Annotated in this window: 105 protein-coding genes, 1 tRNA gene, 1 pseudogene and 1 riboswitch (2 of these 108 running past the window's edge); of the genes and pseudogenes, 31 read left to right on the forward strand and 76 right to left on the reverse strand. The window is 71.3% G+C overall.

From position 1 onward, the window contains the following. Together iolB and iolD are read left to right on the forward strand one after the other, a co-directional pair. Positions 1 to 863, forward strand: partial view of a 5-deoxy-glucuronate isomerase gene (gene iolB / locus VA596_RS30735; RefSeq protein ID WP_323331698.1) — the 3' portion only. 28 nt of this gene lie to the left of the window's left edge; the window shows 863 of its 891 coding nt (coding positions 29-891); the start codon falls outside the window, past its left edge; it ends in the stop codon at positions 861 to 863. Then, a complete protein-coding gene (gene iolD, locus VA596_RS30740) occupies positions 860 to 2,695 on the forward strand; it encodes a 3D-(3,5/4)-trihydroxycyclohexane-1,2-dione acylhydrolase (decyclizing) (protein ID WP_323331699.1) in 1,836 nt (611 codons plus the stop codon). The genes iolB and iolD overlap by 4 nt, the downstream gene beginning before the upstream one ends. On the opposite strand, the gene VA596_RS30745 is transcribed toward iolD, so the two are convergent. Beyond that, entirely contained in the window at positions 2,692 to 4,074 is a 1,383-nt protein-coding gene (locus tag VA596_RS30745; RefSeq protein ID WP_323331700.1) for a cytochrome P450, read from the reverse strand. The two genes, iolD and VA596_RS30745, sit on opposite strands and share 4 nt — an antisense overlap. A 77-nt stretch (positions 4,075 to 4,151) precedes the next feature. On the opposite strand from VA596_RS30745, the gene VA596_RS30750 reads away from it, so the two are divergent. Next, positions 4,152 to 4,724, forward strand: a complete 573-nt coding sequence (locus tag VA596_RS30750) for a TetR/AcrR family transcriptional regulator (protein ID WP_323331701.1) — start codon at positions 4,152 to 4,154, stop codon at positions 4,722 to 4,724. Here VA596_RS30750 and VA596_RS30755 read toward each other — a convergent pair. The 28 genes from VA596_RS30755 to VA596_RS30890 form a co-directional block, all read right to left on the reverse strand. Continuing rightward, a complete protein-coding gene (locus VA596_RS30755; protein ID WP_323331702.1) occupies positions 4,714 to 5,655 on the reverse strand; it encodes a hypothetical protein in 942 nt (313 codons plus the stop codon). The two genes, VA596_RS30750 and VA596_RS30755, sit on opposite strands and share 11 nt — an antisense overlap. Further along, on the reverse strand, positions 5,652 to 6,881 hold the full coding sequence (locus VA596_RS30760; RefSeq protein WP_323331703.1) for an MFS transporter: 1,230 nt from the start codon (positions 6,879 to 6,881) through the stop codon (positions 5,652 to 5,654). Before VA596_RS30760 ends, VA596_RS30755 begins: the two co-directional genes overlap by 4 nt. Positions 6,882 to 6,894: 13 nt before the next feature. Continuing rightward, complete coding sequence (locus VA596_RS30765; protein WP_323331704.1) at positions 6,895 to 8,490, reverse strand: discoidin domain-containing protein; 1,596 nt, start codon at positions 8,488 to 8,490, stop codon at positions 6,895 to 6,897. A gap of 441 nt (positions 8,491 to 8,931) precedes the next feature. Next, positions 8,932 to 9,999 (reverse strand): NAD(P)-binding domain-containing protein, encoded by a 1,068-nt coding sequence (locus tag VA596_RS30770; RefSeq protein WP_323331705.1) that lies wholly within the window; start codon positions 9,997 to 9,999, stop codon positions 8,932 to 8,934. A gap of 44 nt (positions 10,000 to 10,043) precedes the next feature. Next, positions 10,044 to 11,267, reverse strand: coding sequence for a GGDEF domain-containing protein (locus VA596_RS30775; protein WP_323331706.1), 1,224 nt, complete (start codon positions 11,265 to 11,267; stop codon positions 10,044 to 10,046). 991 nt (positions 11,268 to 12,258) lie between these two features. Beyond that, positions 12,259 to 13,203 (reverse strand): SRPBCC family protein, encoded by a 945-nt coding sequence (locus VA596_RS30780; RefSeq protein ID WP_323331707.1) that lies wholly within the window; start codon positions 13,201 to 13,203, stop codon positions 12,259 to 12,261. Positions 13,204 to 13,307: 104 nt separating this feature from the next. Then, positions 13,308 to 14,162 carry an FAD binding domain-containing protein gene (locus VA596_RS30785; protein ID WP_323331708.1) on the reverse strand — a complete coding sequence of 285 codons (855 nt, stop codon included), beginning with the start codon at positions 14,160 to 14,162 and terminating at the stop codon, positions 13,308 to 13,310. After that, on the reverse strand, positions 14,159 to 16,597 hold the full coding sequence (locus VA596_RS30790; RefSeq protein WP_323331709.1) for a xanthine dehydrogenase family protein molybdopterin-binding subunit: 2,439 nt from the start codon (positions 16,595 to 16,597) through the stop codon (positions 14,159 to 14,161). The genes VA596_RS30785 and VA596_RS30790 overlap by 4 nt, the downstream gene beginning before the upstream one ends. Further along, positions 16,597 to 17,121 carry a (2Fe-2S)-binding protein gene (locus VA596_RS30795; RefSeq protein WP_323331710.1) on the reverse strand — a complete coding sequence of 175 codons (525 nt, stop codon included), beginning with the start codon at positions 17,119 to 17,121 and terminating at the stop codon, positions 16,597 to 16,599. Before VA596_RS30795 ends, VA596_RS30790 begins: the two co-directional genes overlap by 1 nt. Before the next feature lie 188 nt (positions 17,122 to 17,309). Further along, positions 17,310 to 18,422, reverse strand: a complete 1,113-nt coding sequence (locus VA596_RS30800; RefSeq protein WP_323331711.1) for an XdhC/CoxI family protein — start codon at positions 18,420 to 18,422, stop codon at positions 17,310 to 17,312. Continuing rightward, positions 18,415 to 19,527 (reverse strand): vWA domain-containing protein, encoded by a 1,113-nt coding sequence (locus tag VA596_RS30805; protein ID WP_323331712.1) that lies wholly within the window; start codon positions 19,525 to 19,527, stop codon positions 18,415 to 18,417. Before VA596_RS30805 ends, VA596_RS30800 begins: the two co-directional genes overlap by 8 nt. Positions 19,528 to 19,550: 23 nt before the next feature. Beyond that, positions 19,551 to 19,624, reverse strand: a tRNA-Arg gene (locus VA596_RS30810). A 305-nt stretch (positions 19,625 to 19,929) separates the two neighbouring features. After that, positions 19,930 to 21,696 (reverse strand): hypothetical protein, encoded by a 1,767-nt coding sequence (locus VA596_RS30815; RefSeq protein WP_323331713.1) that lies wholly within the window; start codon positions 21,694 to 21,696, stop codon positions 19,930 to 19,932. Positions 21,697 to 21,743: 47 nt separating this feature from the next. Beyond that, positions 21,744 to 22,622, reverse strand: coding sequence for an AAA family ATPase (locus tag VA596_RS30820; RefSeq protein ID WP_323331714.1), 879 nt, complete (start codon positions 22,620 to 22,622; stop codon positions 21,744 to 21,746). A 792-nt stretch (positions 22,623 to 23,414) separates the two neighbouring features. After that, the gene (locus tag VA596_RS30825) at positions 23,415 to 24,002 is read right to left on the reverse strand and encodes a nucleotidyltransferase family protein (RefSeq protein ID WP_323331715.1); all 588 of its coding nucleotides are present in this window, start codon (positions 24,000 to 24,002) and stop codon (positions 23,415 to 23,417) included. Beyond that, on the reverse strand, positions 23,995 to 24,825 hold the full coding sequence (locus VA596_RS30830; protein WP_323331716.1) for an IclR family transcriptional regulator domain-containing protein: 831 nt from the start codon (positions 24,823 to 24,825) through the stop codon (positions 23,995 to 23,997). The genes VA596_RS30825 and VA596_RS30830 overlap by 8 nt, the downstream gene beginning before the upstream one ends. Positions 24,826 to 24,834: 9 nt before the next feature. Further along, positions 24,835 to 25,236, reverse strand: coding sequence for a 4-carboxymuconolactone decarboxylase (gene pcaC / locus VA596_RS30835; protein WP_323331717.1), 402 nt, complete (start codon positions 25,234 to 25,236; stop codon positions 24,835 to 24,837). Then, entirely contained in the window at positions 25,233 to 26,009 is a 777-nt protein-coding gene (gene pcaD, locus VA596_RS30840) for a 3-oxoadipate enol-lactonase (protein WP_323331718.1), read from the reverse strand. Before pcaD ends, pcaC begins: the two co-directional genes overlap by 4 nt. Positions 26,010 to 26,023: 14 nt before the next feature. Next, the gene (pcaG, locus tag VA596_RS30845; RefSeq protein ID WP_323331719.1) at positions 26,024 to 26,578 is read right to left on the reverse strand and encodes a protocatechuate 3,4-dioxygenase subunit alpha; all 555 of its coding nucleotides are present in this window, start codon (positions 26,576 to 26,578) and stop codon (positions 26,024 to 26,026) included. After that, positions 26,578 to 27,312 (reverse strand): protocatechuate 3,4-dioxygenase subunit beta, encoded by a 735-nt coding sequence (pcaH, locus tag VA596_RS30850; RefSeq protein WP_323331720.1) that lies wholly within the window; start codon positions 27,310 to 27,312, stop codon positions 26,578 to 26,580. The genes pcaG and pcaH overlap by 1 nt, the downstream gene beginning before the upstream one ends. 10 nt (positions 27,313 to 27,322) lie before the next feature. Next, the gene (locus tag VA596_RS30855; protein WP_323331721.1) at positions 27,323 to 28,504 is read right to left on the reverse strand and encodes a thiolase family protein; all 1,182 of its coding nucleotides are present in this window, start codon (positions 28,502 to 28,504) and stop codon (positions 27,323 to 27,325) included. 16 nt (positions 28,505 to 28,520) lie between these two features. Then, a complete protein-coding gene (locus VA596_RS30860) occupies positions 28,521 to 29,279 on the reverse strand; it encodes a CoA-transferase subunit beta (protein WP_323331722.1) in 759 nt (252 codons plus the stop codon). A gap of 727 nt (positions 29,280 to 30,006) precedes the next feature. Then, positions 30,007 to 30,816 carry a CoA transferase subunit A gene (locus VA596_RS30865; RefSeq protein WP_323331723.1) on the reverse strand — a complete coding sequence of 270 codons (810 nt, stop codon included), beginning with the start codon at positions 30,814 to 30,816 and terminating at the stop codon, positions 30,007 to 30,009. A gap of 165 nt (positions 30,817 to 30,981) precedes the next feature. Then, the gene (locus VA596_RS30870) at positions 30,982 to 32,289 is read right to left on the reverse strand and encodes a glycoside hydrolase family 27 protein (protein ID WP_323331724.1); all 1,308 of its coding nucleotides are present in this window, start codon (positions 32,287 to 32,289) and stop codon (positions 30,982 to 30,984) included. A gap of 31 nt (positions 32,290 to 32,320) precedes the next feature. Next, positions 32,321 to 33,154: a carbohydrate ABC transporter permease gene (locus VA596_RS30875; protein WP_323331725.1), complete on the reverse strand. Its 834-nt coding sequence runs from the start codon at positions 33,152 to 33,154 to the stop codon at positions 32,321 to 32,323. Continuing rightward, on the reverse strand, positions 33,154 to 34,107 hold the full coding sequence (locus tag VA596_RS30880) for a carbohydrate ABC transporter permease (protein ID WP_323331726.1): 954 nt from the start codon (positions 34,105 to 34,107) through the stop codon (positions 33,154 to 33,156). Before VA596_RS30880 ends, VA596_RS30875 begins: the two co-directional genes overlap by 1 nt. After that, positions 34,104 to 35,369 (reverse strand): ABC transporter substrate-binding protein, encoded by a 1,266-nt coding sequence (locus tag VA596_RS30885; protein ID WP_323331727.1) that lies wholly within the window; start codon positions 35,367 to 35,369, stop codon positions 34,104 to 34,106. Before VA596_RS30885 ends, VA596_RS30880 begins: the two co-directional genes overlap by 4 nt. A gap of 20 nt (positions 35,370 to 35,389) precedes the next feature. Next, positions 35,390 to 36,580, reverse strand: a complete 1,191-nt coding sequence (locus VA596_RS30890) for an ROK family transcriptional regulator (RefSeq protein WP_323331728.1) — start codon at positions 36,578 to 36,580, stop codon at positions 35,390 to 35,392. A 76-nt stretch (positions 36,581 to 36,656) separates the two neighbouring features. Here VA596_RS30890 and VA596_RS30895 point away from each other — a divergent pair, with 76 nt between their 5' ends. The 4 genes from VA596_RS30895 (at position 36,657) to VA596_RS30910 (ending at position 41,804) form a co-directional block, all read left to right on the forward strand. Beyond that, a complete protein-coding gene (locus tag VA596_RS30895) occupies positions 36,657 to 38,744 on the forward strand; it encodes an alpha-galactosidase (RefSeq protein WP_323331729.1) in 2,088 nt (695 codons plus the stop codon). A gap of 109 nt (positions 38,745 to 38,853) precedes the next feature. After that, positions 38,854 to 39,741, forward strand: a complete 888-nt coding sequence (locus VA596_RS30900) for an SGNH/GDSL hydrolase family protein (protein WP_323331730.1) — start codon at positions 38,854 to 38,856, stop codon at positions 39,739 to 39,741. A 9-nt stretch (positions 39,742 to 39,750) separates the two neighbouring features. Then, the gene (locus VA596_RS30905) at positions 39,751 to 40,683 is read left to right on the forward strand and encodes a 2-hydroxyacid dehydrogenase (protein ID WP_323331731.1); all 933 of its coding nucleotides are present in this window, start codon (positions 39,751 to 39,753) and stop codon (positions 40,681 to 40,683) included. Further along, positions 40,680 to 41,804 (forward strand): glycerate kinase, encoded by a 1,125-nt coding sequence (locus VA596_RS30910; RefSeq protein WP_323331732.1) that lies wholly within the window; start codon positions 40,680 to 40,682, stop codon positions 41,802 to 41,804. The genes VA596_RS30905 and VA596_RS30910 overlap by 4 nt, the downstream gene beginning before the upstream one ends. 522 nt (positions 41,805 to 42,326) lie before the next feature. Here VA596_RS30910 and VA596_RS30915 read toward each other — a convergent pair. Both VA596_RS30915 and VA596_RS30920 read right to left on the reverse strand, forming a co-directional pair. Beyond that, the gene (locus VA596_RS30915; protein ID WP_323331733.1) at positions 42,327 to 42,620 is read right to left on the reverse strand and encodes an iron-sulfur cluster biosynthesis family protein; all 294 of its coding nucleotides are present in this window, start codon (positions 42,618 to 42,620) and stop codon (positions 42,327 to 42,329) included. 82 nt (positions 42,621 to 42,702) lie between these two features. Next, entirely contained in the window at positions 42,703 to 43,113 is a 411-nt protein-coding gene (locus tag VA596_RS30920; RefSeq protein WP_323331734.1) for a hypothetical protein, read from the reverse strand. A 148-nt stretch (positions 43,114 to 43,261) separates the two neighbouring features. Between VA596_RS30920 and VA596_RS30925 the strand changes: the two genes are divergently transcribed. The 4 genes from VA596_RS30925 to shbA all read left to right on the forward strand — a co-directional run bounded on the left by VA596_RS30925 (position 43,262) and on the right by shbA (position 45,674). Further along, entirely contained in the window at positions 43,262 to 43,750 is a 489-nt protein-coding gene (locus VA596_RS30925; protein ID WP_323331735.1) for a GtrA family protein, read from the forward strand. Positions 43,751 to 43,761: 11 nt separating this feature from the next. Further along, positions 43,762 to 44,118 (forward strand): YidH family protein, encoded by a 357-nt coding sequence (locus VA596_RS30930; RefSeq protein WP_323331736.1) that lies wholly within the window; start codon positions 43,762 to 43,764, stop codon positions 44,116 to 44,118. 352 nt (positions 44,119 to 44,470) lie between these two features. Further along, entirely contained in the window at positions 44,471 to 44,767 is a 297-nt protein-coding gene (locus VA596_RS30935; RefSeq protein WP_323331737.1) for a DUF202 domain-containing protein, read from the forward strand. 253 nt (positions 44,768 to 45,020) lie between these two features. Then, a complete protein-coding gene (gene shbA / locus VA596_RS30940; protein WP_323331738.1) occupies positions 45,021 to 45,674 on the forward strand; it encodes an RNA polymerase sigma factor ShbA in 654 nt (217 codons plus the stop codon). A 67-nt stretch (positions 45,675 to 45,741) separates the two neighbouring features. On the opposite strand, the gene VA596_RS30945 is transcribed toward shbA, so the two are convergent. Genes VA596_RS30945 through VA596_RS30955 form a run of 3 tightly spaced genes read right to left on the reverse strand, consistent with a single transcriptional unit; the run spans position 45,742 to position 47,880 of the window. After that, positions 45,742 to 46,572, reverse strand: coding sequence for an amidohydrolase family protein (locus tag VA596_RS30945; RefSeq protein WP_323331739.1), 831 nt, complete (start codon positions 46,570 to 46,572; stop codon positions 45,742 to 45,744). After that, positions 46,569 to 47,537 (reverse strand): aldo/keto reductase, encoded by a 969-nt coding sequence (locus VA596_RS30950; protein WP_323331740.1) that lies wholly within the window; start codon positions 47,535 to 47,537, stop codon positions 46,569 to 46,571. The genes VA596_RS30945 and VA596_RS30950 overlap by 4 nt, the downstream gene beginning before the upstream one ends. A 4-nt stretch (positions 47,538 to 47,541) precedes the next feature. Continuing rightward, positions 47,542 to 47,880: an L-rhamnose mutarotase gene (locus tag VA596_RS30955; RefSeq protein WP_323331741.1), complete on the reverse strand. Its 339-nt coding sequence runs from the start codon at positions 47,878 to 47,880 to the stop codon at positions 47,542 to 47,544. A gap of 81 nt (positions 47,881 to 47,961) precedes the next feature. Between VA596_RS30955 and VA596_RS30960 the strand changes: the two genes are divergently transcribed. Next, positions 47,962 to 48,693: a FadR/GntR family transcriptional regulator gene (locus VA596_RS30960; protein WP_323331742.1), complete on the forward strand. Its 732-nt coding sequence runs from the start codon at positions 47,962 to 47,964 to the stop codon at positions 48,691 to 48,693. Positions 48,694 to 48,721: 28 nt separating this feature from the next. On the opposite strand, the gene VA596_RS30965 is transcribed toward VA596_RS30960, so the two are convergent. The 6 genes from VA596_RS30965 to VA596_RS30990 are packed head-to-tail and all read right to left on the reverse strand — an operon-like array spanning position 48,722 to position 55,200. Further along, entirely contained in the window at positions 48,722 to 49,735 is a 1,014-nt protein-coding gene (locus VA596_RS30965) for an ABC transporter permease (RefSeq protein WP_323331743.1), read from the reverse strand. Continuing rightward, positions 49,732 to 51,228: a sugar ABC transporter ATP-binding protein gene (locus tag VA596_RS30970; protein WP_323331744.1), complete on the reverse strand. Its 1,497-nt coding sequence runs from the start codon at positions 51,226 to 51,228 to the stop codon at positions 49,732 to 49,734. Before VA596_RS30970 ends, VA596_RS30965 begins: the two co-directional genes overlap by 4 nt. After that, positions 51,225 to 52,259 (reverse strand): sugar ABC transporter substrate-binding protein, encoded by a 1,035-nt coding sequence (locus tag VA596_RS30975; RefSeq protein WP_323331971.1) that lies wholly within the window; start codon positions 52,257 to 52,259, stop codon positions 51,225 to 51,227. Before VA596_RS30975 ends, VA596_RS30970 begins: the two co-directional genes overlap by 4 nt. Before the next feature lie 43 nt (positions 52,260 to 52,302). Continuing rightward, positions 52,303 to 53,049: an SDR family NAD(P)-dependent oxidoreductase gene (locus VA596_RS30980; protein ID WP_323331745.1), complete on the reverse strand. Its 747-nt coding sequence runs from the start codon at positions 53,047 to 53,049 to the stop codon at positions 52,303 to 52,305. Next, positions 53,042 to 54,346 carry an enolase C-terminal domain-like protein gene (locus tag VA596_RS30985; protein ID WP_323331746.1) on the reverse strand — a complete coding sequence of 435 codons (1,305 nt, stop codon included), beginning with the start codon at positions 54,344 to 54,346 and terminating at the stop codon, positions 53,042 to 53,044. Before VA596_RS30985 ends, VA596_RS30980 begins: the two co-directional genes overlap by 8 nt. A gap of 2 nt (positions 54,347 to 54,348) precedes the next feature. Next, positions 54,349 to 55,200, reverse strand: a complete 852-nt coding sequence (locus VA596_RS30990; RefSeq protein WP_323331747.1) for a fumarylacetoacetate hydrolase family protein — start codon at positions 55,198 to 55,200, stop codon at positions 54,349 to 54,351. A gap of 202 nt (positions 55,201 to 55,402) precedes the next feature. Here VA596_RS30990 and VA596_RS30995 point away from each other — a divergent pair, with 202 nt between their 5' ends. After that, a complete protein-coding gene (locus VA596_RS30995; RefSeq protein ID WP_323331748.1) occupies positions 55,403 to 56,638 on the forward strand; it encodes a multidrug effflux MFS transporter in 1,236 nt (411 codons plus the stop codon). Here VA596_RS30995 and VA596_RS31000 read toward each other — a convergent pair. Further along, on the reverse strand, positions 56,607 to 57,830 hold the full coding sequence (locus tag VA596_RS31000) for an NAD(P)/FAD-dependent oxidoreductase (RefSeq protein ID WP_323331749.1): 1,224 nt from the start codon (positions 57,828 to 57,830) through the stop codon (positions 56,607 to 56,609). The genes VA596_RS30995 and VA596_RS31000 overlap by 32 nt on opposite strands. Positions 57,831 to 58,032: 202 nt before the next feature. Here VA596_RS31000 and VA596_RS31005 point away from each other — a divergent pair, with 202 nt between their 5' ends. The 3 genes from VA596_RS31005 to VA596_RS31015 all read left to right on the forward strand — a co-directional run bounded on the left by VA596_RS31005 (position 58,033) and on the right by VA596_RS31015 (position 62,445). Continuing rightward, entirely contained in the window at positions 58,033 to 58,236 is a 204-nt protein-coding gene (locus tag VA596_RS31005; protein WP_247062208.1) for a hypothetical protein, read from the forward strand. A gap of 67 nt (positions 58,237 to 58,303) precedes the next feature. Then, complete coding sequence (locus VA596_RS31010) at positions 58,304 to 60,274, forward strand: SDR family oxidoreductase (protein WP_323331750.1); 1,971 nt, start codon at positions 58,304 to 58,306, stop codon at positions 60,272 to 60,274. Between the two features lie 374 nt (positions 60,275 to 60,648). Beyond that, entirely contained in the window at positions 60,649 to 62,445 is a 1,797-nt protein-coding gene (locus VA596_RS31015) for a hypothetical protein (RefSeq protein WP_323331751.1), read from the forward strand. Here VA596_RS31015 and VA596_RS31020 read toward each other — a convergent pair whose 3' ends face one another. Together VA596_RS31020 and VA596_RS31025 are read right to left on the reverse strand one after the other, a co-directional pair. Beyond that, positions 62,446 to 63,117 (reverse strand): S1 family peptidase, encoded by a 672-nt coding sequence (locus VA596_RS31020; RefSeq protein ID WP_323331752.1) that lies wholly within the window; start codon positions 63,115 to 63,117, stop codon positions 62,446 to 62,448. Positions 63,118 to 63,457: 340 nt separating this feature from the next. After that, a complete protein-coding gene (locus VA596_RS31025) occupies positions 63,458 to 64,786 on the reverse strand; it encodes an aminotransferase-like domain-containing protein (protein ID WP_323331753.1) in 1,329 nt (442 codons plus the stop codon). A 67-nt stretch (positions 64,787 to 64,853) separates the two neighbouring features. Between VA596_RS31025 and VA596_RS31030 the strand changes: the two genes are divergently transcribed. Continuing rightward, positions 64,854 to 65,510, forward strand: a complete 657-nt coding sequence (locus VA596_RS31030; RefSeq protein WP_323331754.1) for an O-methyltransferase — start codon at positions 64,854 to 64,856, stop codon at positions 65,508 to 65,510. Positions 65,511 to 65,514: 4 nt separating this feature from the next. Here VA596_RS31030 and VA596_RS31035 read toward each other — a convergent pair whose 3' ends face one another. Together VA596_RS31035 and VA596_RS31040 are read right to left on the reverse strand one after the other, a co-directional pair. Next, entirely contained in the window at positions 65,515 to 67,464 is a 1,950-nt protein-coding gene (locus VA596_RS31035) for a transglycosylase domain-containing protein (RefSeq protein ID WP_323331755.1), read from the reverse strand. Positions 67,465 to 67,705: 241 nt separating this feature from the next. Beyond that, positions 67,706 to 68,434 (reverse strand): FadR/GntR family transcriptional regulator, encoded by a 729-nt coding sequence (locus VA596_RS31040; RefSeq protein ID WP_323331756.1) that lies wholly within the window; start codon positions 68,432 to 68,434, stop codon positions 67,706 to 67,708. A 200-nt stretch (positions 68,435 to 68,634) separates the two neighbouring features. Between VA596_RS31040 and VA596_RS31045 the strand changes: the two genes are divergently transcribed. Beyond that, on the forward strand, positions 68,635 to 68,856 hold the full coding sequence (locus VA596_RS31045) for a hypothetical protein (protein ID WP_323331757.1): 222 nt from the start codon (positions 68,635 to 68,637) through the stop codon (positions 68,854 to 68,856). Here VA596_RS31045 and VA596_RS31050 read toward each other — a convergent pair. From VA596_RS31050 to VA596_RS31080, 7 genes are all read right to left on the reverse strand, one after another. After that, a complete protein-coding gene (locus VA596_RS31050; protein ID WP_323331758.1) occupies positions 68,843 to 70,210 on the reverse strand; it encodes an L-serine ammonia-lyase in 1,368 nt (455 codons plus the stop codon). The two genes, VA596_RS31045 and VA596_RS31050, sit on opposite strands and share 14 nt — an antisense overlap. A 14-nt stretch (positions 70,211 to 70,224) precedes the next feature. Beyond that, entirely contained in the window at positions 70,225 to 71,226 is a 1,002-nt protein-coding gene (gene lipA / locus VA596_RS31055) for a lipoyl synthase (protein ID WP_323331759.1), read from the reverse strand. Further along, positions 71,223 to 72,497, reverse strand: coding sequence for a serine hydroxymethyltransferase (gene glyA, locus VA596_RS31060; RefSeq protein WP_323331760.1), 1,275 nt, complete (start codon positions 72,495 to 72,497; stop codon positions 71,223 to 71,225). Before glyA ends, lipA begins: the two co-directional genes overlap by 4 nt. Beyond that, positions 72,497 to 72,874 carry a glycine cleavage system protein GcvH gene (gene gcvH, locus VA596_RS31065; protein ID WP_323331761.1) on the reverse strand — a complete coding sequence of 126 codons (378 nt, stop codon included), beginning with the start codon at positions 72,872 to 72,874 and terminating at the stop codon, positions 72,497 to 72,499. Before gcvH ends, glyA begins: the two co-directional genes overlap by 1 nt. Positions 72,875 to 72,886: 12 nt before the next feature. Beyond that, positions 72,887 to 73,978 (reverse strand): glycine cleavage system aminomethyltransferase GcvT, encoded by a 1,092-nt coding sequence (gene gcvT, locus VA596_RS31070; RefSeq protein ID WP_323331762.1) that lies wholly within the window; start codon positions 73,976 to 73,978, stop codon positions 72,887 to 72,889. Positions 73,979 to 73,986: 8 nt separating this feature from the next. Beyond that, on the reverse strand, positions 73,987 to 76,818 hold the full coding sequence (gcvP, locus tag VA596_RS31075; RefSeq protein WP_323331972.1) for an aminomethyl-transferring glycine dehydrogenase: 2,832 nt from the start codon (positions 76,816 to 76,818) through the stop codon (positions 73,987 to 73,989). Positions 76,819 to 76,957: 139 nt separating this feature from the next. After that, a riboswitch (glycine riboswitch) is annotated at positions 76,958 to 77,051 on the reverse strand. Between the two features lie 54 nt (positions 77,052 to 77,105). Beyond that, entirely contained in the window at positions 77,106 to 78,446 is a 1,341-nt protein-coding gene (locus tag VA596_RS31080; RefSeq protein WP_323331763.1) for a helix-turn-helix domain-containing protein, read from the reverse strand. 72 nt (positions 78,447 to 78,518) lie between these two features. On the opposite strand from VA596_RS31080, the gene VA596_RS31085 reads away from it, so the two are divergent. Then, positions 78,519 to 78,707: a hypothetical protein gene (locus VA596_RS31085; protein WP_323331764.1), complete on the forward strand. Its 189-nt coding sequence runs from the start codon at positions 78,519 to 78,521 to the stop codon at positions 78,705 to 78,707. On the opposite strand, the gene VA596_RS31090 is transcribed toward VA596_RS31085, so the two are convergent. Genes VA596_RS31090 through VA596_RS31105 form a run of 4 tightly spaced genes read right to left on the reverse strand, consistent with a single transcriptional unit; the run spans position 78,704 to position 82,890 of the window. Then, a complete protein-coding gene (locus tag VA596_RS31090; RefSeq protein ID WP_323331765.1) occupies positions 78,704 to 79,471 on the reverse strand; it encodes a 3-oxoacyl-ACP reductase in 768 nt (255 codons plus the stop codon). The genes VA596_RS31085 and VA596_RS31090 overlap by 4 nt on opposite strands. Continuing rightward, positions 79,471 to 80,835, reverse strand: a complete 1,365-nt coding sequence (locus tag VA596_RS31095) for an aldehyde dehydrogenase family protein (protein WP_323331766.1) — start codon at positions 80,833 to 80,835, stop codon at positions 79,471 to 79,473. The genes VA596_RS31090 and VA596_RS31095 overlap by 1 nt, the downstream gene beginning before the upstream one ends. Continuing rightward, a complete protein-coding gene (locus VA596_RS31100; protein ID WP_323331767.1) occupies positions 80,832 to 81,545 on the reverse strand; it encodes a gamma-glutamyl-gamma-aminobutyrate hydrolase family protein in 714 nt (237 codons plus the stop codon). The genes VA596_RS31095 and VA596_RS31100 overlap by 4 nt, the downstream gene beginning before the upstream one ends. Continuing rightward, positions 81,526 to 82,890, reverse strand: a complete 1,365-nt coding sequence (locus VA596_RS31105; RefSeq protein ID WP_410171940.1) for a glutamine synthetase family protein — start codon at positions 82,888 to 82,890, stop codon at positions 81,526 to 81,528. The genes VA596_RS31100 and VA596_RS31105 overlap by 20 nt, the downstream gene beginning before the upstream one ends. A 225-nt stretch (positions 82,891 to 83,115) precedes the next feature. On the opposite strand from VA596_RS31105, the gene VA596_RS31110 reads away from it, so the two are divergent. After that, positions 83,116 to 83,637: a general stress protein gene (locus tag VA596_RS31110; protein ID WP_323331768.1), complete on the forward strand. Its 522-nt coding sequence runs from the start codon at positions 83,116 to 83,118 to the stop codon at positions 83,635 to 83,637. A gap of 204 nt (positions 83,638 to 83,841) precedes the next feature. Here VA596_RS31110 and VA596_RS31115 read toward each other — a convergent pair whose 3' ends face one another. The 4 genes from VA596_RS31115 to VA596_RS31130 form a co-directional block, all read right to left on the reverse strand. Beyond that, positions 83,842 to 84,741, reverse strand: coding sequence for an alpha/beta fold hydrolase (locus VA596_RS31115; protein WP_323331974.1), 900 nt, complete (start codon positions 84,739 to 84,741; stop codon positions 83,842 to 83,844). Between the two features lie 185 nt (positions 84,742 to 84,926). After that, entirely contained in the window at positions 84,927 to 86,150 is a 1,224-nt protein-coding gene (locus VA596_RS31120) for a DUF1700 domain-containing protein (RefSeq protein WP_323331769.1), read from the reverse strand. Next, on the reverse strand, positions 86,147 to 86,470 hold the full coding sequence (locus VA596_RS31125; protein WP_323331770.1) for a PadR family transcriptional regulator: 324 nt from the start codon (positions 86,468 to 86,470) through the stop codon (positions 86,147 to 86,149). Before VA596_RS31125 ends, VA596_RS31120 begins: the two co-directional genes overlap by 4 nt. Before the next feature lie 88 nt (positions 86,471 to 86,558). Further along, positions 86,559 to 87,002 (reverse strand): Lrp/AsnC family transcriptional regulator, encoded by a 444-nt coding sequence (locus VA596_RS31130; protein ID WP_323331771.1) that lies wholly within the window; start codon positions 87,000 to 87,002, stop codon positions 86,559 to 86,561. A gap of 69 nt (positions 87,003 to 87,071) precedes the next feature. Between VA596_RS31130 and VA596_RS31135 the strand changes: the two genes are divergently transcribed. Then, entirely contained in the window at positions 87,072 to 87,974 is a 903-nt protein-coding gene (locus VA596_RS31135) for an SMP-30/gluconolactonase/LRE family protein (RefSeq protein WP_323331772.1), read from the forward strand. 272 nt (positions 87,975 to 88,246) lie between these two features. Here the strand turns inward: VA596_RS31135 and VA596_RS31140 are convergent, their stop codons facing one another. The 13 genes and pseudogenes from VA596_RS31140 to rsmD form a co-directional block, all read right to left on the reverse strand. Continuing rightward, positions 88,247 to 89,413: an MAB_1171c family putative transporter gene (locus tag VA596_RS31140; RefSeq protein ID WP_323331773.1), complete on the reverse strand. Its 1,167-nt coding sequence runs from the start codon at positions 89,411 to 89,413 to the stop codon at positions 88,247 to 88,249. Next, positions 89,410 to 89,931: a hypothetical protein gene (locus tag VA596_RS31145; protein WP_323331975.1), complete on the reverse strand. Its 522-nt coding sequence runs from the start codon at positions 89,929 to 89,931 to the stop codon at positions 89,410 to 89,412. The genes VA596_RS31140 and VA596_RS31145 overlap by 4 nt, the downstream gene beginning before the upstream one ends. Before the next feature lie 785 nt (positions 89,932 to 90,716). After that, a complete protein-coding gene (locus VA596_RS31150) occupies positions 90,717 to 91,151 on the reverse strand; it encodes a helix-turn-helix domain-containing protein (protein ID WP_323331774.1) in 435 nt (144 codons plus the stop codon). A 68-nt stretch (positions 91,152 to 91,219) separates the two neighbouring features. Next, complete coding sequence (mutM, locus tag VA596_RS31155) at positions 91,220 to 92,080, reverse strand: bifunctional DNA-formamidopyrimidine glycosylase/DNA-(apurinic or apyrimidinic site) lyase (protein WP_323331775.1); 861 nt, start codon at positions 92,078 to 92,080, stop codon at positions 91,220 to 91,222. Positions 92,081 to 92,213: 133 nt separating this feature from the next. Next, positions 92,214 to 92,975: a ribonuclease III gene (gene rnc / locus VA596_RS31160; protein ID WP_323331776.1), complete on the reverse strand. Its 762-nt coding sequence runs from the start codon at positions 92,973 to 92,975 to the stop codon at positions 92,214 to 92,216. 13 nt (positions 92,976 to 92,988) lie between these two features. Continuing rightward, on the reverse strand, positions 92,989 to 93,171 hold the full coding sequence (gene rpmF / locus VA596_RS31165) for a 50S ribosomal protein L32 (protein ID WP_247062158.1): 183 nt from the start codon (positions 93,169 to 93,171) through the stop codon (positions 92,989 to 92,991). A gap of 70 nt (positions 93,172 to 93,241) precedes the next feature. Next, complete coding sequence (locus tag VA596_RS31170) at positions 93,242 to 93,850, reverse strand: YceD family protein (protein ID WP_323331777.1); 609 nt, start codon at positions 93,848 to 93,850, stop codon at positions 93,242 to 93,244. A 77-nt stretch (positions 93,851 to 93,927) separates the two neighbouring features. Beyond that, positions 93,928 to 94,656, reverse strand: a complete 729-nt coding sequence (locus VA596_RS31175) for a DivIVA domain-containing protein (protein WP_323331778.1) — start codon at positions 94,654 to 94,656, stop codon at positions 93,928 to 93,930. An 89-nt stretch (positions 94,657 to 94,745) separates the two neighbouring features. After that, positions 94,746 to 95,423 (reverse strand): hypothetical protein, encoded by a 678-nt coding sequence (locus VA596_RS31180; protein WP_323331779.1) that lies wholly within the window; start codon positions 95,421 to 95,423, stop codon positions 94,746 to 94,748. Further along, a pseudogene (locus tag VA596_RS31185) lies at positions 95,423 to 95,915 on the reverse strand (sigma-70 family RNA polymerase sigma factor). Before VA596_RS31185 ends, VA596_RS31180 begins: the two are co-directional and overlap by 1 nt. Before the next feature lie 67 nt (positions 95,916 to 95,982). Further along, positions 95,983 to 96,687 carry a ribonuclease domain-containing protein gene (locus VA596_RS31190; protein ID WP_323331780.1) on the reverse strand — a complete coding sequence of 235 codons (705 nt, stop codon included), beginning with the start codon at positions 96,685 to 96,687 and terminating at the stop codon, positions 95,983 to 95,985. A 133-nt stretch (positions 96,688 to 96,820) separates the two neighbouring features. After that, positions 96,821 to 97,306: a pantetheine-phosphate adenylyltransferase gene (gene coaD, locus VA596_RS31195; RefSeq protein ID WP_323331781.1), complete on the reverse strand. Its 486-nt coding sequence runs from the start codon at positions 97,304 to 97,306 to the stop codon at positions 96,821 to 96,823. A 42-nt stretch (positions 97,307 to 97,348) separates the two neighbouring features. Next, positions 97,349 to 97,909, reverse strand: a complete 561-nt coding sequence (gene rsmD, locus VA596_RS31200; RefSeq protein WP_323331782.1) for a 16S rRNA (guanine(966)-N(2))-methyltransferase RsmD — start codon at positions 97,907 to 97,909, stop codon at positions 97,349 to 97,351. A gap of 123 nt (positions 97,910 to 98,032) precedes the next feature. Between rsmD and VA596_RS31205 the strand changes: the two genes are divergently transcribed. Next, complete coding sequence (locus tag VA596_RS31205) at positions 98,033 to 100,150, forward strand: HelD family protein (RefSeq protein ID WP_323331783.1); 2,118 nt, start codon at positions 98,033 to 98,035, stop codon at positions 100,148 to 100,150. A 180-nt stretch (positions 100,151 to 100,330) separates the two neighbouring features. On the opposite strand, the gene VA596_RS31210 is transcribed toward VA596_RS31205, so the two are convergent. From VA596_RS31210 to VA596_RS31220, 3 genes are all read right to left on the reverse strand, one after another. Beyond that, positions 100,331 to 104,086, reverse strand: a complete 3,756-nt coding sequence (locus VA596_RS31210; RefSeq protein ID WP_458364023.1) for an nSTAND1 domain-containing NTPase — start codon at positions 104,084 to 104,086, stop codon at positions 100,331 to 100,333. 105 nt (positions 104,087 to 104,191) lie between these two features. After that, a complete protein-coding gene (locus VA596_RS31215; RefSeq protein WP_323331784.1) occupies positions 104,192 to 104,638 on the reverse strand; it encodes a Clp protease N-terminal domain-containing protein in 447 nt (148 codons plus the stop codon). 6 nt (positions 104,639 to 104,644) lie between these two features. Continuing rightward, the gene (locus VA596_RS31220) at positions 104,645 to 104,848 is read right to left on the reverse strand and encodes a helix-turn-helix domain-containing protein (protein ID WP_323331785.1); all 204 of its coding nucleotides are present in this window, start codon (positions 104,846 to 104,848) and stop codon (positions 104,645 to 104,647) included. A gap of 55 nt (positions 104,849 to 104,903) precedes the next feature. On the opposite strand from VA596_RS31220, the gene VA596_RS31225 reads away from it, so the two are divergent. The 9 genes from VA596_RS31225 to VA596_RS31265 form a co-directional block, all read left to right on the forward strand. After that, entirely contained in the window at positions 104,904 to 106,292 is a 1,389-nt protein-coding gene (locus VA596_RS31225; RefSeq protein ID WP_323331786.1) for an FAD-dependent monooxygenase, read from the forward strand. A gap of 8 nt (positions 106,293 to 106,300) precedes the next feature. Then, positions 106,301 to 107,293, forward strand: coding sequence for an LLM class flavin-dependent oxidoreductase (locus tag VA596_RS31230; RefSeq protein WP_323331787.1), 993 nt, complete (start codon positions 106,301 to 106,303; stop codon positions 107,291 to 107,293). A gap of 639 nt (positions 107,294 to 107,932) precedes the next feature. Next, complete coding sequence (locus VA596_RS31235) at positions 107,933 to 108,727, forward strand: MlaE family ABC transporter permease (RefSeq protein ID WP_323331788.1); 795 nt, start codon at positions 107,933 to 107,935, stop codon at positions 108,725 to 108,727. A 2-nt stretch (positions 108,728 to 108,729) separates the two neighbouring features. Further along, on the forward strand, positions 108,730 to 109,581 hold the full coding sequence (locus VA596_RS31240; protein WP_323331789.1) for an MlaE family ABC transporter permease: 852 nt from the start codon (positions 108,730 to 108,732) through the stop codon (positions 109,579 to 109,581). Continuing rightward, entirely contained in the window at positions 109,578 to 110,852 is a 1,275-nt protein-coding gene (locus VA596_RS31245) for an MCE family protein (RefSeq protein WP_323331790.1), read from the forward strand. The genes VA596_RS31240 and VA596_RS31245 overlap by 4 nt, the downstream gene beginning before the upstream one ends. Further along, positions 110,849 to 111,853 (forward strand): MCE family protein, encoded by a 1,005-nt coding sequence (locus VA596_RS31250; RefSeq protein WP_323331791.1) that lies wholly within the window; start codon positions 110,849 to 110,851, stop codon positions 111,851 to 111,853. Before VA596_RS31245 ends, VA596_RS31250 begins: the two co-directional genes overlap by 4 nt. Continuing rightward, the gene (locus tag VA596_RS31255) at positions 111,850 to 112,842 is read left to right on the forward strand and encodes an MCE family protein (protein ID WP_323331792.1); all 993 of its coding nucleotides are present in this window, start codon (positions 111,850 to 111,852) and stop codon (positions 112,840 to 112,842) included. Before VA596_RS31250 ends, VA596_RS31255 begins: the two co-directional genes overlap by 4 nt. Further along, complete coding sequence (locus tag VA596_RS31260) at positions 112,839 to 113,870, forward strand: MCE family protein (protein ID WP_323331793.1); 1,032 nt, start codon at positions 112,839 to 112,841, stop codon at positions 113,868 to 113,870. Before VA596_RS31255 ends, VA596_RS31260 begins: the two co-directional genes overlap by 4 nt. Then, positions 113,867 to 114,369 carry the beginning of an MCE family protein gene (locus VA596_RS31265; protein ID WP_323331794.1) on the forward strand. Its footprint extends 580 nt past the window's final position, so the window shows 503 of its 1,083 coding nt (coding positions 1-503); it begins with the start codon at positions 113,867 to 113,869; the stop codon falls past the right edge of the window. Before VA596_RS31260 ends, VA596_RS31265 begins: the two co-directional genes overlap by 4 nt.

The following is a 114,369-nucleotide window of genomic DNA, read 5'->3' on the forward strand; positions in this document are numbered from 1 at the left end:
CGCTTTCCGAAGACTCCGACCCGATCGTGCTGACGCCGGAAGCGGCCGGCTGGGCGTACACCGGGTTGCAGGTGCTCAAGATCGGCAGGCGGCTCCCCCGCACGATCGAGACCGGCGAGTTCGAGGCGTTCGTGCTCCCGCTGTCCGGCTCGCTCACCGTCCGCGTCGACGACGAGGAGTTCGAGCTGGAGGGCCGTGACTCGGTGTTCACCCGCGTCACGGACTTCGCCTACGTCCCGCGCGACGCCGAGGTCGAGCTGACGTCGGCCACGGGCGCGGTGGTGGCGTTGCCGATGGCCCGCTGCACCCGCCGGCTCGCGCCGAAGTACGGCCCGGCGGAAGACGTCCCGGTCGAGGTCCGCGGGAGCGGCCAGGCGACGCGGCAGGTGACCAACTTCGGCGTGCCCGGGGTGTGGGACCACGCCGACAAGCTCAACGCGTGCGAGCTGATCACGCCGGGCGGCAACTGGTCGTCGTACCCGCCGCACAAGCACGACGAGGCGTCCGAGTGCGAGGTCGTCAACGAGGAGATCTACTACTTCCGGATCGCCGGCCAAGACGGCGTGACGCCGTCACGCGAGGGCTTCGGCCTGCACCGGACGTACACCGCGGACGGTGAGCTGGACGAGGACGTCGCGGTGCGCGACGGCGACGTCTTCCTGATCCCGCGGGGCTATCACGGTCCGTGCGTCGCGGCGCCCGGTTACCCGATGTACTACCTGAACGTCCTGGCCGGGCCCGCCGAGGAGCGGTCGATGGCGTTCTGCGACGACCCGGCGCACACGTGGATCCGCGACATGTGGAAGTCGCAGGACCTCGACCCGCGCTGCCCGGTGACCGACCACGAGGGACGTGTCCAGTGAAGCTGACGACGGCTCAGGCGCTGGTCCGCTGGATCCTCGCCCAGCGTTCGGAAACCCTCGACGGCCGCGAGGTCCCGCTCTTCCCGGGCGTCTTCGCGATCTTCGGGCACGGCAACGTCCTCGGGCTCGGCACCGCGCTGGAGGAGCACCGCGGTGACATCCCGGTCTGGCGCGGCCACACCGAGCAGGGCATGGCGCTGGCCGCGGTCGGCTACGCGAAGGCGACGCACCGGCGGCAGGTCGGCGTAGTGACGTCGTCGATCGGGCCGGGCGCGCTGAACATGGTCACCGCCGCCGGGGTCGCGCACGCGAACCGGCTGCCGGTGCTGCTGCTGCCGGGTGACACGTTCACCAGCCGCGCGCCGGACCCGGTGCTGCAGCAGATCGAGCCCTTCGGCGACGGCACCGCGACGGTCAACGACGCCTTCCGCGCGGTCAGCCGCTACTTCGACCGGATCACCCGGCCCGAGCAGCTGCTTTCGGCGTTGCCGCAGGTCGCGAGGGTGCTGACGGACCCGGCCGACGCCGGCCCGGTGGTCCTGGCGCTGCCGCAGGACGTCCAGGCCGAGACGTACGACTTCCCGGAGGCCCTGTTCGAGCCGGTGACGCACCGGCCGCTGCGCTCGCGGCCGGACCGCCGGGCGGTCACCGAGGCGGCCGGGGTCCTGCGCGCGTCGAAGCGCCCGCTGCTCGTGCTCGGCGGCGGCGTCCGCTACTCCGGCGCCGGGCGGCGCGCGCTGGACTTCGCCGAGCGTCACGGCATTCCCGTCACCGAGACCACCGCAGGCCGCACGCTCGTGCCGCACACGCACGACCTCAACGCCGGACCGCTCGGGATCACCGGCTCGACGTCGGCGAACGTCGTCGCGGCGGAGGCGGACGTCGTGCTGGCCGTCGGCACCCGGCTGCAGGACTTCACCACGGCGTCCTGGACGGTCTTCTCCCCCGACGTCCGCCTGGTCACGCTGAACGCGGCGAGGTTCGACGCGGTCAAGCACGGCGCCCTCTCGGTGGTCGGCGACGCGGACGCGGGCCTGGCCGACCTCGGCGCGCAGCTGGAGAGCTGGCGGGTCGATCCGGACTGGACGTCGCGAGCGGCGACCGAGCGCGCGAAGTGGGACGCGCACATCGACTCGCTGCGGTCGGCCGCCGGGGAAATCCCGTCGTACGCCCAGGTCGTCGGCGTGGTCAACGACCTCTCGGACGCGGACGACTACGTCATGACGGCGTCCGGCGGCATGCCGGGCGAGCTGATCGGCGGCTGGCGCGGGTCCGGCTCGGTGAGCATGGACGTCGAGTACGGCTTCTCGTGCATGGGCTACGAGCTGTCCGGCGCGTGGGGCGCGGCGATCGCCCACGAGGGCCTGGTCACGACGTTGCTGGGCGACGGCTCGTACCTGATGCTGAACTCGGAGCTGTTCTCGGCGGCGTTCGCCGGGCACCCGTTCGTCGCGGTGGTCTGCGACAACGACGGTTACGCGGTGATCGCACGGCTCCAGCAGGGCCAGGGCGGCAAGCCGTTCAACAACTTCTACGCCGACTGCACGACCTCGCACGCGGCCCCACCGCGCGTCGACTTCGCTCGCCACGCGGAATCGTTGGGCTGCCTGGTGTTCACGGCGTCCACAGTGGACGACGTCCGCGCGGAGTACGCGAAGGCGCGTGAAGCCGCGGTGGCCGAGAAGCGCCCGGCGGTCGTGGTCGTCAAGACCCAGCCGTCGACGTGGACCGAAGCGGGCGCGTGGTGGGAGGTCGGTGTCCCCGAGCACCTGGCCGGACGGGACGAGTTCGAGCGGGAGAAGGGCTCACAGGTCCGGTACCTGCGTTCCTAAGCCGTCGCGGTCGCCCGATCCCGCACCCGGGGCCGCAACGTGAACCCGCTCGGCTTGAGCGTCAGGGACTCCACGATCTTGAGCTCGTACGACGGGTCGGCCTCGAAGTCGTAGCGCTGCAACACCATGCCGAGCGCGAGCACGGCTTCGTGCAGCGCGAACTGGCGGCCGATGCAGGCGCGCTCGCCCGTCCCGAACGGCTTGTACGCCTGCGCCGGCCGCTTCTTCACCGCCGCGGGCTCGAAGCGGTCCGGGTCGAACGCCTCGGGGTCCGGCCCCCAGGCCGCCGGGTCGCGGTGGACCAGCGGCAGCGGCACGATCACCCAGTCGCCCTTGCGCAGCCGGTACTTCCCGCCGAGGACGACGTCTTCGCGGGCTTCGCGTGAGTAGCCCGGCGCCGTCGGCCAGAGCCGCATCGCCTCGTCGAGGACGCGTCGCACGTAACGCAGCTTCGCGACGTCTCCGAAGGCGGGCTCGCGGTCGCCCCAGACGGCGTCGACCTCGGCGCGGGCCTTGTCCAGCAGTTCGGGATGCCGCGTCAGGTAGTACAACGCGAACGACAGCGCGCCGGACGTCGTCTCGTGGCCGGCGACGACGAACGTGATGGCCTGGTTGCGGATGTTGACCGGGTCCAGCCGTTCCCCGGTCATCGGGTGGCCCTCGGTGAGCATCAACCCGAGCAGATCCCGGCTCTCCTCACCGCTGGTGCGACGCCCTTCGATGACCTCGTCGACCAGGTCGGTCATCACCGCGATGTCGGCCCGGTTCTGCTCGGCCGTCCCGGCGAACGCGCGCCGGACGAACGGCAGCTTGACGTTCTGCAGCTGCGCGAACCGCAACGACCGCAGCATCGCGGTGACGAACGGGTGCGGTTCGGCGCGCTCGAACGACCCGAACCGGTAGCCGAACCCGGCGAGCCCGATCGTCTCCAGGGTCAGCCGGGTCATGTCGGCGGCGACGTCGACCGGCCCGGTCGCGGTGTCCCAGCGCGCGACGAGCTCGCGGGCGACGTCCAGCATCACCGGGTGGTAGCGGCGCATCGCCTCGGCCGAAAAAGCCGGCTGCAGGATGTCGTGCGCCAGCCGCCAGTTCGGCTCGTGAGTGTGGGCGGTGAACAGGCCGTCCCCGGCGACCGCGCGCAGGTTTTCGATGCCCATGCCGACGTGCTTGCCGAACTTCGTCTCGTCGTTCAGCTCGGTGACCAGGTCGACGCCGCCGACGAAGACGATCTCGAAGCCGAAGACCTTGCGGGTGAAGACCGGCCCGATCTTCCGGCCGATGCGCAGGGTGTCCTGCAACGGCGTGCGCGGGTTCGCGCCGATCAGGTCACCGATCACCGGCAGGCGGCCCGGCCGGTGCGGAATGCCGGTCGTGTCCACGACGTCCCCCTATTGAATCCGAATCCAATAAGGCCACGATCCCCCGCTACTGAACCCGTGTCAAGTAAGATCGGGGGATGCGGACGAGGCTGAGCACCGAACAGCGGCGCGAGCAGCTCCTGGCGATCGGGGCCGGGTTGTTCGCGAAGCGGCCGTACGACGAGGTCTGGATCGAGGAGGTCGCCGAGATCGCGCAGGTCTCCCGCGGCCTGCTCTACCACTATTTCCCGACCAAGAAGGACTTCTTCGCCGAGATCGTCCGCGGCCAGCGCGACCAGCTGCTGGCGATGAGCGAGCCCGACCCGGCGCTGCCGGTGGCCGAGCAGCTGCGGGCCGGGCTCGACGTCTACCTCGAGTTCGCGCGCACCCACCCGGACGGCTACCGGATCGTGCACCGCGCGATGGGCGGCGACGACGTCGAGATCCGGCAGATCCGCGAAGCCGGGATGGTCGCGAACGCGTCACGCATCCTGGACGCCGTGAGCCTGCTGACCACGGTCACGGACACGACCCGGCTGGCCGTCCGCGGCTGGCTCGCATTCGTCGCGGCGATGATCCTCGACTGGCTCGACCAGCCGAAGGTCACCCAGGAAGAGCTGCGCGACCTGTGCGTGCGGACGCTGTTCGCGGCGGTGGACGTCACCCCGTGACGGCCGGCGACGCGGCGTCCGCGACCAGCCGTTCCGGACGGCCCGAGCCATCCGCCGGGACCGCCCAGACGGCGTTGTCCAGCCCGTAGAGGACCCGGTCGCCCAGCCAGAGCGCCTGGTCGTCGACACTGCGCGGCTCGGCGAGTTCGGTCTCCTTCAGGGTCTTGAGGTCGAGCACGGACAGCCGCCAGACGCCGTCGCCGACCTTCTTCTTGAACGCGACCCGGGTGCCGTCCGGGGACAGCGACGGGCATTCGACGTTCTCGCGCAGGGTTTTACCGCGGTAGCGCGCGTAGTCGGCTTCGACGAGGTAGGTCGTGCCCTTGCTGCCGAGCGTCGCGTAGAAGCGGTTGCCGTCACCGGCGAAGGTGATGCCCCAGTAGTTGACGTCGGCGGCGAAGTAGCGCTGGCCATCGCGGAACACGGGGAGTTCCTCGATCGTCTTGACCAGCCGTCCGGTGTCGACCTCGTAGACGCCGGCGCGGGTCGAGAAGCCGGTTGCGGTGTAGGAGTCGCCGGTGACGAAGACCGTCCAGTCGACGCGCCTGCCGTCCGGGGAGACTCGCGCGCGGCTCGGCGTGCCGGGCACGGCTTCGGTGTGCCGGACGGCGAGGTGGTCGTCGAGGACCAGGACGTCGGTCACCGGCGGGAGCGTGCCGGGCCGGACGGCCAGGCACACGGCGGTCTGCCGCGCCACCGCGAACCGGTCGCACTTCAGGCCGCTGAACTGCGGTTTTGCACCCGGCTCGGCGAGCGGGACGGCGGCGACGTGGCCGGTCGACACCTGACGAAACAGCAGCTGACCGGGGCCGAGCGTGAGCTGCGCGGCCGGCCCCGCCTCGGCGGCGTCGGGGCGGGCGTTGACGCTGTACGTGACGGCCGCGGCGATCAGGAGCGCGGTGCCGACCAGGGCGAGGACGAGTTTCTTCACGGCCGCACCGGCTTCGCGAACGCGGCGGCAAGGACGACGGCCACCAAGCAGCCCGCCGCGACCAGCACCGCCGGCCGCAGGTCCCAGAGCGTCCAGGCGAGTCCGAAGAGGACGGACGAGACCATCCGCGCCCCGGCCTGCCCGGTCTGCACGACAGCCATCCCCGTCGCCCGGAGATCAGGCGGGATGAGCGGGCCGGCCGCGGCCATGAGGACGCCGTCGGTGGCCGCGTAGAACAGGCCGTGGAGGCCGAGCGCGGCCACGGCGAGCACCGGCGCCGCGGGCCCGCAGAACAGGACGAGGGCCAGGCACAGCGCCGCGTGCCCGCCGAGGAACACCGGCCACCGCCCGATCCGGTCGGCCAGCCTGCCGAGCGGGACGGCCAGCAGCAGGTACACCCCGGCGGTGCCCAGCGGCAGGAGCGGGAAGAACGTCGCCGCGATCTCCCAGCGCCGCTGCAGCATCAGGTAGACGAACGAGTCGCCGACGGTCACCAGGCCCAGCAGCGCGGCCCAGAGCGTGACGCGCCGGAAGTCCCGCGCGCGGAGGAGGTTCACCGCGGCCCGCAGCGACACGGCGGCGCGATCCACCGTGCCGGGCCGGTCACGGACGAACAAGACCAGCAGCAGCACGGCGATCCCGGCGACGCAGAAGCTGGTGAAGAACACGCTGGTGTAGCTGCCGAGACTCAGCGCGAGCACGGCCATGGCGACAAGTGGGCCGAGGAACGCGCCGACGGTGTCGAGCGCGCGGTGCACCCCGAACGACCGGCCGAGTGTGCCGGGCTCGCTGCTCAGCGAGATCAGCGCGTCGCGCGGGGCGGTGCGCACCCCCTTGCCGGTGCGGTCGGCGGCGAGGACGACACCGATCGCGGCGACCGACGAACCGGCCGCCACCAGGCCGAGTTTGCACACCGCGGACAGGCCGTACCCGAACCCGGCGACCGCCTTGAGCCGCCGCCACCGGTCGGCGAGGTGCCCGCCGAGGACCCGGACGAGGGCGGTGGCGCCCGCGTAGAGGCCGTCGAGCAGCCCGAACTGCAGCGGGTTCAGGCCGAGGCCGAGCACCAGGTAGAGCGGGAGGACGGCGGTCACCATCTCCGAGGAGACGTCGGTGACCAGGCTGACCATCCCGAGGGCCACGACGTTGGCGGACACCCGTTTGAGCGCGGGTTTCGGGTTTCTGCTGGCCGCGAGGTCCGAGGTACGGCTTGCCGCGATGTACATGCCCGGTCCCCTTCTAGTGGCAGGTGTAGGTCGGGCTGCTGTCGAGGACCTTGCCGTCGACGCCGATCAGCTGCGTCTGGAACGAGGTGTCCGTCATGGACAGCTTCAGGACGCCGAAGGTCTTCAGTAGCTTGGCGGTCGTCGCGTGCGCCGGGCTCAGGTCGTAGAGGTTGGCGCCACCCGAACCGCCGACGATCTCGACCGGGCCGTTCGCGTCGGCCTTGCCGTCGGCGTTCTGCGGGACGAACCGCTCGTAGTCGTGGTCGTGACCGTTGAGGACGAGGTCGACCTTGGTGGCGGTCATGATGTTCCACAGCTCGACGCTATCCTTGTTGTCACCGTGGTCACCGGAGCTCCAGCGCGGGTGGTGGTAGTACGCGGCGACGCAGCCCTTCTTGTTCTTGGCGAGATCCTGCTTCAGCCAGGTGATCTGCGGCGGCTCGGCGAAGTCGTCGTGGGTGACGAAGTCGTTGGAGTCGAGCGCGATGAAGTGCCAGTTGCCCATTTCCCAGCTGTAGTACCGCTTTCCCTGCGGTTTCGCAATGGCGCCGAAGTAGTCCTCGTAACCCTTGAATTTCGGCTCGTCGTACGACTCGTGGTTGCCCGGGACGGGGTGGGTGATGCTCTTGAACCGGCCCCAGGTCTTGTCGTAGTAGGCCTTGAAGTCGGCGAGGTGGGCGTCGTCGTACTGGTTGTCCCCCATGGTGATCACCGCGGCGGGGTTCATCCGCTCGACGAGTTTCGCGGTCTTGACGTGGGCACAGCTCGCGTCGCTCGCGGTGCAGCGCTCGGCGATGTCCCCGGCGGCGGCGAGGGTGAAACCGTTGCCAGTGCCCGCTTTGGTCTTGACGGTGACGGGTGCGCTTGCGGCCGAGACGTTGCCCGCGGCGTCGCGGGCCCGGACGCTGTAGGAGTAGCCGGTGTCCGGCGCGAGCCCGGTATCGGTGTAGGACGGCGTGGCGCTGGTGGCGACGACTTGGCCGTCGCGCAGGACGTCGTACCCGGTGACGCCGACGTTGTCGGTCGCGGCGTTCCAGGTCAGCCCGGCGCTGGTGGCCGTCGTGGTCGTGGCCGCGAGCCCGGCCGGGGTGCTCGGCGCCTGGGTGTCGCCGGCGGAGTCGGGCGAGCCGTAGGCCTGCAGTTCCCAGAGCGAGTAGCCGTACTTCGTGGCGCGCGTGACGCCGACGAAGCGCAGGAAACGGCCGTGCGCCTGGAGTCCGGTGAGGTCGTCGGTCTTGCCGTCACCGTTGTCGACGGTCGTGACGGTGGTGAACTGCGTGCCGTCGTCGGAGACCTCGATCCGGTACTTCTTGGCGTAGGCGGCTTCCCAGGTGAGCTTGACCTGGTGGACGCTGGACGGTTGCCCGAGGTCGACCCGCAGCCACTGCGGATCGGCGCTGACGGCGCTGGCCCACCGGGTCTGCGTACTGCCGTCGACGGCCTTGTCACCGTCGAGCGACGCACTTTCGACGGTGGACGTCGCCACCGGTTTCCCTTGGGAGAGCAGGACATCGGCGGGGGTGGTGGCAGCGATCGCCGAGGGCAGCAGCACGACGACGGCGATCGGCGGCGCCAGCCGGGCGAAGGGACGAAGGCGGAAGGGTGACACGTCGCGCTCCTAGGGGCCGGACGGTGGCTGGGCTGCGGCGTAGGTGAACTTTCTTGAAACAGTTAAGAAACTTTCTTAACTAAAGAGACTGTATCGAGGCGGGGTTTCGGCTGACAAGGGTTGTCCGGCTCTTGAATCGGTCAAGAGGGTGAGTTCAGGGCCATTCCCGCAGGTCAGCCGACGTGTCACTGACCGGAACACTGCCCCGGCGCCTGGGATTGACTCGATTTCCCCCGCCCCGATTTTGTCGGCCCCCACCGGTAGCCTGGAATTCGGGGGCTTCTCGCGTCGCCCCGTCCGCAATTCCCTTGCGGCACAACAGAATTCCGCCTTCGGGCACGTCTCCGAGGTTCACCCGATTCAGCGATGATCTTCGCACGCGTGTTCGGTAACGTAAGGGGCATGACGTTTCCCGTTACCCCGCAACGAAGACCCATGGCCTCACGAACGCGGGCGCAGCTGCTTCCGGATCTCCGCCACGGCGGCCCGCCCCGCGCGGTTCGCCCCGACCGTGCTGGCCGAAGGTCCGTACCCCACCAGGTGCAGCCGCGGTTCGAGCACGACCCGTGTCCCGTCCACGCGGATCCCGCCACCCGGCTCGCGCACGTGCAGCGGCTTGAGGTGGTCGATCGCGGCGCGGAAGCCCGTCGCCCAGAGGATGACGTCCGCGTCGAAGCGCGAGCCGTCCGCCCATTCCACTCCCGAAGGCACGATCCGGGAGAACATCGGCCGGCGCTCGAGGATGCCCGCGGCCCGGGCGGCCCGGACCTCCGGCGTCACGGCCAGATCCGTCACGCTCACCACGCTCTCCGGCGGCAGCCCGGCACGCACGCGTTCTTCGACCTTGCCGACGGCGTTGCGTCCCCAGTTCTCGCTGAAGGGCTCGTCGCGCCAGACGGGCGGGCGTCGCGTCACCCAGGCCGTCGCGCGGGCGAGCGGGGCGAACTCCATCAGCAGCTGCACCGCCGACGCCCCACCTCCGACGACCACGACCCGCTTGCCGCTGAATGCTTCCGGCCCGGCGTAGTCCGCCGTGTGTACCTGCTGGCCCGCGAACGTCTCCTGGCCCGGGTAATGCGGCCAGAACGGCCGGTCCCAGGTGCCGGTGGCGCTGATCACCGCGCGCGCCGCCCACGACTCGGCCGGGCTGGACACCACGAGCCGGTCCCCGGCGCGCGTCACCGACTGGACGTCGACAGGGCGCAGCACAGGCAGGTCGTACACGCGCTCGAAGCGCGCGAAGTACTCCGAGACGACCTCGGAGGCGGGGCGCGTGACGTCCGGAGTGCCGAAGGCCATGCCGGGCAGGTCGTAGATGCCGTGCACCTTGCCGAGCACCAGCGACGGCCACCGGTACTGCCAGGCACCGCCGGCGCGCTTGCCGTGGTCGAGCACGACGAAACCGGAGCCGTTCGCGAACCCGGCGCGGCGCAGGTGGTAGGCCGCCGACAGTCCCGCTTGGCCGGCCCCGACCACCACCACGTCCGTTTCGTGGTCCGCGCTGCTCATGTCGTTTTCAACGGCTGGCCGGCCCGCGTATTTCGCGTACTACGTCACACGGCGACCCGGTTGCGGCCCGCGTCCTTCGCCCGGTACAACGCGGCATCCGCCGACCGCAGCACGTCGTCGAGCACCGGCCCCGCGTCCGGGAACCGCGCGACCCCGATCGACACCGAAAGGCCACCGACCCGGACCGTCCCGCCACCCGTCGAGATCACGACGTTCAGCTCCCCCACCGCGACCCGCACCCGTTCGGCGATGCCCAGCACGTCGGCGCGGCCGATACCCGGCAGCAGCACGACGAACTCCTCACCACCGAACCGGCCGACCGTGTCGCCCTGACGCACCGCACCGGAGATCGCCACCGCGACCGCGGCGAGCACGTCGTCGCCGGTGAGGTGGCCGTAGGTGTCGTTGATCCGCTTGAAGTGGTCGAGGTCGATCATCAGCACGGCGAACCCACCGACGGCCCCACGCCGCAGCGCGCGAGCGTGCTCGCGGACGGCGGACTCGTGCCAGCCCGCGGTGTTGAGCAGCCCGGTCTTCTCGTCGGTGACGGCGGCAACCTGCAATTGCTGCTTGAGCAACAGGTAGCGGTGCAGCAGGAGCAACGGCGCGATCACGAACACCACGAGCACCGGCTGCTCGACCAGCGCCAGGGCGGCGAGCCCGCCGAGACAGAGCGTCGCCACCTCGAACGCGTTGTCCTCCCAGGTGCCGACGAGATCCGCGGCCGACCGCTGGCTCGTGTAGAGGTAGATCCCGGCGGCGACGAGGCCGGCGTTCACCAGCTCGAACACCACTGCGGCCAGGCAGAGCGCGACCAACCCGCGCGGCGTCTGCACGGGCGTCCCGTGCAACCCCGTGAGTGTGAGAACGGACGAAGCGGCGAAGCAGGAGAGCATCGCCCAAGCGGTGCTCGCGACGAAGCGGTGCGCGGGCCGCGTCCGCACCTGGCGCCAGACCCGCACCCACAGGTGCGTGTAGAGCACCACGGCCAGCAGCGCCACCCAGGCAGGAGGAAGCAGGACGACACCGGCGAGGTACCAGACGGAGGTGACGTTGATGTGCGTCTGCCCGCTCATCCACCGGCGCAACCGCTCGATACGGCGGGACATCTCGGCCTGGGCAACCCCGAGCGCGACCAGCACGGCGAACCAGATCGGCCGCACCGGCCCCCCGAACCCGGTGGCCAGCGCAACCCCGGTAGCCGCGACGGCGGCCAGTTCACAGCACAGGGCGTAGGTGATCCAGCGGCCCTTCGCCCCGGTCCACATGACCCAGCGCGCAGGCCACCCCGACCAGGAGGAGAGGACTTCCCGTCGCACGGCGGCCTGGGCTCTCAAGCGCCGCGACCACGGAGGTGACGGACCGGCATCGTGACGTACCCCTTGCGCGAAGTTCAGCCGACCAGGTAGCCCAGCGTAGCCGCTCAAGCAACCGGCGTCGCCAGTCCAGGGGAATAACGACGAAGGTACTGCCCCAAAGACCCGCCGAGGGTAGATCCACCCAGCTCAACCCGCTCCAACAGATCACCAACGTGGCCCCTCGGCGCGACACCCCCGGCCGGCCATCCCGCGGACGCCCTGCAACTCACTAACCCCTTCCCAGCCACGACAACCGCCAGGCACAACCACCGGGAGAAGGAAGCAAGTCAGGCCCTCAGCTCACCTGCCCACACCGCTGCCAGCCGGGAGACACGACCGAAGCAGCGAACACCGAGCAGGGCACTCCACCGACACCTGCCCACCCACCGACAACCGAGCAGGCGACCACCGAAGCGAGGAACAGCGAGCCGGGCACTCCACCGACACCTGCCCCACCCACCAACAGCCGAGGCAGCGACCACCGGACGAAGGAACAACGAGCCGAACACGCCACCCCGCACCCGTCCCGCCGACAACCGAGGAGACGACCACCCGAGCAGGGAACAGCGAGTCGAACACGCCATCCATGCCTGCTCGACCCACCGACAATCGAGCAGGCGACTATCGAAGTGGGGAACAGCGAGCCGAACACTCCGCCCCGCAACCGGCCCATCCGCCGACTGCCGGGAGGCGCGACCCAACGGACTGGGAACAGCGAGCGGGAATCCCCAGCCTCGCCTTTCGGGCTGCTACCAGGGACCACCCACCGGAATGAAGTCTGGGTGGGGATCTCCACCCTCCGGAGCGCAGCGCAACGCGGCCGAGAATGCGATTTCCTCACCGAACATGGGCTGAGAGCCCAGGCTGGTCAGCCGACCTCAGCGGGATCGGCTGATCGAAGTCACTTGCGCAGTGCGCGGATGATCGCCACCAAGCCGACGATCGCAGCGATCCCGAGCACCACCGGGGCCAGCCGCTTCAGCACCGAGGCACCCGCGTAGTCGAGGAGGTCGATCGCCTCGGTCTCCGGGACTGCCGGGACGCTGCGCAGCGCCGGACGCTCGGCCGCGGGCTTCGGCTCGGTGTTGATCTCCGCGGTGGTCGGGGCCGGCTTGACCGCCGGCGCCGCCTTCGCAGCCGGCGTGGACTTGGCCGCGGCAGACGTCGCAGCCTTGGCCGCCGATGTCGTCTCGGCGGCCTGGGCCGAGGCGGGCTTCGCCGCGGCCGGGGCCGATCCGGCAGCCGAGGCCTTCTCAGCAGCCGGGGCAGCAGCCGAAGTGGGCGTCGCCGGAGCCTTTTCCGCACCGGGGACTGCGGCCGCAGCCGGCTTCGCCGCCGACGCTGCGGTCTTCTCCGTAGCAGGGGCCGCAGCCGCGGCCGGGGCGGCAGCCGCGGCCTCCTCCGAAGGCGCCAGCTTTCCGGACAAGCAACCCGCGAACGTGTCCAGGATCTTGCCGCCCACCTCGCTGATCAAGCCTCGGCCGAACTGGGCGGGCTTGCCCGTGATGGACAAATCAGTCGCGACCGTGCCGTGGGTTCCGCCTTCGGCTTCGGTCAGGGTCAGGGTCACCGTTGCGGCGGCCGTGCCCGCTCCGCGGGAGTCCTTGCCCGAGGCCTTGATGGTGACCTTGTGCGCGGCGTCGTCCTTCTCCAGGAACTCGCCGTTTCCCTTGTACAGCAACGAGATCGGACCCAGCTTGACCTTCACCGTTCCACTGAACCTGTCACCCTCGACCTTGGTCAGCGCCGCGCCGGGCATGCACGGGGCGACGCGCTCGGGGTCGACGACCGCCTGCCAGACCTCGCCGATCGGAGCCGGGACGGTGAATTCGTGGTCGAGCCGCACGGGCCGACCTCCTTTCTGCCAGACCTGGGTGTCCGGTGCCCACCCTAGCCGCACCCGCGGCCCGTGACCCGGCGCTCGAACGGCCAGGTCACGGGACTGCGGATTCAGGCGCCGGACGCCGCCGCGATCGCCCGGCCGGTCAGGACGCGGGCCAGGTGACGGCGGTATTCGACGTCGGCGTTGCCGTCGACCGGCGGATTCGTGCCTTCCGCCGCGTGCGAAGCCGCCGCGCCGATCGACTCGGCCGAGGCCTGCACCCCGACGAGCGCCGCTTCGACGCCGGACGCGCGGACCGGGGTCGAGCCCATGTTCGTCAGCGCGACCCGGGCCTCCTCGATGACGCCGCCCTCGGTACGGACGGTGACCGCGACGGCGACCATCGACCACGCCTGGGCGACCCGGTTGAACTTCTCGTAGTGCGCCCGCCACCCCGTGTGCTTGGGCACGCGGACCTCGACCAGCAGCTCGTCCGGGGCCAGCTCAGTGGTGAACAGGTCGCGGAAGAAGTCCGCGGCCGGCACCGTCCGACGGCCGGACGGTCCGGCCAGCACCAGCGAAGCCTCCAGCGCCAGCACCGGCGCGAGCAGGTCGCCCGCCGGGTCGGCGTGCGCGATCGCGCCGCCGAGCGTGCCGCGGTGGCGGATCTGCGGGTCGGCGACCGTGTCCGTCGCCGCCTTCAGCAGCGCCGCGTGCGACGCGACCAGCGGGTCGCGCTGCACGTCGTAGTGCGTGGTCATCGAGCCGATCACCAGTGTGTCGTCGTCTTCGCGCACGCCGCGCAGCTCCGGGACGCGCCCGAGGTCGATCAGCGTCGTCGGCGTGGCCAGGCGCATCCGCAGCACCGGCAGCAGGCTCTGCCCACCGGCCAGCACCTTGGCGTCCTCACCCGCCGACGCGAGCGCCTGCACCGCTTCGTCCACTGTGGACGGGCGGACGTAGTCGAACGAGGACGGGATCACAGGGCACCTCCGGTGGCGTCGATCGAGCCGAGCCCGCCGCCGGCCTCGTTGCCGGGGCCGCCGGCGTCGGTGGTGCCGTGCTGGATGGCGTGCCACACGCGCATCGGGGTCAACGGCATCTCGATGTCGTTCACGCCGAAGGCGCGCACCGCGTCGATCACCGCGTTGACCACCGCCGGGGTGGACGCGATGGTGCCCGCTTCGCCGACTCCCTTGGCGCCCAACGGGTTCGTCGTCGAGGGCGTCTCCGTGCGGTCGGTGGTGAACGACGGCAGGTCCGCCGCCGACGGCAGCAGGTAGTCGGCGAACGTGCCCGTGGTCAGCGTGCCGCTCTCGTCGTGCACCGTGCCCTCGAACAACGCCTGCGCGATGCCCTGCGCGAGCCCGCCGTGCACCTGGCCCTCGACGATCAGCGGGTTCACCGCGACGCCGATGTCGTCGACGCAGACGTAGGAGCGCAGCTTGACCCTCCCGGTCTCGGTGTCCACTTCGGCCGCGCACAGGTGCGTGCCGTGCGGGTACGAGAAGTTCTCCGGGTCGAACGTCGCGTCCGAGTCGAGGGACGGCTCGACGCCGTCGGGCAGGTTGTGCGCCGCGAACACCGCGAGCGCGATGTCGCCCATGGTCGTCGACGTGCCGGTGCCCTTGACGGTGAACTTGCCGCCCGCGAACTCCAGGTCGTCCTCGGCGCATTCGAGCAGGTGCGCGGCGATCGGCTTGGCCTTGGCCACGACCTTCTCCGCGGCCTTGACGATGGCGATGCCGCCGACCACCAGCGAGCGCGAGCCGTAGGTGTCCATGCCCTTGTGCGACGACTGCGTGTCGCCGTGGATGACCTCGATGTCCTCGAACGCGATGCCCAGCTGGTCGGCGACGATCTGGCTCCACGCCGTCTCGTGGCCCTGTCCGTGCGCGGACGCGCCGGTGATGACCTCGACCTTGCCGGTCGGCAGCATCCGGATCGCCGCGTGCTCCCAGCCGCCGGCACCGTAGTCCAGCGAGCCGAGCACCCGCGACGGCGCGAGCCCGCACATCTCGGTGAACGTCGAGATGCCGATGCCGAGCTGCACCTTGTCGCCCGCCCGGCGGCGCTTCTCCTGCTCGGCGCGCAGGCCGTCGTAGTCGAAGAGCTGCTTGGCCTTCTCCGTCGCGGCTTCGTAGTTACCGGAGTCGTAGGTCAGCCCGCACACCGTGGTGAACGGGAACTCCTCGTGCTTGATCCAGTTCTTTTCGCGCAGCTCCAACGGATCCAGGCCGAGCTCGTCGGCCAGCTCGTCCATGATCCGTTCGATCGCGAACGTCGCTTCCGGACGGCCGGCGCCGCGGTAGGCGTCGGTCAGCGTCGTCGTGGTGTACACGTTCGTGCAAGCGAAGTGGTAGGCCGGGATCTTGTAGATCGCGTTGAACATGAAAGCGCCGAGGATCGGCACGCCGGTGCCGACCAGGCCGTTGTACGCGCCGAGGTTGGCGAGCAGCTCGACCTTGAGCCCGGTGACCGTGCCGTCGGCGTTCGCCGAGATGGTGATGTCCTGGATCTGGTCACGGCCGTGGTGCGCGGCGAGCATCGTCTCCGAGCGCGACTCGTTCCACTTGACCGGCTTGCCGAGCTTCTGCGCGACCAGCAGCGACATCATCTCTTCCGGCAGCACGCCGATCTTGCCGCCGAAGCCGCCGCCGACGTCCGGGGCGATCACGCGCAGCTTGTGCTCCGGGATGCCGAGCGTCAGCGCCGACATCACCCGCAGGATGTGCGGGATCTGCGTGGCCGACCACATGGTGATCTGGGTGCCGGTCGGGTCGACGACGCAGGCTCGCGGCTCCATGAAGGCCGGGATCAGGCGCTGCTGGCGGAAGCGGCGCTTGACGACGATCTCGGACGAGCTGATCGCGTCCTCGACGTTGCCGCCCGTGCCGGCCTCGGCGGAGTCGAACTTCCAGACGGCGCTCGTGTTGCTGCCCTGGTCCTCGTGGACCAGCGGCGCGCCGTCGGCGATCGCGGCTTCCATGTCGAGGATGACCGGGAGCTCGTCGTATTCGACGTCGATCTCTTCGAGCGCGTCGTGGGCCTCGGCCGAGGTCCGCGCGACGACGACCGCGACGCCTTCACCGGCGAAGTTGACCTGGTCGGCGGCGAGCACCGGCCGGCGCGGCGTCTTCATGTCCGGGGTGATCGGCCACGCGCAGGGCATGCCGATCGAGCTGTCCGGGTCGAGGTCCTTCGCGGTGAAGACCGCGACGACGCCGGAGGCGCTCTTGGCCGCCGACGTGTCGATCGAGACGATCTTGGCGTGCGCGAACGGGCTGCGCAGGATGGCCATGTGCAGCATCCCGGGCAGCGTGATGTTGTCGGTCCAGCGGGTGCGGCCGGTGATCAGCCGGTCGTCCTCCTTGCGGCGCCGTGACTTTCCGACTTCCGGTTCGATCGTCGCGGTCATCAGTCACCACCCACGCCGACGTGCTTGGTCTCGGTGATCCGCTCGGCGTCGGGGCCGGCGCCGGGGCTCATGTGCTGGGCGGCGTCGCGGACCGCGCGGACGATGTTCTGGTAGCCGGTGCAGCGGCAGAGGTTGCCTTCGAGGCCTTCGCGGACGGCCTGTTCGTCGGGGTCCGGGTTGTCGGCCAGCAGGTCGATCGACTGCATGATCATGCCGGGGGTGCAGAACCCGCACTGCAGCGCGTGGTTGTCGTGGAAGGCCTGCTGCACCGGGTGCAGCTTGCCGTCGCGCGCGAGGCCTTCGACGGTGGTGACCTCGCTGCCGTCGGCCTGCACGGCCAGGACGGAACAGGATTTCACGCTGTGCCCGTCCAGGTGGACGGTGCAGGCACCGCAGTTGCTGGTGTCGCAGCCGACGACCGTGCCGACCTTGCCGATCCGCTCTCGCAGGTAGTGCACGAGCAGGGTGCGCGGTTCGACTTCGTCGGTGTACTTCGTCCCGTCGACAGTGACGGTGATGCGCATCAGGCCTCCAAAAGCCGGTTCGGGAGCGGCCAGGCCCGACCGTGATCGGGCTCACAAGCCCGAGCGTGCTACGCCTTCATGGCGCGGACAAGTCCTGATGTCACACGTTCGGCGGCCGTTCCCGCAGCTGCGGGAGAATCCACAGTGGAATCACCGCATCCGCGGAAAGGCTGCCCGGGTGAACTTTTTCAGCCGTGGATCCGGCCGGACAGCTCCGCGAGGCGCTTGCCGCCGCCGCCCCACCGCAGCGCGATGATCTCCGCGGCGATGGACACGGCAGTCTCCTCCGGCGTGCGGGCGCCCAGGTCGAGGCCGATCGGCGACGACAGCCGCTCCAGCTCGGGCTCGGTGATGCCGGCTTCGCGCAGCCGCGAGAACCGGTCGTCGTGCGTCTTGCGGGAGCCCATCGCGCCGACATACCCGACGTCGAGGCGCAAAGCGACCTCCAGCAGCGGGACGTCGAACTTCGGGTCGTGGGTGAGCACCGCGATCGCCGTGCGCTGGTCGATCCGGCCCGCCTCGGCTTCGGCGGTCAGGTACCGGTGCGGCCAGTCGACGACGACCTCGTGCGCGTCCGGGAACCGGCTGCTGGTGGCGAACACCGGCCTCGCGTCGCACACCGTGACCTGGTAACCGAGGTAGGCGCCCATGCGCGCCATCGCGGCGGCGAAGTCGATCGCGCCGAAGACCAGCAGGCGGGGCGGCGGCTCGAAGGAGTTGACGAACACCGCCATCCCCTCGCCGCGGCGCTGCCCGTCCGGGCCGTAGTGCAGGGTGCCGGTGCGGCCGCTGGCCAGCAGGCCGCGCGCGTCGTCGGCCACCGCGTCGTCCATCCGCGACGACCCCAGCGAACCCTCGACGCGATCCGGCCAGACGATCATGTGCTCGCCGACGAGGCCCGTGTGCTCGTGTTCGATGACCGTGACGACCGCGACGGGCTCGCCGCTGCGGACCGAGGCGACGACGTCACCGAGCTCCGGCATCGACTCGCGGTCGACGTGCTCGACGTAGATGTCGATGATCCCGCCGCAGGTCAGGCCGACGGCGAACGCGTCGTCGTCGGTGACGCCGTAGCGCTGCAGCACCGGCTTGCGCTCGGCGACCACCTCCTGCGCCAGCTCGTAGACCGCGCCTTCGACGCAGCCGCCGGAGACGCTGCCCGCGACGGTCCCGTCCGGGGCGACCACCATCGCGGCGCCGGGGGCTCGCGGGGCGGACGAGAAGGTGGCGACCACGGTGCCCAGCCCCACGGTCTCCCCCGCCGACCAGCGGCGGAACACGTCGTCCAGTACGTCACGCATCGGAAATCTCCCCGAGCAGTCGTTCCAAGGTGGCCAGGGTGTGCCCGGCCAGCAGCCGGTCGATGTGGGGCAGTGCGGCCACGATGCCCGACTGGACCGGAGCGTACCCCGCGCGGCCGGCGTGCGGATTCACCCAGAATACGGCGTGCGCCAGCCGGCGCAGCCTCGCGAGCTGTTCGCCGAGCAGGCTGGTGTCGCCGCGCTCCCAGCCGTCGGAGAACACCGTGACGACCGCGCGCCGGGCCACGCCGCGCTGCCCCCAGCGGTCGAGGAAGGCCTGCATCGTCTCGCCGAGGCGGGTGCCGCCGGCGAAGTCCGGCACCGCCGAGCCCGCCGCCAGCATCGCGCGCTCCGGGTCGCGCTGGCGCAGCTGGCGCGAGACGCGGGTCAGCCGGGTGCCGAGGGTGAACACCTCGACGGACTGCGGCGCCGACCGCGTGAGGACGTGCGCGAACCGCAGCAGCGCGTCCGCGTACGGGCTCATCGAGCCGGAGACGTCGATCAGCAGCACGACCCGGCGCGGCCGCGAACCGCGGCGGGTGTAGGCGAGCCGGACGGGCTCACCGCCGCTGGCGAGCATCGCGCGCAGCGTGCGGGCCGGATCGAGCCGCCCGCGGCGCGACGGCGTCCGCCGGGCGGCGGGCCGCCGGGGCGGCACGGGACGGAGGGTCGCCAGCAGCTCGCGCAGGTGCTCCCGCTCGGCAGTGGTCAGCGCGGCGAGATCCCGGTGCCGGAGCACCTCCTGGGTGCTCGCGGCGACTTTCAGCTGGTCAGGGCCGTCGCCGCCCTCGGCGTCCCCGCCGGCGGTGTCGACGAGCGGCGCGATCCGCGCCTGCTTCGGCACGGGCGACGTCGTCCGCCGCGGGCCGGGCGGTTCGAGGGAGAACCACTGGCTGAACGCCTCTTCGTAACACGGGAGGTCGTCGGGGCTGGAGCACAGGGTGAGCCGGCCCGCCCAGTACAGCTGGGTGGGCTCGGCGACGTCGACCTCGGCGACGGCGGCCAGGTAGGCCTGCACGCGGTGCGCGTCGCAGGCGACACCCGCCTCCCGCAGCGCGGCGGCGAACCCGGCGTACCCGGCGACCGGATCGGAGACCGTGGTCATCTCTCCATTGTGCGCCACTTCGGTGTCCTGGCGAGGAGTCGAACCTCGGACCTCGGCGTTCGTAGCGCCGCGCTCTGTCCTGCTGAGCTACCGGGACAAGGGCGGTCTGCGCACGCGCCCCTCCCCGGGCGGGCGCAGACCGCGCTCTTCGCCGCGGCCGACCCCGGTAGCGGCGGGGCGGGCGCGAAGAGCCTTCAGAAAGAATTCAGCGGACGGCACAGGAGACCGTGCCGCAGCGGTAGGTCCGGGTTCGGGTCACGATCTCCTCCTCTCGGGTTTCTCGGTGCTGGGAAAAGCATGCCGGACCCACCTCGGCGCGGCAACGCATTTACCGGGCACGACGGACGCCCGTCCCGCGAGTCCTTTGTGGACCGCGGAACGGGCGTGCCGGGTGCGGTGGGTTCAGGAGGCCTTGATACCGGGCGTGATGGGGGCGCAGCCGCGGTTGCCTTCGGTCTTGTTGCGCTCAAGGACCGGCGGCAGCGTCCTCTGCGCGTACGCCTGGAGTTCCGCGAGCTTCGCCGGGTCGATCAGGTCGCGGCGGACGTGGTAGCTGACCCAGTTGCGCGAGTCGATGGTCATGTTGCCGATCGGGCGGTTCACGAAGATCGTCTCGTACTGGCTGTCGAACCTCGGGTCCTGGTCGAACTGCAGCGTGGTGATCCACGAGCCGATGAAGGTGATCATCTCCGGCTTCGCGGTGCCGAAGACGTAGTCGCGCAGCTCGGCCAGGTGGGAACCGTGCAGGAAGTCGGCGATCCGCTTGTCACCGAGGCCGGCCAGGTCGAGCACCCGGATGCGGCTGCCCAGCGACGTCCCGCCGAGGTCGATGAGGCCGACCTGGGCCGTGTCGGGCAGCTTCAGGATGTCCGCGAAACCGTTGATGGCCCGGGCGTCGCGCTCGGCGACGATGCACATCGCGGTCTTCGTGTTGGCGCGGTAGGTCGTGCCTTGCGTGTACAGCGAGCTCACCGAGCTGACCAGGGCGACCACGAGCAGGCAGGCCAGCACGATCCGGCCGCGCGGGCGCGCCGCGGCCAGGGCCTCGACCACGACGATCGCGCCGCCGAACGCGCCGAGCGTCCACACCGGCGTGGCGAACCGCAGCTGCCCCATCCAGTCCGACTCGAGCACGATGAACGCGACCACGGTCAGCCCGAACGGCGCCAGCAGGGCGATCAGGCCGGTGCGCAGCCGCGACGGCCGGACCAGCAGCATCACCAGGCACGCGACGGCGACCGCGACGATCAGCCAGCCCACGTAGTCGACGATCTGGCCGGGCCGGTCGAGGTCGTCGAGGGTGGGCGGTTCCTGCCCCTTCGCGACGGCGGTGTTGGGCACCAGCCGGCCGAACTCGAACCAGCGGAAGACCACGTACGCGCCGTAGGGCACGACGAAGGCGACGGCCGAGACGACGACGGCGCGGATGCTGCGGGCCAGCAGCTCCCGCTTGAGGAACAGCGCGACGACGATCGGGTACACGCCGGCGTAGATGATCCCGTCGGGCCGGGTCAGCGCGGCGGCCACGGCGATCAGCCCGGCCCCCACGGCGACCTGGTGGTTCAGGAGCTTGCCGCTCTGGACGGCGCGCAGGCAGAGCACCGCGACCGCGGCGACGGTCAGCGCGTAGAACGAGTTCTCCAGGCCGGAGAAGCACCAGATCACGAACGACGGGATCGCGGCGAGCGCGGCACCGGCCACGAAGGTGATCAGCGCCGGGCGGCGGCTGAGCGTCTTCGCGCCGAAGTAGAACAGGACCAGGACGCCGAGGCAGCAGGCCAGGGCGAGGGCCTTCGGGAACAGGATCTGGTCGTTGACGCCGAAGATCGTGCCGTGGTCGAACAGCCCGACGAGCTTGCCGACGGCGAGCAGGATCATCCAGGTCGGGTTGGAGTACCCCTCGACCGGCGAGGCGCCGGGCTGCAGCACCGGGCCGAAGCCGTCGGCGACGTTGCGCGAGTAGGCGAACGTGATGGCCGAGTCGTCGATCAGCCAGTGGCCGTAGAACGAGGCGTGCACGGCGATCAGCGCGGTGCCCCCGAGGACCGCGGCCACGGCCGCGAGCTTGGCCCGCCACCCCCGCCGGGTCCCCGTCGGATCGGCCGGCTGGGGCCGATCCGGCTCCGGCTCGGCCAGTGGTCTCGCCTCGGTCGTCTCCGCCAAGCTCATGCCGCAGGTCCTCCCACGCCTTCGGTCATCCCCCGGAACCGGCCCGGTCAGGCGAACAGGGCGTCGAGTTTGGCCCTGACCCGGTCGAGGTCTTCGCTGTACTTAAGAACCGCACCGAGCGTGCGCGCCGCCGATGCCGCGTCCAGCTCGTCACGCTGCAGTGTCATCAGGGCATTCGCCCAGTCGAGTGACTCCGCTACACCAGGTGGTTTCAGCAGGTCCATTTCCCGAAGCCGATGCACCGCTTCAGCGACCTGCCGAGCCAGAACTTCACCTATTCGAGGGATCCTACGGCGCAGGATCGTGACCTCTCGCACCAGGTCCGGATGTTCCAGCCAGTGGTAGAGGCAGCGCCGCTTGAGCGCGTCGTGCACCTCGCGGGTCCGGTTGGAGGTCAGCACCACCAGCGGCGGCGTCGCCGCGCGGACCTCGCCGTATTCGGGGATGGTCACGGCGTACTCGTCGAGCAGCTGCAGGAGGAAGGCTTCGAACTCGTCGTCGGCGCGGTCGATCTCGTCGATCAGCAGCACGCACGGGGCGCTGATGAGGGCCTGCAGCAGCGGCCGGGCCAGCAGGAACCGCTCGGTGTAGAGGGAGCGTTCGGCGGTCTCGACGTCGACGACGCCGTCGTTGGCCGCTTCGAGGGCCCGCAGGTGCAGGAGCTGCCGCGGGAAGTCCCACTCGTAGAGCGCCTGGGCGGCGTCGATGCCCTCGTGGCACTGGAGCCGCACGAGCGGCCGGTCGAGGGCGGTGGCCAGCGCGAGGGCGAGCGAGGTCTTGCCGGTGCCGGGTTCGCCTTCGCAGAAGAGCGGCCGCCCCATCCGCAGGGCGAGGAACCCGGCGGTGGCCAGGCCGTCATCGGCGAGATACCCGGTCCTGTCGAGCGCGGCAGCGAGCTCTTCGGGCGAGGCAAGCGAGTCGGTCACAAGGTCGATCGTAGGGGGCGACGGAGCAGGCCGCGGGCCACGGTGACGACGGCTTGCGAGGTCGGCTGGGGTTGTGCGGGATGGTTGAGCTGGTCGGGGACGGTACGGCGCTGCGGGCCGGGTGGTCGGAACCGGTCCGGGGTCATGGGAACGGGCTGGCCGGACATCGGCGGAGCGGGCGAGCTGGTCCGAGATCGCGGGGGCGGGCCTCCGGGCATCGGCAGGGCGAGCGGGCTGGTCCGGAATCGCGGGGACGAGCGGGACCGGAACGGCGAGGCGGGCGAGCCGGCCCGGAATCGCGGGGACGGACCTGCCGGCCAAGCAAGTGGGCGAGCTGGTCCGGAATCGCGGGACGGGCCGGCAGGGCATCGGCAAGGCGAGGATCGGGCCGTGCGCTCGGCAGGTCCGGGGTGTCGGGTCCGGTCGGACCGGGCGCCACCGCGGACCACCCGCCTGCTTGTCCACATCCCCCGAAATCCCTCCACAACCCCGCATCTTTCGCAGGGAAAGTGCCGCTCTAGGCCCCGGAGGCGCATCTTTCGTGGTGAAAGCGGCGGGCCTTTCGCCGGTTGGGCGGCTGAAGGATAGGCCCGGCAGGTCTGCGCGGGTTCAAGGGGCGGTCGAGCCCAGCAGGTCCGCGGCGATCCACTTCGCGACCGCTGCCCAGGTCTGCGCGGCTTCATGCCTGCGAGCCGAGCTCGGGAGTTCCGCGCGGCGTCAGGGGCTGGTTCAGCCCAGCGGGTCTGTGCGGCGATCCACATCGCGAGCTGAGCTCGGGAGTTCCGGGCGGCGTCAGGGGGTGGGTGAGCCTGGCAGGTCTGTGGGGCGGTCCACGTCGCGGCCGCTGCCCAGGTCTGCGCACTCGATCAGCTTCAAGTCTTTGCGGGTGGCCAGCCAGTCTCGGGCGCCGCGGTCTCCTTGGGCGGTCTGCGCTATCTGCGGCCACCAGTCGCGGCCCAGGAGGACCGGGTGGCCTGGGACTCCGTCGTATGCCGCTCGGGCTACCGCGTGCGGGCTTGCGTGGGCCGCTACCCGGGTGAGGATTTCGGGGCCTACCCACGGGAGGTCGACCAGGTGGACCAGGGCTGCGGCCGGGGCGTCTAGCTTGTTCAGCTCCGCCAAGCCCGCTCGCAGGGAGGCGCCCATGCCTGTCGCCCAGTCTTCGGCCACCACGGCCAGGGTGGGGTCGGGCAGGAGCGCGCGGACCTCGTCGGCCGATGCGCCCAGGACCACTCGGATCGGGGTGCAGCCTGCCTTCTCCAGGACCCGTAAGGCGCGGCGGACCAGGGGTTCTCCGTCCAGCTCGACTAGGGCCTTCGGGCCGCCGAAACGGCGGCCCGCTCCGGCCGCCAGCAGCAGGCCGGCGACCGGGTCAGCCATGGGCGCGGCCCGGGGCGCCGACGGCCAGGTCCGCTTCGATCGTGCGCGCGGCGGCGAGTAGCGGGGGGACGAGGTCCCGCTCGACCGACTCGGCCGTCGTGCGGCTCGCGTGCGTGGACAGGTTGACCGCGGCGGCCACCTGGCCGCGGCGGTCGTGGATCGGGGCCGCCACCGAGCGGAGGCCCTCCTCGAGTTCCTGGTCGACCATGGCCCAGCCCTGCTCCCGGACCTTCGCCAGCTCGGCGCGCAGGCGGTCGGGTGCGGTGACCGTACGGTCCGTCAGGCGATCCAGCCTCGCGACCGCGAAGTACTCCTCCAGCTCCTCCTGGCCGAGGCCGGCCAGCAGGACGTGCCCCATCGACGTCGCGTACGCCGGGAAGCGGGTTCCCACGTTGATGCTCACCGTCATGATGCGCGAGACCGCCACGCGCGCCACGTAGACGATGTCGGTCCCCTCCAGCACCGAGACCGAACTGGACTCGTGCACGTCGGCCGACAGGCGCTCGAGGTGGGGTTGCGCCACCTCGGGCAGCGTCATGCTCGACAGGTACGAGTACCCCAGCTCGAGGACGCGGGCGGTGAGCGAGAAGTACTTGCCGTCCGTGCGGACGTAACCGAGGTCGGCCAGCGTGAGCAGGAAACGGCGCGCCGCGGCCCGCGTGAGGCCGGTGGCGCGGGCGACGTCGCTCAGGGTCAGCTCGGCCGCGCCCGCGTGGAACGCCTTGATGACGGCCAGCCCGCGCTCCAGCGACTGCACGTGGTGGGCGCCGCGGTGGGCCGGCTCGCCGTCCAGCTCGGCTTCGAAGGGCAGACCCGCGTTCATCCCGGAACCTTATCCGGCGTCCGCGGGCAGGGCGGTCGGCTCGCCGAGCTCGGCAAGGGTGCGCTGGGCGATCGCGAACGCCGCGTTCGCCGCCGGCGCGCCTGCGTAGACGGCCGTGTGCAGCAGGACCTCGCCGATCTCCGCCGCCGTGAGGCCGTGGCGGACCGCCGCCCGCACGTGCATCGGCAGTTCGTTGTGCGCCTGCAACGCCGTGAGCGCCGCCAGCGTGACGCAGCTGCGCGTCCGCCGGTCGAGGCCGTCGCGGGACCAGACCGAGCCCCACGCGCCCTCGGTGATGTAGTCCTGGAACGGGCGGCTGAACTCGGTCGTGCCGGCGACCGCGCGGTCGACGTGCTCGTCGCCCAGCACCTCGCGGCGCACCTTCATGCCCTGCTCGTGGCGGTCGGTCACAGTGCCTCCAGGTGCTCGAGGATCAGCCTGGTGAACTCCTCGGGCTGCTCGTAGTTGCCCAGGTGCGCGGCGTCCGCCACGATCTCCAGCCGCGCGCCGGGGATGCCGTCGGCGATCGGGCGGGAGTGCTCCTCCGGCGGCGTCGCCGGGTCGTCGGCACCGGCGATGACCAGAGTGGGGGCGGTGATCTTCGGCAGCACGTCGAGCAGGTCCATCCGCTCGATCGCGCCGCAGCAGGACGCGTACCCCTCGGCCGGGACCTCGGAGATCATCGAACGCAGGAACGCGGCCCGGTCGGGGTGCCGTCCGAGGTAGGCGGGGGTCAGCCACCGGCCGACACCCGGGCCGGCCACGGCCGCGGTGCCCTCCGCGCGGACCGTCCGGGCCCGCTCCGCCCACATCTCCGGCGGGCCGAACTTGGCGGACGTGCAGCAGAGCACCAGGCTCGCGATCCGGTCGGGCGCGTGGACGCCGAGCCACATGCCGGCCATCCCGCCGAGCGACAGGCCCACCAGGTGCGCCTTCGCGATGTCGAGGTCGTCCAGCAGCGCGAGGAAGTCGGCGCCCAGGTCTTCGAGGTCGTACGGCCCGGGCGGCACCGGCGACGCACCGTGGCCGCGCGTGTCGTACCGCACCACCCGGAAACCGCGCTCCAGCAACGGAACCACCTGGGGCTCCCACATCCGGAGGTCGCTGCCCAGCGAACCGGCGAACACCACCACCGGCCCGTCTTCAGGGCCTTCTACGACCCGGTGCACCGGTACGGCGTCCACGTTCCCATCTCCGTTCATAGGGCGAAGAACACCGTCTCACCGTCGCCCTGCAACCGCACGTCGAAGCCGTAGCCGTCCGCGGTCTTCGCGGCGATCAGCGTGCCGCGGCGATCCTCCGGCACCGCCGCCAGCGTCGGGTCCGCCGAGTTGTCCTGGTCCGCGAAGTAGATCCGCGTGACGACCCGGTTGAGCAGGCCGCGCGCGAACACCGACACGTCGATGTGCCGCGCCTGCGTGGTGCCGCCCCCGCCGGGCAGCACACCCGGCAGCAGGGTCAGGATCCCGTACGTTCCATCGGTTTCCGTCGGGCAGCGGCCGAAGGCGCGGAACTCGCCGGACGTCTCTCCGCGCGGGTCGTCGGGGTGGTGGAAGCCGCCTTCGGGGTCGGCCTGCCAGGTCTCGATCATGGCGTCCGGGACCGGGTCACCGGCGCCGTCGCGCACGGTGCCGCGGATCCAGAACGCGCCGGGGGTGCCCTCCGGCACGACGTACGGGCCGTCCGGCCAGGGCAGGCCGATCGACAGGTACGGGCCGACGGTCTGCGACGGGGTGGGCAGCAGCTTGGGCATCAGTCCTCGTCCTCCTCCTCTTCGAACACCGACGCCTCGCTCCCGCGCAGCACGATGTCGAACTGGTAGCCGAGCGCCCACTCCGGCCGCGTGATGTCGTGGTCGTACCGCGAGATCATGCGCTGCCGGGCCTTCTCGTCCGGGATCGAGTTGAAGATCGGGTCCTGGGAGAAGAGCGGGTCGTCCGGGAAGTACATCTGGGTGACCAGCCGCTGGGTGAACGCCGAGCCGAACACCGAGAAGTGGATGTGCGCGGGACGCCAGGCGTTGTCGTGGTTCTTCCACGGGTACGCGCCGGGCTTGATGGTGGTGAAGGTGTAGCGCCCGTCGCTGTCGGTCAGGGCACGCCCGACGCCGTCGAAGTTCGGGTCGAGCGGGGACGGCCAGCGGTCGCCGGTGTGCCGGTAGCGCCCGCCCGCGTTCGCCTGCCAGATCTCGACCAGCGAGTCGCGCACCGGGCGGCCGTCACCGTCGAGCAACCGCCCGGTGACGACGATCCGCTGGCCCTGCGGCTCCTCCGCGTGCTGGCGGGTGAGGTCGCTGTCGTGCTCGCCGAGGCGGCCGGGCCCGAGCAGCGGGCCGGTGACCTCGGTCAGCATCTGCGGGAGCAGCACCAGCGGCTGGTGCGGGTGCCGCAACGCCGTGGACCGGTAACCGGTGAAGCCCAGCGGCGGGTGCGTGCCTTCGGGGTCCGGCCCGTAGCGCGGCAGCTTGAGTTCGGTCGGAGCAGCCATGGTGCCTCCCTTACCGGCCTTCGAGGACGACGGCCAAGCCCTGGCCGACGCCGATGCAGATGGCGGCGAGTCCCCAGCCACCGCCGCGGCGGTGCAGGTCGTGCGCCAGGGTGCCGAGGATCCGGCCACCGGACGCGCCGAGCGGGTGGCCGATGGCGATCGCGCCGCCGTGGGTGTTGACGATTTCGGGGTCGAGCTTCGGCCAGTCGCGCAGGCAGGCCAGCGACTGGGCGGCGAAGGCCTCGTTCAGCTCCACCGCGGCCAGGTCGTCCCAGCCGATGCCCGCGCGCTCCAGCGCGATCTCGGCCGCGCGCACCGGGCCGATGCCGAACACGTCCGGGTCGACGCCCGCCGCGCCCCGCCCGGCGATCCGGGCGAGCGGGGCCCGGCCGAGCCGGCTCGCGGCCGCCTGGTCACCCAGCAGCAGAGCCGAGGCGCCGTCGTTCAGCGGTGAGGCGTTGCCCGCGGTGACGGTGCCGTTCTCCTTGCGGAACGCGGGCTTGAGCTTCGCCAGCTTCTCCGGGCTGGAGTCCGGGCGGATGCCCTCGTCGCGGGCCAGGTCCACGCCGTCGACCGGGACGACGAGGTCGTCGTAGAAGCCCTCGTCCCACGCCTTGGCGGCGTTGACGTGGCTGCGCGCGGCGAAGGCGTCCTGCTCGTCACGGCCGATGCCGTACCGCTCGGCGAGCTTCTCGGTGGACTCGCCGAGGGAGATCGTCCACTCCCCCGGCATCGCCGGGTTGACCATGCGCCAGCCGAGGGCGGTGTTGTAGAGGGTCTGGTTGCCCGCCGGGAACGCCTTCTCCGGCTTGGGCATGACGAGCGGCGAGCGGGTCATCGACTCGACCCCGCCGGCGACGACCAGGGAGGCGTCGCCGACCTGGATCGACCGGCTGGCCTGCATCACCGCGTCGAGCCCCGAGCCGCAGAGGCGGTTGACGGTGCTGCCGGGGATGCTCGTCGGCCAGCCCGCGAGCAGCGTGGCCATGCGGGCGACGTTGCGGTTGTCCTCACCCGCGCCGTTCGCGTCGCCGAGGGTCACCTCGTCCACTGTGGACGGATCGAGGTCGTTGCGGGACTGGACGGCCTTGAGCACGGTCGCGGCGAGGTCGTCCGGGCGGACGCCGGCCAGCGCCCCGCCGTAGCGGCCGAACGGGGTGCGGAGCGCGTCGAGGACGTAGACGTCGGTCATGCGGTCGCCTTCCGGGTCACTTGCTTGCCTTCTCGAGATCTCGCAGCACCGTCAGCTCCTCCTCGGTGGGGGCGGGAGTGGTCTTGAGGTCGTCCGCGACCTTCAGTGTCCACCCGGTCGCCGCCACCGCGCGCTCCAGCTCGACGCCCGGGTGGAGCTCGGTGAGGGTGAGCTCCGCGGTCTCCGAGTCGGGGCGCAGCAAGCCCAGGTCGGTGACCACCAGGGTCGGGCCCCGGCCGGGGAGGCCGAGGCGCTCGCGGTCGCCCTTGCCGGTGCCGTGGCCGAAGGACGTCACGAAGTCGACCTTCTCGACGAACGCGCGGGGGTTCTGGCGGAGCACGACGAACACCTCGCGGCAGGACGCGGCGATCTCCGGGGCACCGCCCGCGCCGGGCAGGCGGACCTTGGGGTCGTGGTAGTCCGAGCCGATCACGGTGGTGTTGATGTTGCCGAACTTGTCCAGCTGGGCGGCGCCGAGGAAGCCGACGTCGATGCGGCCGGGCTGGAGCCAGTAGTTGAAGATCTCGGGAACGCTGACCACGGCGTCGGACGTGTCGGCCAGTTCGCCGTCGCCGATGGACAGCGGGAGGCGGGACGGCTTGGCGCCGAGGCAGCCGGACTCGTAGATGAGGGTGAGGTCGGGGGCGTGGGCGCGGCGGGCGAGGTTGGCCGCCTTGCTCGGCAGGCCGATGCCGACGAAGCAGGACATGCCGTCGCCGAGGGCGCGGGCGGCCGCGACACTCATCATCTCGTCGGCGGTGTAGTCGGTGGTCATGCCGTTGCCTCCGCTGTGGTGCGGGTGTCGCCGGGGTTTGGGGTGGTGGGCGCTGCCTCGGGGAAGGGGGCGGCGACCGCCTGGGCGGTGGCCCGGCTTGGGGTGGTGGTTGCCGGCTGTGAACGGCAGATTGGTGTGCGCACGCTGAGCGGGGTGGGGGTTGTGCGGGCGGGGATGGCTGATCGTGAGAGGACACCGGGTGTGGGCCGGGCCGGGGTCACGTGGGCGCGGGCGGTGGTCACGGATGGCGCGAGGACATCAGGAGTGCACCGAGCGAGCCCGCCAGGCGTTACGCGGGCGGCGGGGCCTTGTTGCGCGAGCAAGCTCGGCATGCGCAGAACACGGCCGCCGAATGAGGTGGGAGTTACGCGGGCGGGGACGGTAGTTGCCGACCGCACGACGACACCCGGGGTACGCCGAGCGAGACTGCCGAACGGGGCGAGGGTCGGGTGGGCAGTAGTCGCCGGCTGCGCGGGGACATCTGGCGTGTGCTGGGTGAAGCCGCCGAGTGGGATGGGGGTGGTGGGGACCGGGGTGGTGGGCGCTGCCTCGGGGAAGGGGGCGGCGACCGCCTGGGCGGACGATCGGGTCGGACGCGCGCAAGCCTCGACCACGCCCGCTGGGCTGAAGACAGTCGCGCCGGAAAAGGGGGCGGCGAGTGTCCCGGAGGACGCGACGTCGGTGGGCTGCATTGGGGAGAACCTGCGTCCCGCGGCCGGAGTGAGGGTCATGCCTTTACCCCGGTCAGGTCGTTCAGCCACTTCGTGAACGTCTCGCGGTCGCGGCCCACCTTGTCCCAGGCCTGGTAGGCCGCGTTGTCGCGCTCGTAGTAGCCCGCTGCGTAGGACGGCTTGGCGCCGCCTGGGACCTCGGCTACCGCTGTGACCACCCAGGACGGGAGGACCACCGCGCCGGGGCGGGGGGTCAGGGTTTCGACGATCTCCTCCACCGTCACCAGTGAACGCTTGGCTGCCAGGACCGCTTCCTTCTGGACGCCGGTGATGCCCCACATCTGGACGTTGCCCGCTCGGTCGGCTTGCTGGGCGTGGACGATCGAGACGTCCGGGTTCAGGGCCGGGACCGCCGTCAGCTGCTCGCCGGTGAAGGGGCACGTGATCGGCTTGATCGTGTCCGTCTGCGCCGGGAGATCTGTGCCGGTGTAGCCGCGCAGGACGGCGAACGGGAGGCCGGACGCGCCCGCCACGTAGCGGTTGGCCATGCCTGCGTGGCTGTGTTCTTCGATCTCCAGCGGCACTGGCCAGTCGTGTTGGACCGCGTCGCGGAACCTGTGCAGCGAGCCGACTCCGGGGTTGCCGCCCCAGGAGAAGATCAGCTTGCTCGCGCAGCCGGCGCCGATGAGCTGGTCGTACACGATGTCCGGGGTCATCCTGGCCAGCGTGAGACCACGCCGGCCCTGCCGGATGATCTCCTGCCCGGCCGCGACCGGGATGAGGTGCGTGAAGCCTTCGAGCGCGACGGTGTCCCCGTCGTGCACCAGGCGGCCCACGGCCTCCTCCAGCGACAGCAGCTCCGCCATCACACACCCCAAACTGTTCGCATCACGCACACTCGTTCTGCAACCGAACATAGCATGACGCCCGGGGCGCCGACCAGGTGTCTTCCACCCAATGGATGACGCAAGCACGTCGAAGGGGACTTTCCGAGCGTGCACCGCGCGGAAAGTCCCCTTCGGGAACCCGGCTCAGCCGATGCGGACCAGGCGCGAGCCGTGGGCCGGGACGGCGGACGCGGTCCACGAGCCCCGGAACCGGCCGAGGTCCGTGCGCGCCACCAGGTCACGCACCGGGCTCGATCCGTGGCCACCCAGGTCCACCTTGATGTCCGCGGGCGCCGAGCCCAGGTTGTAGACGGCCGCGTACGTCCGGCCGTCCGGTGCGCGCTTCTTCCACACCTGGAGGTCGCCGCCCGTCACCTGGGTCGGGTAGGACCCGGTCTGGTCGACGCGGATGACCTCGGGATTCGTCAGGATCGACACCGCGGTGGAGTCCAGGAAGTAGATGTCTCCCCCGACGTACAGCGGCGAGGACGCCATTGACCAGAACGTCATCACGCTCTGCCGTTCGACGTCGGAGATACCGTCCTGGATCCCACTACCGGAGTTGTTGCTGATGGGCATCGAGTCCAGGTCCGGACGGAACTGCGGACCGAAGACGCCCAGCCAGGCGGGCAGATCCGTCCAGCGCGCCTTCACCGAGCTGTCCCATGTCGACACCGTGTCGCAGTAGCACTCGACGTCGGTGTTGATGCGGACGCCGTTGGCGTACGGCGCGAGAGCGGGCCCGATCGAGCGCGGCACCGGCCACGCGCTCGCCGTCAGCCACATCGGCCGCCGCGCGTGGTCGATGGCCGCGGACCACGCCTTGATGTCGGCGACGTTGTCCGCGGTCGTCCCGTCCACCTTGACGAAGTCGACACCCCAGGACGCGAACCGCGCGACGATCGAGTCGTAGTACTTCTGCGCGCACGGGTTCCCGAAATCGACCTTCCAGTTGCCGCCCCAGCCGTTCGACGGGGTCAGCGGCCGGTACGCGATGTCCTGCGCGTGGCACGACGTGCCGAGGATCGGCGCGTTCTTGTCGTAGACCTCCTTCTCCAGCCCGGTCACCGCGTACAGGCCGAGCTTCAGCCCACGCGCGTGCACGTAGGAGGCCAGCGCGGGGATCCCGGACGGGAACCGGCCCGGGTCCGGCGCCGGGATGCCGTTGACGTCGGTGTGGAACACCCACGCGAGGTCCGCGTTCCAGCCGGAGTCGATGTTGACGTTGGTGTAGCCGGCCGGCTTGAGCTTCGCCGCGAGGGCGTCGGCCGCGTCGCGGATGTGCCCTTCGTTCAGCCAGGACGTGCCGTAACCGGCCCGCGTGGACGATTCGAGGCTCCAGCTGCTCCAGCCCATGAACGGCTTGACGAACGGTGTCCGCGCGTCGGCCGAAGGCACCAGGAACGTGAGAAAGCCCAGTACAGCAAGACAAACGGAAAGGAGACGCTTCAAGAGAGACACTCCTCGGAACGGGGACGGGGAACTACTCCTTGAGGCCGCTCGCCGCGATTCCGCTGACGATGAACCGTTGCGCGACCAGGAACATCGCGACCAGCGGCGCGATGGTGACGAGCGCGCCGGCGAACAGCGCCGGCAGGTTGACCGACTGCGCGGTCAGGAACGTCGAGAGCGCGATCTGCGCGGTCCACGACGACGGGTCCTGCCCGATCACCAGCGGCCACAGGAACGCGTTCCAGCTTTCGATGAACATCAGCGCGCCGAGCGACGCGATCATGGCCCCGGAGTTCGGCAGCACGAGCCGCCGGTAGACGCCGAGGTAACCGAGGCCGTCGAGCCGCCCGGCCTCCTCGATCTCGGAGGGGAACCGCAGGTAGAAGTTGCGGAAGAGGATCACGGTGAACGCGCTGAACAGGTTCGGCGCGATGATCCCCCACTCGGTGTTGACCCCGCCCAGCGAACCCACGACGACGAACGTCGGGACGAACGTGACCGACTGCGGGATCATCAGCGTGACCAGCACGTACGTGAACACGGCACGGCGCCCGGGCACGTTGATCCGGGCCAGCGCGTAGCCCGCCATCGAGCCGAAGAGCGTGCCGACCGGCGCGGTCACGATCGCGACCAGGAACGAGTTCCACAGCGAGTGCGCCATCGGCACCGAAGCGTCGGCGAACAGGTCGCCGAAGTTGACCCACGACAGCGGGTCCGGCAGCCACGACCAGTCCGGCGAGCTGACCTGCTGTCGGGTCATCAGCGCGTTGCGCAGCATGATGTAGAACGGCAGCAGGAAGATCACCGCGAGCACCGAGGCCAGTACGTACTTCGGCGCTTTCCGCGGGGCGGTCAGGACGGCCATCAGTCCTTCTTCCCGAAGCCGACGAACCGGCCCTGCAGCAGGGTGATCACGACGATGAGCACGGTCAGCAGGAACGCGCCGGCCGAGCCGACGCCGTAGTTCTGGTCGCCGAGCGCGGAGTCGTAGAGGTAGACCAGCGGCGGCTTCACCGGCGCCGTCGCGGTGCCGGAAAGCCCGGTGCCGAACAGGTTGTAGAACTCGTCGAACGCCTGGAACGCGGCGATGAGGATGAGCAGCAGCACCGCGACGGAGGTGTTCCGCAGCTGCGGCAGCGTGATGTACCGGAAGGCCTGCCACTTGGTCGTGCCGTCCAGCTCACCCGCCTCGTACAGCGACGGCGAGATCGCCTGCAGCCCCGCGAGGAAGAGGATCATGTACAGCCCGACCTGCAGCCACAGCCGCAGCGTCACCACCGCGACCCAGTACACCGGCGGGCTCGTCTCCGACAGCCACGGCACCGGGTCGGCGCCGAACAGCCCGCCGAGCACGTTCGCGACGCCCGAGGGCAGGCCGTTGAACAGCGCCATCTTCCACACCAGCGCCGCGACGACGTAGGACACCGCGGCCGGGATCAGGAAGATCGTCCGGAAGAACGCCTTGCCCCGCTTGATGCTGTTGATCAGCACCGCGAGGCCGAGCGACGCGACGAACGTGATCGGCACGATGAACACCGTGAACAGCGCGATCGTCGACAGGGACGTCAGGAAGGCGTCGTCGCCGAGCAGAAACGCGTAGTTGTCGAAACCGATCCAATGGCCGATGTTGATCGTGCCGCGGGCGTCGTTGAAGCTGAGCAGGAAGCTCCACGCGATCGCGACGTACTTGAACAGCCCCAGCCCGATGACGACCGGGCCGGTGAGCACGGTGAACGCGCCGATCGCCCGCCAGTCCCGGCGACGGCGGCGCGTCTTCGGCGTCACCGGGACGGCCGGGGCTTCCAGTACGGCTGTCATGCCAGCTGCTTGTCGACTTCGGCCTGGGCCTTCTTCGCCGCGTCCCCCAGCTCGGCGGCCGGGTCCGCCCCGTTCGCGATCTTGGTCGCGGCCTGCAGGAACAGCGTCGCCGACGCCTTGTTCCACAGCCCCGAATACGACTTGCCGTTCTGCTGCGAGATCGTGACGGCGTCCTTCGCCGGGCCGCTGGAGAACTCGGTCGTCTGCGCGGCGACCGGCTTGCGGGCCGGGATGTGGAAGCCGTACTTGACGCACCAGTCCTTCTGCAGGTCGGCGTTCTTGATCCACAGCCAGTCGATGAACTGCTTCACCGCATCCAGATGAGCGGACTTCGCGTTGGCCAGCTGGTACCAGCCGCCGACCCGCGCGACCTGCTTGCCGGCGTCGCCGAACTTCGGCCACGCGACGACGCCGAAGTCGTCGCCCAAGGCCTTCTTGACGTCCGGCAACGACCACAGGCCGCCCCACTGCATCGCGGTGGCGCCGTTGGCGAACGCGCCCGGGTCGGACCAGTCGGTCGGGTAGCCCTGGAGCAGGCCGCCGGTGTCGTGCAGCTGCTTGAGCCCGGCGATCGCGGCGACGGCTTCGGGCGAGGAGAACGCGACCTTCTTGCCGCTGCCGTCGAAGAAGTCCGCGCCGGACGACCAGAGCAGCAGCGTCGCGGCCTCGCCGACGCCGTCGGTGCCGACGTAGAGGCCCTTCTGCTTGCCGGTGTTCAGCTTGCGAGTGGCGTCGAGCAGCTCGGCGAACGTCTGCGGCGGCTGCACGCCCGCGGCCTGCAGCGCGCTCTTGCGGTAGTACAGCATCATGACGTCGTCGATCATCTTGACGCCGTAGATCTTGCCCTCGACCGTGACCGTGTCCAGCGCGGCCGGGCTGAAGTCGGCCTTGGCCGGGTCCACGATGTCGTCGAGCGGCGCGAGCAGGCCGTTCTTGACGTTCTGGTACCGGAAGTCGCCCAGCTCGAACAGGTCCGGCGCCTGCGCGGTGAGCATCGCCGAGTTGAGCTTGGTCTCGTAGTCGCCGGCGATCCAGCTGACGTTGATCGCGATGTCCGGGTTGGCCTTGGTGAACTCCTGCGCGTAGCGCTGGACCGCTTGCTGCGTCCCGGATTCGCCGTACGCGTGGTACCACTGCTGCAACGTGACCTTGGCGCCCGAAGCGGCGCCCGCGTTCTTGTTCAGCGGGTCGCTCGTGCAGCCGGCGAGGGCCGCTCCCCCGGCGAAGAGGACGGAACCGACCAGGAAGCTTCGACGATTCATGGGGCTCACGGAGATTCTCCTTAGACGCTCTCGGCGACGAAAAGGCTTTGGATGGCAACGGCGGCCGCGCCCCGCGCCCACTCCTCGAACGGCAGTGGCCGGATCACCAGGCCGCAGCGGGCGGCACTGCCGAACGCCTGGACCGCGAAGGTCCGGCGGATCTGGTCCTCGAACAGGTCGTACGTGGCGACGCCCTCCCCGGAGACGACCACCCGTTCCGGGCCGAACAAGTTGACCAGCGCGGCCAGGCCGAGCCCGATCGCGTGGCCCGCAGCGGCGAACACCTCGCGCAGCGGCTCGTCGCCGCCGCGGGCGCGGACGACGGCGTCGTCCATGGTCAGTCCCGGTTCTCCGGCAATGAGCCGGGCGCGCGTGAGGATCGCTTCGGTGGACGCGATCGCCTCGACGCAGCCCCGGCCACCGCAGTGGCAGAGCGGGCCACCGTCGGCGACCGGGACGTGCCCGATCTCGCCCGCGACGCCGTGGGCGCCGCGGACCAGCGCGCCGTCGACGACCAGCGCGCTGCCGATCCCGGTCCCCACGGTGACCAGCGCGAACGACGACGCGCCGACCCCCTCGCCGAACCACTGCTCGGCCACGGTCAGCGCCTTGACGTCGTTTTCGAGCGTCACGGTGAGCCCCGTGGCGTCTTCCAGAAGGGAAGCCAGCGGGACGTCGCGCCAGCCGAGGAACGGCGAGTAGCGGACGATCCCGGATGCGCGGTCGACGTCGCCGGACACCGCGACGCCGACGCAGTAGGCGCGCTCGCGGAGGTTGCTGGTGCCGTCCGGGGTCGGCCCGGCCAGCAGCTCGCCGACGAGGTCGGCCAGCGCCCGCACGACGTGCTCGACGTCGTGGCTGGTGAGCGCGTGGTGGGCGGTGGCCCGGACGTCGGCGCGCAGGTCGGTGACCACGCCGATCAGGTCGTCGCCGGTGATCTTGACGCCCACGAAGTACTCGCGGTCGGGCCGGATCGCGAGGGGGTTCGCCGGGCGGCCCGCCCCGGGGGTCGTCCGGCCTTCGGAGGCGAGTTCTTCGAGGTAACCGGCGTCGATGAAGGGCCGGGCGGCCTTGGTGACCGCGGCGGAGGAGAGCCCGGTGCGCCGAGCGACGTCGACGCGGGAGACCGGCCCTTCGGTCAGGACCGTGGTGAACACGGTCGCGGCCGCGGGACTGGTGATCGGCGCCCTTGCCGGTGCACTGCGAGGCATGGCCGGAAGGGTAGGCAGGATTAATTAACTTCGTCAAGAATTTATTTTTCGGCTGGTCGTGCCTACGCTCAGGTCCATGTCGCTCGTGGAACACGACCCCGCGCACCGGCTGTGGCTGCTGCGCACCCCCGAGAGCTCGTACGCCTTCCGGCTCGACGACGGCGACCGGCCGCGGCACGTGCACTGGGGGCCGCCGCTGACGCTGGAGCAGGCCGCGGCGGTCGCCGGACGCCGCAACCCGGCCGAGAGCAGCTTCGACGAGCCGGGCGACGAGCGTCTCGAACTGCCGGCCGAGGGTGGCGCGTTCTTCGGCGTCGCGGCGCTGGCTGTCCGGTACGAGGACGGGACGTCGGCTCTGGAGTGGCGTTACGCGGGCTACGCGATCGAAGGAGGCGCGCTCGTCGTGCGGCTCGCGGACCGCCACTACCCGCTCGAGCTGTCGCTGCACTACCGCGTGCGCGGGGAGGTCCTCGAGCGGTGGACGACCTTGCGCAACACCGGGGACGACCCGATTTCTTTGCTGCGCACGGATTCCGCGTCCTGGACGCTCCCCCGGCGGGACGGCGTGCGGCTGAGCCGGACGTCGGGGGCGTGGAGCGCCGAGTACGGCGTGCTACGCGAACCGCTGCCCGTCGGGGAAACCACGCTCACCAGCCGTCGCGGCGTGTCGAGTCACCAGGTCAGCCCGTGGGTGATGCTCGACGCGGGCGACGCGACGGAGACGTCCGGCGAGGTCTGGTCGACCGCGCTGGCGTGGAGCGGCAGCTGGCGGATCACCGTCGAGCGGACGCACACCGGCCGCGTCACGTGGACCGGCGGGTTCGGCCACGAGAACGTCCACTGGCGGCTGAAGCCCGGGGAGACCTGGGAGACGCCGGTGTTCGCCGGGCTCTACGCGGCCGACGGCTTCGGCGGCACCAGCCGGCGCTGGCACGCCTACGTCCGCGAGTTCGTCCAGCCGCACCCGGGCGAGCTGCGGCCGATCGTCTACAACTCCTGGGAAGCGACCGGCTGGGACGTCGACGAGCAGACCGAAACGCAACTTGCCGAAGCCGCGGCCAAGCTGGGCGCCGAGCTGTTCGTGATGGACGACGGCTGGTTCGGCGCGCGCACCGGCGACACCGCCGGGCTCGGCGACTGGACCGCCAACGAGCAGCGCTTCCCCGACGGGCTCAGGCCGCTGGTCGACGCCGTCCACGCGCACGGGATGAAGTTCGGGCTGTGGGTCGAGCCGGAGATGGTCAACCCGGACAGCGACCTCTACCGCGCGCACCCGGACTGGGTGCTGCACATGGCGCACCGCACGCGCACGACGTTGCGCAACCAGCTCGTGCTCAACTTCGCGCGCCCGGACGTCGCGGACTGGGCGCACAAGTGGCTCGACCGGCTGGTCGGCGAGCACGGGATCGACTACCTCAAGTGGGACATGAACCGCGCCTTCACCGAGGCCGGGTGGCCGTCCGGCGAGGATCCCGGACGGCTGTGGATCGACCACGTCCGAGCCGTCCACGCGATCTTCGACCGGCTCCGCGCCGACCATCCGGACCTGCGGATCCAGGGCTGCGCGGGCGGCGGCGGCCGCACCGACCTGGGAATTCTCGCGCGGACCGACGAGATCTGGGCGTCGGACAACACCGACGCGGCCGATCGGATCACCATCCAGCACGGGTACGGCCAGCTCTACCCGGCCGGCACGATGTCGGCCTGGGTCACCGACAGCCCGAACCCCACCACCGGCCGGGAGGCGCCGCTGAGCTTCCGGTTCCACGTCGCGATGGCGGGGGTGCTCGGCCTGGGCGGGGACCTGCCTCGCTGGAGTCCCGAAGAACTGCGCGAGGCGGCGTCACTCGTGGCGCTGTACAAGGAGATCCGGCCCGTGGTGCAGCACGGCGAGCTGTACCGGCTGGCGGATCCGGCGCATTCGGCGTTTACCGCGGTGCAGTACGTGCTGGGCGACTCGGTCGTCGTGTTCTTCTGGCGGCGGCCGGCGGAGTTCGCGCGCCCGTTCACCCCGCCGCGCCTGGCCGGGCTGGATCCGGCGGCGCGGTACCGGGACCAGGACGGCGGGCTCCACCACGGCGCAGTGCTGCTGAGCCACGGGATCGACGTCACCCTGCCCGGCAGCGGCTACGCGAGCGCGATGGTGCGGCTGACCAGGGCCTGAATACCCACGCCGTCCGGCGTCCCCAGTACGGGTGACCCGCATTGACTTTTCACCGGGCGCGGGCTGAATGTGAAAGCTCTTCACTACGCCGCTCGCCAACGGAGGCAGCATGCGCAGGCGCCTGTTCACTCTCCTCGCCGGGCCCGTGATCGCCGCGCTCGCTGCCGCCGCCCCGGCGTCCGCGAGCACCAGTTACCACGAGTACGTGGCGCTGGGCGATTCCTGGACCGCGGACGTGTTCGTCACGCTCCCGCCCACCACCGCCTACACCCCGCTCGACTGCGCGCAGTCCACTTCGGACTACCCCCACGAGGTGGCGGGCGCGCTCGGCGTCGAAACCTTCCGCGACGCGAGCTGCGGCGGCGCCGCGACGCCCGACTTCACGCAGCCGCAGAAGCTGCCGCTCGGCGGGACGAACCCGCCGCAGTTCGACCGGCTCACGCCGACCACCGACCTGGTGACCGTCGGGATCGGCGGCAACGACATCGGGCTCGCCTCGGCCGTGACCAAATGCCTCAACGTCCTGCCGGTGAGCACGTGCAAGGCGAAGTTCACCGCCGGCGGCGTCGACCAGCTGGAAAACGCGATCACGGCCACCGAGCCCAAGATCGCCAACGCGCTGCAGGGGATCCACGAGCGCTCGCCGCAAGCGCGGGTCCTGCTGGTGAACTACCTCGCCGGGCTGCCCGCGAGCGGGAAGGGGTGCTGGCCGGTGATCCCGATCGCCGACGGCGACGTCGCGTACCTGCAGGCGAAGTTCCTCCACATGAACGCCATGCTCGCGCGGGTCGCCGCGGACAACGGCGCCGAGCTGGTCGACACCTACACCCCGACGCTCGGGCACGACGCGTGCCAGGCGCCCACCGTGCGCTACGTCGAAGGCCTGATCCCGATCTCGGTGAGCAACCCGCTGCTGCTCGCGTTCCCCTTCCACCCCAACGGCGCGGGTGCCGCGGCGCAGTCGGAGATCGTTCTCGGGGCCGTCCGCGGGGACTAGGCTGTCGGGGTGCCCAAGATCGCGGTGACCCGGTGGATACCCGACGAAGCGGTGAAGGTGCTCGCGGAAGCGGGCGACGTGGCGGTGTCACCCGCGGACCGGCCGTTGACGACGGCCGAGCTGCACGAGTTCGCCGCGGGCGCGTCGGCGGTGGTCGGGATGCTGCACGACCGGCTCGACGGCGCGCTCGCCGACGCGGCGGGGCCCGGTCTCAAGGTGGTCGCGAACGTCGCCGTCGGCTACGACAACGTCGACGTCCCGGCCCTGGCCGAGCGCGGCGTCGTCGTCACCAACACCCCGGGGGTGCTCACCGACGCCACCGCCGACCTCGCGTTCGGCCTGCTGCTCGCGATCACGCGGCGCCTCGGCGAAGGGGAACGGCTGCTGCGCTCGCGCACGCCGTGGTCGTTCCACCTCGGTTTCCTGCTGGGCTCAGGACTGCAGGGCAAGACGCTCGGCATCGTCGGGCTCGGCGAGATCGGCCGGGCGGTGGCGAAGCGGGCCGAGGCGTTCGGCATGTCGATCATCCACTCGGGACGGTCCGGCCGCGGATCCGTTTCGTTCCAGGAACTCCTGGAACGCTCGGACGTCGTCTCGCTGCACTGCCCGCTGACACCGGAGACGCGGCACCTGATCGACGCAGCCGCGTTGCGCGCCATGAAACCCGGCGCCTACCTGGTGAACACGACCCGCGGCCCGGTCGTCGACGAAGCGGCCCTCGCGGACGCGCTCGAGGCCGGGGAGATCGCCGGGGCCGCGCTCGACGTCTTCGAGCACGAACCCGACGTCGAACCGCGGCTGCTCGGGCGCGACGACGTCGTGCTCAGCCCGCACCTCGGGTCCGCCACGGTGGAGACCCGGACCGCGATGGCCGTGCTGGCGGCCCGCAACGTCGCGGCGGTGCTCGCCGGGCGTCCCCCGCTGACGGAGGTGAAGCCGTGACCCGTGTCGTCATCGCGCCGGACAAGTTCAAGGGCAGTCTCACCGCGGTCGAGGCCGCGGAGGCGATCGCACTCGGCGTGCGGGACGCGCTGCCGGACGCCGACATCGTCACCTGCCCCGTCGCCGACGGCGGCGAAGGGACCCTCGACGTGCTCGAAACCGCGGGCGCCCGGATCGTCCGGCTGACGGTCCGCGGGCCGCTCGAGGAGCCGGTCAAGGCTTCTTATGCGGTGCTCGACGGCACCGCGTACGTCGAGTCGGCGCGCGCGTGCGGCATCGAGTTCGTCGAGCCGAGCCCGGAAACCGCGCTGGCCGCGCACACCTGGGGCGTCGGCGAGCTGCTCGTGGACGCCCTGATGCACGGCGCGACGCGGCTGGTCCTGACGGTCGGCGGCACGGCGAGCACCGACGGCGGCGCCGGCATGCTGGGCGCGCTCGGCGCGGGAGTGCTCGACGCGTTCGGCGCCCCGGTCGGGCTCGGCGGCGGCACGCTGTCGAGGGTCGCGTCGGCCGAGCTGACGCCGGTGCGGGAGCGGCTGAACGGCGTGAGCGTCGCGGTCGCGACGGACGTGACGAACCCGCTGCTGGGCCCGGACGGCGCGGCGGCGGTGTTCGGGCCGCAGAAGGGCGCGGGCCCCGAGGAGGTGGCGGCGCTCGACGCGGCGCTGGCCCGGTGGGCGCACGCGCTGCAGGTCGGCGGCGCGCCGGACGTGTCGGCGGTGCCGGGCGCGGGAGCGGGCGGCGGAGTCGCGGCGGGCGCGATCGCCGGCCTCGGCGCGACGGTGGAGTCCGGGTTCGACCTGATCGCCGGGCTGACCGGGGTGGACGCCGCCCTCGACGGCGCGGACCTGGTCATCACGGGCGAAGGATCGCTCGACGAACAGAGCCTCAACGGCAAGGCCCCGGCCGGCATCGCGGCACGCGCCCGGCCGCGCGGGGTACCGCTGATGGCGCTGGCGGGCCGGATCCAGCTGGGCGAAGCCGAACTGGAGAGTCTGGGGGTCATCGCGAGCAGCGCGCTCATCGACCACGCCGAGTCGCTGGACCACGCCCGCGCGAACGCGGCGGAGTTGTTGCGGGTGCGAGCGGCGATCTTGGTCAGCAGCTGGCGGCCCCGGTAGCGGATAAGTGGGCGACCTGACGAGCCTCGACGGCGGCCGAAGCGCGCCGATCAACAACCTGGACCCAGCCGACCAAGCACAATCAGCAGCTGGCGGCCCCGCTAACGGACAAGCAGTTCCGGCGAGCCTCGGGGGCGGAAGCGCGCCGATCGACCACGCGGACTCGCCCCGATCAAGCACGGCCGACCGCCGCGCGATCAGGCGACGCCCCGCTAGCGGAGGCGAACGCGGCCGAGCTGCTGTGGTTGCGCGCGCGATTCTGGTTAGTACTCGGTGCGCCCGCCGTCGGGCGCACCGATCGGCCTCGCGGGCTCTGCTCGACCAGGCACAGCCGATGCCCGACTGGCAAGCCTCGGCGTCGCCGGACGCGCGCCTAGCGACTACCCGGACCCGGCCGACCAAGAACGGCCGAACCCAAACGCGCCCGTGGTCAGACGCTGGCCCCGCCAGGCGGTCTGCCGCGGCTGGTCGTGAGTGGTGAGAAGGGTTCTAACCCTTCTCACCACTCACGACCGGGGCCGGTCAGCTCGTGTGCTGCGGCAGTACGGCGAACGCCACTCCGCCGGCGTCGTCCTCCTGGACGTCCAGCACCTTGTCGTCCAGGAGGGCTGCTGCCTGGGGTTCGAGGAACACCTTCGGTCCCTCGTCGGCGCCCAGCACGCTGTCACCCTCCGCGGGCTCCGGCGCCACGGACAACGCCAGCTGGGCGCTTTCGCCCTCGGCGTTCTTGACCGCCAGGCGGAGCCCGGCGTCTCCGTCGCCCTGGCTGGTCAGTGCGGTGATCGCCTCGGCGGCGGCTTCGGTCACGGTCAGCATCTTCGGCCTTCCCTTCGTCGCGGTCCGATGCACTCGGGGTCCCACGCTAAATGCGTCCGAACGGGCGCGCAGCGTGAGCGGATCAGCCCTGTCTCGCCTCGCGGATGGCGTCGGCCACCGAGCCGCCGGCGTAGTCCGCCCGCTCGCCCGGGTCCGGATCGGCGTGGCGGTGGGGCAGCTCGTCGTCCGGGGTCACCTGCTCGTAGTCCGCCGGCGCGTCCTCGACCGTCTCGTCGAGCTCGGCGGCCGGGGTCGCCGCGAGCGGGCGGTCCGGGATCGGGTCCGGCTCGGTGTCCGGTTCCTCCTCCGCGAGCCGCTGCTCGATCGGCTCGCCCTCGCGGACCTCCGCGGGAGTGGTGCCGTACCGGTCGGCGGCGCTCCAGTGCTCGGGCGGTTCGACGCCCTCCTCGAGCGGGTCGACGCGCAGCTCGTCCTCGTCCAGCGCCTCGCTGGGGCTCAGGCTTTCCGAATCGGCCGCGTCACGGTCACTCACTGGTTTCTCCCGGCGCGTAGTAAGTAGTCATCCCCCGCGACCTACCCGAGCCGCCGGAGGGCGAAACCCCGGCGGTGTCACCGGGATCACATTTCTTCAACGGGTTTAACATATTCACAAGTTTGTGAAGGCGGAGTAGCTTCGGATCATGGCCACCACCAGGTGCGCACCCGCCCACCGGCCGTTCGCGACCGACCCGGAACGCCACCACGAACTCGGCACGCACGCGGCGTGGTACGTCGTGGCCGGCATCGTGACAACCGGCGTCCAGGCCGTTCTGTTCCTCCTGCTGCGCGACCGGCTCGGCTCGCAGGTCGCGAACCTGGTCGCGATCGCGCTGACGACGGTCGGGAACACCGAGTTCCACCGCCGCGTCACCTTCGCCGGGCGGCGGAGCAACGCCGGGAAGCGGCACCTGCAGGACCTCCTCACCTTCGCCTTCTACGCCGGGTACGGCTCGGCCGTGCTGGCGATCCTCGACGCGGTCGTCGACCGGCCGACGTCGTGGGAGGAGACGGGCACGCTGCTGCTGTCCAGCCTGGTCGGCGGGTTCGTGCGGTTCGCGGTGCTGCGCTGGTGGGTGTTCGCGCACGGTGCGGACCGCGAGGAACAGGCCGAGGCCGCACACACCGGCTAGCGTCTGCGGGCGTGGCCCCGGAAGAAGAAATCAAGCCCCACTCGGGCGGCACCGAACCGGACTACCGCTTCACGCTGGCCAACGAACGGACGTTCCTGGCCTGGCTGCGGACCGCTCTCGGCCTGCTCGCGGGCGGCGTGGCGGTGCACCAGCTCGTCCCCAGCCCGGCCGGGGCGAGCGCAGTGCTGGCGGGCCTGTGCGTCGTGCTGGCGGCGGCCCTCGCGGCGAACGCCTACCCGCGCTGGCGACGGGTGCAGATCGCCATGCGGGCCGGCGAACCGCTGCCGCGGAGCCTGATGATCGTCGTGCTGACGGCGGGCTTGTTCCTCCTCATCGCGGCGGCGGCCGTCCTGCTGGTGCTGTCGTGACCGCCCGTTCCGTTCACCCGTCTGTGACGCCCGCCACACCGTTTGGTCACCGTCCGTGGCTGCCTCAAACACCAGTTTCCGCCTCCGGGACCCGGGTTCACGCTGTCGGTACTTCTACCGCCAAGGCGCTCCAGGAAACCGGATTATTGGAGATTCCCGACTACTCCGGTGCAGGCGCACGTGCAGGCGCACGTACCGACCGGTACGGCGCCGTCCCCGGCGGGCGTCCCGTGACCCTTCGGTTCGCGATGTCACCCGGGCCCACCGCCGCCGCGAGCGCCGCGTGGGGCGCGCCGGCCGCACACGGCCGGCCGGGCACCGCCTCCAGCCAGGCAATCGGGCCGGTTCGGCCGTGACGGCGCCCACCGGGGCCCAGGCCGAGCGGACCGGGCTCGCGTGGCGGCGAACAGCCTTGGCCTCCGCCGCTTGCACCATGTTGCTGCTCCACATGGCCGCACAACGGCACTGGGGAGCCGCCCTGATCCCCGTTTTGCTCTCCGCGGGGACGTCCGCGCTGCTCGCCGTGGTCGGCGCGTCCCGCGAACGGGCCCTGCGGATCGCCGAACCGGCGGCCATGCCCCGGCTGCTTCCGGCCGTGGTGTCGCTCGCCGTCACCGCGACCTCCACTTCCGTGTTCATCCTCCACTGAAGGGTGAACTCGGCACATCCTGAAAGCGATTAATCGCAATGTGAGGCGTCTGGTCGCGGTTGCATCACGGTCGCTCCTGCGAACGGGGTATTGGTGGTTGAAATCTGGACTGATGCCCCGGGAGGTGCTTACGATTACCCAGCGTCGCACGGAGCGCAGGACGGGTCGGGTCTCCCGGAGTACCTGCGATCACACCGTTACGGAGAGTTGAACCCCCGGCAGCGACGGTCGAGGGTCGGCCGGGGAGACGACCATGACAGCACCGCCGAGGACCACCGAGGATTCCGCCACGGAGGTTCGCGATTACCGCACACCGGAGTCCTTGCCCCGGCCCGGCGGGCGGTTGACGAAGGAAGACCTCGACCCGCTCGTGAAGGACGCGGGCGAGGGCAACCCCGCCGCCGTCCACACGCTGCTCAAGATGATCGAGCCGGTGGTGGTGCGCTACTGCCGCGCCCGGATGGGCGGGCGTGACCTCTCCTACCTGTCGGCCGACGACGTCGCCCAGGAAGTGTGCCTCGCGGTGCTCAAGGCCCTCCCGGACTACCAGGACCGCGGCGGCTCCTTCCTCTACCTCGTGCACGCCATCGCGGCTAACAAGGTCGCCGACGCCTACCGCGCCGTGGCCCGCGACCGCTCCGAGCCCGTTCCCGAGCTCCCCGAGCGCCCGCTGGTCGGCAACGAGCCGGAAACCCGCGCCCTCTCCCTCGACCTCGGTGCCCGCCTGGGCCGGCTGCTCGCCACGCTGCCCCGGGTGCAGCAGGAGATCCTGACCCTGCGCATCGCCGTCGGCCTGTCCGCGACGGAGACGTCCGAGGCACTCGGCATCTCCCCCGGCAACGTGCGCGTCACGCAGCACCGCGCGCTCACCCGCCTGCGCGGCATGATCCGCGACGACGAGTTCTGACCTTTCGCACCGGCGGGCGGGGAACCTCTCTTACCCCCTGGGGGACGTTCCCCGCCCGCGTCCAAAATCAGCTCAGTCCGTAGACGCTCCGGGCGTTGTGCTCGAAGAACGCCAGTCGCTCGGGGTCCGAGAGCGAGCCCGTGAGCGAAACCGCCGCGTCCAGGACGACCTCGTACGCCGCCGCCAGCTCGCACACCGGCCAGTCGGAGCCGAACAGCAGCCGTGCCGGGCCGAACGCGTCCAGCACGTGGTCGACGTAGCGGCGCAGGTGCCCGACCTCCCAGCCGGACCAGTCCGCCGCAGTGACCAGGCCGGAGAGCTTGCACACGACGTTCTCGCGCTCGGCGAGCGCGGCGACCGCGGACGCCCACGGCTCCCACTCCCCCGCCGCGATCGGCGGTTTCGCCGCGTGGTCCAGGACCAGCCGCAGCCCGGGCAGCCGCAGCGCCACCTCGCCGGCCGCCGCGAGCTGCGCCGGCCGCACCAGCAGGTCGTACACCAGTCCCGCGTCGGCGACCGCGCTCAGCCCCGCCACGATCTCCGGGCGCAGCAGCCAGTCGTCGTCCCGCTCCTCCTCGACCTGGTGCCGGATCCCCACCAGCGGCCCCCGCTCGCGCAACGCCGCCAGCCGGTCCGCGACGTCCGGGGCCCGCAGGTCGACCCAGCCGACGACCCCGGCGATCACCGGCTCGGCCTTCGCCGTCGCGAGGAACTCCTCGGTCTCCTCCTGCTCGGACACCGTCTGGACCAGCACGGTCGCGTGCACCCCGGCCGCCTTCGTCACCGCGCGCAGGTCGTCGACGGTGTAGGGACGGCGGATCGGGTCCATCGCGGCACCCGCCATCCACGGGTACTCGCGCCGCGACGGGTCCCAGAGGTGGTGGTGCGCGTCGATCATGCGACTCCTTCGGCGATGACGACGTCGGCGCGCAGCAACCCGGCGTCGACGAGTTCGGTCCACAGCTGCGGTGGCACGACGGCCCGGGCCCGCCGCGCGTTCACGCTCACCTGCCCCGGATCATGCGCGCCGACGACGACCGACGCCACCGCGGGATGGGCCATCGGCATGGCCAGCGCGGCCTCCGGCAGCTCGACGCCGTGTTTCGCGCAGATCTTCGCGATCCGGCTCGCCCGCTCGACCAGCTCGGCCGGCGCCTCGGCGTAGTCGTAGACGCTGCCGGGTTCCGCGGTGGCCAGGATGCCGCCGTTGAACGCGCCGCCGACCACCACCGTGACGCCGCGCTCGGCGCACAGCGGCAGCAGCTCGTCCAGCGCGGGCTGGTCGAGCAGCGTGTAGCGGCCGGCCACCAGCACGACGTCGAGGTCGGTGCGGCGGACGAACTCCCCCAGCATCGGCGCCTGGTTCATCCCGGCGCCGAACGCGCCGATCACGCCCTGCTCCCGCAGCTCGCGCAACGCCGGGAAGGCGCCGCGCAGGGCCTCCTCGAAGTGGTCGTCCGGGTCGTGGACGTAGACGACGTCGATCCGGTCCAGGCCGAGCCTGGTGAGGCTGTCTTCGAACGACCGCAGGACGCCGTCGCGGCTGAAGTCCCAGCGGCGCTTGTAGGCGGCCGGGACGGCGAAGCCCTCGTCGTCCTTCTCACCGGCGCCGCCCGGGTTCGGCTCCAGCACGCGGCCGACCTTCGTGGACAGCACGTACTCGTCGCGCGGGTGCTCGCGCAGGGCCGCACCGAGGCGAGTTTCGGACAGGCCGAGGCCGTAGTGGGGCGCGGTGTCGAAGTAGCGGACGCCCTCGTCCCACGCGCGCCGCACGGTCGCGGCCGCCGTCTCGTCGGTGATCGCGTGGTACAGGTTGCCCAGCTGCGCGCAGCCGAGACCGAGCGGGGACAGGGAGAGGTTCACGCGGTCACTCCTTCACCGGCAGTTCCCAGACCAGCCCGATGCCGGTGTCGTCGCCGGAGTAGTCGTCCTCGACGGCCAGCAGCTCGGCCATCCGGGCCTGCCACGGGACGTTCGCGGGGTGGTCCCGCAGGGCCGCCCGCATCGCCGCGTAGTCGTCGACTTCGAGGACGTGGAACAGGTCGAGACCGTTACGCCAGATCCGCCAGGTGCGGACGCCGGCCTCGCGCAGCGCGACGTCCAGCTCGGGCGGGATCACGGCGTGGACGGACTCGTAGTCGGCTTCCCGGCCCGGTTTGAGCCGGGTGTGGAGAGCCACTCTTTGCGGTGCGGGCTGGTGGGTCATGACCACTCCTTCGCCGGGACATGGCACGCTGGGGAGTAACACCCAAACATCCGAGGTCTGTTGCAGGGAAGGGCGGACACGATGCCCGTCACCGATGTCGCGATCGACAAGATCAAGGACATGATCATCTCCGGCGAGCTGGCGCCCGGCGACCGGCTGCCGAAGGAGGCCGAGCTGGCCCAGCGGCTCGGGCTTTCACGCAGCTCCCTGCGGGAGGCCGTCAAGGCGTTGTGCCTGATCCGGGTGCTCGACGTGCGCCAGGGCGACGGCACGTACGTCACCAGCCTCGAGCCGAACCTGCTGCTCGACGCCATGACGTTCGTGGTCGACTTCCACCGCGACGACACCGTGCTCGACTTCCTCGCGGTGCGGCGGATCCTCGAGCCGGCCGCGACCGCGCTGGCCGCGCTGCACATGAGTGACGACGACATCGCGGAGCTAGGCACCCTGCTCGGGGAGCTGGCCGACTCGCCGACCGTCGAGGCCCTCGTCGCCAACGACCTCCAGTTCCACCGCAAGATCGCCGACGGCTCCGGCAACCCGGTGCTCTGCTCGCTGCTCGACAGCCTCTCCGGGCCGACCGCCCGGGCCCGGATCTGGCGCGGCCTCACCCAGGAGGGCGCGGTCGCGAAGACCCGGGAACAGCACTCGGCGATCTACGAGGCCATCGCGGCCCGCGAGCCGGAACTGGCGCGCTCGTGGGCGACCGTGCACGTCGCGGGCGTGGAGCAGTGGCTGCGCAACGCACTGGGCACGGCCGACGACCCGACGGTGCCCGACTCGGACGCCGAGCCGGCCGCGGAAGCCTCCTGACAGTGATCCGATGATCACGGGCTGACCATCAGGTCTGGGGCTTTCCGCCCGCGTACCGGGCGATGATCAGGGCGACCAGGATGATGGCGCCGTAGATGGCCCCCTGCCACTCCGCCGTGACGTGCGCGTAGTTGAGCAGGCTGGACACCGACGACAGCAGCAGAACGCCGGTGAGGGCACCGACCAGCGTGCCCTTGCCGCCGTCCAGCGAGACGCCGCCGATCACCGCGGCCGCGAAGACCTGCAGGATCAGCCCGGAACCCTGGTTGGCGCCCAAAGCGCCGACGTAACCGGTGTAAGCGAGCCCGCCGATCGCCGCGAGGATCCCGGCGACGACGAACACCGCCCACGCGATCCGGTCGACCCGCACGCCGGCCGCCCGCGCGGCTTCGCGGTTGCCGCCGATCGCGTACAGCGCGCGGCCGACGCGGTGGTAGCGCAGCACCCAGCCGGCGACCGCGAACAGCACCGCCGCCAGCCACACCGACATCGGCAGCCCGGCGAACGTCGTGGTCGCCAGGTTCGTGAACGAGTCCGGCAGGTTGAACAGCGTCTTGCCCTTGGTCGAGCCGACCTGCACCCCGCGCAGCACGGTGAGCATCGCCAGCGTCACGATGAAGGCGTTCAGCTTCAGCTTCACGATCAGGAAGCCGTTGACGAACCCGACGAGCGCCCCGCACAGCGGGATCACCAGCAGGCCGACGGCGGCCGGCAGTTCGACGCCGAAGCCGGCCGACGCCGCCGGGATGACCACCATCGCGCCGAGCGCGGGCGCGAGACCCATGGTGGATTCCAGCGACAGGTCGAACTTCCCGGTGATCAGCACCAGCGACTCGCCCAGCACGACCAGCGACAGTGCCGCCGACGCCGTCAGGATGCTGACGATGTTGTTCCAGCCGACGAACGTGTCGTCGACCAGGCCGCCGATGACGAACACCACGACGAGCGCGGGCAGCAGCGCGAGTTCACGCAGCCAGACGGCTTTCCGGCGCCGGGGAGGCGCGGGCAGCTCCGTCTGCGGATCGGTCATCACGTCGGTCACGAAAGCTCGACTCCTTCGATGTCGGCCACGAGGTCGCCGTCGGACCACCCGGCCTGGTGCTCGGCGACCACGGCCCCGGCGCGCAGCACCAGGACCCGGTCGCTCAGGCGCAGGTCGTCCAGCTCGTCGCTGACGATCAGCACCGCCTTGCCCTCGGCGCGCACCCGGTCGACGACCGCGAGCAGCGCCTCCTTCGACTTCACGTCCACGCCGGCCGTCGGGTTGATCAGCACCACGACCCGCGGGTCGCTGGCCAGGGCCCGCGCGAGGACGACCTTCTGCTGGTTGCCGCCGGACAAGTCGGACACCGGCTGCTCGGCGCTCGCGGCGACGATGCCGTAGTCCGCCAAGGCCTGAGACGCCTTGGTGAAGCGCGTCTTCGGCGACGCGATCCCGCCGCGGCCCATCTTGTCCAAGATGGACAGTGTGGTGTTGTCCATGATCGGGTGCTCCAGCACCAGGCCTTCGTGGTGCCGGTCGCGCGGCACGCAGCCGATCCCGGCCCTCAGCGCCGCCGGGATGTCGCCGGGCCGCAACGGCTTGCCCTCGACCCGGACCGAGCCGGCCGACGGCGCCCGCAGTCCGTAGACGGTCTCGGCGACCTGGTGCTTCCCGCTGGCGTTGCTGCCCGCGAGCCCGACCACCTCACCCTGGCGCAGCCGGAAGGAGACGTCGTGGAAGCCGGTGCCCGACAGGCCCTCGACCTGCAGGATCTCTGCCGCGTCCGCCTCCAGGGCGTCCCGCGTGGCGGCGTCGCGGACGGACAGGCCGCCGGGTTCGCCGGTCATCGCGTCGACCAGCTCGGCCCGGCCGACCTCGGCCACCGGGGCGGTCAGCACGTGCTTCGCGTCGCGCAGCACCGTGACCGCCTGGCAGACCTCGTACACCTCGTGCAGGTGGTGCGAGATGAACAGGAACGTCACGCCGCCCGCCTGCATCTGGCGCATCCGTTCGAAGAGCCGCTCGATGGCCTGGCTGTCCAGCTGCGCGGTCGGCTCGTCGAGCACGATGAACCGGGCGCCGTAGGACAGCGCGCGGGCGATCTCGACGAACTGCCGGTCCTCGACCGACAGCTCGCCGGCCGGGGTGTCGACGTCGACGTGCACGTCCCACGACCCGAGCAGCTCTTCGGCCTGCCGCCGCAGCTTCTTCCAGCCGATCGAGAACCCGCCCCCGGCCTGCCGGTTGAGGAACAGGTTCTCGGCCACCGTGAGCTGCGGGACGACCATCGCGTGCTGGTAGACGCAGGCCACCCGCGCCTTCCAGTCGTCCTGCCTGGTCAGGGGCGGGGCCGGCTCGCCGCCGAACTCGACGTGCCCGGTGTCCGTGGCGGACAGGCCGGTCAGGATCGAGACGAGGGTCGACTTGCCGGCCCCGTTGCGCCCGACGAGCGCGTGCGACTCACCGGGGTTCACTTCCAGGCTGACGTCGTGCAGCGCCACGGTCGGGCCGTAGCGCTTCCCGACGCCGCGGGCGCTGACGACGGGGCTCACAGGTTGTTCCCCCACAGGGCCTTGTCGTCCACGTTCGCCTTGGTGATGACGGGCGCGGGCAGCTGGTCCTCGAGGATGCCGGGGCTGATCTCGACGATGGTGCTGCCGTGGTCGGTCGGGCCCGGCTTGAACGTCTCGCCCGCCATGGCCTTCTTCAGCCAGTACAGGCCGTACTTCGCGTACGCGTCGGCCGGCTGGGAAACCGTGGCGTTCAGCTCGCCGGCCCGGATCGCGGCCAGCTCCTGCGGGATGCCGTCGTTGGACACGAGCACGATGTGCTTCGGGTCGCCGACCGGGAAGGAGAGGTTCTTGCGCTTGAGGGCCTGCTCGGTCGGGGCGAGGTAGACGCCGCCGGCCTGCATGTAGACGCCCTTGATGTCCGGGTTCGCCGTCAGCATGCTGTCCAGGCCGGAGGACGCCTTGTCGGCCTTCCACTCGGCCGGGATGTCCAGCACCTGGATGCCCGGGTACTTCTGCGCCATGCAGGCCTTGAAGGCCTCCGAGCGGTCACGGCCGTTGACCGAGGCGAGGTCACCCTGGATCTGCACGACCTTGCCGGACTTGACCTTCTCGCCGATCGCGTCGCACGCCTTGGTGCCGTAGGCCTTGTTGTCGGCCCGCACCACCATGGCGACCTTGCCGCTCTCGGGGGCGACGTCGACCGCGACCACCGGCACGCCCTTGTTCTCCGCCTGCTTGAGCCCGGCGACGATCGCCGCGGAGTCCAGCGGCGTCACGACCAGGCCCTTGACGCCCTGGTTGAGGAAGGTGCCGATGTCGGTGATCAGCTTCGCCGGGTCGCTGTCGGCGTTGACCGTCGGGAGGACGTCGACGCCCTCGGACTTGGCCATCTGCGGGACGTAGTTGTTGTAGGCCTGCCAGAACGGCGAGGTCAGCAGCGGCAGGGTCGCGCCGACCTTGCCACCGGTGTCCCCTCCGCCCGCGGCGGGCGCCGACGCGTTGTCCTTAGTGGACCCGCAGGCGGCCAGCACCAGGCCGCAGACGGCGGCCGTGGCGGCCACCTGGATCACCCTGTTAAGCACCGCATCCTCCTTGATGACAGCGAAAAAAGTCTTACTGGGGTTGCACTGGGCCGCGCGGGCGCAGGCCGTACATGCCACCGTCGACCGCGAGCGCGGTGCCGGTGGTCGAAGCGGAAAGCGGGCTGGCGAGGTAGACGATGGCGTTCGCCACCTCGTCGGCGGTGACCAGGCGGCCCATCGGCTGGCGGGCGGCCAGCGCCGCGCGTTCGGCCGCCGGGTCGCCCGCGGAGTCGAGCAGCCGGCCCACCCAGGGGGTGTCCGCCGTGCCCGGGCACACGCAGTTGACGCGGATCCGGTCGGGCAGGTGGTCGGTCGCCATGGCCAGGGTCAGCGAGAGCACCGCACCCTTGGTGGCCGAGTAGAGCGCGCGGCTGGGCAGTCCGGCCCAGGCCGCGATGGAGCAGGTGTTGACGATCGCCGCGGACGGCGAGTTCTTCAGGTGCGGCAGGGCGGCCCGGGCGAGCCGGACCATGCCGACGACGTTGACGTCGAACACGCGGTGCCACTCGTCGTCGCCGTTGGCGGTGACGTCGCCCTGCGCGCCGATGCCGGCGTTGTTGACGAGGATGTCCAGGCGCCCGAAGCGTTCCACGACGGCGTCGATCGCGGTGCGGACTTCGTCGTCCGAAGAGACGTCACAGCGGAAGCCGTCGTCACCCGGTTTCAAGTCGAGGACCGCCACCTGCGCACCACGTTCGGCCAGCTGTGTTGCGGTAGCCAGGCCGATCCCCGAGGCGCCTCCGGTGACGGCGGCCACCAGGCCCTCGAATTCACTCACTTGCGGTCTCCGTCCACTCGGGACCGTCCGGGAAGCGGAACCGGCGCAGCGTGGCGTCGTGCATGCGCGCGGAAAACCCGGGGGCGGTCGGGGCGAGGTACCGGCCGCGCTGCACGACGGCCGGGTCGGTGAAGTGCTCGTGCAGGTGGTCGACCCACTCGATGCTGCGGTCGGCGTCGGTGGCCGAAACCGCGACGAAGTCGAACAGCGACAGGTGCCGCACCAGCTCGCAGAGCCCGACCCCGCCGGCGTGCGGGCACACCGGCACACCGAACTTGGCGGCCAGCAAAAGGATCGCCAGGTTCTCGTTGAACCCGCCGACGCGGGCGGCGTCCAGCTGCAGCACCGAGATCGCGTTCGCCTGCAGCAACTGCTTGAACATCACGCGGTTCTGGACGTGCTCACCGGTGGCCACGCGGATCGGCGCAAGCGCTTTCGCGATGGCGGCGTGCCCGAGGATGTCGTCCGGTGACGTCGGTTCCTCGATCCAGTACGGGTCGTACGGCGCGAGCGCGGTCATCCAGGTGACGGCGTCCGAGACGTCCCAGCGCTGGTTGGCGTCGACGGCGATCCGGATGTCGTCACCGACGGTCTCACGAGCCAGTTTCATCCGGCGGACGTCGTCGTCGACGTTGCCGCCGACCTTGAGCTTGATCATGTCGAAGCCGTCCGCGACGGCCTGTTCGGACAGCCGGACCAGCTTCGCGTCGGCGTACCCGAGCCAGCCGGGAGACGTGCTGTAGGCGCGGTAGCCGTGGGCTTCCAGCTGCGCGGTGCGCTCGGCGCGACCGGGTTCGGCGGCCCGCAGGATGTCGAGAGCCTCGGCCTCGGTGAGCGCGTCGGACAGGTACCGGAAGTCGACCAGGCTGACCAATTCCTCTGGGGTCATCCGGGCCGCGAACTTCCAGACGGGCAGCGCGGCGCGGCGCGCGGCGAGGTCCCACGCGGCGTTGACCACCGCGCCGACGGCCATGTGCGCGACCCCCTTTTCCGGGCCCAGCCAGCGGAACTGCGAGTCGCCGACGAGCGTGCGCGACAGGTCGCCGAGCGCCGCCGCGTCCTCCGGGACGTCCCGGCCGACGACGTGCGGCGCGAGCGCGCGGATCGCGGCGGCCTGGACGTCGTTGCCGCGGCCGATGGTGAACGCGAGGCCGTAGCCGTCCGGGCCGCCGTCGGTGTGCAGCACGACGTAGGCCGCGGAGTAGTCCGGGTCGGGGTTCATCGCGTCCGAGCCGTCCAGCTCCCGCGACGTCGGGAACCGGACGTCGAGGACCTCCATGCCGATGATCTTCGCCATGGTCAGGCCTGCCTCGCGGTCTGGCGCTGCCGGCCGAGTCCGTCGATCTCCAGCTCGATCACGTCGCCGTCGCGCAGGTACGGCTTCGGGTCGGGCCGGCCGAGCGCGACGCCTTCGGGCGTGCCGGTGTTGATCAGGTCGCCGGGGCGCAGCACCATCACCTGGCTCAGGTGGTGGATGATCTCGGCCACGGAGAAGATCATGTCCTTGGTGCTCGAGTCCTGCTTCTTCTCGCCGTTGACCCACAGCCGCAGGCCGAGGTCCTGCGGGTCGGGCACTGCGGCCGCCGGCACCAGCGCCGGGCCGAGCGGGTTGAAGTTCTCGCAGGACTTGCCCTTGTCCCACTGGGCGGTGCTGAACTGCAGCGCCCGCTCGGAAACGTCGTTCGAGACGACGTACCCGGCGACGTAATCCAGGGCTTCGTCAACGTTGTCGAGGTAGCGGGCGGTCCTGCCGATGACGACGCCGAGCTCGACCTCCCAGTCGGTGCTGACCGACCCGCGCGGGATCAGGACGTCGTCACCCGGGCCGACCACGACGTCCGGCGCCTTCATGAAGACGACGGGCTCGGTCGGCGGCGTCGCGCCGGTCTCCTCGGCGTGGCGGCGGTAGTTCATCCCGATGCAGACGACCTTGCCGGGCTGGGCGATCGGCGAGCCGACGCGCAGGCCCGTCACGTCTTCCTCCGGCAGCTCCCCGGCGGCGAGGGCGGCGGCCACGCGGGCGACGCCGCCGGCAGCGAGGAACCCGCCGTCGACGTCGGCGGTCAAGCCGCTCAGCCCGTAGGTCACGCCGTTGTCGGCGCGGACGTACGGACGCTCACTACCCGGCTCTCCGAGACGTACAAGCTGCACGGATGTTCCCTTCACCAGCACGACCAGACATCCGATGTATATCGCAGACAGGGCCGTCGATCCAGAGCCCTTGCGTAATCGACGCGAAATTGGTCGGATCAGTGTCGCTTGAGGACACGTTCGAGCACGGGGTGTCACCACTCACAGGCGGAATAGCCCTGGTCACTGCATCGCTGCTCCGGTGAGTGACTCGAGGAGGCCGATGACCACCGCAGCGGAACCTACCGCGCCCACCCGGCGCGCGCAGCTGAAGTTCGTCCTGATCCTGGGCGGGCTCTCGGCGTTCGGGCCCCTGTCCATCGACATGTACCTGCCGGCGCTGCCGCAGATGGCGGGCGACCTGCACGCCGCGGACACGACGGTGCAGCTGACGCTCAGCGCGTTCATCGTCGGCCTCGCGCTGGGCCAGCTGGTGCTCGGCCCGCTGTCGGATGCCCTCGGCCGCCGCGGGCCGCTGCTCGTGGGGCTGGTCCTGTACGTCCTCGGCTCGGTGCTGTGCGCGGTCAGCCCGGACGCGTGGCTGCTGGTCGCCGCCCGGGGCATCCAGTCGCTGGGAGCCGCCGCGGGCATCGTGATCGCCCGCGCCGCGGTGCGCGACCTGTTCTCCGGCACCGCGATGACGAAGTTCTTCTCGACGCTGATGCTGGTCAGCGGCCTGGCCCCGATCCTCGCTCCGCTGATCGGCGGCCAGCTGCTGAACTGGACGTCGTGGCGCGGGGTGTTCGTCGTGCTGACGGGGTTCGGGGCGCTGCTGCTGGCGGTGGTGGCGTTCTTCCTGCCGGAGCCACTGCCGGCTTCCCGCCGCTCACCGGCGCGGCTGGGCCGGGTGATGAAGACGTACGGGCGGCTGGTGGTGGACCGGACGTTCGCGGGTTACGCGCTGGCGTCCGGCCTGCTGTTCGCGTCGATGTTCGCCTACATCTCGGGGTCGTCGTTCGCGCTGCAGGGTGTGTACGGGTTGAGCCCGCAGGCGTACAGCGTGGTGTTCGGCGCCAACGGCGTCGGCATCGTGCTGGCGGGTCAGCTGAACGGCCGCTTGGTGGGCCGGATCCCCGAACGCACGCTGCTGCGCGCAGGTTTGCTTCTCGGCGCTTTCGGCGGCGTCTCCGTGCTGGTGTCGGCGTGGGCGCACCTGCCGCTGGCCGCGCTGCTGGTGTCGTTGTTCCTGCTGGTGTCGAGCATCGGCCTGGTCATGCCGAACGCAAGCTCCCTGGCCCTGGCCGAACACGCCCGCTCCGCGGGCGCGGCGTCGGCGCTGCTGGGGGTGCTGCAGTTCGTGGTGGGCGGAGTGGCGACGCCGTTGGTGGGGCTGGGCGGGCCAGGAACGGCGGTGCCGATGGCGGCGACCATCGCGGGGTTCGCTTTGCTGGCGTTGGTGGCTTTCCTGACCCTGACCCGGCCTCCGGTCAGGCCAGTGACGCCAGATCTGCCGTCTTGAGCTGCTCCGCCGTCACCTTCGTGCGGCCGTCCACCAGCGCCGACAGAGCATCCCCGTCGTCCCACATGTTCACGTTCATTGCTGCCGATACCTCGCCGTCGCGGAGCCAGAATGCGGTGAACTCCCGCGACCCGAGGTCTCCCCGCACCACCAGCTCGTCCGCCGCCGGGTCCGCCAAGCCCCGGTACTCGCAGCCCAAGTCGTACTGGTCCGTGAAGAAGTACGGTGTCGCGAGGTAGGGCTCGTTCTCCCCCAGCAGGTTCTGCGCCACGTGCGTGCCCTGGTCCTTCGCGTTCTGCCAGTGCTCCACGCGGATGCGGCGGCCGTAGCGCGGGTGGAAGTGGGCCGCGATGTCGCCCACCGCGTAGACGTCCGGGGCCGCCGTGCGCAAACCCGCGTCCACCGCGACGCCGCCGTCGTCCGACAGTTCCAGGCCCGCCGCGTGGGCCAGCTCGACCCGCGGGGCCGCGCCGACCGCCACCAGGACCACGTCCGCCTGCAGCTCGTCGCCGTTGCCCAGCTTGACGCCGCGGACGCCGTCCGGGCCGCCGGTGATCTCCGTGACCTGCTCGCCCAGGCGCCAGTGGACGCCGTTTTCGGTGTGCAGGTCCCGGAACACCCCGCCGATCGTCTCGCCGATGACCGTCGACAGCGGCACCGCGACCGGGTCCACCACCGTGACGTCCGCGTCGTGCGAGCGCGCGGCCGCGGCGGCTTCCGAGCCGATCCAGCCGGCGCCGATCACGACCACCCGTTCCGCCTCGGCGAACGCCGAGCGCAGCTTGAGCGAGTCGTCGAGGCTGCGCAGCGTATACAGGCCCGGCAGGTCGCCGCCGGGCACCGGCAGGGACTTCGGGCGCGAGCCGGTGGCCAGCACGAGCCGGTCGTAGCGGTGCTCGCCGCCCGCGTCGTCCAGCACCAGCCGCGCGCCCAGCTCGACGCGGGTCGCGGTGACGCCGGGGGTGAACCGGATGTCCTTCTCCGCGTAGAACTTCTCGTCGTGCACCCAATCGGGTTCGTCCGTGGTGCCGAGCAGCACGCCCTTCGACAGCGGCGGCAGCTCGTACGGCCGGTGCGGATCCGACCCCATGAGCAGGACTTCGCCGGGATAACCGCGTTCGCGCAACGCGGCCGCGGCGGACGCACCGCCCAGGCCCGCTCCGACGACGACGATCTTCCGCGGCTCCGACATCCTGACCTCCACCGGCGACAGCAATCCTGGCGCGAACCTACTCCCGAACCCGCCGCGCCACATCCCGGTACGCCGGAACCTCTCGTTCCGCAAGGGAAAACTCGCGAGTAGGCAAATCGGGTGAACCGGCGTCATGGCCCCGTGGCGGGCCCATCCCACCCCCGCACGAAGCAGAACGACGAGGGAATCGGAGGCGGCGACCATGAGTCGGGGCGAATGGTCGGTCACCTGCCGGGATCTGGCCGGCAGGCGCAGGGACGTGACGGTGTTCGTCAGCAACGACAAGGTGGTGCTCGTCGCGCCACCGGGCGAGGCGGCGGTGCTCGGGCCGCTGGACGTCGGACGGCTGCGGGCCGCCCTGCGTGACGCCATCGTGGCGACCGCCGACGACAAGGTGGAAACCTGACAACTACCGTTCCTACTTTTCAGTAGGTTAGAGTCGGCCCCACGACGACGAGCGCAAGGGACCGGCCATGACCACCTACTTCGTGACGGGCGCGACGGGTTTTCTCGGGAAACGCCTGGTCGCCCGGCTGCTGCGGCGGCCGGAGACGTCCGCCGTGTACGCACTCGTGCGGGAGACCTCCCGGGAGCGGCTGGCCGTGCTCGCGGAGGGCACGACCAAGCTGCACCCGGTCGTCGGCGACCTGACCGAGCCGCGGCTCGGCGTCGACGCCGCCGGGCTGCCGCGCCTGGACCACGTGGTGCACCTCGCCGCGGTCTACGACTTCACCGCGGACGAGGAGGCCAACCGGCGCGCCAACGTCGAGGGCACCCGGCACCTGCTCGCCTTCGCCGCGGCGGCCGAGGCCGGGCTCGTGCACCACGTCTCCTCGATCGCCGTCGCGGGTGACCACGCCGGGCGCTTCACCGAGGCCGACTTCGACCTCGGCCAGCGCTTCGGCTCGCCGTACCACGCGACGAAGTTCCAGGCCGAGAAGCTCGTCCGCGAGCAGTCCCTGCCCTACCGCGTCTACCGGCCCTCGGCGGTCGTCGGCGACTCGCGCACCGGCGAGATGGACAAGATCGACGGCCCGTACTACTTCCTGCCCGCGATCTCGCGGCTGGCGGCGCTGCCCCGGCGTCTCCCGCTGGCCGCGCCCGACCTCGGCGCGACCAACCTGGTGCCGGTCGACTACGTCGTCGAGGCGATGGAGTTCCTGATGCACCGGGACGCGCCGTCCGGGGCGACCTACCACCTCGCCGCCGCGCGCCCGCAGTCGCTGAACTCCGTCTACAACGCCTTCGCGCGCGTCGCGGGCGGGCCGACGGTCCGGGCCGTGCTGCCCGCGAGGCCGTCGAACGTGCTGCGCCGCGCGGGGACCCGGCTCGCGCACGCGGCCGCCGCCGGGATCGACCGCGTGCCCGGCGGGCGGGCGACCCGGGCCGCCGTCCTCGAAGAGCTGGGCGTCCCGCTCGAAGTCCTGCCGCACCTGAGCACCGAGGTCGTCTTCGACACCGCGCGCACGACGACGGCGCTCTTCGGCAGCGGCATCCAGCTCCCGGAACTACGCGACTACGCGGCCCCGCTCCACCGCTACTGGCGGGCGCACCTCGACCCCGACCGCGCTCGCCGCACCCACGGCCTGGCCGGGCGGACGGTGCTGGTCACCGGCTCGTCGTCCGGCATCGGCCGGGCCACCGCCCTCGCCGTGGCGCGCAAGGGCGCGAAGGTGATCCTCGTGGCCCGGCGCGCCGACGAGCTCGACGACGTCCGCGGCGAGATCACGGCCGCCGGCGGCGTCGCGGCGGCGTACCCGTGCGACCTCACCGACGGCGACGCGGTCGACGCGCTGGTCAAGGACGTGCTGAGCGACCACGGCGCGGTCGACATGCTGGTCAACAACGCCGGCCGGTCGATCCGGCGCTCGGTTTCGCTGTCCACGGAACGGTTCCACGACTACGAGCGCACGATGGCCGTCAACTACTTCGGCCCGGTCCGGCTGATCCTCGGGCTGCTGCCGTCGATGTCCGAGCGGCGCTTCGGCCACGTCGTCAACGTCACCACCATGGGCCTGCAGACCGACACCCCGCGCTTCTCGGCGTACCTGGCGTCGAAGGCGGCGCTGGAGGAGTTCGGGCTGGCCGCCGGGCGCGAGACGCTCTCGGACGGCGTCACCTTCACGTCCGTGCGGATGCCGCTGGTGCGGACGCCGATGATCGCGCCGACCGGCTACCGCGGGATCCCGTCCAGCAGCCCGGAACGCGCGGCCGGGCTCGTCGTGAAGGCGCTCGAAGAGCGTCCCGCGATCCTCAGCCTCCCCGAAGGGCGGGCGGCCGAGCTGGCCACGCTCGTCGCCCCGCGGCTCTCCCGCTTCGCCGCGCACCTCGCCTACAGCGCGACGCGGGAGTCGGCACCCGAGGCGCGCGGGCTGCCGAACCGGCCCGCGCCGGCGGCCGTCGTGGCGGCGCTGACCCGCGTTATCTGGCGCAGTCGTGCTTGATCCGTGCGAATTCCGGCAAAACCCTGGCCACCACGGCGACGGTACTTCTACCCTCGCGCGAGTCTCGTCCACCAGGACGAGCGTGAACTGGGGAGTTCGCCATGCCGGAATCCAGCACTCAGCACCTTGCCGCAGCCGCGGACCAAACGGCCGCAATCGGCACCGCCCGCTCCACGATCGGGTGACACTCACCAAGTCCGTGAAGGCCACCTCGGGGGACTCTGAGTCCCTTGAGGTGGCCTTCACGGCGTTCGGGCCGGCGTCGCCCCAGGCCGGGCGGACCGGGCGGGCCCGGTGGTGCGGTTCATCCCGGTGACGACCACGGCCGCTACCATCGCTTCCCGGGTGTGATCGGGAGCGGAAGGCGGGCGGGCGTGGACGTGGCGAGTCCTGTGCGCGCCACCGCCGCCCCGGAACCCGCTCCCCCGGCGCGGTCCCGGCCGCTGCTGCGCTGGAGCGTGCACGCCTGCTGGGTCGTGCTGCTCGCGCTGGCCACCGAACTGCGCGTCGGCCGCTTCGGCTTCCACCCCTCCGACCAGGGCTTCATCCTCGCCCAGGCGTGGCGGGTGCTGCAGGGGGAAGTGCCCCACGCCGAGATCATCTCCGCGCGCCCGCTCGGGTCCGCGGTGCTGCACGTCGTCGACTTCGCGCTGCCGATGCCGCTGTTCTTCGGGTCGAGCTTCCTCTCCATGATCGAGATCATCGTGGCGACCATCGCCTTCGCCGCGCTGGTCACCCGCCGCCGCGTGCTGGCCTGGGGTCCGGGCATGACGGCCATGGTCGCGGCCGCGTCGCTGATCAACCTCAACGCGTTCCCGCTGATGGCCTGGCACACGGTCGACGGCATCGCGCTCACCGCGTGCGGCGCCTGGGCCCTGGACGCGGGCCTGCGCAGCGACCACGCGCTCGCCCGGCGCGGCGGCCTGGCGCTGCTCGGCTGCGCGGTGTTCGTCAAGCAGAGCTTCGCGCTCGCCGCGGTGATCGGCGTCTTCTGGCTGCTGCTGCACCCGTCGACCCGGGCCGGTGCGCTGCGGACGGCACGCTGGTGGCGCCGCCTGGTCCTCGACCTCCTGGCTCTCGGCGCGCCCGGGCTGGCGTACGTGGCCTGGGTGAGCCTCGGCGGCGGGTTCTCGGAGATGGTCGAGCAGCTCACCGGCGGCGTGCCCGCGTACGGCGAACGGCTGCTCGGGCTGTGGCTGGACGATCCGGAGGTGCTGACCCGGGCGCCGGTGCGGGAACTGAGCTTCTTCGCGGCGATCTCGGTGGTGCTGCTCGCGGTCCGGCTGCCGGGCGACCGGCTCGGCGCGGCCGGGCGCGCGGCGTCCTGGGTGCTGGTGCTGGGCGGCGCGACGGCCGTGGTCCTGACCGTGGTCGACGGCCGGTTCACCGGCTCGTCGCGCTGGGCGGACGTGCTGTGGTGGATCGTCGCGCTGAGCGTGCTGGTCAACGCGGCCGTGACGCGGAAGGTGCCGTGGGCCGGGCTGCTGGTGCTCGCGACCGGCTTCATGACGAGCCTGTCGTGGGGCAACGACACCCCGACGCTGCTCACCGGCACGCTCGCGCTGACGACGTTGCTGCTGCTGAGCGCCGTCGTCCCGCCGCGGCCCCGGCTGGCCCGGCGCTGGGTGACCGCGACGGCCGGCCTGACGGCGGTGGCGGTGTGCGGCTGGGTCGTCGTCGCGCGGCACGACCAGGCGGCCTACCTCGACCTCAGCCACGACAAGCTGACCGAGGACCTCGGCGCGGTGACCCCGGCGATGAGCGGGATCCGCACCAACCCTTCGACGTTCCGGTACGTCCAGCAGATCCGCGACTGCCTGGCGGAGTTCCCGGCCGGCCGGACGGCGATCCTGCCGGACAGCTCGTTCGCCTACCCCGCGTTCGGCCTGCGCAACCCGTTCCCGCTGGAGTGGCCGCTGCCGCTGGAGATCGTCGGCGACGCCCCGCAGCGCATGCTCGACGAGGCCGGCGACCTCAACCGCGAAGGCGACTACCTGGTGCTGTTCCAGACGGACTCGATCCGGCAGCTCGCGACCGGCGGCCCGGTGCCCGCCCAGATCCCGCTGGACACACCGGTGTTCGACTACCTCGGGCTGGAGAAGGCGATCCAGGCGAAGCTCACCGGGCAAGCGGTGACCTGCGGCAGCTTCGTCGGGAAGTACGCGCGCTGATCAGCCTTCGTTGATCTGCTGGTGGATCCAGTTCGCGACGACGTCGACCCGGGCGATCACCTCGAGGCCGGGCTGGGGGCACGCCGGGCCGTCGTTGACGATCGCCACGAGGGTGCCGGTGCGATCGTCGTCCGAGGTGAAGAACGGGCCGCCCGAGTCGTCCTTGCACGGGCTGTTCTCGACGGTCCGCGTCACGACCGGCGCGGCTTCGAGGGTGGTCTGCCGGATCTTCGCGACGGTGAAGTTCCCGCGCTTGAGGTGATCCGACGGCGCGACGACGGTGGCCGACACCGAACCCCAGCCGGCGAACTTGAGCGGCTGCCCCTTCGACGGCGGCTCGTCCGCCAGCTTCAGCGGGGTGATGCCGGTGATCGGCTTGCTCAGCTTGACCACGGCGAGGTCGTTGAGCGCGGACTGCCGGACGTCGATGACCTCCGCGGACTCGCCGCCGGTGTCGCTGTCCTTGAGCTTCCCGAGCGTCACGGTCATGTGGTAGCGCGGCTTGCCCCCGACCCGGACGTCGTTGACGTCGTGGAAGCAGTGTCCGGCGGTCACGACCCACTCGGGATCGACGAGCGAGCCGCTGCACGCACCGCTGCGCACGGTGCCGTCCGGGACCGGAATGTCCTGGGAAGTCAGCTTCGCGTTGAACGGAATCACCGGATCGGGCACCGGACGACTGAGCACCGGAGTCGTCGGGCTACTCGCCGTAGTACTGCTTTGAGTGACGGCAATGTGACGTGGCGCATCGGCGCTCGCGATCAGCGACGCGCCGAAAGTGGTGTATGCGCAGGCCAACCCGGCTCCCACGACAGCCGCGACAGCGGCAGCCCCCAGCCTCGGCCCGCGGCGGCCGCGCGATTTCGTCCTCACTCTTATGAGTACGTATGCCAGGCCGAGATGGTTGCGTGATCTAATCCACGAACAAATCGCCCAGGCTGCCAAACCCCCACGATGCGAGGGCATTCGGCGTCAATTCGAGTATTTCGACCGGTGGCCTCGAAACCGGGAGCTAGTCCACGAACAAGTCGTCCGGGGTGCCGGAGGCGAGAGCTGCGAGGGCTTCCAGGGCCGCGGCCAGGGTTTCGACCGGCGGCGCCGACACCGCGATCCGCACCGCGTTCGGCGCGTGGCCCGGCAGCACCGCGTACGCCGACGCCGGGGACAGCGCGATCCCGCGACGCGCCGCCGCCGCGACGAACGTCTCCGCTCGCCACTGCTCCGGGAGCAGCCACCAGCGGTGGTACGACGCCGGGTCGCCCAGCACCGTGAAGCCGGCCAGCTTCTCCTCCAGCACCGAAGCACGCGAAGCGGCGTCACGACGCTTCGCCGTCTCGACCTCCGCCAGGGTGCCCGTCGTGATCCACCGCGTCGCCGCTTCGAGCGCGAACCTCGGCGCCGCCCAGCCACCCGACCGGACCGCCGACGCCAGCCGCGCGGTCCACGCGGGCGGGGGCACCAGGAAACCCGCCGTCAGCCCCGGGGCGACCCGCTTGGACAGGCTGTCCACGAACACCGTCCGCTCCGGCGCGAACGCGGCGAACGGGCGGACCTCACCGCGCAGGAACGTGTAGATGCCGTCCTCGATCACCGGGATGTCCAGCCGGGCCACGGCTTCGGCGAGCGCCTCGCGCCGGGCCGGGGGCATCGTCGTGCCGAGCGGGTTGTGCAGGGTCGGCTGGACGTACACCGCGCGCACCGGCCCGGCCGCCTCCAGCGCCGCGGGCACCAGCCCGTCGCCGTCCGTCTCGACCGGCACCAGCTCGACGCCCAGGCGCGCGGCGACCCCCTTGAGCACCGGGTACGTCAGCGACTCCACCGCGAGCCGCTCCCCCACCGGCACGAACGCGGCGATCGCCGCCGCGATGGCCTGGCGGCCGTTGCCCGTGAACAGGACCGTCGCCGGGTCCGGGCGCCAGTCGCCGCGGGTGAGCAGCGCGGCCGCCGCCGTCCGCGCGGCCGGGGTGCCCGCCGCGCCGACCGGGTGCAGCGCCGCGGTCAGGACGTCCTGGCGCAGCAACGGTTCCAGCGCGCGGGCGAGGTTCGCGGACTGGCCGGGTAGCACGGCGAAGTTGAGTTCGAGGTCGACGCGGGCGTCCCCGGGCTCGGCGAGCGCGGGTTCCGGCGGCGGCTTCGCGGCCCGGACGAACGTGCCCCGGCCGACCTCGCCGACGGCCAGGCCGCGCCGGACCAGCTCGCCGTAGACGCGGGCGGCGGTGGAGTTCGCGATGCTGTGCTGCCGCGCGAAGCGGCGCTGCGGCGGGAGCCGGTCACCGGGGCGCAGGCGGCCGGCTTCGATGTCGGCGGCGAGGGTGTCCGCGACGACGCGGTAGTCGTCCATGTCCACCTTCCCTTTCAGCCGTCCGCACCATGATCCCACCGGCGCGGATCCCGCTAGGTTGGGTCCCATGACCGACAACACCTGGGCCGCGGTCGACGAGTACTTCGCCGGCGCCGTGCTGAGTCCCGATCCGGTGCTCGACGCCGCGCTGGCCGACTCCGCGGCCGCCGGCCTGCCGTCGATCGCCGTCGCCCCGAACCAGGGCAAGCTGCTGAACCTGCTGGCGCGCCTGGCCGGCGCGCGGTCGATCCTCGAGATCGGCACGCTCGGCGGGTACAGCACGATCTGGCTGGCCCGCGCCCTCCCGGCCGGCGGCAGGCTGGTGACCTGCGAGTACGAGCAGAAGCACGCCGACGTCGCGCGGGCGAACCTCGAGCGCGCGGGCTTCGGCGAAGACGTCGTCGACATCCGCGTCGGCGCCGCGCTCGACACCCTGCCGACCCTCGACGGGCCGTTCGACTTCGTGTTCATCGACGCGGACAAGATCAACCTGGCCGGGTACGTGAGCGCGGCGCTGGAGCTGTCGCGGCCGGGCACGACGATCGTGGTCGACAACGTCGTACGGCAGGGCGCCGTGGTCGACGCGGAGAGCACCGACTCCTACGTCGTGGGCGCGCGGCGGATGTTCGAGCTGCTCGCCGCCGAACCCCGGCTGGACGCGACCGCCGTCCAGACCGTCGGCGGCAAGGGGTACGACGGGTTCGTGCTCGGCCTGGTGTGCTGAGCCGTCACCGCCGCGGGCGGATCTCCGGCGGCGGCGCGAGCACCTTCCGTTCGCCGCCGCCGAGCGGGCGGAACGGCTGGCCGTCGAGGGCCGCCGACATGAAGGCGCGCCAGATGTCGCCGGGGACGACGTCGCCGGTGAGCTTGGCGCCGGTCGCGTCCTTGAGCAGCCGGTCGTCGTCGGAGCCGATCCAGACCGCGGTGGCCAGCTGGGGCGTGTACCCGACGGCCCAGGCGTCCTGGTTGTCCGGCGAGATGCCGTGCTCGGCCGCGCCGAACCGCAGCGCTGCCGGGCGCCCGTCCGGCAGGGAGGTGCCCAGCGCCGCGGTGACGTCCTGGGCGATCCGGCGGCTCGTGCCGTCGTCGTCGAACGCGGCGCTCGTGGTGTCGGTGTGCTCCCAGACGACCGCGCCGCTCTCGTCGCGCACCTTCGCCACCAGGTGCGGGGTCGTGCGGACGCCGTCGGCGGCGAAGGTCGCGTACGCGCCCGCCATGTCCAGCGGCCGCAAGGGATACCGGCCGATCGCGATGCCCGCGCCGATCAGGAAGCCGTCCTTCTCGCGCATCGTCGGCACGCCGTCGACGGTCTCCGGGATGCCCGCCCGCCGCGCGGCGTCACTGAGCGCGTCCGGGCCGAGCTTCTTCGCCAGGAAGATGAACGGGCCGTCGGCCTGGGCCCGCATCGCCGTGCCCGGCGAGCACACCGGCCCGCAGACGGCGGGGTACTGGAAGTCCTCACCGAGGAACTCCTGTTTCTCCGGCGACGGGATCGGCTGGTCCAGGCCGAAACCGTTGCGCAGCGCGGCGGCGAGCGTGAACGGGTAGAACGCCGAACCGGCCGCGTGCGGGGTGCTCGCGTAGTCGCGGACGCCCTGGTCGCCGCCCTGGTAGGCCCGCACGGCCCCGGTCTTCGGGTCGACGGCGACGACGGCGCCGCGGAACTCCTTCGGCTCGCCCTTCAGCCTGTCCTGCAACGCTTTCTTCGCGGCCTCCTGAGCCTTCCGGTCCAGCGTCGTCTCGACCGTCATGTTTCCCTGCTGCAGCCGGCTGAGCGGGAAGCCGTCCTGTTCCAGCTCGGCCAGGACCTGCTGCTTGATGTGGAACTCGTCGTAGGTGACGCGGCCGGCGCGGGTTTCCGACGGCGGCTGGACCTCCCCGCCGGGGTAGATCATCTTTTCGTCGCTCTTCACGTACCCGCGCGCGACGAGCTTGTCGTGCACGTACTGCCAGCGCCGCGCGGCGTGCGCGTCACCGGAGGCCGCCGGGTCGTGCACCGACGGCGACTGGATCATCCCGGCCAGGAACGCGGCTTCGCTCCAGGTCATCGAGTCGTCGAGCTTCTTGCCGAAGTAGGCGTTCATCGCCGCGCCGGGCCCGAACGTGCCGCGGCCGAAGGAGATGATGTTGACGTAGCTCTCGAAGATCTGTTCCTTGCTCTGTTCCTGGGTGATCTTCGTGGCCAGCACGAGCTCGGCGAACTTGCGCCCGATGGTGGCGTCGTCGTCGCCGGTGGACTTCTTGATGTACTGCTGGGTGATCCCGGACCCGCCGCCGACGCCGGTGAGGAACGCGCGGCCGATGCCGGTCGGGTCGAACCCCTGGTTGTCCCAGAAGGTCGGGTCCTCGGTGGCGATGATCGCGTCGCGCAGTTTCGAGGGCACCTGCGCGTAGGGCACGAACATCCGGTCGCCGTCGGCCGGAATCACCTTGAGCAGCGGCGATCCGTCGGAGTAGTTGAGGACGACGGTCTTGTCGAGCCCGGCGAGGACCTCCTGCGGGCTGCGAACGTCGAGCACGAGGTAGGCGATCCAGAAGGCGATCAGGGGCCCGCCGATGAGCACACCGGCGGTCCAGTACCCGATCCGCCGGATCCGCCGCCACCGCCGTCGCCGCGGGGTGCCGGGTGTCGCGTCGGCGTCATCGGCGCCGTCGGGTTCCGTCGTCGTCGAGGTCACGAATGGATGACGCCCGGTTGAGCGAAAAGGTTCTGTGGGGAATTCACGAAGTTGTTCGAATCCTGTCAAGACGCCTTGAAGGCGGCGAGTCAGGCCAGGAGGGCGCGCAGCAACGAGGCCGTTCCCTCGATGTGCTCAGCCATCATTGGCCGCCGCGGGCGTGTCACCAGCCGAAATTGCCTCGCGCCACGTCGGTTCCGGCCCGAATCGGAACCCTCCGGCCAGCCGGCCGCCGCGCGGGTCAGGCCAAGAACGCGCGCAGCAGCGAAGCCGTTCCCTCAATGTGCTCCGCCATCACCTGGCGGGCCGCTTCGGCGTCGCCCGCCAGGATTGCGTCCACGATCGCTTCGTGCTGGGCGTTCGAGTGCTCCAGGTTGGGCTGCAGCAGGGGGATCCGGTCGAGGAGCTGGTTCACCTTGGTCCGTGCGTCGGCCATTGCCGTGGTCAGTGAGCCCGAGGCTGTGACCTCGGCGATCGCCAGGTGCAGGCGGGAGTCCTTGCGGCGGTAGTCCTCGAGGTCGGCGCCCGCCGCCTCGGCCAGGGTGCCCGTCAGGTGCTGGCGGTCGGCCGGGCTCAATGACCGCGCCGCGGCCATCTCCGCCGCGCCCGTCTCCAGGACGTAGCGCAGGCTCAGGGCGTCCTCCAGCACCACCGAATCGACGGCGGCGGCGTCGGGTGAGCGCTCGGGTGGGCCGGGCAGGGTCTCGTTCACGAACGTGCCGCCGTAGCGCCCTCGTCGTGACTCGACGTAACCGGCGTCGGAGAGGGCGCGGATGGCCTCGCGGAGCGTGACGCGGCTGACCCCGAGCCGTTCGGCGAGCTCGCGCTCCGACGGGAGCCGCTCCCCCGCACCCACCACGCCGAGGCGGATCGCCTGCAGCAGCCGCTCGACGGTCTCTTCGAAGGCGTTACCCGCGCGGACCGGCCGGAACAGCGCTTCGCCGGCATTCACCACCGAGGTCGACTCCATCCCGCGAGTTTAGGCCGCGGGCCGCGGAGGCCCGGTGGTTCACCCGCCTCAGCCGACCCGGACACGCTCGGTATCCGTTCCGGCACGGATCGCATCTTCGGAGTGGACCATGCTCGCCCCGGCCGTCACACTGTGTTCGTTGTGCGAAAAACCGGTGGAACCGGACGGCCACCGTCGGCGACGATGGTCCCACGACACCGATGAACGACGCAGGGGGCGATCCGGTGCATTTCCTGATGGCCGAGGACCTGGTCCACGAGCGCGAGAACGAGTTGCGCCACGGCGTGCGCAACCGCCCGCCGGGCCGGGCGACGCCACGGCGCCACACCGGGACCCGGCGTCAGCAGTTCGGCTGGACCCTCGTGGAGGTCGGCCTGCGGCTGGCCGTGGAGCCGGAGGAGACCCCGGCTAACACTCGATGACGTTCACCGCCAGGCCGCCGCGCGCGGTTTCCTTGTACTTCACGCTCATGTCCGCGCCCGTCTCGCGCATCGTCTTGATCGCCTTGTCCAGCGTCACCACGTGACTGCCGTCGCCGCGCATCGCCATCCTCGCCGCGTGGATGGCCTTCGACGCGCCCACCGCGTTGCGCTCGATACACGGGATCTGGACCAGACCACCGACCGGGTCGCAGGTCAGGCCGAGGTGGTGCTCGACGCCGATCTCGGCCGCGTTCTCCACCTGGGCCGGTGAGCCGCCGAGGACTTCGGTCAGGCCGGCCGCCGCCATCGCGGACGCCGAGCCGACCTCGCCCTGGCAGCCGACCTCGGCGCCGGAGATCGAGCCCGTCTGCTTGAGGATCGAGCCGATCGCGCCGGCGGTGAGCATGAACGTCACGATGCCGTCGTCCGAAGAGTGCCGGATGAACCGCTGGTAGTAGTGCAGGACGGCGGGGATGATCCCGGCGGCGCCGTTGGTCGGCGCGGTGACGACCCGCCCGCCCGCGGCGTTCTCCTCGTTGACGGCCAGCGCGTACAGGCTCACCCAGTCCATCGCGTACAGCGGATCGCCGACGCCGTCTTCGGCGAGCAGCTTCTCGTGCAGCGCGCGGGCCCGGCGCGGCACCTTCAGCCCGCCCGGCAGCACGCCTTCGTGGACGCAGCCGTTGCGGACGCACTCCGCCATGACGGCCCAGATCCGCAGCAGGCCGTCGCGCACCTCGTCGCGCGAACGCCACGAAAGCTCGTTCGCCATCATGATCTCGCTGATCGGCAGCCCGGTCGACGCGCAGTGCCCGAGCAGGTCCGCGCCGGTGCGGAACGGGTACGGCACCGGCGTCGCGTCCTCGACGAACACCGCGTCCGTCTCGTACGACTCGTCGCGGACGAACCCGCCGCCGACCGAGTAGTACGTCCGCTCGCGCAGCAGCACGCCGTCCGCGTCGAACGCGCGGAAGACCATGCCGTTCGGGTGCGCCGGCAGGGACTTGCGGCGGTGCATGGTGAGGTCGTTGTCCTCGTCGAACGGGATCTCGTGCGTACCGGCCAGCAGCAGCCGCCCGGACTCGCGGATCTCCGCGACGCGCACCGGGACGGTGTCCGTGTCGATGTCCTCGGGACGTTCCCCGGACAGCCCGAGCAGGACGGCTTTGTCGCTGCCGTGGCCGAAGCCGGTCGCGCCGAGCGAGCCGAACAGCTCGGCCTGTACGCGCGCGGTCTTGCCGAGATCGTCGCCGAGACCGTCCACAAAGGTCAGTGCCGCCCGCATCGGGCCGACGGTGTGCGAGCTGGACGGCCCGATGCCGATGGAAAACAGGTCGAAGACGCTGATCGCCATTGATCTGCCCCTTCCTATCGCGCCAGCAGGGAGCTGGCTTCTTGCGCGGCCGGCCCCTGGTCGGCGAGGTGCCGCAGGTTCTCCGGCAGCTCCTCACCGCGGTGGGCCTTGGTCTGGGCGTAGAGCCGTCCCGCGCGGTACGACGACCGCACCAGCGGCCCGGCCATCACACCGGCGAAGCCCATGGCCTCGGCGGCCTGGGAGTGCTCGACGAACTCCTCCGGCTTCACCCACCGATCCACCGGGTGATGCCGCGGCGACGGCCGCAGGTACTGCGTGATCGTCAGGATCTCGCACCCCGCGTCCACCAGGTCCTGCATCGCCGGAGCGACCTCGTCCGGGGTCTCCCCCATGCCCAGGATCAGGTTCGATTTCGTCACGAGCCCGAACTCACGCGCCTTCGTGATGACCTCGAGCGAACGCGCGTAGCGGAAACCGGGACGGATGCGCTTGAAGATCCGCGGCACCGTCTCGACGTTATGCGCCAAGACTTCCGGCCGCGCCCCGAACACCTCAGCCAGCTGCGACGGATCCGCGTTGAAGTCCGGGATCAGCAACTCGACACCCGTACCCGGGTTCAAAGCGTGGATCTGACGGACGGTCTCGGCGTACAGCCACGCACCGCCATCGTCCAAGTCATCGCGAGCCACACCGGTGACCGTTGAATACCGCAAACCCATGGCCTGCACGGACTCCGCGACCTTCCGCGGCTCCGTCCGATCCAGCTCCGCGGGCTTACCCGTGTCGATCTGGCAGAAGTCACACCGGCGGGTGCATTGGTCACCGCCGATGAGGAACGTGGCTTCGCGGTCTTCCCAGCACTCGTAGATGTTGGGACAGCCCGCCTCTTCGCAGACGGTGTGCAGACCCTCGCGGCGCACCAAGCCCTTCAGCTCGGTGAACTCCGGCCCCATCCGCACCCGCGTCTTGATCCACGGCGGCTTCTTCTCGATCGGCGTCTCGCTGTTGCGCACCTCGAGGCGCAGCAGCTTCCGGCCCTCGGGCAGAGCGCTCACCGGGACAGGTCCGCGTACAGCGGGTGCTTCTTGGCCAGGGTCTCGACGCGGTCGCGCAGCTTCGAGCGGACGGCGTCGTCGAAGTCCGGCTTGAGCGCCTCGGCGATGACGTCGGCGACCTCGGTGAAGTCCTCCGCCTGGAAACCGCGGGTGGCCAGCGCCGGGGTGCCGATCCGCAGGCCGGAGGTGATCATCGGCGGGCGCGGGTCGAACGGGACGGCGTTGCGGTTGACCGTGATGTCGACCTCGTGCAGCCGGTCCTCGGCCTGCTGACCGTCCAGAGTGGACTGGACGAGGTCGACCAGGACCAGGTGGACGTCGGTGCCGCCGGTCAGCACGCGGACGCCGGCCTCGGCGAGGTCCGGCTGCGACAGCCGCGACGCCAGGATGCGGGAGCCTTCGAGGGTGCGCTGCTGGCGCTCCTTGAACTCTTCGCTCGCGGCGATCTTCAGCGCGACGGCCTTGGCCGCGATCACCTGCTCCAGCGGCCCGCCCTGCTGGCCCGGGAACACCGCCGAGTTGATCTTCTTCGCCAGCTCCTGGCGGCAGAGGATCAGCCCGCCGCGCGGGCCGCCGAGGGTCTTGTGCGTGGTCGTGGTGACGATGTCGGCGTGCGGCACCGGTGACGGGTGCAGCCCGGTCGCGACCAGCCCGGCGAAGTGCGCCATGTCGACCATCAGCTTGGCGTCGACCAGGTCGGCGATGCGGCGGAACTCGGCGAAGTCGAGCTGACGCGGGTACGCGGACCAGCCGGCGATGATCAGCTTCGGCTGGTGCTCGACGGCGAGGCGCTCGATCTCGGCCAGGTCGACGATCCCGGTCTCCTTGTCGACGTGGTAGGCGACGACGTTGTAGAGCTTGCCCGAGAAATTGATCTTCATCCCGTGCGTCAGGTGGCCGCCGTGCGCCAGGTCGAGGCCGAGGATCGTGTCACCCGGCTTGAGCACGGCGAACATCGCGGCGGCGTTGGCCTGCGCGCCCGAGTGCGGCTGCACGTTGGCGTGCTCGGCGCCGAACAGCGCCTTCGCGCGGTCGATGGCGAGCTGCTCGACGACGTCGACGTGCTCGCAGCCGCCGTAGTAGCGGCGGCCGGGGTACCCCTCGGCGTACTTGTTGGTCAGCACCGAACCCTGCGCCTCGAGCACGCCCACCGGGGCGAAGTTCTCGGAGGCGATCATCTCCAGGGTGGACTGCTGGCGGGTCAGCTCGTCGGCGACGGCCGCGGCGACCTCGGGGTCGACGTCGGCGAGGTGGGCGTCGAAGGTCGTCATCAGTTCTCCTGGGTGAGGGCGGCGTAGGCGGCGGCGTCGAGCAGTTCGGGGACGTCACCGGAGAGCCGCACCTTGAGCAGCCATCCTTCGGCGTACGGGTCCGAGTTGATCACCTCGGGGGTGTCCGACGTGGTGCCGTTCACCTCGACGACCTCGCCGGAGACCGGCGCGTACAGCTCGCTGACGGACTTGGTCGACTCGACCTCGCCGAACACCTCGCCGGACGTGATCGTGGCGCCGACGTCGGGGAGCTGGACGAACACGATGTCGCCGAGGGACTCGGCGGCGAAGGCGGTGATGCCCACGGTGGCGACGTCACCTTCGACGTTCAGCCACTCGTGTTCCTTGGTGTACTTCAGGTTCTCGGGGATGCTCACGGTGCAAGTCCTTTACGCGCGGGAGTAGAACGGGAGGGCGACGACCTCGACGGGCTCGATCCTGCCCCGGATGTCGACGGAAAGTTCGGTGCCGGGCTCGGTGTACGCCCGATCGACGTACGCCATGGCGATCGGGTGACCCAGCGTGGGCGACAGCGCCCCGCTGGTGACCTCGCCGATCTCGACGCCGTCGGCCAGCAGCTTGTAGCCGTGCCTCGGAGCGCGACGACCGGTTCCGCGCAGGCCGACCCGCACGCGCGGGACGTCGGCCTTGGACCGCTCCTCCAGCGCCGCGCGGCCGACGAAGTCACCCGGCTTCTCGAACTTGACCACGCGCCCGAGCCCGGCTTCGAACGGGCTCTGCTCGAGGGTGAGTTCGTTGCCGTACAACGGCATCCCGGCTTCGAGCCGCAGTGTGTCGCGGCAGGCCAGCCCGGCCGGGACGAGGCCGTGGGCCTCCCCCGCCTCGGACAGGATTCGCCAGACCGCCGGCGCCTCGTCGGCCGGGACGAACAGCTCGAAGCCGTCCTCGCCGGTGTAGCCGGTGCGGGCGAGCAGGACCTCGTGGCCCTTCACGACCGCCGGCACGCTGGCGTAGTACTTGAGCGCGTCGAGGTCGGCGTCGGTGACCGCACCGAGGATCTTGACGGCGTTCGGGCCCTGGACGGCGATCAGCGCGGTCGTCTCGGACCGGTCGTCGACCACCGCGTCGAAGCCCTCGACCCGCTCGGCCAGCGCGTCCGCGACGACCTTCGCGTTGCCCGCGTTGGCGACGACCAGGTAGTGCTCGTCGGCCAGCCGGTAGACGACCAGGTCGTCGAGCACGCCGCCGTCGGCGTCGCAGATCATCGTGTACCGCGCCCGGCCCGGCTTGACCCCGGTGAGGTTGCCGACCAGCGCGTAGTCGAGGACGTCGGCGGCCTGCTTGCCGGTGACGTGGATCTCGGCCATGTGCGAGAGGTCGAACAGCCCGGCCGCCTCGCGGACGGCCTTGTGCTCGGCCAGCTCGCTGGCGTAGCGGACCGGCATGGACCAGCCCGCGAAGTCGGTGAACAGCGCACCGAGTCCCTTGTGGACTCCGTGCAGGGAGGTTTCGCGAGTCACTTGTGGGCTCAGCCTTCGTAAGCGTTGAGGGGCGGGCAGGAGCAGACCAGGTTGCGGTCACCGCGGGCGCCGTCGATGCGGCGGACCGGCGGCCAGTACTTGTTCTTGCGCGAGACACCCGCCGGGAAGACGGCCAGCTCGCGGTCGTAGGCCTTGTCCCACTCGCCGACCAGCGTCTCGGCGGTGTGCGGCGCACCGCGCAGCGGCGACGCCTCCGCGGTCCACGTGCCCTTGGCGACCTCGTCGATCTCGCCGCGGATGGCGATCATCGCGGCGATGAACCGGTCGATCTCACCCAGGTCCTCGGACTCGGTCGGCTCGACCATCAGCGTGCCGGCGACCGGGAACGACATGGTCGGCGCGTGGAAGCCGTAGTCGATGAGCCGCTTCGCGACGTCGTCGACCGTTACGCCGGTCTCCTTGGTGATCTGGCGCAGGTCGAGGATGCACTCGTGCGCGACCAGGCCGTCCTGCCCCGTGTAGAGCACCGGGTAGTGCGGGGCCAGCCGCGAGGCGACGTAGTTGGCAGCCAGCACGGCGACCTTCGTCGCGGCGGTCAAGCCGGGCGCGCCCATCATCCGGACGTAGGCCCAGGAGATCGGCAGGATCGACGCCGAGCCGTACGGCGCGCCGCTGATCGGGCCGACGCCGGTGGCCGGGCCGGCCTGGTCCAGCAGCGGGTGGTTGGGCAGGAACGGCGCGAGGTGCGCGCGCACCGCGACCGGGCCGACGCCGGGACCGCCGCCGCCGTGCGGGATGCAGAAGGTCTTGTGCAGGTTCAGGTGCGAGACGTCGCCGCCGAACTCGCCCGGCTTGGCCAGGCCCAGCAGGGCGTTGAGGTTCGCGCCGTCGACGTACACCTGGCCGCCGCCGTCGTGGACGATCTTGGCCAGCTCGTCGATCGAGTGCTCGTACACGCCGTGCGTGGACGGGTAGGTGACCATGATCGCGGCGAGCGTGTCCTTGTTTGCGTCCACTTTGGACCGCAGGTCGGCCAGGTCGACGTTGCCCTCGTCGGTGCACTTGACGACGACCACGCGCATCCCGGCGAGCACCGCGGACGCGGCGTTGGTGCCGTGCGCCGACGACGGGATCAGGCAGACGTCGCGGGCCTCGTCACCGTTGGAGCGGTGGTAGGCGCGGATGGCCAGCAGCCCGGCCAGCTCACCCTGGCTGCCCGCGTTGGGCTGCAGCGACACCTTGTCGTAGCCGGTGACCTCGGCCAGCCAGTCCGCGAGCTGCCCCACGAGCGTGTGGTAACCCTCGGCGTCCTCGGCCGGGGCGAACGGGTGGATGCCGGCGAACTCGCGCCAGCTGATCGGCTCCATCTCGGTGGTGGCGTTGAGCTTCATCGTGCAGGAGCCGAGCGGGATCATGCCGCGGTCGAGCGCGTAGTCCTGGTCGGACAGGCGGCGCAGGTAGCGCAGCATCGCCGTCTCGGAGCGGTGGCTGCCGAAGACCTCGTGACCCATGAAGCCGCTCTCACGGGCCAGGCCGTTGGGGAGCGCGACGCCGTCTTGGACGTCTTCCTCGACGCCGAAGGCCTTCAGGACCTTCGCGGTGATCGCCGGGGTGCTGACCTCGTCGAAGGCGACGCGGACGTGGTCGGCGTCGACGTGGCCGAGGTTGATTCCGGCCTCGCGGGCGGCGGCGTGGACGTCGGCCGCCTGACCCGGGACGTGCGCGACGACCGTGTCGAAGAAGGACTCGTGCACGACCTCGACGCCGGTCTTGCGCAGCGTGTCGGCGAAGCCGGCGGCCAGGCCGTGGACGCGCTGGGCGATCCGCTTGAGACCGTCCGGGCCGTGGTAGACCGCGTACATCGCGGCCAGCACGGCCGGCAGGACCTGCGCGGTGCAGATGTTGGACGTCGCCTTCTCGCGGCGGATGTGCTGCTCACGCGTCTGCAGCGCCAGCCGGTAGGCGGAGTTGCCGTCGGCGTCGACCGAGACGCCGACCAGGCGCCCGGGCAGCGAGCGCTCGAGCCCGGCGCGGACGGACATGAACCCGGCGTGCGGGCCGCCGTAGCCGAGCGGGACGCCGAAGCGCTGCGTCGACCCGGCGGCGACGTCGGCACCGAACTCGCCGGGCGAGGTGATCAGCGTCAGCGAGAGCAGGTCGGCGGCGACGGTGAACAGCGCGCCCGCGGCCTTCGCCGATTCGGAAATCGCGTGGTAGAAACCGCGGCCGCGCAGCACGCCGGACGCGCCGGGGTACTGGACGACGACACCGAAGAAGTCCTCGGGCAGCCCGGTCAGCAGGTCGCGGACCTCGACCTCGATGCCCAGCGCCTCGACGCGGGTGCGGACGACGGCGATGGTCTGCGGCAGGCACTCGGCGTCGAGGACGACCTTGTTCGACTTGGACTTGGACGAGCGGCGCATCAGCGTGACGGCCTCGGCGACGGCGGTCGACTCGTCCAGCAGGGACGCGTTCGCGGTGGCGAGGCCGGTGAGGTCGGCGACCATCGTCTGGAAGTTGAGGAGCGCTTCGAGGCGGCCCTGGGAGATTTCCGGCTGGTAGGGCGTGTAGGCCGTGTACCAGGCCGGGTTCTCGAGGACGTTGCGGCGGATCACGCCGGGGGTGACGGTGTCGGAGTAGCCGAGCCCGATCATCTGCGTCATCGGGCGGTTACGCGCGGCGAGCGCGCGCAGCTCCGCGGTGGCGTCCTCTTCGGACGCCGCCGGCGGCAGAACCAGGTCGCGTGTGGCGCGGATCGCACTCGGCACGGCGGCTTCGAGCAGCGCGTCGAGGGATCCGTAGCCGCACTCGGCGAGCATCTTGGCGCGTTCGGCCTCGGAGGGACCGATATGACGGGCGTCGAACTGCGTAGAGGTGATCGGGAGCTCCTCGGGCCGGGCACCGGGCACAACGGTGCGCTGGGAACTCCCCCTCTGTCATGGCACCTGAGAGTTTCACCGTGCGGACACGGCTTTCACCTTGGGTGAGGCGCGGGTGCGCCTGCTTTCCAGAGTGGCCTCGCGCGAAGCGGTAGCAGGTACCTGAGAGATTCCGGGGAGTTTGCTCCTTCGGTGCCCCACTGACTTCGTGAGGGCTCTCCCGCCTCGGCTCTACGGCCCGATCTGCAGTTATGGCGGCTACCGTACCTGCCGCGTTCGGCCCCCGTCTACTTCACCCGGGCAACGCCACACCGGTCTTCTAGCCCGCCTCGAGGACCGGGGCGCCGGGTGACCCGCCCGGCCAGCGGTGGCGGGCGGCGGACCCGGCCCGACGGCAGCACCAGCCGTTTCAGCGGCCCGCCCAGCGGCACCGGCGGGAGGCCGGCCCCCAGCAGGACCTGCTCGACGATCTGCTCGGCGGACCACGCCACCGCGTCGTTCAGCCGGTCGAGGTCCGGGCGGTCGCCGTCGAAGACGTCCGTGTCGTCGAGGACGACCTCGAAGTACTCCCCCGGCAGCCGGGCGACCACCGCGTCGACGGCGTCCTCGATCGCCCGGGCGCCCTCCGCGGGGTCGGCGAAGCCCGCCTCGAGCAGCGGCTCGCGGTAGATCCGGGCGGCGCGGGCGCGCATCCGCGGGCCGTGGCGGACGACGACCGGGAGCCGCCCGGTCAGGTCGGGGACGTCGAGGCCGTGCAGCAGCATGATCGGCGGCACGCTGTGGACCAGCCGCGGCGCGGGCTCGGCCAGCTCGCGCGCGGTGATCCGGAGGCGGTCGGCCATCGCGTCCGGCAGGCCGAAGTAGCGGAAGTCGACGTTGCCGAACCCGAGCCCGTCGGCGACCAGCGACGCCAGCAGCTCGCCGTACCCCCAGATCGGCGACAGCACCACGACCGGCGGCGCCGTCACCAGCGGCGGCGACGGCGAGGGCGGACGTGACGCCTCCTGCTCGGGCACCTGGATCACCAGCCGCGGCGGGTCGTGCCAGTCGTGCGGCTCGGCGACCCGCCAGTACAGCCCGAGCGGCTGCCAGAGGCCGCCGAGGATCTCGCGTTCGATGATCCGGCGCACCTCGGCGTCGGAGTGCGGGAAGCCGCGGGGCGGCACGATCCCGACGTAGTGGTGGTAGGTGACGCGGACCTCGTCGCCACGGGTGGCCGAGCGGATCCGCATCTCCCAGTCGATCGGCGACGCCGCGATGGCGTTCGCCACCTGCGTGCCGGGCGACGAGTAGACGAGCGCCGTCGCCTGCCGCAGGAAGTCCCCGGCCCGGTCGATGCCCTCCCGCAGCGACTTCGCGGCCTGCGCGACGTGCACCGGGCTGACCAGCGACTCGGGCAGCACCCCGGCGACCCGCAGCAGCTCGGCCTCTCCGAGCCCGGTGACCTCGGCGAGCTGGGCCCAGTGGTCGAACACGGTCACCTTCGGCGCGTGCCGGTGCTCGATCCAGCTGCGCAGGGTCGACGTCGGCACGCCGATCCGCCGCGCGGCCTCGTCCAGGGAGAGCCCCCGGGAGCGGATCCCGGCCCGGACCGCTTCCGCCCACTCATCGGCGCGCCAGTGCGTCACCTCACAAAGCTAACGAAACCCGCTAGCTTTGCGCAGGGACAAAACGCCCACACCGCGCCGACGCTGGTGAGCATGACCACCACCGTCGTCGCCCTGACGCTGATCGTCGGCGTGCTCACCTTCGCCGCCGGCGCCTTCCTCGCCGCCGAGGTCGCCACCCGGATCCTGCGGCGCCGCGAACGCGAGATCTCCGAGGAGCGCAAGAAGATCAACGCCGCCTGGAGGTACCTGCGGGAGGTCCACGCCGTGAAGCGCCGTTAGATCGGGGTGACGTACGCGCCGGAGATGCCGCCGTCCACGAGGAACTGGGACGCCGTGATGAAGCTGGCGTCGTCGCTGGCCAGGAACGCGACGGCCGCCGCGATCTCCTCCGGCTCGGCGAACCGGCCGACCGGGACGTGCACCAGGCGCCGCGCCGCGCGTTCGGGGTCCTTCGCGAACAGCTCCTTGAGCAGCGGCGTGTTCACCGGCCCCGGGCACAGCGCGTTGACGCGGATGTTCTCCCGCGCGAACTGGATGCCCAGCTCGCGGCTCATGGCGAGCACGCCGCCCTTGGACGCCGTGTAGGAGATCTGCGACGTCGCCGCGCCCATCACCGCGACGAACGACGCCGTGTTGACGATCGAGCCCTTGCCCTGACGCTGCATGTACGGCAGGACTTCCTTGCAGCACAGGTAAACCGAGGTCAGGTTGACCCGCTGCACCCGCTCCCATGCCTCGATCCCGGTGGTCAGGATCGAGTCGTCCTCGGGCGGCGAGATGCCGGCGTTGTTGAACGCGACGTCGATGCTGCCGAACTGGTCGGCCGTGGTCCGGTAGAGGTTCTCCACCTGCTCGGCGTCGGTGACGTCGGCCTGCACGAACAGGCCGCCGACCTCGTCCGCCGCGGCCTTGCCGGACTCCGGCGTCAGGTCGCCGATGACGACCTGCGCGCCTTCGCTCGCCAGGCGGCGAGCGGTCGCGAGACCGATGCCGCTCGCGCCGCCGGTGATCACCGCGACGCGGCCTTCGAAACGCTGGACCATTACTCCTCCGTGCTGATGAAAACGTTCTTGGTCTCGGTGAACGCCGTCGGGGCGTCGGGGCCCAGCTCGCGGCCGAGGCCGGACTGCTTGAAGCCGCCGAAGGGCGTCCAGTAGCGCACCGACGAGTGCGAGTTGACCGACAGGTTGCCGGACTCGACGGCCCGCGCGACGCGGAAGGCGCGGCCGGTGTCGCGGGTCCAGATCGACCCGGACAGGCCGTACTCGGTGGCGTTGGCCTGGCGCACCGCGTCCGCCTCGTCGGTGAACGGCACGACGGCCACGACCGGGCCGAAGACCTCCTCGGCCGCGGCGGGGTGCCGCAGGTCCGGCGGGGTCAGGACGGTCGGCGGGAACCAGAAGCCGGGCCCGGCCGGCGCGGTGCCGCGGAACGCGACCGGCGCGTCGTCCGGCACGTAGGAGGCGACCTTTTCCCGGTGGGCCGCGGAGATCAGCGGCCCCATCTCGGTCTTGTCCTCGGCGGGGTCGCCGACGACGACGCCGTGCACGGCCGGCTCCAGCAGCTCCATGAACCGGTCGTACACGCTCGCCTGCACCAGGATCAGCGACCGCGCGCAGCAGTCCTGCCCGGCGTTGTCGAAGACGCCGTAGGGCGCAGTCGCCGCGGCCTTCTCCAGGTCGGAGTCGGCGAAGACGACGTTCGCGTTCTTGCCGCCCAGCTCCAGCGTCACGCGCTTCACGCGCGCCGCGCAGCCGGCCATGATCTGCTTGCCGACTTCCGTGGAGCCGGTGAAGACGACCTTGCGCACGGCCGGGTGGTCCACGAACCGTTGTCCCACCACGGATCCCTTGCCGGGCAGCACCTGGAAGACGTCTTCGGGGATGCCGGCCTCACGGGCCAGCTCGCCGAGCCGGATCGCGGTGAGCGGGGTCAGTTCGGCGGGCTTGAGCACGACGGTGTTGCCGGCGGCGAGCGCGGGCGCGAACCCCCAGCCGGCGATCGGCATCGGGAAGTTCCACGGCACGATCACGCCGACCACGCCGAGCGGCTCGTGGAAGGTGACGTTGACCCCGCCCGGCACCGGGATCTGCTGCCCGATCAGGCGTTCCGGCGCGGCGGAGTAGTAGTTGAGCACGTCACGGACGTTGCCCGCCTCCCAGCGGGCGTTGCCGATGGTGTGGCCGGAGTTCTCGACCTCCAGCCGCGCGAGGTGCTCGATGTCCGCCTCGACGGCGTCGGCGAAGCGGCGCAGCAGCCGCGCCCGGTCGCCGGGGGTGACGTCGCGCCACGCCGGGAACGCCGCGTGGGCGCGGGCGATCGCCGCGTCGGTCTCGTCGGCGCTGGTCAGCGCGACCGACCGCACCACCTGCTCGGTGGCGGGGTTGATCACGTCGAACGTCGTCATTTCCGCTCCTTGCTTGCTTCGACGAGCGCTTTGAACAAGCGGACGTCGTCGGTGTCCTGCTCGGGGTGCCACTGGACACCGAGCAGGAAGTCGTCACCCGGCGCTTCGGCGGCCTCGATCGTGCCGTCGGCGGACCAGCCGACCGGGTCGAGGCCGTCGCCGAGCCGGTCGATGGCCTGGTGGTGGTAACACAGGGTCTTGGTTTCCGGGCCCAGGATCCCGGCCGCCCGGCTGCCTTCGGCCAGCGTCACGATGCCGTGGCCGAACGTCGCGGGCGCGGGCTGGTGCTCGGTGGACTCCCGCGCCTCGGGCAGGTGCTGGACCAGGGTGCCGCCGAGGGCGACGCTGATCACCTGCAGGCCGCGGCACACGCCGAGCACCGGCTTGCCCTGCTCGCGCGCGGCGGAGAACAGGCCGAACTCGAACGCGTCGCGCTGCGGGCGGACGTAGGTCGTCGGGTGCTGGTCCTGGCCGTAGCGCTCCGGCTCGACGTCCGCGCCGCCGGTCAGCACCAGGCCGTCCACTGTGGACACGAGCCGGTCGTACGCGTCGCTCACCGGCGGCAGCAGCACCGGGACGCCACCCGCGGCAACGACGCACTCGACGTAGACGCGGTGCAGCAGCGCGGCTTCCGTCTCCCACACGAGGAACTTCGCGGGCTCGAGGTAGGTGGTGAGCCCGATGACCGGCTTAGAGGCGTTCGAAGCCACGTACCCGCTCCCAGTCGGTGACGGCGGCGTTGTAGGCGTCCACCTCGATCTTCGCCGCGTTCAGGTAGTGCTCGACGACGTCCTCGCCGAAGGCCGCGCGCGCCAGGTCGCTGCCGGCCAGGGCGGCGGCGGCTTCGGGCAGCGTGGTCGGGACCGTGTCGCGGCCGGAGTTGTAGGCGTTGCCGACGAACGGCTCCTCCAGCTCCAGCTCGTTCTCGATGCCGTGCAGTCCCGCGGCGATCAGCGCGGCGACGGCGAGGTACGGGTTGACGTCGCCGCCCGGCACCCGGTTCTCGACGCGCAGCGACTCGCCGTGCCCGACGACGCGCAGCGCGCAGGTGCGGTTGTCGGTGCCCCAGGCGATGGCCGTCGGCGCGAAGCTGCCGGGCACGAACCGCTTGTAGGAGTTGATGTTGGGCGCGAGGAAGTAGGTCAGCTCGTGCAGCGCGGCCAGCTGGCCGGCGAGGAAGTGCTCCATCAGCTTCGAGAAGCCGCGCTCGCCGTCCCCGGCCAGCACCGCCCGGCCCTCGGTGGAGCGCAGGCTGATGTGGATGTGGCAGGAGTTGCCCTCGCGCTCGTTGTACTTCGCCATGAAGGTGAGGCTCTTGCCCTCCTGCGCGGCGATCTCCTTGGCGCCGTTCTTGTAGACGCTGTGGTTGTCGCAGGTGGCGAGCGCGTCGGTGAAGCGGAAGGCGATCTCCTGCTGGCCGGGGTTGCACTCGCCCTTGGCCGACTCGGGGTAGAGCCCGGCGCCGGCCATGTCGTTGCGGATGCGGCGCAGCAGCGGCTCGAGGCGCGCGGTGCCGAGCATCGAGTAGTCGACGTTGTACTGGTTGGCCGGCTTGAGGCCGTGGTAGCGCTTGTCCCAGGCGGCTTCGTAGGTGTCGTCGAAGACGATGAACTCGAGCTCGGTCCCGACGTAGGCGGCGAGCCCGCGCTCGGCGAGCCGGTCGAGCTGGCCGCGCAGGATCTGGCGCGGCGACACCGACACCGGCCCGCCCTGCACGCGCTCGACGTCGGCGAGCACCAGCGCGGTGCCCTCCTGCCAGGGCACTTCGCGCAGGGTGTCGAAGTCGGGACGCAGCACGAAGTCGCCGTACCCGCTCTCCCACGACGAGAGCTCGTAGCCGTCGACGGTGTTCATGTCGACGTCGACCGCGAGCAGGTAGTTGCAGGCCTCGGTGGCGTGCCCGACGACCTCGTCGAGGAAGTACTCCGCCGCGCAGCGCTTGCCCTGGAGCCGCCCCTGCATGTCCGTGATCGCGACGAGCACGGTGTCGATCGTGCCCGCGTCCACGCGCTCCCGGAGTTCGTCGAGGGTGAGCATGCCTCGCCTGCGTGCCATCAGCCACCCCAAAGGTTTGATGCGAATCCTTTGCCGGTCCTTCCTACCCTGGTGGCGAGCTACGGGTCAACCCTCGAAAAGGTACTTTTTTGATCCATTGTGATGACACCCGGACGGCGTGGTGGAATGTCCGGGATGCCCGGCTGAGAAGAGTCTGTGAATCGTGCTCGACCGGGAGGAATCCGGGGTACTCCCACGTTGTAAGGGGCAGGAGAGGTGAGATCGATGACCACAGCATTCACGCAGACCACGATCGGACAGCAGCAGGCCCGGCCCCAGTTGCCGACCCTGCCCACCGGCTGGCCGATCGGTTCGTACGAGTCCTACGAGCAGGCACAGCGCGCGGTCGACCACCTCGCGGGCACGGACTTCCCGGTCACCGACGTCACGATCGTGGGCGTGGAGCCGATGCTCGTCGAGCGGATCGCGGGCAAGATGTCGTGGGGCAAGGTGCTCGGCAGCGCCGCGATGTCCGGCGCCATGTTCGGCCTGATCCTGGGGCTGCTGCTGAGCATGCTCAACCCCGGGAACGGCGTGGTGCCGATCGCGATCGGCCTCGTCGCCGGTCTCGGGTTCAACATGCTGTTCGGCGCGCTGGGCTACGCGGCGAACCGCAACAAGCGCGGGTTCATCTCGCAGAGCCAGCTGGTCGCCCGCCGCTACGACGTCCTGTCGCAGCCCCGCAACGCCGAGAAGGGCCGCGCACTCCTGGCGGACCTGGCCGCGCGAAGCGCGTTCGGCCGCTGACCGTCCCCTTCGAAGGCCGTCTCCCCCGGGAGGCGGCCTTCGTCGCGTCCGGCACCCAGCGCCCCAATGTGGCGTTGGGTGCATCTGACGCACCCAATGTGGCGTTCGGTGCGTCCAACGCACCGAACGCCACATTGGGGCGCATGAGAGCCGAGCCGAGCGGAACCGTCGGTGGTCGCCGGTAGCGTGGAAAACGGGGGCTGCTCAGGTGCCCGAGGACACCGTCGGGATGTCGGCCGGTGGGCCCGGCAGGTCCGCCTGGCGGCCCGAGCGCAGCAGCTCGCCCCAGCGCGCGCGGTCGTAGCGGGCCGGCGGGGTGCTCGTCAGGAACTCGCGCAGGATCTCCAGGAACCGCTGCGGGTCCGAGCGGTGCGGGAAGTGGCCCGCGCCCTCGAAGAGCACCAGCTTGCTGCCCGGCATCGCGCGGTGGGCGCGCAGGGCGTGGCCGCTCGGCACGACGACGTCGTCGGTGCCCCACGCCAGCAGCGTCGGGATGCCCTCGGTCAGGTAACAGCGGTCGAGCATGTTGACCACCTGGCCGCGCCAGTCGACGACCGAGCGGAGCGTCCGGAGGAACGCCGTCCGGCTGCCCGGTTCGAGGAGCCGGACGTAGCGCGTCAGCACGTAGTCGAGGTCCGGGCCGAGCCCGAGCCCCTCGGAAACCCGCAGCAGCTCGGCGATCCCGCGCATCGCGGCCAGCGCCGGGCGGGTGCCCAGCAGCGGCATCACCAGTCCCGCACCCGGCGCGGCCGCCAGGCGCAGCAGCGGGTGCACACTCGCTCCGACACCGCCGGAACCGACCAGCACCAGGCGTTCGCAGCGCTCCGGGAACTGGTACGCGAACTGCATCGCGACACCGCCGCCGAGCGAATGCCCGACCACCGTCACCCGGTCGACGTCCAGGGTGGTCAGCAGGTCCCGCATGCCGCACGCGTAGGCGGCGACCGAGTAGTCGGCGCGCGGCTTGGCGGACGCGCCGTGGCCGAGCAGGTCCGGCGCGATCACCGTGTAGTCGCCGGACAGCGAGGCCAGCAGGTCCAGCCAGGTCGACGAGTCGTCGCCGATGCCGTGCAGGAACAGCACGGCCGGCCCGCGCCCGGCCATCCGGTAGGCGCGCTCGTACCCGTGGACCACCCGTGTGCGCGGGGCGAACGTGTCCGCCCCGATCCCCGTCAATGCCGGCACGTTCCCAGCTCACCACGGGTGCGTTCGCTGGACGTTTCCGGCACGTTCGGATCGGGTGAACGCCAGGAGCGGCCCCGACCTCCGCTCCTGGCGCCCGTTCCCCCCTACTTCGTCGGCGTCGGCGTCGGTGTCCCCGTGGGTGCCGGCGTCGACGAAGGAGTACTGGGCGGCGCCGTCACCTTCGGGATGGCGGCGCTGAACGGCACGTTCGGGTCTTCGCGGCAGGCGGAGCGGTAACCGTTGTAGCCGTCGAAGTTGCCCTGGTCGTCGGTGACGCCCTGCTGGATCCGCGGCCGCGGGAACCGGTTGTCCGAACCGATCTTCTCCTTGGTGCCGGACGAGCGCTCGCAGCCGTAGCGGGTCAGCGTGATCGGCCTGCCGTCCTCGTCGTAGAGGTAGACCTCGGTCAGCGGCTTGCCCTCGGCGTCGAAGGCGTAGACGTTGCCGATCGACTGGCCGCCGTAGGTCAGCTGGTCGGTGCCGTACTGGTCGGACGACGGGTAGTACGACGACGCGCTCTGGTAGGAGCTGCGGTTCGAAATGAGGTCGACCGCGGCACCGAACCCGCCGAGCGCCCCGCCGACGACGAACGCCGAAACCGGCACGGCCACCCACAGCAGGCGCCGGTCGGCGCGCAGCCGCGGCCCGGCCCACACGGCCGCGACGCCCGCGACGAGCAGGAACGGCAGCAGCAGCACGGCCTGCCGGTGCCGCAGCATGAGCAGCACCCCGAAGGTGAGCAGGGCGAGTGCGCACAGCACCCACCACGCCGGCTTCAGCGAACCGAGGTAGCCGAGGAACTTCCCGCCGTCCTCCTGCTCGCGCAGCCGGTTCAGCGAGCCGCGCAGCCGCGCCATCTCCGGCAGCGCCAGCACCGGCTCGACACCGCCGCGCAGCAACAGCACCAGGCTGATCAGGAACACCGGTGCGGGCAGGACGATGCCGATCAGCGCGTCGGGCTCCACGTTGATGGCGGCGGTGAAGGCGATCAGCGTGAGCGCCAGCGCGCTGATCACCAGGCCCCACAACGCGATCCGCGGCTTCAGCAGGCTCGGCGACGACGGCGCCGCGGTCAGCACCGCGGTCGTCCCCTCCCCCGCCGGCGGGTAGCCGCCCGATGCCCGCAGTTCGGCCGCGTAGCTCTCGGGCGTGCCGAGCCGTTCGATGAGGGCCTCGACCCTGGCGCCCTCCCCCAGTTCGCCCTCGAGCTCCGCCAGGTGCGGGCGGACGTCCTCGAGGATCTCTTCGATCTCGCTCGCGGGCAGGTCGGCGAGCGCGGTCCGGACCCGCGCCAGATACACCCGCACGGCGGTCGGCTTGTCGCTCATGCTGCCTCTCCCAAAAGCACGTTCATCGTCGAAGCGAAGCTGTGCCAGGTCTTGCCCGACTCCGCCAGGCGGAGCCGGCCCGGCTCGTTCAGGCTGTAGTACTTGCGGTGCGGCCCCTCTTCGCTGGGCACCACGTACGAGGTGAGCAGGCCGGCCTTGTAGAGCCTGCGCAACGTCCCGTACACCGACGCGTCCCCGACCTCCTCCAGGCCCGATGCCCTGAGTCTTCGCAGGACGTCGTACCCGTAGCCGTCTTCCTCGCGGAGCACCGCGAGCACGGCGAGATCGAGCACCCCTTTGAGCAGCTGACTGATCTCCACTGCACCCTCCAGTCTTACGCTTAAGAAGGTACCACGCATAGCGCAGTAGTGCGCACGGCGGAGGGCCGTCCGGCGAGTCGTCACGGGATCACCCGGGGTCGACGGGCCGCTCGAAGAAGGACTCGAGCACGACGATCGTCTGCGTCCCGGTGACGCCGTCGATCGTGAACAGCCGCCGCAGCGCCGCCTGCAGCTCCTCCGTCGACGCCGTGCGCACCTTCACCAGCAGCGACGCCGGACCCGCGACGACGTGCGCTTCGATGACTTCGGGCAGCGCTTCGAGGGCGGCCTTCACCGGACTGTCGCCCATCCAGGCGTTGGCCTCGACGAGGACGAACGCCGCGACCCCGCGCCCGACCGCGACCGGGTCGACCTCCACCGTCGTCCGCCGGATCACGCCCTGCTCGCGCAGCTTGCGCACGCGCTCGTGGGCCGCGCCGGCCGAGAGCCCGACCGCCCGGCCGAGCGCGGTGTACACCTGCCCCGCGTCCCGCTGGAGTTCCGCCAGCAACATCCGATCAAGGTCATCCACCGCTTGACCATATCAGGTTCGGTGTAGCATGATCGAGGCAGGATGACATTTTGGTTCGGGAGGTGTTCGGTGGATCTGGTCAAGGCGGAGTTCGAGGTGCTCGACGAGCGCTTCGCGCGCGTCAACGGCGACGAGTGGATGCAACGCCTGCACACCGGCTGCCGCTGGACCGAGGGGCCCGCGTACTTCCCGGCCGGGCGCTACCTGGTGTTCAGCGACATCCCGAACAACCGGACCCTGCGCTGGGACGAGACCACCGGCCGGGTCGGGGTGTTCCGGCAGCCGTCGGACTACGCGAACGGGCACACGGTCGACCGGCAGGGCCGGCTGATCAGCTGCGAGCAGGGCCCTCGGCGGGTGACCCGCACCGAGCACGACGGGACGGTCACCGTGCTCGCTTCGTCATACCAGGGAAAGAAGCTCAACAGCCCCAACGACGTCGTCGAGCACTCGGACGGGTCACTCTGGTTCACCGACCCGAGTTACGGCATCGACAGCGACTACGAGGGCTACCGCGCGGAGAGCGAGATCGGCGCGTGCCACGTGTACCGCATCGACCCGCGGGACGGCGAGGTCCGCATCGCCGCCGACGACTTCTCCCGCCCGAACGGGCTGGCCTTCTCAGCCGACGAATCGCTGCTGTACATCGCCGACACCCGGCAGGATCCCAGCCACCTCAGGGTGTTTTTTGTAGGCGACAAGGGCACCCTCACCGGCGGTGAGATCTTCGCAACGTCCGACGCGGGCGGCTTCGACGGGGTCCGCGTCGACAGCGAGGGCAACATCTGGGCAGCAGCCCACGACGGCCTGCACTGCTTCGCCCCGGACGGCACCCGCATCGGCAAGCTCCGCATGCCGGAGATCTGCTCGAACTTCACTTTTGGCGGCCCTCGGCGAAACGAGCTGTTCATCACGGCATCGAGTTCCCTGTACACGCTGAGAGTCACGGTGAACGGGGCTCGCTACCCATGAGGGTCACGAAGTCCTGAGGGTGCCCCTCACGGCTTTGGTCCCGAGTTAGTCGAGCGCCTGTTCAGCAGCCTGCCTGCACGGCTCGTTTCCGGGCTCGCCGATCACCTGCCCAGCAGCGAACCCCGCTCCATTTCGGACACGAGCCAGCCGAGCGCCCGGGTCCAGCTCGCCATACACGTTGCGAGTCACCGTAAGCGGCGCCCGCGAGTCGTGAGGGGCACCCTCAGGGACATCAGAGCCATGAAGGTCCCCCTTACGGCTTCCGTCCCGCGCTAGTCGAGCGCCCGATTCAACAGCGTGCCGCGGCGCCAGGCGCGGCTGACCCGGACCAGCCAGTCCGCTTCGGCGGCGACGTCCGCGTCGGCGTCCGCCAGGGGTTCCGGTGCGTCGTCGGCCGGGGTGAAGCGGCGGCCGGCCCGTTCTGCCTCGATCGCCGCTGCCAGGGTGACCGCCTCCACCGTTGCCGCGACTTCGGCTTCGGGGACTCCCGCGCGCCGGGCCTCCGCTGCCGCGCGGGCCGGGAGGCCGGGGTCGAAGTGGGCGCGCAGGGCCAGGTGACCGTCGCGGATCTCGATCACCCGGCGGTACAACGCGAACTCGGGGCCGGCCGCCAGCCCGCGGCCCGGGTCGAGGGCGATGCCCGGGACCGCGGCGCGCAACGCCGCCCACAGCGGCTCGATGCGGCGGTACGCCCGGTAGGCGCGAACCCGGCCGAGCACCGACGACACCGCCGGCGACCACGCGCTGAGCGTCGCCCCCGCCGCGATCAGGCCGACGGTCACCGCAGCGAGCACCGACGACACCAGGTCTTCGCGGGCCTCGATCCGGGACGTCTGCGCCAGCCTGCGGACGTCGTCGACACCCCACAGCGTCCACACGAACGCCGCGCTCACGCCGATCACCAGCAGCCACAGCCCGGCGCGCAGCGGGCCGGGCTCCGCGTGCCGCGCGCCGCGGGCGAACACCGAGCTGAGCAGGCCGAGGCTGACCAGGCCGTAGACCAGGAACAGGATCTTGTCCCCGAGGGCGAACGGCAGCCCGCTGTCCGGGAACACCGTGTCGTCGCCGACCCGCTGCGCCGAGGACAGCGCGTAGCACGCCGCGAGCAGCACCATCGTCGCGCCGGTGAACAACGCGTGCGGGACGAGCCGGGCGCCTTCGCCTCGCCACATCGCCTGGCTGAAGGCGACCGCGAAGCCGATCGCGCCCAGCTTCAGCTCCTCCCCCACCAACGGCGCGACCCACGCGAACACCGGCCCCGGGCCGGCCAGGACCTCCATCGCCGGGGTCAGCACGACGATGCCGGCGGCGATGCAGATGCCGAACCCGGCGAGGAACCACATGGTGCGCACCGGCTGGCTGTGGCGCGATTCGATCAGCTTGTACCCGAACCCGGCGCACCCCAGCAGGCACAAGTGGTAGGTGAGGGTCTCGATCACGGCGCGCGGCGGCGGGACCGGCCGCCGAACAGCGAGTCGAAGCGCCGCAGGTCTTCGGGGACGTCGGGCGCCGGCTCTTCGGGCCGGACGATCCGCTGCGCGAGCAGGGTGGCCACGAGCTCGGCTTCGCGCTCCTCGACTTCGGTGTAGGTGGTGCGGCCCAGGACCCGGCGGACCAGCTCGGGTGAGAGGTTGGGCATCAGCTGCCGTCCCGCGGCGGCGTCGATGGCAACGCCGTCAGGGCCGCCGTCGGGCCCCGTGTGCCCGCAGACCAGGTGCCCGACCTCGTGCAGCAGGATGTGCCGCCGGTGCAGGGCGGTCGTGTTGGTCGGGTAGAGGATGTAGTCCGCGCGTTCGGTGCTCATCAGGAGCCCGCAGGGCGCGCCGTCGGGTGCGCTGACCGGCATCAGCTCGATCGGACGGCCGCGCTGCGCGGCGAGCGCCGCGACGAACGCCTCGGGATCGAACGGCTCCGGCAGGCTGACGGCGCCGGCGACCTCACGGGCCCGCTGCCACAGGGCGCGGCCCGGTCCCCGCGCGGAGAGCCGCCGCCGGGATGGTCGCTCCGCCACGTCAGCCCTCCTTTCCACGCCGGGTTTCGACCGGCAGAGGCGACCGCGCGAGCCTCGCAGGGAGCCCCGGCGCCGAGTCCGGTCCGCGTCCGCACCGCCATGCCGACCCCGCGAACCTACCGCGACGAACCCCGCCCGGGGACCACCCCGCCGGTTATCACCCTCGCGAAGTTCCCGTCGCCCGAGCGGATCGACAGTATCGACGACTTCACGGCGGAGCGGCGGGAACAACGGCCGGCTCAACTGCGACGTAGCCACCCGGACAGACCGGCAATCGCGCGACACCGGGTGATCCGCCCGGGCGGATCAGCCACGGCCGAACCGCGCTGCACAGACCAACCGGCCTCAGCGCCACCGCGGCCAGGCCCGCCCCGGCGACCCAGGTGGATGGGCAACCTCAAGACACCGCGATCCAGCCACGGTGGAGCAAGTCCCAGCGACCCGATTAGGTCGGCAACCCCACAACACCGCGCGATCCGGCTGCGATCAGCCGCAACCAGCCACCCCGCAGACCAGCCGCCTCTCCAGCACCACCGCGACCGTGGCCGTGCCCGTGCTGGCGAACCCGACTGGATCGACAACCTCACGACACCGCATGATCCGGTCGCGGGGGCAGCCGTGGCCGAACCGCAGACCGCTGCCGGGCGTGGGGTGGTGGCGCGTCGGCGACCTCTCGCGACGGTGCGCGATCCCGGCCGTCCGCCGTCACTGACAAACTGCCCAACCTGAGGTCAGCTTTCCTTCTTCGGGCCTCCTCGACCGGCTTCGCGACGGGCTATGGCGTCGATCATGTCGCTGATCGTGTCCAAGCCGTCTGCTGACAGGGTCACTGCTCGCAGGGCCAGGTCGCGGACGCCTGCGTCGCGCAGCGCTCCCAGCAGGGCCAGCTCCTCGGCTATCTTGCGGCTCTGCTCGTCGTCGAAGAAGTAGGCCGGGGGGACTCCGAAGAACTGGGCCAGTGCCTCCAGGTGCCGCTTGGTCGGGTTCGTGCGCCGTCCCGTGCGGAGTTGCCACAGGTAGGTCGTCGAGAAGCTCTCGCCGGTCGCTTCGCGGCAGGCCGTCGCGACCTCCTCGTTGCTGTACGGCTCCCGATCGGCCCTGCGGACCACGTGGAACAGCTGGTCGATCTTGTCGGCCAGCGTCGACTTGCCGGGCTCCTTGACCACGTTGCACTCCCTCAGCTACCAGGCGTATTCATCCTAGCTGAAAGGCGAACACCTGTTATCAACGCGAGTTAACCCCTTGGCCTCGGCTGGCACCGTGGGCACGAGAACGACGACCGGTTCATGAACGGCTCGCGCCGGATCGGCGAGCCGCAGCGGTGGCAGGGCAGGCCCTCCTGGCCGTACGCGTCGAGCGAACGGTCGAAGTACCCCGACTGCCCGTTGACGTTGACGTACAGCGCGTCGAACGACGTGCCGCCCTGGCCCAGGGCCGCGTTCATCACGTCCGACGCCGCGGACAGCAGCTCCCGGCCCTTCGCGAGGGTGAGCTTCTCCGTCGGCCTCGCCCAGTGCAGCTTCGCGCGCCACAGCGCTTCGTCGGCGTAGATGTTGCCGATGCCCGAGACCAGCGTCTGGTCGAGCAGGGCGCGCTTGATCTCGGTACGGCGGGAGCGCAGCGCGCGCACGGCCGTGTCGAGGTCGAACGCCGGGTCCATCGGGTCGCGGGCGATGTGCGCGATCGAGCCGGGCAGCAGTACGCGCTCGCCGATGTCGGTCAGGTCGTCCAGCACCAGGCCGCCGAACGTGCGCTGGTCGACGAAGCGCAGCTCCGGGCCGTCGTCGTCGAAGCGCAGCCGGACGCGCAGGTGCTTCTCGTCCGGCGCGTCCTCGGGCTGGACGAGCATCTGCCCGCTCATCCCGAGGTGGGCGACGACGGCTTCCTTGTCGGACAGCTCGAGCCACAGGTACTTGCCCCGCCGCCGCGCGGCTTCGACCCGCGCACCGGTGAGCCGCTGGGTGAAGTCGTCCGCGCCCAGCACGTGGCGCCGGATCGCCCGCGGGTGCAGGACCTCGGCCTCGCGCACGGTCCGGCCGGCGACGTGCGCCTGCAGGCCCACACGGACGACTTCGACCTCGGGAAGTTCGGGCATACGGCCATTGTGCCCCGGGGGTACGACAGTTCCCGCAAGGCACCGGGCGCACAAGAAAATCCGCCTGTCTCCCCGCGGTTCGTGGCGGAACCACGAACGCGCTGGGAGGCAAGCGGATCAGCGAAAACGCGAGCTAGGCGTCCTCGTCCGGCTTCTCGGCAGTCTGCTTCTCGGCCTCGAGTTCGGCCGACAGCGAGCGCCAGGCCGTCTCGGCGGCCTTCTGCTCGGCTTCCTTCTTCGTCGAACCCGAACCGGTGCCGAGCGGGCGGCCGCCGATGAGGACCGTGGCCGTGAACTCCTTGCGGTGGTCCGGACCGGTGTCCTCGACGCGGTACTCGGGCACGCCGAGACCGGCCGACGCCGTCAGCTCCTGCAGGCTCGTCTTCCAGTCGAGCCCGGCACCGCGCAGCGGCGCCTCGGCGAGAAGACCGTCGAAGAGGTGGTGCACGAGCTTGCGGGCGATCTCGATGCCGTGCGCCAGGTACACCGCGCCGATGACCGCTTCGAGGCCGTCGGCGAGGATGCTCGCCTTGTCCCGGCCGCCGGTGAGCTCTTCGCCCTTGCCCAGCAACAGGTGCGCCCCGAGCCCGCCCTCGCCGAGCCCGCGGGCCACCCTCGCCAGCGCGTGCATGTTGACGACGCTGGCGCGGAGCTTCGCGAGCTGACCTTCGGGCAGGTCCGGGTGCGTGGTGTAGAGGTGATCGGTGACGACCAGGCCGAGCACGGCGTCACCGAGGAACTCCAGCCGCTCGTTCGGCGGCAGACCGCCGTTTTCGTACGCGTACGAACGGTGGGTCAGCGACAGCTCGAGCAACTCGGAGTCGAGAACGACCCCGAGCGCTTCGAGCAACGGCGCCGGATCGGCTGGTGGTCCCCCGGGCGTCTTGCCCCCCATGTCGGCTACCCGATCAGGCGGGCTCGACGACCTGGCGGCCGTTGTGCTGGCCGCACGACGGGCACGCGATGTGCTGGAGCTTCGGCTGCTTGCAGGCGCGGTTGGAGCAGGGCACCAGCTGAACCGGAGCCGCCTTCCACTGGCTGCGGCGGGCGCGCGTGTTGGATCGCGACATCTTCCGCTTCGGGACGGCCACGAGTAGATCTCCTTAAGACGGTCTGCTCGCGGTGCGAGCGAACTTTCCTCACCGGCGAGCTGGACGCTCGTCAGGCTTGCTCTTGCTCAGCGGGGTCCTGCGCAGGCTTTTCGCCCGCATTCTCGTCGAAGCGCTCGACCAGTGCGGCCCACCGAGGGTCTATCTTCTCATGCCCGTGTCCGGGCTCGAGATCGGCCCACTTGACGCCGCAGTCGATGCAGAGCCCGGCGCAGTCCTCGGTGCACAACGGCGCCAGGGGCAGGGCGAGCACGACGGCGTCGCGGACGGTCGGCTCGAGGTCGATCCGGTCGTCGACCAGCCGCGGGATCTCGTCCTCGTCCGTGGTCTCCTCGGTGGCCGAGCCCGGGTAGGCGAACAGCTCCTGGACCTCGACCTCGACCTCCTCGGTCAGCGGGTCGAGGCAGCGCGCGCAGTTGCCCGTCGCGGTCGCCGTCGCGGTGCCGCTGACCAGGACGCCCTCGACGACGGATTCGAGGAGCAGGTCGAGCTTGAGTTCGGAACCGGCGTCGATGGTGATGACGTCGGGGACGCCAAGCGGCGTCTCCACCGGCACAGTGCGCTGAAGAGCGCGGCTGAGACCGGCGTGACGGCCGAGCTCACGGGTGTCGATCACCCACGGGCTGCGGTCGTCGAGCTGGGGGGTCTTGTTCTCGGACATCCCGTCCAGAGTACGCACGGGGTGCCACCCCTTTCGAGCTGGCACCCACGCACGTCACACGGCCTCTGAGAGGCTCGTCACACCTGGTAGTCGTAGAGGGTCGGGCGGCCGCCGCTGTTCGGCAGGTTCGCCGGGGAGCGCAGGTGGTTGCGGCCCGAGTCGACCGTGCGCAGCGTCGTCGCCAGCAGCTCCGAGAACTCCGCCAGCTTGCCGTCGACGTAGGCGTCGCAGTCGCCGCGCTGGCGGTCCGCTTCCGCGTGGGCCTCGTCGACGATGCGGGCCGATTCGGCGTGCGCCGCCTGGACGACCTCCGTCTGCGCGACCAGCCGGGACTGCTCGAGGCGGCCGTCTTCGATGGCGCGGTCGTAGGCGTCGCGGCCGGCCTGGATCATCCGCTCCGACTCGCCGCGGGAGCGGTCGGTGAGGTTCTGGTACTCGGCCTGGCCCGCCGCGACCGTGCGGTCGGCCTGGTCGTGGGCGTCGGCGAGCATCTGCTCGGCGCGGGCCCGCGCGTCGGCCAGGATCCGCTCGGCCTCGTCGGTGGCCTCGGCGATCGCCCGCTCGGCGTCGGCGTTCGCCCCCGCGACCGTCTCCCCCGCCTCCTTGCGGGCGGCGTGGATCAGGTCGTCGCGCTTGTCCAGCACGTCCTGGGCGTCGTCGACCTCCGCGGGAAACGCGTCGCGGACGTCGTCCAGGAGTTCGAGGACGTCGCCGCGGGGCACCACGCAGCTGGACGTCATCGGGACGCCGCGCGCCTCCTCGACGATGGTGACGAGCTCGTCGAGCGCCTCGAAAACCCGGTACACGGCAACTCCAATCCCCTGTCGCTGTGACCAGTCTGCCCTCATCCGGCGCCGAAGCGGTGAAGGCGCACGGCACCGGGCGTGTCCGCGTCCTACGGCAGGGTGAACGCCGGATCGGTGATCACCTTCGCGACCTGCTCCCGGGTCAGCCGGAGCACATCGGTGACGCCCGGGGCGCTGGCGCCGGCGTCGGTGATCGTCACCGCGGAGCCGTCCGGCCGGTAGAGACCGCCGTCGAAACCGCGGGCGCCCCCGGGGATCGGGGCCTCGCGGATCACCAGGACCGAGCCGTCCGGCGCCGTGTCACAGGGCGAGGCCGCGCAGGCCCGGCCGAGCGCCCCGGCGTCCCACGGCAGCCGCTTTCCGCGGACGGTGAGCTGGAAGGTGCCCGGTTGCCCGGCCGCGTCGGCGAAGGTGGCCGTCGCGCTGATCCGGTCCGGGCCGACGGTGTCGGCGGTCGACGCGCCCACGGTCAGGCCGCGCAGCCCGGGGAACAGTCCGGCGAAGGCGTTGGCGAGCGCCTGTCGGACCCGCGACTGTTCGGCGAGCGAGGGCGGCGTGGGCGGCCCCGCCGGGGGCACCGGGGCCGGGGTCGAGGGGGCGAACACCGCCACCGCCGCGACGACCGCGCCCGCGGCCAGCGTCCCGGTGATGCCCGCGGTCCGGCGCCGGGTCTGCTTCGCCGCGCGGTCGGCCACCTCGTCCGGGTCGAACCCGAGCGGCGGCTCCACGAGGTCCACCTCGCGCAGACGGGTCTCGATGTCGGTCATCACGCGCTCCTCTCCGCGGCCTGCTCCAGGACACCGCGCAGGGTTTCGAGCCCGCGCGAGGCCTGGCTCCGGACGGTTCCTTCCGAGCAGCGCAGCACGGCCGCGACCTCCGCCACCGGCAGGTCGGCGCAGTAGCGGAGCACGACGGCGGCGCGCTGCTTCGCGGGAACTTCGGCGAGGGCACGCAGGAGGGGATCGGAGATGCCGGTCTCGAGGGTGAAGGACGGCCGCTCCGGCACGACGCCGTCGCGGCGTTCGCGGCGGCGCCACGGCCGGCGCTGCTCGTCGAGCCGGCAACGCAGCAGGAATCGGCGGGCGTAGTCGTCGACGGGCCCGCGGCGGCTGGTCTTCGGCCGGACCCGGTGGTGGGCAGGGCTGGACGAGGTCCTCGGCCAGGTGCCAGTCGCCGCACAGCAGGTACGCCGTGCGCCTGAGCACCAGAGCCCGCGCCCGGGCGAACTCCCGGAAGTCCGCGTCGTCCCCAGCACGCATCCGTGCCTCCCTCGTCCGTGTTCCGGTGTACCTCACGGACGAGGGGGCGCGGCGCGTTGCACGGGGGTCAGGAATTCAGGTTGATCGCCTTGAAGGTGACGTAGTGGTCGGGCGTGTAGGCCAGCTCGCCGGCCTTGCCGGAGATCACGCGGTCGTTCGTGCCGACGGTGAACAGCTTGTAGTAGCCGGACGCGCAGGCCGGGAGCACGCCTTCGCGGTTCTCGTAGGTGGTGCCGGTGGACGCGCCGCCGCGGACGTTGTCCACCACGGTCTTCGCCGCCGCCGAGAGCTGCGAGTAGCCGATCTTCGCCAGGCCGGACAGGTCACCGCACTGCTTCGTCGGCGTCCCGCCGCCGTTGACGTCGACGACCTGGAACGTGGCGTAGTGGTCGCCGGTGTAGAAGTACTCGCCGCCGCTGCCGGTCACGATGCGGCGCGTGCCGCGGTTGCTCGCGCCGGGGGTCGGCACCGTGTACTCGTGGTAGTAGCTCGTCGCGCAGGACGGCAGGATGCCTTCGCGGTTGTCGAAGACGACGCCGTCGTTCTGCGGGTACGGGAACGGGCCACCCTTCTGGATGAGGTTGTAGGTCGTCGTGGCCTCGGCGGGCAGCGACGAGAGCGCCTTGTGGGTGAACCCGGCGAGGTTGCCGCACTGGTTCTGCGCCGCGACGGCCGGAACACCGGTGACCGCCTCGGCGGCGGTGACCCCCATGGACAGCGTGGCCAGGAGCGCGAAGAGGACCGCGACCAGGCGAGATCGGTAGTTGGTCATTTTCGGACCGTAACCCGATCGAGTGATCGTCAGAAGACGGAAAGGTGAACTCCCGCGACGCCGGCGCCAAGTCCCGACGTTCGTAGGGGGCCGATGGAGGGGAACCGGGCGCGCCGGGGTCCCTTGTGGAGCGTCAGCGCCCGAGCTTGGGGAACTTCGCCGCGAGCCGCTCGTAGACGATCGGCGGGACCAGGTTCTCGACGTCGCCGCCGAGGGCCGCGACCTCCTTGACCAGCGAGCTCGACACGAACCCGTACGCCGGGTTGTTCGCCATCAGCAGCGTCTCGACGCCGGTGAGCTCGCGGTTCATCTGCGCCATCTGCAGCTCGTAGTCGAAGTCGCTGACCGAGCGCAGGCCCTTGGCGATCGCCACGATGCCGTTTTCCCGGCAGTAGTCGACGAGCAGGCCTTCCCACGAGTCGATGCGCACGTTCGGCTGCTTCGACGTGATCTCGCGCAGCATCTCCAGGCGCTCTTCGATCTCGAAGAGGCCCTTCTTGCTCTTGTTCACCCCCACCGCGACGACGACCTCGTCGAACAGCTGGGCCGCCCGCTCGATGATGTCGAGGTGCCCGTTGGTGGCCGGATCGTAGGAACCGGGACAGACCGCACGCCGCATGGCGCGGACGCTACCGTGCCCGCGCGCTCCACGCGGGGTGGTTCACACCACAGCCGCGAATTCCGCCCAGAACACGGCCGTGTCGCCGTACTTCTTCTCCCGGGACGGCTCGAAGCCGCCCGGCCAGTCCGGGGCGCCGTCGCGCGCGGCGCGTTCGACGACGACCAGCGCGCTCTCCCCCAGCCAGCCACCCGCGGCCAGCGCCGCGAGCACCTGGCCGAGTGCGGCCGAGTCCACGGCGTAGGGCGGGTCGGCGAGCACGAGGCCGTACGGCCGCGGCGCGGGCGCGGCGACCACCGCCTCGACCTGGCCGGCCCGGACCGTGCCGCCCAGCCCCAGCGCCGCGACGTTGCCGCGCAGGACGTCGACGGCCCGCCGGTCGGCTTCGACGAACAGCGCGTCGGCCGCGCCGCGGGAGAGGGCCTCGAGGCCGAGCGCGCCGGAGCCCGCGTAGAGGTCGAGGACGTGCGCGCCGTCCAGCTCGCCGGCCGTCTCCAGGGCGTTGAACAGGGCCTCCCGCACGCGTTCCGACGTCGGGCGGGTGCCCTTCGGCGGCACCTTCAGCCGCCGCCCGCCCGCCGTCCCGGCCACGATCCTGGTCACCCCCTGATTGTGCGGGGATGACACGAAGCACTCATCGCCGGGACATGGGTGAACCCGCCGGGCGCAACGCGTAGAGTCGTTCTTCGCCCTCGGAGGCGATCCAGAGCTGTCAAGGAGCCATGCGTGTCGGAACCTCGGGTCAGACGGGCCGAGATCGCCATCGAACAAGCCCACGTCGATCGCGTGTACACCCGTCTGGACGAACTGCGTACCCAGGCCGAAGCGATGCGCACCAAGGGCTACGAGATCGGCCAGGGCGCGCAGCGCGAGGCGATCTTCGAGCAGGCGTCGATGCTGTTCGAGCGCGACATGATGGTCTACCACGCCAACCAGACGCTGCAGTCGCTCGACGCCGAGTACGAGGGCCTGGTCTTCGGGCGCCTCGACCACCGCGACGACGACGAGCGCGTTTACGTCGGCCGCCTCGGCATCCGCGACGCGGAGTTCGACAACCTCGTCACCGACTGGCGCGCCCCGGCCGCGGCGGCGTTCTACCAGGCCACCGCCGAAGAGCCGATGGACGTCGTGCGGCGGCGCGTGATCCGCTGCTCCGGCCAGAACGTGCTGGACGTCGACGACGACGTGCTGATGGCCGAGGCCGTGCCCGAGGACATGCAGATCGTCGGCGAGGGTGCGCTGATGGCCGCGCTCGGGCGCTCGCGCGGCGAGAAGATGCGCGACATCGTCGCGACCATCCAGAAGGAGCAGGACGAGGTGATCCGGGCGCCGTGGCGCGGCGTCACCGAGATCACCGGCGGGCCGGGCACCGGCAAGACCGCCGTCGCCCTGCACCGCGCCGCCTACCTGCTCTACCGCCACCGCCGCCAGCTCGGCGGCGCCGGCGTGCTCGTGATCGGGCCTTCCGGGGTGTTCACCAGCTACATCTCGCGCGTCCTCCCCTCGATGGGTGAGACGAACGTCGAGCTGCGCGCGCTGGGCGAGGTCCTCGACGGTCTCGAGGCGACGCGGCAGGACGCGGCGCCGCTGGCCGCGATCAAGGGTTCGCTGCGGATGCGGAAGGTGCTGCTGCGCGCGCTGCGCGACACCCCGCCCGGCGCGCCGGAGGAGATGCGGATCGTCTACCGCGGCGAGGTCCTCAAGCTGGACGCGCGCGAGCTGGAGAAGGTGCGCCGCAAGGCCCACACGCAGGGCGCGCCGCCCAACCGGTCGCGGATCCGGGCGGCCGAGCTGCTGCTGGACGCGCTGGCGACGAAGGCCGAGGGGTACGCGAAGGCCGACGGCAAGCCGTTCGAGCGGGCGGAGCTGATCACCGACCTGGGCGAGCGGATCGAGTTCCACCGGTTCCTGGTGGTCTGGTGGCCGGTGCTGTACCCGGCGCAGATCCTGAAGTGGCTGGGCGAGGAGAAGCGGCTCGCGGCGTCGGCGAAGGGCGTGCTCAACCGGCAGGAGATCTCGCTGCTGGCCGCGGACCTCGCGGACCGCTCGCGGGGCTGGTCGATCGCGGACGTCGCGCTGCTCGACGAGCTGCGCGTGCTGATCGGGCCGCCGCCGAAGCGCAAGCGCCGTCAGGTGGTCGAGGGTGAGGTCGAGCGCGGCGGAGGCGGCACCACCCGGCCCGAGCACTACGACGAGTACTCGCACGTGGTCGTCGACGAGTCGCAGGACCTTTCGCCGATGCAGTGGCGGATGGTCGGGCGCCGCGGGAAGTACGCGAGCTGGACGGTCGTCGGCGACCCGGTGCAGAGCTCGTGGCCGGACCCGGCGGAGGCGGCGCAGGCGCGCGACCAGGCGTTCGGGATCAAGACGACCCGGCGGCGGTTCACCCTGCGCACGAACTACCGCAACTCGGCGGAGATCTTCGACCTGGCGGCCAAGGTCGTGGCGGGGCACGCGGAGGCGGGCGAGCTGCCGGTGGCGGTCCGCAAGACGGGCGTCGAGCCGGACGTCCGCCCGGTGGACGCGGCCGGCCTGCCGTCGGCGACCCAGGCGGCGGTGAAGGAGCTGCTGGGCGCGGTCGAGGGCACGGTCGGCGTCATCACGGCGATGGACCGCGTCCCGGAGGTCGCGGGCTGGCTGTCGGGTGAGGCGGAAGAGCGGCTGAAGGTCGTCGGCAGCCTGGATTCGAAGGGCCTGGAGTACGACGCGGTCGTCCTCGTCGAGCCGATGGACCTGGTCACGGAGTCCACGACCGGGCGGCGGGTCCTGTACGTGGCGCTGACCCGGGCGACACAGCAGCTGACGGTGCTGGCCTCGAACCCGGACTGGATCCCGGCGGGCTGACCCGGGCACGCTGAAGGGCTCCTTCGAGGGGCGGGAGGCACCTTCCCGTGCCCTTGAAGGAGCCCTTCAGACCCCCAGCCGGCAAACGTCGCAGGACTGTCCGTCCGAGGGCATGTCTAGTCGATCAGGGTTGTTCGGTGTCCGCGAGCAGCGACCGAACAACAACGCCGAACAACTCGGTCAGGGGCACGGCGGCGCGTAGTCCAGGCCCGCCAGGCTCGCGGTCCACTCCGCCGGCGTGATGCGCGGGGCCGCGATCGCGCAGATCCGGTCGGCCGCCCGGTCGGGATCCGTCTCCTGCAGGCGGACCGTCCCGTCCGCGACGGTTCCGGCCAGCGTATGGCCGTCGGGGGCGTACTCCACGGCGTAGACGCGGTCGCGTTCCTCCGGCAGGACCGCGCGCGGGGCTGCCGCGCCGACGTCCCACAGCCGGATCGTGCGGTCGTAGCCGCCGGAGGCGAGCGTGCGGCCGTCGCCGCTGAAGGACACCGACATCACGACGTCCGTGTGCCCGGTCAGCACGACCGGCGGGCTCACGAGCGTGGCGTCCCAGAGCCGGACCGTGCGGTCGGCGCTCGCGGTGGCGACGCGCCTGCCGTCCGGGCTGAAGGCGATCGAGAAGATCGTGTCCGTGTGGCCTTCGAGCGTCGCCAACGGCTTCGGCGCGCGCGGGGTCGAGACGTCCCACAGCCGAGCCGTGTGGTCCCAGCCGGCGGTGGCCAGCGTCCGGCCGTCGGGGCTGAAGGCGAGGGTGTGGACGTCGTCGGCGTGCCCCTGCAACCGCGCGATCTCCGCGGGGCGGGCGCGGTCGGCGAGGTCCCACAGCCGGGAGGTGTGGCCCTGGCCCGCGGTGGCGAGGAAACGGCCGTCCGGGCTGAACGCGACCGCGTCGATGTCGTCGCTCGGCCGGGAGAACACCACCGGCGGCCCGGGTTTCGCCGGGTCGGTGATGTCCCGCAGGGTCATCGTGTGGTCCCAGCTGCCCGTGGCCAGGGTCCGGCCGTCGGGGCTGATCGCGACGCCGCAGACCGCGTCGCCGAAGCCGCCGATCGTGGCCAGCGGCCGCGAGGTGCCCCAGTCGAGCAGCCGCACCGTCTTGTCGTAGCCGCCGGTGGCCAGGAGCCCACCGGGACCGAAGGCCGCGTCGCACGCCTTGTCCGTGTGCGCGGGGAGGCCGGGGCCGGGCCGGTCCCAGAGCCGGGCGGTCTGGTCGTCGCTGGCCGTGGCGAGGGTGCGCCCGTCCCGGCTGAACACGGCCGAGACGACGGCGCCGGTGTGCCCCGGCAGCGGCGGCAGCTCGCGCGGCCGCCGCGGGTCGGCGACGTCCCACAGCCGGGCGGTGCGGTCGAACCCGGTGGTCGCGAGGGTGCGCCCGTCGGCGGTGAAGGCGACCGACCGCACGATCGCCTTGTGCGACGTCAAAGCCGCGAGCTGCACCGGCTTGTTCGGATCCGTGACGTCCCACAGGCGCGCGCTCTGGTCGGCGCTCGCCGTGGCGAGCGTGTGGCCGTCCGGGCCGAAGGCGACCGAGTGCACGACGTCGGTGTGCCCGGTCGCGACGCCGAGCGGGCGGCGGCCGTCGACGTCCCAGAGCCGCGCCGTCCTGTCGGCCGACGCCGAGGCGAGCAGCTTGCCGTCGGGGCTGAAGGCCAGGTTGTTGACGTACGACGTGTGCCCCCTCAGCTCCCCCACCTGCTTCCGGCTCGCCGTGTCGTACAGCCGGAGCGTGCCGTCGACGTCGCCGGTGGCCAGCAGCGGGCCGACGGGACTGAACGCGACGGCGTACGCCTTCCCCTCGTGGCGTTCGAGCACGACACCGGGCCCGGGACGCCCCGGGTCGGTGACGTCCCAGACGCGGACGGTGCCGTCGAAGCCCGCGGTGGCGACGGTCCGGCCGTCGGCGGCGAAGGCGACGTTGTTGACGTTGCCGGTGTGCCCGCTCAGCGTGCCGAGCGGCACCGGGTGGTGCGGATCGTGGATGTCCCACAGGCGGGCGGTCCCGTCCCAGCTGGCGGTGGCCAGCACCTGCCCGTCCGGGCGGAGGGCGACGGTGTTGATCCGGCCGGTGTGCGCGGTGAGGCGCGTCGAATACGGCGTCGCGAACATCCCGAGGACGGCGCCGCGCGCGTCGGCGCTCGGGTCGAGGCGGTACGCGGCGAGCGCGAGCTGGGCGGCGAGCGCGGGGTTGGTGGCGCGCACGGCCAGCGCCTGGCCGGCCACCTTCTGGGCGAGCGCGCTGTTGCGCTGGTCTGTGGCCGTCGACTCGGCGCGCACCGCGTAGGCCGTCGCGGCGACGGCGACGACCAGCAGCACCGCCAGCAGCGCGACCAGCTGCCGCAGCCGCCGGGTGCGGCCGCGCTCCCGCTGCTGCTCGGCGTGCTCGACGGCCAGGCTGGCGTCGAGGAACCGCCGTTCCCGCCGCGACAGCGCGGAGTCCTGGCGCGCGGCCCACTCGCGGGCGATGGCCAGCCGGGTACCGCGGTAGAGCCAGCCGGGGTCGCGCTCGACCGACTCCCACGCGTCGGTCGCCTCGGTGAGCTGGCGGTGCACGCGCAGGCCTTCGCGGTCTTCGGTGAGCCACTCGCGCAGCCGCGGCCAGCCGCGGATGAGGGCCTCGTGCGCGATGTCGATGCCCGTGTCGTCGAGGGTGACCAGCCGCGCCGCCGCCAGTTCGCCGAGGACGACGGCGGTGTCGCCGTCCTCCGTGTCGAGCTCGTCGCGGCTGAGCCGGCGCTTGGTGTCCTCGGTGCCCTCGCCGAGCGCGGTCATCCGCAGGAAGATCTGCCGCGCCAGCCCCTGCTGGCGCTCGGACAGCGTCGCGAACGTGCCTTCCGACGTCTGCGCGACGGCCCGTTCGATGCCGCCGCCGGCCTCGTAACCCGCCAGGGTGAGCGTGGTGCCGCGGCGGCGTCGCCACGTCTCGAGCAGGGCGTGCGAGAGCAGCGGGAGCACGCCGGGCTGGCCGGTGGCGTCCGCGACCAGCCGGGACACGAGCGCGTTCTCGACGCGGTAACCGGCGTCGACGGCGGGCCGCGAGATGGCCTGCCGGAGCTCCTCGGTCGTCATCGGGCCGACCAGGATCTGCGCGTCCTGCATGGCTTCGGCGAGGTCGGCATGACGCGCGCAGTGGGTGTAGAAGTCGGTGCGGATGCCGAGGACCACGCGGGTCCGGCTGCCGGGTTCGGTGGTCGCGGTGACCAGCGCGGCGAGGAATCCGGCGCGCTCGCCGGCGTCCTGGCAGAGCGTGAAGACCTCCTCGAACTGGTCGACGACCAGCACGACGTCTTCGTCCTCATCTTGGACGAGCTGCCGCGCGGCGAGACCGAGGTTGCGCGGGTGCGCGGCGAAGTCGTCGAGCAGCGCGCCGGGGGCGACGCCGAGCGCGGCGGCGAACTTGACCGCGCACTCCTGCAGCGGCCGGGCGCCCGGGGTGAGCAGCACGGTGCGGCCGGTGACGGCGGGCAGGAGACCGGCGCGCAGCAACGAGGACTTGCCCGAGCCGGACGCGCCGAGGACGGCGAGAAAACGCTGTCTCGCAAGGCGTCCGGTGAGCTTTTCGACCAGTCGTTCGCGGCCGAAGAACCGGACGGCGTCGGCGGGCCCGAATGCGGCCAGGCCGACATAAGGCGGCGATTCCCCGGATTCCGGCTCGGCCGGTGAATCGGCACCGGCCTGGTCGTCCGCGACCTTGTGCCAGCGCTCCTCCCATTCACCGGGGTCGCCACCGCAGGCCCGGACGTAGGCCAAGGTGACGGCCAGGCTGGGGAGTTTCCGCCCGCCGGCGGCCTCGGAGAGCGTGCCGGCCGAGTAGTGCGCGCGCCGCCCCAGCTCGCGGTAGGTGGGATTCCCGGCGTTCTCGCGCAACCGCCGCAGATCGGCGGCGAAGTCGGTCAGCAGGTCGTCCCGGGGATCCAGCGGTCGCTCCGGACGCGGCACCCGTCCTCCTTTGCGGTTCCGGTGCGGCACACGGTATCCAAGAACGCACGGCTCAGAGGGAAAAGCCGGATTTCACCATCGGCGCTCGACGCCCGGCGCGGCGAATCAAGTCCCCAACCGGCGCCGGACCTCCTCCCGATCGACACCCAACGCGGCGAACAGGTCCGCCGCCGGGTCCGGCGGGGTCACCGACAGCAGCACCCGCAGCAGCTCCGCCGGGTCCCGGCGGCGTGGCACCCCGCGGATCGCCTCGTTGACCACCGCTCGGGCGTTCGACGTCAGGGCCCCCAGCGTCAGCTTCGCGCGTTTCCGTGACGCGTCCGCCGGACGGAGGCCTTCGACGTCGATCCCCAGCACCGCCAGGGCTTCCCGGTCCAGGCGGTCGAGGGCCGCGCGGGCCGTCATCACGTCCAAGCCGAGGGCTTGCGCGCAGGCGTCGTCGTGGAGCAGGCCCAGCAGCAGGTGTTCCGTGCCCAGCCGCCGGTCGCCGCGGCGGCGCGACTCCTCCAGCGCCGCCGTCACCACCGACGCGAACGGGCTCTTCGCGATCATCGCGCCTCACTTCCCGTACTTCGCGTGCACGGACTGCCGGGCCACGCCGAGCGCGTCGCCGATCTGCTCCCACGACCAGCCGCGGTCCCGGGCGTGCGCGACCGCCGCCGCCTCGACCTGCTCGGCGAGCCGGTGCAGCGCGCCGACGGCCCGCAGCGCGACCGCCGGGTCGGTTTCCGAAATCCGCCCGGAAAGCTCTTCCGCCTCCATGGTGTGTCAGTCTAGCCTGACACTGCACGTCAGTCCAAACTGACAAGGAGGCGTCATGGACGTAGCGGTGATCGGAGCGGGCCCGGTGGGCCTGATGCTGGCGGCGGAGCTGCGGCTCGGCGGGATCACACCCGTGGTCCTCGACCGGCGGGCCACCCCGGACGAGCGGCCGCGGGCGAACGGGCTCGGCGGCCGGATCGTCGAGCAGCTGGACCACCGGGGGCTGTTCGAGAGGTTCCGGGCCGAGGCGGCGTTCGCCGGGCCGTTCCCCGGGTTCCCGTTCGGGCCGGTGCGGCTGAACTTCACCAAGCTCGACAGCCCGCCACTGCGCGGATTGATGCTGCAACAGCCCCGGATGGAGGCCCTGCTGGCGGAACGCGCCGCCGAACTCGGTGTCGAGATCCGGCGCGGGCACGAACTCCTCGACCTCGACACGGTCCGCGGTCCGGACGGCGAGTACCGGCTGGACGCGCCGTACGTCGTCGGCTGCGACGGCGCGCACAGCCGCGTCCGGGAGCTGGCCGGCATCGGCTTTCCCGGCACGACCGACGACGAGTTGCTGCGGTTCGGCCACTTCCGGACGGACCAGCCGTTCGACCTCTTCACTTCCGTCAAAGGCCTGAAGCAGGGCTGGAACCGGCGGCCGGCCGGGCGGGTGCTGCTGACGTCGCTGACGCCGGGTGTCGTGATCGTCGGCGTCCGGGAGGCGACGCCGGAGCCGCCGGGCGAGCCGACGCTCGACGAGTTCCGGGAGAGCGTCCGGCGGGTGCTCGGCGCCGACCTGCCGCTGGGCGAGCCGCTCTGGCTGTCCCGGACGGTCAGCCAGGCCCGGCTCGCCGAGCGTTACCGGGCCGGGCGGGTGCTGCTGGCCGGCGACGCCGCGCACCTCTTCCCCGCGGGCGGCTCGTCGCTGAACGTCGGGCTGCTGGACGCGGTCAACCTCGGCTGGAAGCTCGCCGCCGTCGTCCGGGGAGACGCTGGGGACGCTTTGCTCGACAGCTATCACTCCGAACGCCGTCCGGTCGCGGCCAGGACGTTGACCCAAACCCGCGTCCAAGCCCTGCTCGAACGCCTGACCGGCGAGGACGGCGACGCGCTGCGGACGCTGTTCGGCGAGCTGGCCGCGTTCGAGGAGCCGACCCGGCACCTGGCCGGGCTGATGCGCGACGCCGACGAGCTGCCGTACGTCCCCGACCTGCCGCTGACCGTCGACGGCGAGAAGACGCGCGTGGCGGAGATCATGCGGGACGCCCGGACCGTGCTGTTCGACTTCGCGGACCGCGCCGACCTGCGGGAAGCCGCCGGATCGCGGGTGAAGATCGTCACAGCCACGGGTCCGGAACCGGTGGCGGACGCGCTGCTCGTGCGTCCGGACGGCGTCGTCGCGTGGAGCGGCGACGATCCGGCGGCGTTGCGGGAAGTTATCGGCGCACCGGGGCGTTGACCCCGGTTGTGAGCTCACTGCCTGACGTGCCGCTGTCCGTGCTCGACCTGTCCCCGGTGTCCGAGGGGATCAGCATCGGGGAGACGCTGCGCAACACCCTCGACCTCGCCCGCGCCACCGAGCGGCTGGGCTTCAACCGCTACTGGCTGGCCGAGCACCACAACATGCCCGGCATCGCCAGCTCGGCGACGGCCGTGCTGATCGGGCACGTCGCCGACGCGACCGAGCGCATCCGCGTCGGCTCGGGCGGGGTCATGCTGCCCAACCACGCGCCGCTGGTCGTCGCCGAGCAGTTCGGCACGCTGGAGGCGTTCCACCCGGGCCGCATCGACCTGGGCATCGGCCGCGCGCCGGGCACCGACCAGCGGACGGCGCTCGCGCTGCGCGGGCCGGGCGGGCTGTCGGCGGAGAACTTCCCGGAGCACCTGCAGGAGCTGATCGGCTACTTCACCCACTCGGAGGCCCGCGGGGTCAACGCCGCGGTCGCCGAGGGCAACCAGCCGCCGATCTGGCTGCTCGGTTCGTCCGGCTTCAGCGCGCAGCTCGCCGGGCGGCTCGGGCTGCCGTTCTCCTTCGCGCACCACTTCGCCGCGGAGAACACGATCCCGGCGGTACAGCTCTACCGCGACAACTTCCGGCCGGGGGTGCTGGAGGAGCCGTACGTCATGCTCGGCACGTCCGTCGTGGCCGCCGAGACCGACGAGCGCGCCCAGTTCCTGGCCGGCCCGTCCGGCCTGACGTTCCTCAGCCTGCGCCGCGGCCGCCCGATCGCGATGCCGACGCCCGAAGAGGCGGCGGAGTACCCGTACACCGAGATGGACCGCGCGTTCCTGGCCGACCGCTTCGGCTCGAGCATCATCGGCTCCCCCGAGACGGTCCACAAGGGACTCCAGCAGCTCCTCGACGACACGGCCGCCGACGAGCTGATGATCACGACCATGGTCCACGGCCACGCGGACCGCATCCGCTCCTACGAGCTGATCGCCGGCCTCAAGTCCTGACCCCGTGATCAGAACGCCGACACGCGTGATTGGAGAGTCGGCACGCGTGATTGGAGAGTCGGCACGCGTGTTTGAAGGGTCGACACGGCGTGGCGCGAACCGCGGCACCGTGTCGACTCCGGGATCACGCGTGTCGGCTTCCTGATCACGCGTGTCGACCCTCTGGACACAGCTGGGCCGGCGAACACGCGTACCGGGATGGACGACACGCGTACCCGGGTGGACGACACGCGTGCCTGGACGGACGACACGGGTGCGCTTACCCTGCCGGGCGTGTCGTCCGGCAGGGTTCGCGTGTCGTCCGTTCGGGTACACCCGGGAACCGGGAATGGGGACGTCCGTGCAGCCGTGAACGGCTTGCGCACCCGGGTCGGGAATTTCTTTTCCTCCACTGACAACAAGATCAGGGCCGTTTGTCAGTAATCGACAAGAAATGTGCGGTTACCAGGCCGTGACCGCGTGATCATGCTCAAGTTCTTGTCTCCCAGCAGGGCCGTGGTTAGCGTACCGACCAGTAGGAAACGGCACGGTGACCCCCGAGACCGTGAATGGCCGACCTGAGATAGCCCGTTCGGACCAGTTCATTTGCTCACCTCGGGTGTATTCGTCGTGCCCGCGAAACACTGGGGAGGCACACGAATGGCCGAACGGACGACGACGACGTCGTTCCCCGGGGCCGCCGCGCTGCGGCAGACCGGGCGGCTCTACGCGCTCGGCCTCGACGTCGTCCGGCTGACCTTCCGGCGCCCCTTCCAGACGCGGGAGCTGATCCAGCAGTTCTGGTTCATCGCGAGCGTCTCGATCCTGCCGACGGCCCTGGTGTCGATCCCGTTCGGCGCGGTGATCGCGCTGCACATCGGCTCCCTCACCACGCAGATCGGCGCACAGTCGTTCACCGGCGCGGCGAGCGTGCTGGCGATCATCCAGCAGGCCAGCCCGATCGTGACGGCGCTGCTCATCGCCGGCGCCGGCGGCAGCGCCATGTGCGCCGACCTGGGCTCCCGCACCATCCGCGAAGAGATCGACGCGATGGAGGTGCTCGGCGTCTCGCCGGTCCAGCGCCTGATCGTGCCGCGGGTGCTCGCCGCGATGGGTGTCGCGATCTTCCTCAACGGCATGGTGAGCGTCGTCGGCGTGCTCGGCGGCTACTTCTTCAACGTCGTCATGCAGCACGGCACTCCGGGCGCGTACCTGGCGAGCTTCTCCGCCCTCGCCCAGCTGCCCGACCTGTGGATCAGCGAGATCAAGGCGCTCATCTTCGGCTTCGTCGCCGGGGTCGTCGCCTCCTACCGCGGCCTCAACCCCAAGGGCGGGCCGAAGGGCGTCGGCGACGCGGTCAACCAGTCGGTCGTCATCACGTTCCTGCTGCTGTTCGTGCTGAACCTGGTGCTCACCACCGTCTACCTGCAACTCGTGCCGCCCAAGGGGAGCTGAGCGTGACCACCACGGAAGTCCCCAGGTCCGCGCGGGTGCGCGAAGCCGTCGACCGGCGGTTCGGGTTCCTCGACACCCTCGGCGACCAGATCCTGTTCTTCCTGCGCGCGATCGCCTGGATCCCGCGCGCGATCCGCCGCTACCTGCGCGAGATCGTCCGGCTGCTGGCCGAGGTCAGCTTCGGCAGCGGCGCGCTCGCCGTGATCGGCGGCACGATCGGCGTGATGATCGGGATGACCGTCGCCACCGGCACGGTCGTCGGGCTGCAGGGCTACTCCGCGCTCAACCAGGTCGGGACGTCGGCGTTCGCCGGGTTCGTCTCGGCCTACTTCAACACCCGCGAGATCGCGCCGCTCGTCTCCGGCCTCGCCCTCTCCGCCACCGTCGGCTGCGGCTTCACCGCGCAACTGGGCGCGATGCGGATCTCCGAGGAGATCGACGCCCTGGAGGTCATGGGCATCCCGAGCGTCCCGTACCTGGTGACGACGCGGGTGATCGCCGGTTTCCTCGCCGTCATCCCGCTCTACGCGATCGGCCTGCTCTCGAGCTACCTCGCGTCGAGGCAGATCACCGTCTGGTTCTTCGGCCAGTCCGCGGGCACCTACGACCACTACTTCCTGCTGTTCCTGCCCCCCGGCGACGTCCTGTGGTCGTTCGGGAAGGTCCTGGTGTTCAGCGTGGTCGTGGTCCTGGCGCACTGTTACTACGGCTTCCGCGCGAGCGGCGGCCCGGCCGGGGTCGGCGTGGCCGTGGGCCGCGCGGTGCGCACCGCGATCGTCGCGATCAGCGTGCTCGACTTCTTCCTGTCCCTGGCGATCTGGGGTGCGACGACCACCGTGCAGGTGGCCGGATGAGACGCGAAACCCGCCGCAAGGCCGGGGTCCGCACCGCCGGGGTGCTGTTCCTGGTCGTGATGGGCGTGCTCGTTACGCTGTCCATCAAGGTCTACGACAAGGACTTCGTCAGCACGGTGCCGGTGACGCTGAAGGCGAGCCGCATCGGCAACCAGCTCTCCCCCGGCGGCCAGGTCAAGGCCCGCGGCGTGCTGGTCGGCGAGATCCGGGACGTCAGGGCGACGCCGGAAGGCGCGGAGATAGCGCTTGCGCTGGAGCCGGGCAAGGTCGGCATGCTCCCCAAGGACGTCTCCGCGCTGCTCGTGCCGAAGACGCTGTTCGGCGAGCGGTACGTCCAGCTGTCCATCCCGGACGGCGACCGGGCGCCGCACCTGGCCGCCGGCGACGTCATCGCGCAGGACCGCTCGGCCAACGCGATCGAGCTGGAACGCGTCTTCGACAACCTGCTGCCGCTGCTCAAGGCCGTCCAGCCGCAGAAGCTCGCGACGACGCTCACCGCCGTGTCGACGGCGTTGCAGGGCCGCGGCGAACAGCTCGGCCAGACGATCGACACGGCCGCGAGCTACCTCAAGGAGTTCAACCCCAACCTGCCGCAGCTCACCTCGGACATCCGGGACCTGGCCACGGTTTCCCAGGTGTACGGCGACATCGCGCCCGACCTGCTGGACGCGCTGACCGACTCCGCCGTCACGCTCAACACGGTCAAGGAGAAGCAGGCGGACCTGGCCGGGGTGTACCAGCAGGTGACGTCGTCGTCGCAGGAGATCACGACGTTCCTGCAGAACAACCACGACAACCTGATCTCACTGGCCGCCGACAGCCGCGCGCCGCTGGAGATCGCCGCGAAGTACTCCCCCAGCTTCGCGTGCACCCTCGCCTCGCTGAACGCACTGAGGGGATCCATGGACAAGGTGCTCGGCGCGGGCACGAACGAGCCGGGCCTGCACGCCGACGTCGCGGTCACCGCGAACAGCGGCAAGTACCTGCCCGGCCAGGACGACCCGCGGTTCACCGACGGCGGCGAGCCCCGCTGTTACCCCTCCGGCGTCGCCCCGACCGCCGGCACCGCCGCGGCCACCCCGGGCGCCACCGGCCACCCGCTGCTGCCCGGCGGCCAGGGTGACCTCGGCGTCGCGAACTCGCCGCAGGAGCAGCAGCTGCTGGCCACGCTCGTCGCGCCGTCGATCGGCGTGCCGACCGCGCAGGTGCCCGGGTGGAGCAGCGTGCTCGTCGGCCCGCTCTACCGCGGCACGGAGGTGAAGCTCAAGTGAGGAACATCGCCTCCCCGCTGATCAAGAGCCTGATCTTCATCGTCGTCACCGCGCTCGCCACGACGCTGCTGGCCATCTCCATCACGAACTCCGGCCTCGGCGACGCGAAGCCGTACTCGGCGAAGTTCCTCGACGCGACGTCGCTCAACGTCGGTGACGACGTGCGCATCTCCGGTGTCCGGGTCGGCCAGGTCGAGTCCCTCGAGATCAGCGACCACAACCGGGCGCGGGTCGGGTTCTCCCTCGACAGCGGCCGCCGGCTGCCCGCCGACGTCCACGCGGTCGTCAAGTACCGCAACATGGTCGGGCAGCGCTACATCGCCCTCGAACGCGGCAACACCGCCACCCGGGACCTGCTGCCCGAAGGCGGCGAGATCCCGCTGGACCGCACGACACCCGCGCTCGACCTCACCGACCTGTTCAACGGGTTCAAGCCGCTGTTCCAGGCGCTCTCGCCCAACGACGTCAACCAGCTCTCCGGCGAGATCGTCCAGGTGCTGCAGGGGGAAGGCGGCACCGTCGAGAGCCTGCTCGCCCACACCGGCTCGCTGACCACCACGCTCGCCGGGCGCGACAAGGTGATCGGCGAGGTGATCGGGAACCTCAACTCGGTCCTGAAGACGGTCAACGGCAAGGGTGACGCGCTCGCGAACCTGGTGTCCACGCTGCGGCAGCTGGTGTCCGGGCTGGCCGGCGACCGCGCCGCGATCGGCGACGCCATCAGCGGCATCGGCGACCTCACTCAGTCCACCGCCGGGCTGTTCGAGCAGGCCCGGCCGCCGCTGAAGGACAGCATCGCCGGCCTGCAGGGCGTCGCCGCGAACCTCGGCGAGAACCAGTCCGATGTGGACAGTTTCCTGACCAACCTGCCGGTCAAGTTCACCGAGATCGGCCGGGTCGCCTCCTACGGCTCGTGGATGAACTTCTTCCTCTGCCGAGCCACCCTGGAAACCACGCCCGCGCGCGGGGTGTACGTCCCGACGCCGAGGTGTGAGTCGTGAAGTCCTTCAAGGAGCGCAACCCGCTCGTGCTCGGGGTGGTCGGCAGCGTCGCGCTGGCCGCGCTGCTCACCCTCACGTTCAACTACGACAACCTGCCGATCGTCGGCGGCGGCACCACGTACGCGGCCGAGTTCTCCGAGGCCGCGGGCCTGCAGGCCGACGACGAGGTCCGGATCGCCGGCATCAAGGTCGGCGAGGTGCGCGACGTCGCGCTGTCCGACGACCACGTCCTGGTCCACTTCCGGGTCAAGGACGCCTGGGTCGGCGACCGCACGTCCGTCCAGATCAAGATCAAGACGTTGCTGGGCCGCAAGTTCCTCGCGCTGGACCCGAGCGGCGACGCGGTGCAGAACCCGGACCAGGCGATCCCGCGGACCCGGACCGTCACGCCCTACGACGTCACGGACGCCTTCAACGGCCTGGCGAACACCGTCGGCTCGATCGACACCAAGCAGCTCGCCGACAGCTTCACCACGCTGTCGGACACCTTCCGCAACTCCCCCGAGCACGTCCGCAGCGCGCTCGACGGCCTGTCCCAGCTGTCGAAGACGGTGTCGAGCCGCGACAGCCAGATCTCGGAGCTGCTGGCCAACGCCCGGACGCTGACCACGACGCTGGCGAACTCGAACGACGACTTCGAGAAGCTCATCGACGACGGCAACCTGCTGCTCACCGAGCTGAACCGGCGCCGCGACGCGATCCACGACCTGCTCACCGGCTCGGCGCGGCTGGCCGACCAGCTCAGCGGGCTGGTGCAGGACAACACCGCGCAGCTCAAGCCGGCGCTGGAGTCGCTCAAGCAGGTGACCGACCTGCTCAAGCGGCAGAACGACAACCTGACCAAGGGCCTGCAGCTCGCCGGGCCGTACTTCCGCGTCGTCACCAACACGACCGGCAACGGCCACTGGATCGACGCCTACCTCTGCGGCCTGCTGCCCGAGAACCACGACCCGTGCGTCCCGCCGAAGAACCCGGGAGGGACCAAGTGAGCGCGCTGACCACCACCAGGGCCGGGGTCCTGACCAGCCGGTTCATCGCCGCCGCCCTGCTGCTCGCGCTGGTCGTGACGGCCGCGCTGTGGTGGGTGTTCTCCGGCAGCGGCCAGCACCACGTCACGGCGTTCTTCTCCCGCGCGGTCGGCGTCTACCCCGGCTCCGACGTCCGCGTGCTCGGCGTCCGGATCGGCCAGGTCGACCAGGTCACCCCGCGCGGCGAGCAGGTGCAGGTCGACATGAGCGTCGACGGTTCGGTCGGCGTCGCGCAGGACACCACGGTGCTGGTGATCGCGCCCAGCGTCGTCGCCGACCGCTACGTCCAGTTCGCCAAGCCGGCCCGCGGCGGGCCGCGGCTGCCGGACGGCGCGTCGATCCCGGTGCAGCGCACGGCGACGCCGGTGGAGCTCGACCAGCTCTACGCCAGCCTCGACTCCCTGACCAAGGCCCTCGGCCCGAACGGCGCGAACTCCCAGGGCGCGCTTTCGGACCTGCTGAAGACCGGCGCGGCGAACCTGCAGGGCAACGGCCAGGCGTTCAACGACAGCGTCCGCAACTTCGCCCAGCTGGCCCGGACCCTGGCCGGCAACTCGGGTGACCTGTTCGGCACCGTCGACCAGCTGCAGAAGTTCACGACCATGCTGTCCACCAACGACCAGCAGGTCAGCAGCGTCAACCAGCAGCTCTCGCAGGTGTCGAGCACGCTGGCCGCCAACAGCGGCGAGCTCGCCCAGGCCCTCGAAGGCCTCGGCCGTGCGCTCGGTGACGTCCAGGCGTTCATCCGGGACAACCGCGAGGCACTCAAGTCCAATGTGGACAACCTGGTGACGACCACGCAGACCCTCGTCGACCAGCGCGCGTCGCTGGCCGGGACGCTCGACGCCATCCCGCTCGCGGTGACGAACGTGCTCAACGCCGTCGACCCGGACACCGGACGGCTGCTCGGCCGGGCGAACCTCGACTACTACCAGGAACTTCCGTTGCCGGTCACCGGGGACGTCTACACCAGCGGAGGTGGGCGATGAAGCGGGCCCTCGCCGCCGCGGCCGTCGGGTGTCTCCTGCTCACCGGCTGCTCCTCGGGTGAGTTCAAGGGCGTCTACGACCTGCCGCTGCCCGGCGGCGCCGACGTCGGCGACCACCCGTACGACGTGACCGTGCAGTTCGCCGACGTCCTCGACCTGGTGCCGCAGGCCGCGGTGAAGGTCGGCGACGTCCCGGTCGGGCGGGTGCGGGAGATCCGGCTGGGCAGCGACGGCTGGACGGCCGAAACCGTGCTGGAGGTCAACGGCGACGTCGCGCTGCCCGCCAACGCGGTCGCGCGGCTGCGCCAGTCCAGCCTGCTCGGCGAGAAGTTCGTCGAGCTGGCGCCACCGGACGGCACGCCGGCCGCGTCCACTTCCGGTCCTCGGCTCGCGAACGGCGCCACGATCACCCTGGACCGCACCAACCGCAACCCCGAGTTCGAGGAGATCTTCGGCGCGTTGTCGCTGCTGCTCAACGGCGGCGGGATCGGGCAGCTGCA

This window comes from Amycolatopsis heterodermiae (assembly GCF_034929455.1).
GTDB classification, from domain to species: Bacteria; Actinomycetota; Actinomycetes; order Mycobacteriales; family Pseudonocardiaceae; genus Amycolatopsis; species Amycolatopsis heterodermiae.

What these genes read in the sequence shown, in the direction of transcription:
- VA596_RS30750 (WP_323331701.1), top strand. Translation starts at nt 4,152, where the DNA reads ATGCGGACGAGGCTGAGCACCGAACAGCGGCGCGAGCAGCTCCTGGCG.
- VA596_RS30760 (WP_323331703.1), bottom strand. Translation starts at nt 6,881, where the DNA reads ATGTACATCGCGGCAAGCCGTACCTCGGACCTCGCGGCCAGCAGAAAC.
- VA596_RS30770 (WP_323331705.1), bottom strand. Translation starts at nt 9,999, where the DNA reads ATGAGCAGCGCGGACCACGAAACGGACGTGGTGGTGGTCGGGGCCGGC.
- VA596_RS30775 (WP_323331706.1), bottom strand. Translation starts at nt 11,267, where the DNA reads ATGTGGACCGGGGCGAAGGGCCGCTGGATCACCTACGCCCTGTGCTGT.
- VA596_RS30790 (WP_323331709.1), bottom strand. Translation starts at nt 16,597, where the DNA reads ATGACCGCGACGATCGAACCGGAAGTCGGAAAGTCACGGCGCCGCAAG.
- VA596_RS30795 (WP_323331710.1), bottom strand. Translation starts at nt 17,121, where the DNA reads ATGCGCATCACCGTCACTGTCGACGGGACGAAGTACACCGACGAAGTC.
- VA596_RS30800 (WP_323331711.1), bottom strand. Translation starts at nt 18,422, where the DNA reads ATGCGTGACGTACTGGACGACGTGTTCCGCCGCTGGTCGGCGGGGGAG.
- VA596_RS30805 (WP_323331712.1), bottom strand. Translation starts at nt 19,527, where the DNA reads ATGACCACGGTCTCCGATCCGGTCGCCGGGTACGCCGGGTTCGCCGCC.
- VA596_RS30815 (WP_323331713.1), bottom strand. Translation starts at nt 21,696, where the DNA reads ATGAGCTTGGCGGAGACGACCGAGGCGAGACCACTGGCCGAGCCGGAG.
- VA596_RS30825 (WP_323331715.1), bottom strand. Translation starts at nt 24,002, where the DNA reads ATGGCTGACCCGGTCGCCGGCCTGCTGCTGGCGGCCGGAGCGGGCCGC.
- VA596_RS30830 (WP_323331716.1), bottom strand. Translation starts at nt 24,825, where the DNA reads ATGAACGCGGGTCTGCCCTTCGAAGCCGAGCTGGACGGCGAGCCGGCC.
- pcaG (WP_323331719.1), bottom strand. Translation starts at nt 26,578, where the DNA reads ATGCCCAAGCTGCTGCCCACCCCGTCGCAGACCGTCGGCCCGTACCTG.
- pcaH (WP_323331720.1), bottom strand. Translation starts at nt 27,312, where the DNA reads ATGGCTGCTCCGACCGAACTCAAGCTGCCGCGCTACGGGCCGGACCCC.
- VA596_RS30855 (WP_323331721.1), bottom strand. Translation starts at nt 28,504, where the DNA reads ATGACCGACGTCTACGTCCTCGACGCGCTCCGCACCCCGTTCGGCCGC.
- VA596_RS30860 (WP_323331722.1), bottom strand. Translation starts at nt 29,279, where the DNA reads ATGACCACCGACTACACCGCCGACGAGATGATGAGTGTCGCGGCCGCC.
- VA596_RS30865 (WP_323331723.1), bottom strand. Translation starts at nt 30,816, where the DNA reads ATGGCGGAGCTGCTGTCGCTGGAGGAGGCCGTGGGCCGCCTGGTGCAC.
- VA596_RS30875 (WP_323331725.1), bottom strand. Translation starts at nt 33,154, where the DNA reads ATGGCCGTCCTGACCGCCCCGCGGAAAGCGCCGAAGTACGTACTGGCC.
- VA596_RS30880 (WP_323331726.1), bottom strand. Translation starts at nt 34,107, where the DNA reads ATGACAGCCGTACTGGAAGCCCCGGCCGTCCCGGTGACGCCGAAGACG.
- VA596_RS30885 (WP_323331727.1), bottom strand. Translation starts at nt 35,369, where the DNA reads ATGAATCGTCGAAGCTTCCTGGTCGGTTCCGTCCTCTTCGCCGGGGGA.
- VA596_RS30890 (WP_323331728.1), bottom strand. Translation starts at nt 36,580, where the DNA reads ATGCCTCGCAGTGCACCGGCAAGGGCGCCGATCACCAGTCCCGCGGCC.
- VA596_RS30895 (WP_323331729.1), top strand. Translation starts at nt 36,657, where the DNA reads ATGTCGCTCGTGGAACACGACCCCGCGCACCGGCTGTGGCTGCTGCGC.
- VA596_RS30900 (WP_323331730.1), top strand. Translation starts at nt 38,854, where the DNA reads ATGCGCAGGCGCCTGTTCACTCTCCTCGCCGGGCCCGTGATCGCCGCG.
- VA596_RS30915 (WP_323331733.1), bottom strand. Translation starts at nt 42,620, where the DNA reads ATGCTGACCGTGACCGAAGCCGCCGCCGAGGCGATCACCGCACTGACC.
- VA596_RS30925 (WP_323331735.1), top strand. Translation starts at nt 43,262, where the DNA reads ATGGCCACCACCAGGTGCGCACCCGCCCACCGGCCGTTCGCGACCGAC.
- shbA (WP_323331738.1), top strand. Translation starts at nt 45,021, where the DNA reads ATGACAGCACCGCCGAGGACCACCGAGGATTCCGCCACGGAGGTTCGC.
- VA596_RS30945 (WP_323331739.1), bottom strand. Translation starts at nt 46,572, where the DNA reads ATGATCGACGCGCACCACCACCTCTGGGACCCGTCGCGGCGCGAGTAC.
- VA596_RS30955 (WP_323331741.1), bottom strand. Translation starts at nt 47,880, where the DNA reads ATGACCCACCAGCCCGCACCGCAAAGAGTGGCTCTCCACACCCGGCTC.
- VA596_RS30960 (WP_323331742.1), top strand. Translation starts at nt 47,962, where the DNA reads ATGCCCGTCACCGATGTCGCGATCGACAAGATCAAGGACATGATCATC.
- VA596_RS30985 (WP_323331746.1), bottom strand. Translation starts at nt 54,346, where the DNA reads ATGGCGAAGATCATCGGCATGGAGGTCCTCGACGTCCGGTTCCCGACG.
- VA596_RS30995 (WP_323331748.1), top strand. Translation starts at nt 55,403, where the DNA reads ATGACCACCGCAGCGGAACCTACCGCGCCCACCCGGCGCGCGCAGCTG.
- VA596_RS31000 (WP_323331749.1), bottom strand. Translation starts at nt 57,830, where the DNA reads ATGTCGGAGCCGCGGAAGATCGTCGTCGTCGGAGCGGGCCTGGGCGGT.
- VA596_RS31005 (WP_247062208.1), top strand. Translation starts at nt 58,033, where the DNA reads ATGAGTCGGGGCGAATGGTCGGTCACCTGCCGGGATCTGGCCGGCAGG.
- VA596_RS31010 (WP_323331750.1), top strand. Translation starts at nt 58,304, where the DNA reads ATGACCACCTACTTCGTGACGGGCGCGACGGGTTTTCTCGGGAAACGC.
- VA596_RS31025 (WP_323331753.1), bottom strand. Translation starts at nt 64,786, where the DNA reads ATGGACGACTACCGCGTCGTCGCGGACACCCTCGCCGCCGACATCGAA.
- VA596_RS31030 (WP_323331754.1), top strand. Translation starts at nt 64,854, where the DNA reads ATGACCGACAACACCTGGGCCGCGGTCGACGAGTACTTCGCCGGCGCC.
- VA596_RS31040 (WP_323331756.1), bottom strand. Translation starts at nt 68,434, where the DNA reads ATGGAGTCGACCTCGGTGGTGAATGCCGGCGAAGCGCTGTTCCGGCCG.
- VA596_RS31045 (WP_323331757.1), top strand. Translation starts at nt 68,635, where the DNA reads ATGAACGACGCAGGGGGCGATCCGGTGCATTTCCTGATGGCCGAGGAC.
- VA596_RS31050 (WP_323331758.1), bottom strand. Translation starts at nt 70,210, where the DNA reads ATGGCGATCAGCGTCTTCGACCTGTTTTCCATCGGCATCGGGCCGTCC.
- glyA (WP_323331760.1), bottom strand. Translation starts at nt 72,497, where the DNA reads ATGACGACCTTCGACGCCCACCTCGCCGACGTCGACCCCGAGGTCGCC.
- VA596_RS31085 (WP_323331764.1), top strand. Translation starts at nt 78,519, where the DNA reads ATGACCACCACCGTCGTCGCCCTGACGCTGATCGTCGGCGTGCTCACC.
- VA596_RS31090 (WP_323331765.1), bottom strand. Translation starts at nt 79,471, where the DNA reads ATGGTCCAGCGTTTCGAAGGCCGCGTCGCGGTGATCACCGGCGGCGCG.
- VA596_RS31095 (WP_323331766.1), bottom strand. Translation starts at nt 80,835, where the DNA reads ATGACGACGTTCGACGTGATCAACCCCGCCACCGAGCAGGTGGTGCGG.
- VA596_RS31105 (WP_410171940.1), bottom strand. Translation starts at nt 82,890, where the DNA reads ATGGCACGCAGGCGAGGCATGCTCACCCTCGACGAACTCCGGGAGCGC.
- VA596_RS31110 (WP_323331768.1), top strand. Translation starts at nt 83,116, where the DNA reads ATGACCACAGCATTCACGCAGACCACGATCGGACAGCAGCAGGCCCGG.
- VA596_RS31115 (WP_323331974.1), bottom strand. Translation starts at nt 84,741, where the DNA reads ATGGCCGGGCGCGGGCCGGCCGTGCTGTTCCTGCACGGCATCGGCGAC.
- VA596_RS31120 (WP_323331769.1), bottom strand. Translation starts at nt 86,150, where the DNA reads ATGAGCGACAAGCCGACCGCCGTGCGGGTGTATCTGGCGCGGGTCCGG.
- mutM (WP_323331775.1), bottom strand. Translation starts at nt 92,080, where the DNA reads ATGCCCGAACTTCCCGAGGTCGAAGTCGTCCGTGTGGGCCTGCAGGCG.
- rnc (WP_323331776.1), bottom strand. Translation starts at nt 92,975, where the DNA reads ATGGGGGGCAAGACGCCCGGGGGACCACCAGCCGATCCGGCGCCGTTG.
- VA596_RS31170 (WP_323331777.1), bottom strand. Translation starts at nt 93,850, where the DNA reads ATGTCCGAGAACAAGACCCCCCAGCTCGACGACCGCAGCCCGTGGGTG.
- VA596_RS31180 (WP_323331779.1), bottom strand. Translation starts at nt 95,423, where the DNA reads ATGACCGACATCGAGACCCGTCTGCGCGAGGTGGACCTCGTGGAGCCG.
- VA596_RS31190 (WP_323331780.1), bottom strand. Translation starts at nt 96,687, where the DNA reads ATGACCAACTACCGATCTCGCCTGGTCGCGGTCCTCTTCGCGCTCCTG.
- coaD (WP_323331781.1), bottom strand. Translation starts at nt 97,306, where the DNA reads ATGCGGCGTGCGGTCTGTCCCGGTTCCTACGATCCGGCCACCAACGGG.
- VA596_RS31215 (WP_323331784.1), bottom strand. Translation starts at nt 104,638, where the DNA reads ATGATCGCGAAGAGCCCGTTCGCGTCGGTGGTGACGGCGGCGCTGGAG.
- VA596_RS31220 (WP_323331785.1), bottom strand. Translation starts at nt 104,848, where the DNA reads ATGGAGGCGGAAGAGCTTTCCGGGCGGATTTCGGAAACCGACCCGGCG.
- VA596_RS31225 (WP_323331786.1), top strand. Translation starts at nt 104,904, where the DNA reads ATGGACGTAGCGGTGATCGGAGCGGGCCCGGTGGGCCTGATGCTGGCG.
- VA596_RS31235 (WP_323331788.1), top strand. Translation starts at nt 107,933, where the DNA reads ATGGCCGAACGGACGACGACGACGTCGTTCCCCGGGGCCGCCGCGCTG.
- VA596_RS31245 (WP_323331790.1), top strand. Translation starts at nt 109,578, where the DNA reads ATGAGACGCGAAACCCGCCGCAAGGCCGGGGTCCGCACCGCCGGGGTG.